The 110,802-nt window shown below is 63.9% G+C and carries 112 protein-coding genes, 2 tRNA genes and 2 pseudogenes (2 of these 116 cut by a window edge); 80 read left to right on the forward strand and 36 right to left on the reverse strand.

Annotated elements, in window-relative coordinates; translation table 11 throughout:
* Positions 1-156, forward strand: partial view of a hypothetical protein gene (locus JQ572_RS26935; RefSeq protein WP_211385871.1) — the 3' portion only. 27 nt of this gene lie to the left of the window's left edge; 156 of the gene's 183 nt are visible here — the last part of the coding sequence; the start codon falls outside the window, past its left edge; it ends in the stop codon at positions 154-156.
* A gap of 72 nt (positions 157-228) precedes the next feature.
* Here JQ572_RS26935 and JQ572_RS26940 read toward each other — a convergent pair whose 3' ends face one another.
* Positions 229-837: an FMN-dependent NADH-azoreductase gene (locus JQ572_RS26940; RefSeq protein ID WP_211385872.1), complete on the reverse strand. Its 609-nt coding sequence runs from the start codon at positions 835-837 to the stop codon at positions 229-231.
* An 83-nt stretch (positions 838-920) separates the two neighbouring features.
* On the opposite strand from JQ572_RS26940, the gene JQ572_RS26945 reads away from it, so the two are divergent.
* Positions 921-1,331 (forward strand): winged helix-turn-helix transcriptional regulator, encoded by a 411-nt coding sequence (locus JQ572_RS26945; protein WP_211385873.1) that lies wholly within the window; start codon positions 921-923, stop codon positions 1,329-1,331.
* Here JQ572_RS26945 and dprA read toward each other — a convergent pair.
* The gene (gene dprA, locus JQ572_RS26950; RefSeq protein WP_211385874.1) at positions 1,328-2,470 is read right to left on the reverse strand and encodes a DNA-processing protein DprA; all 1,143 of its coding nucleotides are present in this window, start codon (positions 2,468-2,470) and stop codon (positions 1,328-1,330) included. The genes JQ572_RS26945 and dprA overlap by 4 nt on opposite strands.
* A 90-nt stretch (positions 2,471-2,560) precedes the next feature.
* Here dprA and JQ572_RS26955 point away from each other — a divergent pair, with 90 nt between their 5' ends.
* Positions 2,561-3,805, forward strand: a complete 1,245-nt coding sequence (locus JQ572_RS26955; RefSeq protein ID WP_211385875.1) for an amidase — start codon at positions 2,561-2,563, stop codon at positions 3,803-3,805.
* Here the strand turns inward: JQ572_RS26955 and JQ572_RS26960 are convergent.
* From JQ572_RS26960 to JQ572_RS26975, 4 genes are all read right to left on the reverse strand, one after another.
* Entirely contained in the window at positions 3,797-4,990 is a 1,194-nt protein-coding gene (locus JQ572_RS26960) for a patatin-like phospholipase family protein (protein WP_211385876.1), read from the reverse strand. The two genes, JQ572_RS26955 and JQ572_RS26960, sit on opposite strands and share 9 nt — an antisense overlap.
* 148 nt (positions 4,991-5,138) lie before the next feature.
* Positions 5,139-5,735: a glycerol-3-phosphate 1-O-acyltransferase PlsY gene (gene plsY, locus JQ572_RS26965; protein ID WP_211385877.1), complete on the reverse strand. Its 597-nt coding sequence runs from the start codon at positions 5,733-5,735 to the stop codon at positions 5,139-5,141.
* A gap of 32 nt (positions 5,736-5,767) precedes the next feature.
* Positions 5,768-7,069 carry a dihydroorotase gene (locus tag JQ572_RS26970; protein WP_211386079.1) on the reverse strand — a complete coding sequence of 434 codons (1,302 nt, stop codon included), beginning with the start codon at positions 7,067-7,069 and terminating at the stop codon, positions 5,768-5,770.
* Between the two features lie 5 nt (positions 7,070-7,074).
* Positions 7,075-8,022 (reverse strand): aspartate carbamoyltransferase catalytic subunit, encoded by a 948-nt coding sequence (locus tag JQ572_RS26975; RefSeq protein ID WP_015685626.1) that lies wholly within the window; start codon positions 8,020-8,022, stop codon positions 7,075-7,077.
* A gap of 198 nt (positions 8,023-8,220) precedes the next feature.
* Here JQ572_RS26975 and JQ572_RS26980 point away from each other — a divergent pair, with 198 nt between their 5' ends.
* Positions 8,221-8,979 (forward strand): M15 family metallopeptidase, encoded by a 759-nt coding sequence (locus JQ572_RS26980; RefSeq protein WP_211385878.1) that lies wholly within the window; start codon positions 8,221-8,223, stop codon positions 8,977-8,979.
* Positions 8,980-9,027: 48 nt separating this feature from the next.
* The gene (locus JQ572_RS26985; protein WP_211385879.1) at positions 9,028-9,795 is read left to right on the forward strand and encodes a CPBP family intramembrane glutamic endopeptidase; all 768 of its coding nucleotides are present in this window, start codon (positions 9,028-9,030) and stop codon (positions 9,793-9,795) included.
* A gap of 126 nt (positions 9,796-9,921) precedes the next feature.
* Here JQ572_RS26985 and JQ572_RS26990 read toward each other — a convergent pair whose 3' ends face one another.
* A complete protein-coding gene (locus JQ572_RS26990) occupies positions 9,922-10,845 on the reverse strand; it encodes an AEC family transporter (RefSeq protein WP_211385880.1) in 924 nt (307 codons plus the stop codon).
* Between the two features lie 3 nt (positions 10,846-10,848).
* Positions 10,849-11,340: a Holliday junction resolvase RuvX gene (gene ruvX, locus JQ572_RS26995; RefSeq protein ID WP_211385881.1), complete on the reverse strand. Its 492-nt coding sequence runs from the start codon at positions 11,338-11,340 to the stop codon at positions 10,849-10,851.
* Between the two features lie 46 nt (positions 11,341-11,386).
* Here ruvX and JQ572_RS27000 point away from each other — a divergent pair, with 46 nt between their 5' ends.
* Complete coding sequence (locus tag JQ572_RS27000; protein ID WP_211385882.1) at positions 11,387-11,602, forward strand: hypothetical protein; 216 nt, start codon at positions 11,387-11,389, stop codon at positions 11,600-11,602.
* On the opposite strand, the gene JQ572_RS27005 is transcribed toward JQ572_RS27000, so the two are convergent.
* Positions 11,589-12,479: a LysR family transcriptional regulator gene (locus tag JQ572_RS27005; protein ID WP_211385883.1), complete on the reverse strand. Its 891-nt coding sequence runs from the start codon at positions 12,477-12,479 to the stop codon at positions 11,589-11,591. The two genes, JQ572_RS27000 and JQ572_RS27005, sit on opposite strands and share 14 nt — an antisense overlap.
* Positions 12,480-12,576: 97 nt before the next feature.
* On the opposite strand from JQ572_RS27005, the gene JQ572_RS27010 reads away from it, so the two are divergent.
* The 8 genes from JQ572_RS27010 to JQ572_RS27045 all read left to right on the forward strand — a co-directional run bounded on the left by JQ572_RS27010 (position 12,577) and on the right by JQ572_RS27045 (position 20,404).
* A complete protein-coding gene (locus tag JQ572_RS27010) occupies positions 12,577-13,557 on the forward strand; it encodes an NAD(P)H-dependent flavin oxidoreductase (protein WP_211385884.1) in 981 nt (326 codons plus the stop codon).
* 18 nt (positions 13,558-13,575) lie between these two features.
* On the forward strand, positions 13,576-14,652 hold the full coding sequence (locus JQ572_RS27015) for an NAD(P)H-dependent flavin oxidoreductase (RefSeq protein WP_211385885.1): 1,077 nt from the start codon (positions 13,576-13,578) through the stop codon (positions 14,650-14,652).
* Positions 14,653-14,820: 168 nt separating this feature from the next.
* Positions 14,821-15,108, forward strand: coding sequence for an Asp-tRNA(Asn)/Glu-tRNA(Gln) amidotransferase subunit GatC (gene gatC, locus JQ572_RS27020; protein WP_007611211.1), 288 nt, complete (start codon positions 14,821-14,823; stop codon positions 15,106-15,108).
* A gap of 83 nt (positions 15,109-15,191) precedes the next feature.
* Positions 15,192-15,407: a hypothetical protein gene (locus JQ572_RS27025; RefSeq protein ID WP_014494728.1), complete on the forward strand. Its 216-nt coding sequence runs from the start codon at positions 15,192-15,194 to the stop codon at positions 15,405-15,407.
* Entirely contained in the window at positions 15,404-16,879 is a 1,476-nt protein-coding gene (gatA, locus tag JQ572_RS27030) for an Asp-tRNA(Asn)/Glu-tRNA(Gln) amidotransferase subunit GatA (RefSeq protein WP_211385886.1), read from the forward strand. The genes JQ572_RS27025 and gatA overlap by 4 nt, the downstream gene beginning before the upstream one ends.
* Positions 16,870-17,172, forward strand: a complete 303-nt coding sequence (locus JQ572_RS27035; protein ID WP_211385887.1) for a hypothetical protein — start codon at positions 16,870-16,872, stop codon at positions 17,170-17,172. Before gatA ends, JQ572_RS27035 begins: the two co-directional genes overlap by 10 nt.
* Positions 17,169-18,647 carry an Asp-tRNA(Asn)/Glu-tRNA(Gln) amidotransferase subunit GatB gene (gene gatB, locus JQ572_RS27040; RefSeq protein ID WP_211385888.1) on the forward strand — a complete coding sequence of 493 codons (1,479 nt, stop codon included), beginning with the start codon at positions 17,169-17,171 and terminating at the stop codon, positions 18,645-18,647. Before JQ572_RS27035 ends, gatB begins: the two co-directional genes overlap by 4 nt.
* Positions 18,648-20,137: 1,490 nt before the next feature.
* Positions 20,138-20,404 carry a hypothetical protein gene (locus tag JQ572_RS27045; RefSeq protein WP_211385889.1) on the forward strand — a complete coding sequence of 89 codons (267 nt, stop codon included), beginning with the start codon at positions 20,138-20,140 and terminating at the stop codon, positions 20,402-20,404.
* 65 nt (positions 20,405-20,469) lie between these two features.
* Here the strand turns inward: JQ572_RS27045 and JQ572_RS27050 are convergent, their stop codons facing one another.
* On the reverse strand, positions 20,470-22,491 hold the full coding sequence (locus tag JQ572_RS27050) for an O-linked N-acetylglucosamine transferase, SPINDLY family protein (RefSeq protein ID WP_211385890.1): 2,022 nt from the start codon (positions 22,489-22,491) through the stop codon (positions 20,470-20,472).
* A 343-nt stretch (positions 22,492-22,834) separates the two neighbouring features.
* Between JQ572_RS27050 and JQ572_RS27055 the strand changes: the two genes are divergently transcribed.
* From JQ572_RS27055 to JQ572_RS27070, 4 genes are all read left to right on the forward strand, one after another.
* A tRNA-Ser gene (locus JQ572_RS27055) sits at positions 22,835-22,928 on the forward strand.
* A gap of 225 nt (positions 22,929-23,153) precedes the next feature.
* Positions 23,154-25,925 carry a tetratricopeptide repeat protein gene (locus JQ572_RS27060; protein ID WP_211385891.1) on the forward strand — a complete coding sequence of 924 codons (2,772 nt, stop codon included), beginning with the start codon at positions 23,154-23,156 and terminating at the stop codon, positions 25,923-25,925.
* A gap of 536 nt (positions 25,926-26,461) precedes the next feature.
* On the forward strand, positions 26,462-27,979 hold the full coding sequence (locus JQ572_RS27065) for a porin (protein WP_211385892.1): 1,518 nt from the start codon (positions 26,462-26,464) through the stop codon (positions 27,977-27,979).
* Between the two features lie 140 nt (positions 27,980-28,119).
* A complete protein-coding gene (locus tag JQ572_RS27070) occupies positions 28,120-28,392 on the forward strand; it encodes a DUF3551 domain-containing protein (RefSeq protein ID WP_262049380.1) in 273 nt (90 codons plus the stop codon).
* A gap of 73 nt (positions 28,393-28,465) precedes the next feature.
* On the opposite strand, the gene JQ572_RS27075 is transcribed toward JQ572_RS27070, so the two are convergent.
* Both JQ572_RS27075 and JQ572_RS27080 read right to left on the reverse strand, forming a co-directional pair.
* Positions 28,466-28,744, reverse strand: coding sequence for a DUF3551 domain-containing protein (locus JQ572_RS27075; protein ID WP_211385894.1), 279 nt, complete (start codon positions 28,742-28,744; stop codon positions 28,466-28,468).
* A gap of 154 nt (positions 28,745-28,898) precedes the next feature.
* Complete coding sequence (locus JQ572_RS27080; protein WP_211385895.1) at positions 28,899-31,316, reverse strand: lytic transglycosylase domain-containing protein; 2,418 nt, start codon at positions 31,314-31,316, stop codon at positions 28,899-28,901.
* Between the two features lie 295 nt (positions 31,317-31,611).
* Between JQ572_RS27080 and dapA the strand changes: the two genes are divergently transcribed.
* The 4 genes from dapA to JQ572_RS27100 are packed head-to-tail and all read left to right on the forward strand — an operon-like array spanning position 31,612 to position 34,090.
* Positions 31,612-32,502 (forward strand): 4-hydroxy-tetrahydrodipicolinate synthase, encoded by an 891-nt coding sequence (gene dapA, locus JQ572_RS27085; RefSeq protein WP_211385896.1) that lies wholly within the window; start codon positions 31,612-31,614, stop codon positions 32,500-32,502.
* Positions 32,503-32,557: 55 nt separating this feature from the next.
* Positions 32,558-32,971, forward strand: a complete 414-nt coding sequence (gene mscL, locus JQ572_RS27090; protein WP_211386080.1) for a large conductance mechanosensitive channel protein MscL — start codon at positions 32,558-32,560, stop codon at positions 32,969-32,971.
* A 59-nt stretch (positions 32,972-33,030) separates the two neighbouring features.
* Positions 33,031-33,504 (forward strand): SsrA-binding protein SmpB, encoded by a 474-nt coding sequence (smpB, locus tag JQ572_RS27095; protein ID WP_211385897.1) that lies wholly within the window; start codon positions 33,031-33,033, stop codon positions 33,502-33,504.
* 4 nt (positions 33,505-33,508) lie between these two features.
* Positions 33,509-34,090 (forward strand): peroxiredoxin, encoded by a 582-nt coding sequence (locus JQ572_RS27100; protein WP_211385898.1) that lies wholly within the window; start codon positions 33,509-33,511, stop codon positions 34,088-34,090.
* Between the two features lie 7 nt (positions 34,091-34,097).
* On the opposite strand, the gene JQ572_RS27105 is transcribed toward JQ572_RS27100, so the two are convergent.
* Both JQ572_RS27105 and JQ572_RS27110 read right to left on the reverse strand, forming a co-directional pair.
* Complete coding sequence (locus JQ572_RS27105; protein WP_211385899.1) at positions 34,098-34,772, reverse strand: uracil-DNA glycosylase; 675 nt, start codon at positions 34,770-34,772, stop codon at positions 34,098-34,100.
* Positions 34,753-35,397, reverse strand: coding sequence for a LabA-like NYN domain-containing protein (locus tag JQ572_RS27110; RefSeq protein WP_211385900.1), 645 nt, complete (start codon positions 35,395-35,397; stop codon positions 34,753-34,755). Before JQ572_RS27110 ends, JQ572_RS27105 begins: the two co-directional genes overlap by 20 nt.
* Positions 35,398-35,726: 329 nt before the next feature.
* Here JQ572_RS27110 and rpoZ point away from each other — a divergent pair, with 329 nt between their 5' ends.
* From rpoZ to JQ572_RS27180, 14 genes are all read left to right on the forward strand, one after another.
* A complete protein-coding gene (gene rpoZ / locus JQ572_RS27115; protein WP_008133017.1) occupies positions 35,727-36,119 on the forward strand; it encodes a DNA-directed RNA polymerase subunit omega in 393 nt (130 codons plus the stop codon).
* A gap of 208 nt (positions 36,120-36,327) precedes the next feature.
* Positions 36,328-38,613: a RelA/SpoT family protein gene (locus tag JQ572_RS27120; RefSeq protein ID WP_211385901.1), complete on the forward strand. Its 2,286-nt coding sequence runs from the start codon at positions 36,328-36,330 to the stop codon at positions 38,611-38,613.
* Positions 38,614-38,724: 111 nt separating this feature from the next.
* Positions 38,725-39,477, forward strand: coding sequence for a pyridoxine 5'-phosphate synthase (locus tag JQ572_RS27125; protein WP_211385902.1), 753 nt, complete (start codon positions 38,725-38,727; stop codon positions 39,475-39,477).
* Positions 39,474-39,893: a holo-ACP synthase gene (gene acpS, locus JQ572_RS27130; RefSeq protein WP_211385903.1), complete on the forward strand. Its 420-nt coding sequence runs from the start codon at positions 39,474-39,476 to the stop codon at positions 39,891-39,893. Before JQ572_RS27125 ends, acpS begins: the two co-directional genes overlap by 4 nt.
* A gap of 248 nt (positions 39,894-40,141) precedes the next feature.
* On the forward strand, positions 40,142-40,906 hold the full coding sequence (gene lepB, locus JQ572_RS27135; RefSeq protein ID WP_211385904.1) for a signal peptidase I: 765 nt from the start codon (positions 40,142-40,144) through the stop codon (positions 40,904-40,906).
* Positions 40,903-41,739 (forward strand): ribonuclease III, encoded by an 837-nt coding sequence (gene rnc / locus JQ572_RS27140; RefSeq protein WP_211385905.1) that lies wholly within the window; start codon positions 40,903-40,905, stop codon positions 41,737-41,739. The genes lepB and rnc overlap by 4 nt, the downstream gene beginning before the upstream one ends.
* Complete coding sequence (gene era / locus JQ572_RS27145; protein ID WP_211385906.1) at positions 41,729-42,655, forward strand: GTPase Era; 927 nt, start codon at positions 41,729-41,731, stop codon at positions 42,653-42,655. Before rnc ends, era begins: the two co-directional genes overlap by 11 nt.
* Before the next feature lie 21 nt (positions 42,656-42,676).
* Positions 42,677-43,057 (forward strand): hypothetical protein, encoded by a 381-nt coding sequence (locus JQ572_RS27150; protein ID WP_211385907.1) that lies wholly within the window; start codon positions 42,677-42,679, stop codon positions 43,055-43,057.
* A gap of 149 nt (positions 43,058-43,206) precedes the next feature.
* Positions 43,207-43,959, forward strand: coding sequence for a DNA repair protein RecO (gene recO, locus JQ572_RS27155; RefSeq protein ID WP_211385908.1), 753 nt, complete (start codon positions 43,207-43,209; stop codon positions 43,957-43,959).
* Positions 43,960-44,060: 101 nt separating this feature from the next.
* Positions 44,061-44,345 (forward strand): hypothetical protein, encoded by a 285-nt coding sequence (locus JQ572_RS27160; RefSeq protein WP_211385909.1) that lies wholly within the window; start codon positions 44,061-44,063, stop codon positions 44,343-44,345.
* Between the two features lie 61 nt (positions 44,346-44,406).
* Positions 44,407-46,665 (forward strand): DNA topoisomerase IV subunit A, encoded by a 2,259-nt coding sequence (parC, locus tag JQ572_RS27165; protein WP_211385910.1) that lies wholly within the window; start codon positions 44,407-44,409, stop codon positions 46,663-46,665.
* Between the two features lie 153 nt (positions 46,666-46,818).
* Complete coding sequence (locus JQ572_RS27170) at positions 46,819-48,363, forward strand: GMC family oxidoreductase (RefSeq protein ID WP_211385911.1); 1,545 nt, start codon at positions 46,819-46,821, stop codon at positions 48,361-48,363.
* Positions 48,364-49,477: 1,114 nt separating this feature from the next.
* Entirely contained in the window at positions 49,478-51,328 is a 1,851-nt protein-coding gene (locus tag JQ572_RS27175) for a sensor histidine kinase (protein ID WP_211385912.1), read from the forward strand.
* 277 nt (positions 51,329-51,605) lie between these two features.
* Positions 51,606-51,998, forward strand: a complete 393-nt coding sequence (locus JQ572_RS27180; protein ID WP_211385913.1) for a DUF3551 domain-containing protein — start codon at positions 51,606-51,608, stop codon at positions 51,996-51,998.
* A 70-nt stretch (positions 51,999-52,068) separates the two neighbouring features.
* Here JQ572_RS27180 and chrA read toward each other — a convergent pair whose 3' ends face one another.
* Entirely contained in the window at positions 52,069-53,454 is a 1,386-nt protein-coding gene (chrA, locus tag JQ572_RS27185; RefSeq protein ID WP_211385914.1) for a chromate efflux transporter, read from the reverse strand.
* Positions 53,454-54,272 carry a chromate resistance protein ChrB domain-containing protein gene (locus JQ572_RS27190; protein ID WP_211385915.1) on the reverse strand — a complete coding sequence of 273 codons (819 nt, stop codon included), beginning with the start codon at positions 54,270-54,272 and terminating at the stop codon, positions 53,454-53,456. Before JQ572_RS27190 ends, chrA begins: the two co-directional genes overlap by 1 nt.
* A gap of 200 nt (positions 54,273-54,472) precedes the next feature.
* Between JQ572_RS27190 and dmeF the strand changes: the two genes are divergently transcribed.
* Positions 54,473-55,426, forward strand: coding sequence for a CDF family Co(II)/Ni(II) efflux transporter DmeF (gene dmeF, locus JQ572_RS27195; protein ID WP_211385916.1), 954 nt, complete (start codon positions 54,473-54,475; stop codon positions 55,424-55,426).
* Between the two features lie 51 nt (positions 55,427-55,477).
* Here dmeF and JQ572_RS27200 read toward each other — a convergent pair whose 3' ends face one another.
* Entirely contained in the window at positions 55,478-55,669 is a 192-nt protein-coding gene (locus tag JQ572_RS27200) for a hypothetical protein (RefSeq protein ID WP_211385917.1), read from the reverse strand.
* A gap of 31 nt (positions 55,670-55,700) precedes the next feature.
* A complete protein-coding gene (locus JQ572_RS27205; RefSeq protein ID WP_211385918.1) occupies positions 55,701-56,858 on the reverse strand; it encodes an MFS transporter in 1,158 nt (385 codons plus the stop codon).
* A 176-nt stretch (positions 56,859-57,034) separates the two neighbouring features.
* Between JQ572_RS27205 and JQ572_RS27210 the strand changes: the two genes are divergently transcribed.
* On the forward strand, positions 57,035-58,294 hold the full coding sequence (locus tag JQ572_RS27210; protein WP_211385919.1) for an adenylate/guanylate cyclase domain-containing protein: 1,260 nt from the start codon (positions 57,035-57,037) through the stop codon (positions 58,292-58,294).
* Positions 58,295-58,319: 25 nt separating this feature from the next.
* Here the strand turns inward: JQ572_RS27210 and JQ572_RS27215 are convergent, their stop codons facing one another.
* A complete protein-coding gene (locus JQ572_RS27215) occupies positions 58,320-59,564 on the reverse strand; it encodes an MFS transporter (protein ID WP_211385920.1) in 1,245 nt (414 codons plus the stop codon).
* Between the two features lie 167 nt (positions 59,565-59,731).
* On the opposite strand from JQ572_RS27215, the gene JQ572_RS27220 reads away from it, so the two are divergent.
* Positions 59,732-61,084 carry an Nramp family divalent metal transporter gene (locus JQ572_RS27220; protein ID WP_211385921.1) on the forward strand — a complete coding sequence of 451 codons (1,353 nt, stop codon included), beginning with the start codon at positions 59,732-59,734 and terminating at the stop codon, positions 61,082-61,084.
* Positions 61,085-61,090: 6 nt separating this feature from the next.
* Here the strand turns inward: JQ572_RS27220 and JQ572_RS27225 are convergent, their stop codons facing one another.
* The 3 genes from JQ572_RS27225 to hemB form a co-directional block, all read right to left on the reverse strand.
* On the reverse strand, positions 61,091-61,867 hold the full coding sequence (locus JQ572_RS27225) for an arginyltransferase (protein ID WP_211385922.1): 777 nt from the start codon (positions 61,865-61,867) through the stop codon (positions 61,091-61,093).
* Between the two features lie 169 nt (positions 61,868-62,036).
* Positions 62,037-62,570, reverse strand: a complete 534-nt coding sequence (locus JQ572_RS27230) for an RDD family protein (RefSeq protein WP_211385923.1) — start codon at positions 62,568-62,570, stop codon at positions 62,037-62,039.
* 204 nt (positions 62,571-62,774) lie between these two features.
* Positions 62,775-63,833 carry a porphobilinogen synthase gene (hemB, locus tag JQ572_RS27235; RefSeq protein WP_211385924.1) on the reverse strand — a complete coding sequence of 353 codons (1,059 nt, stop codon included), beginning with the start codon at positions 63,831-63,833 and terminating at the stop codon, positions 62,775-62,777.
* A 146-nt stretch (positions 63,834-63,979) separates the two neighbouring features.
* On the opposite strand from hemB, the gene JQ572_RS27240 reads away from it, so the two are divergent.
* From JQ572_RS27240 to JQ572_RS27295, 12 genes are all read left to right on the forward strand, one after another.
* Entirely contained in the window at positions 63,980-64,483 is a 504-nt protein-coding gene (locus tag JQ572_RS27240) for a DUF6163 family protein (RefSeq protein WP_211385925.1), read from the forward strand.
* A gap of 476 nt (positions 64,484-64,959) precedes the next feature.
* A complete protein-coding gene (ldtR, locus tag JQ572_RS27245; protein ID WP_011087797.1) occupies positions 64,960-65,478 on the forward strand; it encodes a transcriptional regulator LdtR in 519 nt (172 codons plus the stop codon).
* Positions 65,479-65,680: 202 nt separating this feature from the next.
* On the forward strand, positions 65,681-65,917 hold the full coding sequence (locus tag JQ572_RS27250; RefSeq protein ID WP_211385926.1) for a hypothetical protein: 237 nt from the start codon (positions 65,681-65,683) through the stop codon (positions 65,915-65,917).
* Between the two features lie 37 nt (positions 65,918-65,954).
* Complete coding sequence (locus JQ572_RS27255; RefSeq protein ID WP_211385927.1) at positions 65,955-66,176, forward strand: hypothetical protein; 222 nt, start codon at positions 65,955-65,957, stop codon at positions 66,174-66,176.
* A gap of 269 nt (positions 66,177-66,445) precedes the next feature.
* Positions 66,446-67,744: a serine hydroxymethyltransferase gene (glyA, locus tag JQ572_RS27260; protein ID WP_211385928.1), complete on the forward strand. Its 1,299-nt coding sequence runs from the start codon at positions 66,446-66,448 to the stop codon at positions 67,742-67,744.
* Between the two features lie 22 nt (positions 67,745-67,766).
* The gene (gene nrdR / locus JQ572_RS27265; RefSeq protein WP_007603426.1) at positions 67,767-68,249 is read left to right on the forward strand and encodes a transcriptional regulator NrdR; all 483 of its coding nucleotides are present in this window, start codon (positions 67,767-67,769) and stop codon (positions 68,247-68,249) included.
* Complete coding sequence (gene ribD / locus JQ572_RS27270) at positions 68,246-69,394, forward strand: bifunctional diaminohydroxyphosphoribosylaminopyrimidine deaminase/5-amino-6-(5-phosphoribosylamino)uracil reductase RibD (RefSeq protein WP_211385929.1); 1,149 nt, start codon at positions 68,246-68,248, stop codon at positions 69,392-69,394. Before nrdR ends, ribD begins: the two co-directional genes overlap by 4 nt.
* Positions 69,394-70,002, forward strand: coding sequence for a riboflavin synthase (locus tag JQ572_RS27275; RefSeq protein ID WP_211385930.1), 609 nt, complete (start codon positions 69,394-69,396; stop codon positions 70,000-70,002). The genes ribD and JQ572_RS27275 overlap by 1 nt, the downstream gene beginning before the upstream one ends.
* Positions 70,003-70,113: 111 nt before the next feature.
* Positions 70,114-70,605: a 6,7-dimethyl-8-ribityllumazine synthase gene (gene ribH, locus JQ572_RS27280; protein WP_211385931.1), complete on the forward strand. Its 492-nt coding sequence runs from the start codon at positions 70,114-70,116 to the stop codon at positions 70,603-70,605.
* Positions 70,606-70,607: 2 nt separating this feature from the next.
* The gene (gene nusB / locus JQ572_RS27285) at positions 70,608-71,105 is read left to right on the forward strand and encodes a transcription antitermination factor NusB (RefSeq protein WP_211385932.1); all 498 of its coding nucleotides are present in this window, start codon (positions 70,608-70,610) and stop codon (positions 71,103-71,105) included.
* Between the two features lie 28 nt (positions 71,106-71,133).
* Entirely contained in the window at positions 71,134-72,132 is a 999-nt protein-coding gene (thiL, locus tag JQ572_RS27290) for a thiamine-phosphate kinase (RefSeq protein ID WP_211385933.1), read from the forward strand.
* A gap of 226 nt (positions 72,133-72,358) precedes the next feature.
* Entirely contained in the window at positions 72,359-74,479 is a 2,121-nt protein-coding gene (locus tag JQ572_RS27295; protein WP_211385934.1) for a sodium-translocating pyrophosphatase, read from the forward strand.
* Positions 74,480-74,755: 276 nt separating this feature from the next.
* Here the strand turns inward: JQ572_RS27295 and JQ572_RS27300 are convergent, their stop codons facing one another.
* Both JQ572_RS27300 and JQ572_RS27305 read right to left on the reverse strand, forming a co-directional pair.
* Positions 74,756-75,757 carry a Bug family tripartite tricarboxylate transporter substrate binding protein gene (locus JQ572_RS27300; protein ID WP_211385935.1) on the reverse strand — a complete coding sequence of 334 codons (1,002 nt, stop codon included), beginning with the start codon at positions 75,755-75,757 and terminating at the stop codon, positions 74,756-74,758.
* Between the two features lie 117 nt (positions 75,758-75,874).
* Entirely contained in the window at positions 75,875-76,360 is a 486-nt protein-coding gene (locus JQ572_RS27305; protein WP_211385936.1) for an outer membrane protein assembly factor BamE, read from the reverse strand.
* Positions 76,361-76,458: 98 nt separating this feature from the next.
* Here JQ572_RS27305 and JQ572_RS27310 point away from each other — a divergent pair, with 98 nt between their 5' ends.
* The 7 genes from JQ572_RS27310 to JQ572_RS27340 all read left to right on the forward strand — a co-directional run bounded on the left by JQ572_RS27310 (position 76,459) and on the right by JQ572_RS27340 (position 81,202).
* A complete protein-coding gene (locus tag JQ572_RS27310; protein ID WP_211385937.1) occupies positions 76,459-77,022 on the forward strand; it encodes a ubiquinol-cytochrome C chaperone family protein in 564 nt (187 codons plus the stop codon).
* The gene (locus tag JQ572_RS27315) at positions 77,019-77,600 is read left to right on the forward strand and encodes a YceD family protein (protein ID WP_211385938.1); all 582 of its coding nucleotides are present in this window, start codon (positions 77,019-77,021) and stop codon (positions 77,598-77,600) included. The genes JQ572_RS27310 and JQ572_RS27315 overlap by 4 nt, the downstream gene beginning before the upstream one ends.
* Positions 77,601-77,897: 297 nt before the next feature.
* The gene (gene plsX, locus JQ572_RS27320) at positions 77,898-78,959 is read left to right on the forward strand and encodes a phosphate acyltransferase PlsX (RefSeq protein ID WP_211385939.1); all 1,062 of its coding nucleotides are present in this window, start codon (positions 77,898-77,900) and stop codon (positions 78,957-78,959) included.
* Positions 78,956-79,936: a beta-ketoacyl-ACP synthase III gene (locus JQ572_RS27325; RefSeq protein WP_211385940.1), complete on the forward strand. Its 981-nt coding sequence runs from the start codon at positions 78,956-78,958 to the stop codon at positions 79,934-79,936. Before plsX ends, JQ572_RS27325 begins: the two co-directional genes overlap by 4 nt.
* A gap of 133 nt (positions 79,937-80,069) precedes the next feature.
* On the forward strand, positions 80,070-80,411 hold the full coding sequence (locus JQ572_RS27330; RefSeq protein WP_018456841.1) for an integration host factor subunit alpha: 342 nt from the start codon (positions 80,070-80,072) through the stop codon (positions 80,409-80,411).
* Between the two features lie 26 nt (positions 80,412-80,437).
* On the forward strand, positions 80,438-81,016 hold the full coding sequence (locus JQ572_RS27335; RefSeq protein WP_211385941.1) for a MerR family transcriptional regulator: 579 nt from the start codon (positions 80,438-80,440) through the stop codon (positions 81,014-81,016).
* A gap of 108 nt (positions 81,017-81,124) precedes the next feature.
* Positions 81,125-81,202, forward strand: a tRNA-Pro gene (locus JQ572_RS27340).
* Positions 81,203-81,510: 308 nt separating this feature from the next.
* Here JQ572_RS27340 and JQ572_RS35155 read toward each other — a convergent pair.
* On the reverse strand, positions 81,511-81,735 hold the full coding sequence (locus JQ572_RS35155) for a hypothetical protein (RefSeq protein WP_249129414.1): 225 nt from the start codon (positions 81,733-81,735) through the stop codon (positions 81,511-81,513).
* Between JQ572_RS35155 and JQ572_RS27345 the strand changes: the two genes are divergently transcribed.
* The 9 genes from JQ572_RS27345 to JQ572_RS27385 all read left to right on the forward strand — a co-directional run bounded on the left by JQ572_RS27345 (position 81,724) and on the right by JQ572_RS27385 (position 88,863).
* Positions 81,724-82,776 (forward strand): virulence-associated E family protein, encoded by a 1,053-nt coding sequence (locus JQ572_RS27345; RefSeq protein WP_249129416.1) that lies wholly within the window; start codon positions 81,724-81,726, stop codon positions 82,774-82,776. The genes JQ572_RS35155 and JQ572_RS27345 overlap by 12 nt on opposite strands.
* A 184-nt stretch (positions 82,777-82,960) precedes the next feature.
* A complete protein-coding gene (locus JQ572_RS27350; protein ID WP_249129418.1) occupies positions 82,961-83,713 on the forward strand; it encodes an HGGxSTG domain-containing protein in 753 nt (250 codons plus the stop codon).
* A gap of 38 nt (positions 83,714-83,751) precedes the next feature.
* Positions 83,752-84,321: a hypothetical protein gene (locus JQ572_RS27355; protein ID WP_249129419.1), complete on the forward strand. Its 570-nt coding sequence runs from the start codon at positions 83,752-83,754 to the stop codon at positions 84,319-84,321.
* A gap of 280 nt (positions 84,322-84,601) precedes the next feature.
* Complete coding sequence (locus tag JQ572_RS27360; RefSeq protein WP_211385944.1) at positions 84,602-84,847, forward strand: ribbon-helix-helix domain-containing protein; 246 nt, start codon at positions 84,602-84,604, stop codon at positions 84,845-84,847.
* 49 nt (positions 84,848-84,896) lie between these two features.
* A complete protein-coding gene (locus JQ572_RS27365; protein WP_211385945.1) occupies positions 84,897-85,349 on the forward strand; it encodes a very short patch repair endonuclease in 453 nt (150 codons plus the stop codon).
* Complete coding sequence (locus JQ572_RS27370; protein ID WP_283814095.1) at positions 85,319-86,554, forward strand: DNA cytosine methyltransferase; 1,236 nt, start codon at positions 85,319-85,321, stop codon at positions 86,552-86,554. The genes JQ572_RS27365 and JQ572_RS27370 overlap by 31 nt, the downstream gene beginning before the upstream one ends.
* A gap of 70 nt (positions 86,555-86,624) precedes the next feature.
* Positions 86,625-87,269, forward strand: coding sequence for an Eco29kI family restriction endonuclease (locus JQ572_RS27375; protein ID WP_211385947.1), 645 nt, complete (start codon positions 86,625-86,627; stop codon positions 87,267-87,269).
* 17 nt (positions 87,270-87,286) lie between these two features.
* A complete protein-coding gene (locus JQ572_RS27380; protein WP_211385948.1) occupies positions 87,287-88,126 on the forward strand; it encodes an Eco29kI family restriction endonuclease in 840 nt (279 codons plus the stop codon).
* Positions 88,127-88,182: 56 nt separating this feature from the next.
* Positions 88,183-88,863: a hypothetical protein gene (locus JQ572_RS27385; protein ID WP_211385949.1), complete on the forward strand. Its 681-nt coding sequence runs from the start codon at positions 88,183-88,185 to the stop codon at positions 88,861-88,863.
* Positions 88,864-89,032: 169 nt separating this feature from the next.
* On the opposite strand, the gene JQ572_RS27390 is transcribed toward JQ572_RS27385, so the two are convergent.
* The 3 genes and pseudogenes from JQ572_RS27390 to JQ572_RS27400 all read right to left on the reverse strand — a co-directional run bounded on the left by JQ572_RS27390 (position 89,033) and on the right by JQ572_RS27400 (position 91,582).
* On the reverse strand, positions 89,033-89,566 hold the full coding sequence (locus tag JQ572_RS27390; RefSeq protein ID WP_211385950.1) for a thermonuclease family protein: 534 nt from the start codon (positions 89,564-89,566) through the stop codon (positions 89,033-89,035).
* Complete coding sequence (locus tag JQ572_RS27395) at positions 89,554-89,991, reverse strand: hypothetical protein (RefSeq protein WP_211385951.1); 438 nt, start codon at positions 89,989-89,991, stop codon at positions 89,554-89,556. Before JQ572_RS27395 ends, JQ572_RS27390 begins: the two co-directional genes overlap by 13 nt.
* A gap of 395 nt (positions 89,992-90,386) precedes the next feature.
* Positions 90,387-91,582 (reverse strand): annotated as a pseudogene (locus tag JQ572_RS27400) (IS256 family transposase).
* 57 nt (positions 91,583-91,639) lie between these two features.
* Here JQ572_RS27400 and JQ572_RS27405 point away from each other — a divergent pair.
* Together JQ572_RS27405 and JQ572_RS27410 are read left to right on the forward strand one after the other, a co-directional pair.
* The gene (locus JQ572_RS27405; protein WP_211385952.1) at positions 91,640-91,867 is read left to right on the forward strand and encodes a hypothetical protein; all 228 of its coding nucleotides are present in this window, start codon (positions 91,640-91,642) and stop codon (positions 91,865-91,867) included.
* 23 nt (positions 91,868-91,890) lie between these two features.
* Positions 91,891-92,556, forward strand: coding sequence for a recombinase family protein (locus JQ572_RS27410; protein ID WP_211385953.1), 666 nt, complete (start codon positions 91,891-91,893; stop codon positions 92,554-92,556).
* Between the two features lie 617 nt (positions 92,557-93,173).
* Here JQ572_RS27410 and JQ572_RS35555 read toward each other — a convergent pair.
* Positions 93,174-93,416 (reverse strand): DUF4160 domain-containing protein, encoded by a 243-nt coding sequence (locus tag JQ572_RS35555; RefSeq protein ID WP_211385955.1) that lies wholly within the window; start codon positions 93,414-93,416, stop codon positions 93,174-93,176.
* 284 nt (positions 93,417-93,700) lie between these two features.
* On the opposite strand from JQ572_RS35555, the gene JQ572_RS27425 reads away from it, so the two are divergent.
* From JQ572_RS27425 to JQ572_RS27430, 3 genes and pseudogenes are all read left to right on the forward strand, one after another.
* A complete protein-coding gene (locus tag JQ572_RS27425) occupies positions 93,701-94,402 on the forward strand; it encodes a hypothetical protein (protein WP_211385956.1) in 702 nt (233 codons plus the stop codon).
* 5 nt (positions 94,403-94,407) lie between these two features.
* Positions 94,408-94,566 (forward strand): annotated as a pseudogene (locus tag JQ572_RS35560) (helix-turn-helix domain-containing protein); the annotation flags it as partial.
* 29 nt (positions 94,567-94,595) lie between these two features.
* The gene (locus tag JQ572_RS27430; protein ID WP_211385957.1) at positions 94,596-95,714 is read left to right on the forward strand and encodes a tyrosine-type recombinase/integrase; all 1,119 of its coding nucleotides are present in this window, start codon (positions 94,596-94,598) and stop codon (positions 95,712-95,714) included.
* 420 nt (positions 95,715-96,134) lie between these two features.
* On the opposite strand, the gene JQ572_RS27435 is transcribed toward JQ572_RS27430, so the two are convergent.
* The gene (locus JQ572_RS27435; RefSeq protein ID WP_349643114.1) at positions 96,135-96,755 is read right to left on the reverse strand and encodes a TetR/AcrR family transcriptional regulator; all 621 of its coding nucleotides are present in this window, start codon (positions 96,753-96,755) and stop codon (positions 96,135-96,137) included.
* A gap of 120 nt (positions 96,756-96,875) precedes the next feature.
* Here JQ572_RS27435 and JQ572_RS27440 point away from each other — a divergent pair, with 120 nt between their 5' ends.
* Positions 96,876-97,850, forward strand: a complete 975-nt coding sequence (locus JQ572_RS27440; protein ID WP_211385959.1) for an alpha/beta hydrolase — start codon at positions 96,876-96,878, stop codon at positions 97,848-97,850.
* A 158-nt stretch (positions 97,851-98,008) separates the two neighbouring features.
* Here the strand turns inward: JQ572_RS27440 and JQ572_RS27445 are convergent, their stop codons facing one another.
* Positions 98,009-98,248 (reverse strand): hypothetical protein, encoded by a 240-nt coding sequence (locus tag JQ572_RS27445; protein WP_094891819.1) that lies wholly within the window; start codon positions 98,246-98,248, stop codon positions 98,009-98,011.
* Positions 98,249-98,566: 318 nt separating this feature from the next.
* Between JQ572_RS27445 and JQ572_RS27450 the strand changes: the two genes are divergently transcribed.
* From JQ572_RS27450 to JQ572_RS27460, 3 genes are all read left to right on the forward strand, one after another.
* A complete protein-coding gene (locus JQ572_RS27450; RefSeq protein ID WP_211385960.1) occupies positions 98,567-99,475 on the forward strand; it encodes a dihydrodipicolinate synthase family protein in 909 nt (302 codons plus the stop codon).
* 144 nt (positions 99,476-99,619) lie between these two features.
* The gene (locus tag JQ572_RS27455; protein WP_211385961.1) at positions 99,620-100,591 is read left to right on the forward strand and encodes an SDR family NAD(P)-dependent oxidoreductase; all 972 of its coding nucleotides are present in this window, start codon (positions 99,620-99,622) and stop codon (positions 100,589-100,591) included.
* Between the two features lie 265 nt (positions 100,592-100,856).
* Positions 100,857-101,969: an alpha/beta hydrolase family protein gene (locus tag JQ572_RS27460; RefSeq protein WP_211385962.1), complete on the forward strand. Its 1,113-nt coding sequence runs from the start codon at positions 100,857-100,859 to the stop codon at positions 101,967-101,969.
* Between the two features lie 111 nt (positions 101,970-102,080).
* Here JQ572_RS27460 and JQ572_RS27465 read toward each other — a convergent pair whose 3' ends face one another.
* Positions 102,081-102,587, reverse strand: a complete 507-nt coding sequence (locus JQ572_RS27465; RefSeq protein WP_211385963.1) for a MarR family winged helix-turn-helix transcriptional regulator — start codon at positions 102,585-102,587, stop codon at positions 102,081-102,083.
* A 406-nt stretch (positions 102,588-102,993) separates the two neighbouring features.
* Between JQ572_RS27465 and JQ572_RS27470 the strand changes: the two genes are divergently transcribed.
* Positions 102,994-104,469, forward strand: coding sequence for a porin (locus JQ572_RS27470; protein ID WP_211385964.1), 1,476 nt, complete (start codon positions 102,994-102,996; stop codon positions 104,467-104,469).
* Between the two features lie 318 nt (positions 104,470-104,787).
* Here JQ572_RS27470 and JQ572_RS27475 read toward each other — a convergent pair whose 3' ends face one another.
* The 3 genes from JQ572_RS27475 to JQ572_RS27485 all read right to left on the reverse strand — a co-directional run bounded on the left by JQ572_RS27475 (position 104,788) and on the right by JQ572_RS27485 (position 106,700).
* Positions 104,788-105,288: a GcrA family cell cycle regulator gene (locus tag JQ572_RS27475; protein WP_211385965.1), complete on the reverse strand. Its 501-nt coding sequence runs from the start codon at positions 105,286-105,288 to the stop codon at positions 104,788-104,790.
* Between the two features lie 73 nt (positions 105,289-105,361).
* Complete coding sequence (locus JQ572_RS27480; RefSeq protein ID WP_007603456.1) at positions 105,362-105,559, reverse strand: hypothetical protein; 198 nt, start codon at positions 105,557-105,559, stop codon at positions 105,362-105,364.
* A 199-nt stretch (positions 105,560-105,758) separates the two neighbouring features.
* Entirely contained in the window at positions 105,759-106,700 is a 942-nt protein-coding gene (locus JQ572_RS27485) for an acetamidase/formamidase family protein (protein ID WP_211385966.1), read from the reverse strand.
* A gap of 208 nt (positions 106,701-106,908) precedes the next feature.
* On the opposite strand from JQ572_RS27485, the gene JQ572_RS27490 reads away from it, so the two are divergent.
* From JQ572_RS27490 to JQ572_RS27500, 3 genes are read left to right on the forward strand one after another with little or no spacing between them, the layout of a single operon-like run.
* Positions 106,909-107,658 carry a YdcF family protein gene (locus tag JQ572_RS27490; protein ID WP_211385967.1) on the forward strand — a complete coding sequence of 250 codons (750 nt, stop codon included), beginning with the start codon at positions 106,909-106,911 and terminating at the stop codon, positions 107,656-107,658.
* Positions 107,659-107,710: 52 nt separating this feature from the next.
* Positions 107,711-108,493, forward strand: coding sequence for a DUF169 domain-containing protein (locus JQ572_RS27495; protein WP_211385968.1), 783 nt, complete (start codon positions 107,711-107,713; stop codon positions 108,491-108,493).
* Positions 108,494-108,502: 9 nt separating this feature from the next.
* Complete coding sequence (locus JQ572_RS27500; protein ID WP_211385969.1) at positions 108,503-109,681, forward strand: saccharopine dehydrogenase family protein; 1,179 nt, start codon at positions 108,503-108,505, stop codon at positions 109,679-109,681.
* Between the two features lie 65 nt (positions 109,682-109,746).
* On the opposite strand, the gene JQ572_RS27505 is transcribed toward JQ572_RS27500, so the two are convergent.
* A protein-coding gene (locus JQ572_RS27505) for an FAD-dependent monooxygenase (RefSeq protein WP_211385970.1) crosses the window boundary here: on the reverse strand, positions 109,747-110,802 show its 3' portion. 141 nt of this gene lie beyond the right edge of the window; the window shows 1,056 of its 1,197 coding nt (coding positions 142-1,197); its start codon lies off the right edge, out of view — the gene reads right to left on this strand; its stop codon occupies positions 109,747-109,749.

The following is a 110,802-nucleotide window of genomic DNA, read 5'->3' on the forward strand; positions in this document are numbered from 1 at the left end:
CCGATTTCAGCACCGCGTATTTACACCGAGAAGACCGCCGTTCCCGCCAAGCGTTCCGACACCTCCGAGTTCATCGGGGTCGCTCTTTTCTGCGGCATCGGCCTGTTCGTTTCGCTCGTCGCCGTCATCCTGGGCATTCAGGGCGCCTGGTTTTAGTTTCGCCGATCGCGCATCGGTCGATCAGCCGCCGCAGGCGATGTTGCGGCGGCTGATGATGTGCGCTTTGGCTCAGGCCGCGCGCAGGGTGGTTGCCGCCTCGAGCGCGCTTGCGAGCGACTTCTCGCGATGCTCCGGACCGACCTGGATGCCGTCGGCGGTGATGAACTCAGGGGTGTGAATGCCCATGAAGCCGAACACGCCGCGCAGATAAGTTTCCAGGTGCTCCAGCGACGCGGCGGGCGAGCCCGCGCCGTAATAGCCGCCGCGCGAGATCGCAAAGATCACGCGCTTGCCGCCGGCGAGACCCTGCGGGCCGCTTGCGTCGTATTTGAAGGTCTTCCCCGCCACCAGAACGCGATCGATCCAGGCCTTGAGCTGGCTGGGAATGGTGAAATTGTACATGGGCGCGCCGATCACGACGATGTCGGCGGCCAGGAACTCGTCCAGCGCGGCCTTGCTGGCGGCGAGGTCGGGGCCGAGTTCCGCCGGCGCCGGGGCGCCTTGCGCGGCCGCGAGGTGCGAGCCGGAGAGGTGCGCGAGCGGGCTCTGGGTGAGGTCGCGATAGACGATGTCGAGCGACGGCGTCGCCTGCCTGAGGCGGTCGACGATGGCGGCGGAAACCTGCCGGGAGACGGAGTGGGGGCCGAGCACGCTGGAGTCGATATGGAGCAGTTTCATTTGGGGTCACCCTGGTATAAGTTTGTAACCAGAGCTACATGAGTGACTATCGAAATCCCCGCAAGAACGCACCTTTTTGAGCCATGGACACATATTTGAAACCGACACACACCGGTTTGCCTGCCTCACCGAGGCCGGATCCGAACCACGCCGATTGTCGCGGGGTTGCCTCCGTGCTGTCCCGCGTCGGCGACAAATGGAGCGTGTTCGTGATCATGATGCTCGGCGACGGGCCCAAGCGCTTCAACGAGCTCAAGCGCATGATCAACGGTATCTCGCAGCGGATGCTGACCCTGACGCTGCGCGGCCTCGAGCGCGACGGCCTCGTCACGCGCACCATCTTTCCGACCATTCCGCCGCGCGTGGACTATGAGCTGACCGATCTCGGCCGCGGCCTGTCGCGGCCCGTGGAGGCGCTCGGCAAGTGGGCGATGGAGCATCTCGCGCAGATCGAGGCTGCACGTGCGCAGTTCGACGAGCGCGGCGAGAACTAAAGCAGAGACACCAGGCCGCCGCCGTGGCGTTCGAGCCGCCCGGCCAGCTCGAGCTCCAGCAGCACGGTGCGCACGATCGCTGGTGAGGCTCCGGACATCCGCACGAGATCGTCGATCGTCACGGGGGCAGGGCCGAGCAGGCCGGTGATCTGGTCGCGGTCGTGTCCTTGCGGATCGCTTTCGAACGGCTCGCTGTCGGGCTCGCTCGCGGTGCGCATCAGCGGCCGCTCCATGATCGGTGCGACCGCGTTGATGATGTCGGCAGCTTCCGTGACCAGCGTTGCGCCCTGCTTGATCAGATCGTTGGCGCCGGCGGCGCGCGGATCGAGCGGGGAGCCCGGCACCGCGAACACCTCGCGGCCCTGTTCGGCAGCCATGCGCGCAGTGATCAGCGAGCCCGAACGGTGCGCCGCCTCCACCACGACGACGCCGAACGCGGCGCCCGAGATCAGCCGGTTGCGGCGGGGAAAATCGCGGGCGCGCGGCTCGTGGCCGAGCGGCATCTCGGAGATCGCTGCGCCCTTGTGATCGAGGATCGAGGCCAGCAGATCGCCATGCTCGGGCGGATAGATGCAATCATGCCCGCCGGCGAGCACAGCGATCGTGCCGCTCTCGATACTGGCGCGATGCGCGGCCTGGTCGACGCCGCGGGCGAGGCCGGAGATGACGACGAAGCCGGCTTCGCCGAGCTCGCGGGCAAGCTGGCCTGCGAATTTCAATCCGGCGCCGGAGGCGTTGCGCGAGCCGACGATGGCGATCATCGGCCGCATCAGGGTTTTGGTGTCGCCGCGCACGGCGAGCAGTGGAGGCGCATCGTCGATCATCGCCAGCCGCGCCGGATAGCCATCCTCGCCGGGCGCGAGCCAGGCGATGCCGACCTTGCGGCTCGCGGCGAGCTCGGCCTTCGCCTCGTCGGCGCTGCAAATGCGCGCCGATCGCTGCGCACCGCCGCGGCGCGCGAGATCAGGCAAGCGCTCCAGCGCGGCGCGCGCCGTGCCGAAATGATCGACCAGCGAACGGAAGGTGCGCGGCCCGACATTGTCGGACCGGATCAGCCGCAGGCGGTCGATCCTGTCAGGCTCGGTCAGCTCTACACTTCGGTTGATGGCGTCCACGTCGGCTCCTTGCAGGCACAGCATGGAACAACCTGGGGGCGTGGGCAACAGTGGCGTGCGCTTGCGCGACCTCGCCGCGATGCTAAAAGCGATCCCAATAAGAAGGGTTTTGCCATGATCTCACTCGCCGACCTCCAGCGCCGCATTGAAGCCGGCGAGCTTGCGCCCGATGATGCCATCGCCCAGTCGCACGCGGCGATCGAGGCCAGGGAGAAGGACGTCCGCGCCTTCGTCCGTCACGACAAGTTGGCGAAGGCGCAAGCCTCCGGCCCGCTGCGCGGCATCGCCGTCGGGATCAAGGACATCATCGACACCGCCAACATGCCGACCGAGATGGGCTCGGAGATCTATCGCGGCTGGCAGCCGCGCGCCGATGCGCCGGTCGTCATGATGCTGAAGCGGGCGGGCGCCACCATCATCGGCAAGACCACGACCACGGCATTCGCCTCGCGCGATCCTACGGCGACGCTCAATCCGCATGATCTCGGCCATACGCCGGGCGGCTCGTCCTCGGGCTCGGCGGCCGCCGTCGGCGCCGGCATGATCCCGCTGGCGCTCGGCACCCAGACCGGCGGTTCGGTGATCCGGCCCGCCGCCTATTGCGGGACTGCCGCGATCAAGCCGTCGTTCCGGATGCTGCCGACGGTCGGGGTGAAATGCTATTCGTGGGCGCTCGACACGGTCGGCCTGTTCGGCGCCCGCGCTGAAGATCTCGCGCGCGGCCTTTTGGGAATGACCGGTCGCACGGAGTTTTCCGGCATCGTCGCGGCAAAAATGCCACGCATCGGCGTGGTCCGGCAGGAATTCGCCGGTGCCGTGGAGCCGGCCGCCGAACAGGGGCTGCAAGCCGCGATCAAGGCCGCGACGCGGGCCGGCGCCAGCGTGCAGACGATCGATCTGCCCGAAGGAGTGCAGGAGGCCTGGCGTATTCATCCGGTCATCCAGGATTTCGAGGCGCATCGCGCGCTCGCCTGGGAGTTTTCCGAGCGTCACGACGAGATCGCGCCGATGCTGCGCGCCAGTCTCGATGCCACCGTCGGCCTGACGCCGAAAGACTACGACGACGCACGCCGGATCAGCCGTCGCGGCCGCCGCGAGCTTGGCGAATTGTTCGAGGGTTTCGACGTGCTCCTGACCTATTCGGCGCCGGGCACGCCGCCGGCCAAGGAGCTCGCCTCCACCGGCGACCCCCGTTACAACCGGCTCTGGACGCTGATGGGCAATCCTTGCGTCAACGTGCCGGTGCTGAAAGCCAATGGCCTGCCGATCGGCGTGCAGGTGATCGCGCGCTTCGGCAACGATCCCGGCGCACTCGCTGCGGCGTGGTTCCTGGAGGATGCGCTGGCGAAATCAGGCTAGCGCCAGTTCGGCGGTGGGCGGAGCGCGTTGGGCCTCCGCAGCCGTCGCGCCTTGCCCGAGCCAGCGCTCGGCGGCCTCGCGGCCGCTCCGGTGCAGCGCGCGAATGAAGCCGCGGCCGAGATCGGTCGATGAGCGTTGCGCCAGGCCGTCGACGAAGTCCTCGGCTGCGATCCTGGAGAGCCGCAACGACGATGCGGCGTGCGATTGCGCCCATGCGATCGCCGCGATCTCGGCATTGAGGGCAGCGTTGGCCGCGATCTGGTCCAGCCTGCGGTCGATGGCGGCAAGTGTGATCGGCACGTAGCTGTCGCGCGCCGGCGTGACCTGCACGAGCAGGATTTCGGTGCTCGTCGTGTCCTGCGCGAGCCGCAGCAGGGGCGGATTGCTGCCGAGGCCGCCGTCCCAATAAGCCTCGCCGTCGATCTCCACGGCGCAATGAACCAATGGCGGACAGGTCGAGGCCAGCGCGACGTCGGCGGTGATGGCGTCGTTGCGGAAGATCTGCTGTTGTCCGTCGCGGATCCGCGTCGCCGCGATCAGGAGCTTCGGGCACCGCGCGTCGCGCAAGACGGAAAAGTTGATGTCGCGCGACAGCGCCTGCCGCAGCGGATCGAGATCGAACGGATCGAACTGGCCCGAGCGCAGCGTCGGGCCGAACGCGACCGAGCTTCCCGCCGGCGAAAAGCCGCCGATCAGCATCAACGACCGGAACGAGGCCTCGTGCATCAGCCGGATCCAGAACCGGTTCAGCCGCGAGCGGGCGCCTTCGCGACCTCCTTCCGCAAAGCCGCACGCGAGCAGCAGCGCATTGATGGTGCCTGCGCTGGCGCCGCTGATGGTGTCGATCGCGATGGAGGGCTCTTCGAGCAGCCGTTCCAGCACGCCCCAGGTGAAGGCGGCGTAGGTGCCGCCGCCCTGGAGCGCCAGCGAGAGTTTTCGCGGCGGACATTGGCTGGCGCGTGGCGGCGCGGGCGCAACGGGCGCCGCTACGGTCACGATCCCGGGCGGCGGCGCATGTGCGACGGATTCGGGATGTGGTGGCGGGAGACGGGCCGGCTCCGGCATGGGAGGCGGCGAGGGCGCATCGGACCAGATGTTGGTCGCCGAGAGCAGCCGGCTTGCCGCGGTGCGTGCAGCACCGTGCGAACCGACTTCGTCTTGCGCGCCAACAATCTTCTCGCTCATTCTGAGCAACCGCGTAACGCCACTTCCCCTGTCAGGATGACAGGCATGGAACCGTTCGCCAATACAATCGCGATTCGGCCGCAAGTTGCGAACAGGATTTGGCACATAATGCGGAAAGGGCGCGGCGATATCCGTACTTTTTCCGGCCTTACGCTGTCTCGCCGATCCGGCTTTCCTTGCCCGCTTGCAATCGCTTGATGTTCTCGCGATGCGCGTAGAACAGCAGCAGCGTCAGCACCACGGCCAGCGCTGCAAGTGCGAGATGGCCGAACCACCACAGGAACAGCGGCGTGATGAAGGACGCCACCAGCGCCGAAAGCGAGGAATAGCGGGTGGTGAAGGCGGTCGCCAGCCAGAGCAGGCAGAACACCAGTGCGGCGGGCCAGAACAGCCCGAGCAGAATGCCGATATAGACGGCGACACCCTTGCCGCCTTTGAATTTGAGCCAGACCGGGAAGAGATGGCCGAGGAAGGCGCCGAGGCCGGCCACCATGGCGGCATTGGGCCCCGCGATGTAGCCTGCGATCACCACGGCCACGGTGCCCTTGAGCGCGTCGAGCAGCAGGGTGCCCGCGGCAAGGCTCTTGCGTCCCGTGCGCAGCACGTTGGTGGCGCCGATGCTGCCGGAACCGATCGAGCGAATATCCTGCGTGCCCGCCAGCCTGGTGAGAATCAGCCCGAACGGAATCGAGCCGAGCAGGTAACCGATGACGAAGGCCACCGGCAGAAACAATTCAAGCGCCATGTCTGCAAATTCCCTGGCTGCAGCTCCGCACGTCAGACATGCTCATAGACCGTCCGTCCGCCGACAATGGTGCGCACCACGCGGCCCGTAAAGCGCGCTTCGTCGAACGGGGTGTTCTTGCAGGGCGATTTGAGGTCGGCGGGATCGACGATCCAGGGCACATCCGGGTCGATCACGATGACGTCCGCCGGGCTGCCTGTGCGCAGGGTTCCGCCCGGCAGCCCCAGGATCTCGGCCGGCCGGGTCGACATCGCCCGGATCAGCGTCTTCAGGTTCAGTTCGTCATTGTGCACGAGGCGAAGGCCTGCCGGCAGCATGGTCTCGAGCCCGATGGCCCCGGATGCTGCTTCCGCGAACGGCAGGCGCTTGACCTCGACGTCCTGCGGATTGTGGTCGGACATGATGACGTCGATGAGGCCGGAAGCCACGGCCGCGACCAGCGCGCGGCGGTCGTCCTCGGTGCGCAGCGGCGGCGACAGCTTCAGGAACGAGCGGTAGGGACCGATGTCGTTCTCGTTCAGCGCCAGATGATTGATCGAGGCCGAGGCGGTCACGGCGAGGCCGGCGTCGCGGGCGCGCTTGAGGATTTCGAGCGAGTCGATGCAGGTCAGCGATGCCGCGTGATAGCGGCCGCCGGTGAGCGCGACGAGACGCATGTCGCGTTCGAGCATCACGGCCTCCGCGGCATTCGGGATGCCCATCAGGCCGAGCCGCGAGGCGAACTCGCCCTCGTTCATCACGCCTTCGCCGACGAGATCGGGATCCTCGGTGTAATGCACGATCAGCGCGTCGAAATCGCGGGCGTAAGTCAGCGCGCGGCGCATCACCTGCGCATTGGTCACGCTCTTGTCGCTGTCGCTGAAGGCGATCGCGCCGGCGGCCTTGAGGAGGCCGAACTCGGTCATCTCCTCGCCGTGCATGCCCTTGGTGAGCGCCGCCATCGGCTGGATGTTGACGATCGCGGTGTCGCGGGCGCGCCGCATCACGAAATCGACGGTCGCCGAGTTGTCGATCACCGGAGACGTATCGGGCTGGCAGATGATGGTGGTGATGCCGCCGGTCGCGGCGGCCTGGCTCGCGGAGGCAAAGGTCTCGCGGTGGCTGAAGCCGGGCTCGCCGACGAAGGCGCGCATGTCGATCAGGCCGGGGGCCACGATCTTGCCGGCGCAATTGACGACGTCGGTGCCCTCGGGGACGCCGGCAGCTCCAATGCCGCGGCGGGTCTCGCGGATGATGCCGTCGGCGATCAGGACGTCGCCGGGGCCGTCGAAATCCCTGCTGGGATCGACGACGCGGGCGTTGGCGAGCAGGATGGGACGGCGGTCAGTCAGCATGAGCATCACGCGTTCGGCAAATTGCGGGCGAGCGCTTCGAGCACGGCCATGCGCACGGCCACGCCCATCTCGACCTGTTCGCGGATCAGCGATTGCGCGCCGTCGGCGACCGCGGTGTCGATCTCGACGCCGCGGTTCATGGGGCCGGGATGCATGACGAGGGCGTCCGGCTTGGCGTAAGCGAGCTTCTTCTGGTCGAGCCCGAAATAGTGGAAATATTCGGAGGTCGACGGCACGAAGGAGCCGTTCATGCGCTCGCGCTGGAGCCGCAGCATCATGACGATGTCGGCGCCGTTGAGCCCCTCGCGCATGTCGCGCGCGACCTCGACGCCCATCCGCTCGATGCCGGGCGGTAGCAGGGTGGAGGGGCCGACGACGCGGACGCGGGCGCCCATGGTATTGAGCAGGATGATGTTGGAGCGCGCGACGCGCGAATGCAGCACGTCGCCGCAGATCGCGACCACGAGGCCCTCGAGCCGGCCCTTGTTGCGGCGGATGGTGAGCGCGTCGAGCAGCGCCTGGGTCGGATGCTCATGTGCACCGTCGCCGGCATTGATCACGGAACCGTCGACTTTTCGGGCCAGCAGTTCCACCGCGCCGGAGGCGTGATGCCGGACCACCAGGATATCCGGGTGCATGGCGTTCAGCGTCATCGCGGTGTCGACCAGCGTCTCGCCCTTCTTGATGGACGAGGAGGACACCGACATGTTCATGACGTCGGCGCCGAGCCGCTTGCCGGCGAGTTCGAACGAGGACTGGGTCCGGGTCGAGGCCTCGAAGAACAGGTTCACCTGCGTCCGTCCACGCAGGACGGTGCGCTTCTTGTCAACCTGGCGGTTGAGCTCGACATATTCTTCGGACAGGTCGAGGAGGCCGGTGATGTCGGCCGCGGAAAGGCCCTCGATGCCCAGCAAATGCCGGTGGCCGAGGACGAAGGTCGATTTCGATGTCATTAAAGCGAGAGCTATAGGCGGGGATGGCCGGGGGGGCAAGGGCCAATGCCGGGGCGGGGAGTTATCCCCCGATCTGTCACCTTGTCGTCGGTGCGGGGCGATGCGAAGCATCGCACGATCATGCGGGCTCCCGTACCGGAGAATCTCGAGATTCCGGGTGCCGTCCTTCGGGCCGGCTCGGAATGACAGGGGGAAGCGATGCGTTTCGTTGGGCCAATTTTGATGTCATGTCTCGCGATTGCCCTGGCCTCGTCCGCTCACGCCCAATCGCTTCCCGGCGGCTTCGTCTATCTGCGCGACATCGACCCCAGCATTGTCCAGGACATCCGCTACGCCAGCTCCAACAATTTCGTCGGCCGTCCACTCGCCGGGTACAACGCCGGCGAATGCGTGGTGAAGCGGGAGGTCGGCCTGCGGCTGAAGGCGGTGCAGCAGGAGCTGGCGGCGCAAAACCTGTCGCTGAAGATGTTCGACTGCTACCGGCCGGCGCAGGCCTCGCTCGACATGGTGAAGTGGTCGCAGAATGGCCATGAGACCGCCGCCGAGCGGCGCTACAATCCGAAGATTCCCAAGACCGAGTTGTTCCGTCTCGGCTACATCGCGAGCCGCTCGCAACATTCCACCGGGGCGGCGCTCGATCTCACTTTGGTCGACCTCAAAGCCGACAATTCCGCCAAATACGATTCGTCGAAAGCCTATGCCGATTGCACGGCGCCGGTCGAGGCCCGATTGCCGGAAGGCAGCGTCGACATGGGCACCGGCTATGACTGCACGGACGCGAAGGGACATACGTCCGCACCGTCGATCAATTCGGACCAGCGCGCCTGGCGCAGGCGGCTGGTGGCTGCGATGGCCCGGCAAGGCTTTGTGAACTATGCGAAGGAGTGGTGGCACTTTTCGCTGCCGGGGGCGGGCGGGGCGGCCTATGATTTCCCGATTCCGCCGCGGACGAGGTAGATCGTCATGAGAACGGCCCGGCGTGACGGTGCCAACGAAAGCGCTTGAATGGACTCCCTCACTCCCGATCTCCCGCCGCTCACCGTGACGCCCGCGGCCGACGCGCGCGTCTGGAAATTCTGGGGCACCTCGCTCTGGGGCATCGTCATCTTCGCTGCGATGTTCGTCGGGCAGATCGGTGCCATCGTCTATCTGGTCTGGGTCGCTCGCGACCCCATCGACCTCACATCGATGCAGCACGTCGGCCGCGAGCCGGCGTCGCTCGCGTTTTCTGTCACGATGGGCCTGCCGGCGACGCTGGCCGCCGTGTGGCTGGCCATTCGCATCAAGAAGGCCTCCTTCGTCGACTATCTCGCGCTGCGCTGGCCGTCCTGGACACAGCTCCTGTTCGGCGCGGTCGGCCTCATTTTGCTCGTCGTGGCCTGGGAAACAATCTCGCGAAGCCTCGGCCGCGAGGCGACGCCGGGCTTCATGAGCGATCTGTTGAAATCGGGCCGCGACAAGGGCGCCGCAATGATGCTGCTGTTCGCGTTCAGCGTCGCAGCGCCGATGTCGGAAGAGGTTTTGGCGCGCGGCTTCCTCTATCGCGGCTGGTCGGCGAGCTTCCTGCGCGTGCCCGGCGCGATCATCCTGTCGTCATTGCTGTGGACGGTCGTGCATCTGCAATACGACCTGTATTTCCTCGCCGAGGTCTTCACCATCGGTCTCTGGTTCGGCTACATGCGCTACCGCGCGAACTCGCTCTGGCTCACGATCGTGCTGCATGCGCTGAACAATCTGACGGCGGTGGTGCTGACGATGTGGCTGGGGAGCTAGGCACTCCGTCATTGCGAGCGCAGCGCAGCAATCCAGAATCCCTCCGCGGAGGCGGTCTGGATTGCTTCGTCGCAAGGGCTCCTCGCAATGACGAGGTGAGAGACGTGCGCTCGCAATGTCGAATGCTCAGGCCACCAGCGCGATCGCGATCGGCATGGTGATCGCCGCCAGGATCGTCTGCAGCGTGATGATCTGCGCCAGCAGTGGCGCGTCGCCGCCCATCTGGCGGGCCAGCACATAGGCGCTGGGCGAGGTCGGTACCGCCGCGCAGATCGCGACGATTGCGAGGCTGTTGCCGGAGAGGCCAAACCAGGCCGCCAGCACCAGTGCGATCACAGGCATCAGGACCAGCTTGAACACTACGCCGATGCTCGCGCTGACGCTCGGCCGGAGCAGGCCTTTGAGCTGCAGGCCGGCACCGGTGACGAGCAGGCCGATGGCGAGCGAGGAGCGGCCGAGCGCGTCCGCAACTTCGTGCCAGATTTTCGGCAGCGGCAGATGGATCACATTGATGACGAGGCCGATGACGCAGGCCCAGATCAGGGGATTGCGGATCACCGTCATGACGATCGTGCGCGCGGATTGTTTTTCGGGCGATGCATAGTGGGCGAGCACGGCGACGCTGAAGACGTTGACCAGTGGAATGATCGCGACCATCGCCACGGAGGCCAGCGCCAGCCCGACATCGCCGTACAGGTTGGCGGCGACCGACAGCGCCACATAGGTCTGCCAGCGGGTCGCGCCCTGGAAGATCGAGGTGAAGGCAGGTCCGTCGATGTCGAGCCGTGCCAGCGCCGGGCGGAGCGCCAGGCACAGCAGCGACATCGCGAGCGCGGACAGCAGCAGCGCGCCGCCGACGCCGGCGACCGGCACCCTGGACAGATCGGCCTTCACCAAGGTCTGGATCAGCAGCATCGGAAACAGCACGAAATAGGTCAGCCGCTCCAGCCCGTGCCATTGCGTGTCGAGCCGCATCAGGCTGCGCTTCAGCACCACGCCGAGCACGATGAGGATGAAGACCGGCAGCAGCGCCGCGATCACGACGGCCATGGATCAGCCGGCCCCGGGGCTTGCGCGAAGATTGGCGAGACGGTCGAGCGCGCCTTGCAGGATGAAGATCGCGGCGTGCTCGTCGATCACCTCGGCGCGTTTGGCGCGGCTCACGTCCATGCCGATCAATTCGCGTTCGACCGCGGCCGTCGACAGGCGCTCGTCCCAGAGGCCGATGGGGAGGGCGGTCAGGCCGGCGAGATTGCGGGCGAAGGCGCGGGTCGATTGCGCGCGCGGACCCTCGCTGCCGTCCATGTTGATGGGAAGGCCGAGCACGAAGCCGACGGCCTTGCGCTCGGTCGCGATCTCGAGCAGCCGGGCGGCATCCTGCTTGAACGCCTTGCGCTGGATGGTCTCGACGCCGGTCGCCAGCCGGCGGTCCGGATTGGACACGGCAACGCCGATGGTCTTGGTGCCGAGATCAAGGCCGACCAACCCGCCGCGATCGGGCCAGTGGGTTGCAGCATCGACGAGAGGCAGGATAAGAGCCGGCATGGGACTAGCGCTTATCACGCGTCGCGCTGCGGAGTGAACCCGGAACATGGATGCGCTGACATTATTCGGCTTGTTCGCCGTGTCCGCGATGCTGGTCTGCTATGCCATGGAGGATCGCAGCCACTGGTTCGTGCTGCTGTTCGCCGGTGCTTGCGCGCTCGGCTCGGCCTACGGCTTCCTGCAAGGCGCCTGGCCGTTCGGCCTGGTCGAGGCGGTCTGGGCCGTTGTCGCGCTGCGGCGATGGCATCTCAGGCCGCGATGACGTCGTCATCCGTCTTCAGGCAGGCGGCAAAACCGCCGAGCGCGCTGGTTTGATGCCCGGCGCGGCGCTGGACGAACAGCGTCTCGACGCGCGCGTGCGCGGCGCCGAGCGTGTGCATCGACACGCTGCCGTTCATCGCGCTGAGTTCGACCACCGCGCGCGGCAGCAGCGTCACGCCCATGTCGGCGGCGACGCAGCCGATCATGCCGTCGAGCGTCCCGAGTTCGAAGCGCGCGGCCGAGGGCCAACCGAACTCGACGAACACCTGCTCGAGGCGCTGGCGATAGGTGCAGCCGGTGCGGAACACCAGCGCGGTCGGACCCGACTCCGGCGTGCCGGCGCGCAATTCGGCAAGCGAGCTCCAGCGCCGCGCGCTGACCAGCACCAGCTCTTCGCGGAAAGCGCTGGTCGCGAACAGGTCGGCATGCGCGATCGGTCCTGCGACGAAGGCGCCGTCGAGCGTGCCTTCGAGCACGCAATCGACGAGGTCGGCCGTGGGTGCCGTGCGCAGGCTCAGCCGCACGGCGGGAAAGCGGCGGTGGAAATCGGCGAGCAGGGGCGGCAGCCGCACCGCTGCGGTCGTCTCCATCGAGCCGATTGCGAGCGGTCCCTTGGGCTCGCCATCGTCGCGCGCGGCGAGCACGGCCTCGCGCGACAACGCCGCCATCCGTTGCGCGTAAGGCAAAAGGCGCTTGCCGGCGGCGGTGAGTGCCATGCCGCGGCTGTGGCGCTCGAACAGCGGCGTGCCGATCTCGGCTTCCAGCGCCTTGACGCGCTGGGTAACGTTGGATTGCACCGTGTTGAGCTCTTCGGCGGCGCGGGTGATGCCGCCGCTGCGGGCGACCGCGGCAAAGGTCTGGATGTCGCTGAGTTCCATGGCTTCGTTTCGCTTTTGAGATGGCAGCGTTCGCAACAATTCATTTTTCGAGAATGCTAATCGCGACTAGTCTCGCTGTCCAGACGGGAGAGGGGCCATGCCGATCGCGACGTCGCTGACCGCGCTGCTTCAGATCGAGCATCCCATCCTGCTGGCGCCGATGGATATCGTCGCAGGCAGCCGCCTCGTGGCAGCGGTGAGCCGCGCCGGCGGTTTTGGTATCTTGGGCGGAGGCTACGGCGAGAGGGAATGGCTGGAGCGCGAGACTGCGAAGCTCGCCGGCTTGTCCGCGCCGTTCGGGATCGGCTTCATCACCTGGAGCCTCGCCAAGCGGCCTGAACTTCTCGACATCGCGCTCGCCGCAAAACCATCCGCGATCATGTTGTCGTTCGGCGATCCCGCACCCTTCGCGGCCAGGATCAACTCCGCCGGTGCGCGCCTGATCTGCCAGGTGCAGGACGAGACGATGGCGCGGCAAGCGCTCGATGCCGGCGCCGACGTCCTGATCGCACAGGGGACGGAGGCGGGCGGTCACGGCGCCTCGCGCACCACGATCGATCTCGTGCCCGCGATCGTCGATCTTGCCGCGGGCCGTGTGCCGGTGGTGGCGGCCGGCGGCATTGCCGATGGGCGCGGGCTTGCGGCCATGATGATGCTCGGTGCAGGCGGCGTGCTGCTCGGCACACGCTTCTATGCGAGCCAGGAGGCCGACGGCGCGGACGAAGCCAAGCGGCGCATCTGCGCGGCAAACAGCGGCTCCACGGTGCGCGGCATCATCTTCGATCTCTCCCGCAACAATGTCTGGCCGGCGCCGTTTACCGGCCGGTGCCTCATCAACGATCACGCCAGACGCTGGATCGGCCGCGAGGTCGAACTGATGCAGAATGTCGCCGCAGTCGGGGCCGACTATGCGGCTGCGAAGGCGGCCGGCAATTTCGACGTCGCCGCGGTGATCGCGGGCGAGGCTGTCGGCCTGATCCATGATATTCCACCGGCGGCCGAGATCGTCGGGCGCATTGCCACCGAAGCCGAGCTGCATCTTGCTGGCCGACGCAACTTCATCGCCTCCGTCGCCTGAAACACAAGAGACACCACCATGTGGCCCAACCGTCGACTGATTGATCTCTTCAAGACCGAATTCCCGATCGTGCTGGCGCCGATGGCCGGCGTGATGGATGCGGAACTGGTGATTGCCGTCGCGCAGGGCGGGGGGCTCGGCTCGCTGCCGAGCGCGATGCTGTCGCCGGAGAAGGCGCGGGAGCAGGTCAACATCATCCGCCAGCGCGTCTCCGCGCCGGTCAACATGAATTTCTTCTGCCACAAGCCGGTCGAGCTCACGGCCGAGGCGGAGGCCCGCTGGAAGCAGCGCCTCGCGAACTATTACCGGGAGCACGGTCTCGATCCTGCCGCACCCATCAATGCCGCGAACCGCGCCCCGTTCGACGCCGGCTTCTGCGAGGTGGTGGAGGAACTGAAGCCGGAGATCGTCAGTTTTCATTTCGGCCTGCCGGAGGACGCACTGCTCAAGCGGGTCAAGGCGGCCGGCTGTCTCGTCATCTCCTCGGCGACCACGGTGAAGGAAGCGGTCTGGCTCGAGCAGCACGGCGCTGATGCCATCATTGCGCAAGGCGCGGAGGCGGGCGGCCATCGCGGCATGTTCCTGACCGACAAGATCTCCGAACAGCCCGGCACCTTCGCGCTGGTGCCGCAGGTGGTCGACGCGGTGAAGGTGCCGGTGATCGCAGCCGGCGGCATCGCGGATGGCCGCGGCATCGCGGCGGCCTTCGCGCTCGGCGCGGCCGGCGTGCAGATCGGCAGCGCCTATCTGCGTTGTCCGGAATCCAAGGTCAGTGCAGCGGCCCGTGTGGCGCTGGCCGAGGGCCGGGACGATTCCACCGTCATCACCAACGTCATGACCGGGCGGCCGGCGCGCGGTGTCCAGAACCGCCTGATGCGCGAGGCCGGTCCGATTTCGCCGGATGCGCCGCCATTTCCCCATGCCGCAACGGCGCTGGGACCGCTGAAGGCTGCGGCCGAGAAGCAGGGCAGGGTCGATTTCACCAATCTCTGGGCCGGCCAGGCCATTGCCCTGGGCCGCGAGGTCCCGGCGGCCGAATTGACCCGGGATCTCGCCAAATCGGCGCTGGCCCGCATGAAAGCACTGGGTGGATAGGGCGCGATGAGGTCCGAGAGGATCTCATCGCTTTAGGTTATTGTTTGCGCATGATCTTTTCGGAGAACCGCTGCGCACTTTTCCGGATCATGCGCGCAGCGCCGGTTGCGGCGCAAAACCGGCCTCTGCTATACGGCACATGGGTTTTGCCGTGAGAGGCCTTATATAATGTCCGTCGACGCCGCTACCGTCCGCCGCATCGCGCATCTGGCGCGCATTGCGGTTTCCGAGGGCGAGGTTCCGCATCTGCAGGGCGAGCTCAACGCCATGCTCGCCTTTGTCGAGCAGCTCTCGGAGGTCAATGTCGAGGGCGTGGAGCCGATGACCTCGGTCACCCCGATGCAGATGAAGAAGCGGCAGGACGTGGTCAATGACGGCGAGATCGCCGACGATATCGTTGCCAACGCGCCCGCGACCGAGGGTCACTTCTTCCTGGTGCCGAAGGTCGTCGAGTAATCTGCATAGCGTTTTCGAGCGAAGTGGAAGCCGGTTCGCGTAAAGAAAACGCGTCAAACTAAATAGTCTTAGGACGCCGTCCGATGTGCATGCTTTGCGACGATGAGAAGGCCTATCAGGCCTACATGAACTATCTCGACAAGATGGAGCGGCAGGGCAAGGCTGCCGATCCCAACGTCGCCGTCAACGCCGTGCTCGACGAGATCGAGGCTGCTGCCAACGCCGCCGCCAAGAAAAAAGACGACCCGGCCAACGACAAGACCCTGTCTCCGTTCTTCTGCAGCCCGATCAATAAATGACCGATTTGACATCGCTGACGCTCGCCGAGGCCCGCAAGGGCCTCGCGGCCAAGACTTTCACGTCACTCGAGCTGACCGACGCGCATCTGAGCGCGATCGAGGCCGCGCGCGTGCTCAATGCCTTCGTGATGGAGACGCCGGATCGCGCGCGCGACATGGCGAAGGCGGTGGACGAGAAGATCGCCAAGGGGGAGGGCGGTCCGCTCGCCGGCATTCCGCTCGGCATCAAGGATTTGTTCGCGACCAAGGGCGTGCGCACCACGGCGTGCTCGAAGATCCTCGGCAATTTCGTGCCGACCTACGAGTCGACAGTGACCTCGCAGCTCTGGCGCGACGGCGCGGTGATGCTGGGCAAGCTCAACAATGACGAGTTCGCGATGGGCTCGGCGAACGAGACCTCGTGCTTCGGCCCCGTCGGGAATCCCTGGCGGCGTGCGGGAAGCAACACCACGCTGGTGCCGGGCGGCTCGTCCGGCGGCTCGGCCTCGGCCGTGGCGGCGCTGCTCTGCATGGGAGCGACCGCGACCGATACCGGCGGCTCGATCCGCCAGCCGGCGGCGTTCACCGCGACCGTCGGCATCAAGCCGACCTATGGCCGCTGCTCGCGCTGGGGCATCGTCGCCTTTGCCTCCTCGCTCGACCAGGCCGGTCCGATCGCGCGCAGCACGCGCGATGCCGCGATGCTGCTGCGCTCGATGGCGGGGCATGATCCGAAGGACACGACGTCGGTCGACATGCCCGTGCCGGACTATGAGGCCGCGATCGGCAGGTCCGTAAAGGGCATCAGGATCGGCATTCCCAAGGAGTATCGCCTCGACGGCATGCCGGCCGAGATCGAGAAGCTGTGGAGCGAGGGCGCCGCCTGGCTCAAGGCGGCGGGTGCCGAACTCGTCGAGGTCTCGCTGCCGCACACCAAGTACGCGCTGCCGGCCTATTACATCGTGGCGCCGGCGGAGGCCTCCTCCAACCTGGCGCGCTATGATGGCGTGCGCTACGGGCTGCGCGAGCAGGCCAAGAACATCATCGAGCTGTACGAGAACAGCCGCGCCGAAGGCTTTGGCGCAGAGGTGAAGCGCCGCGTCATGATCGGCACCTATGTGCTCTCGGCCGGCTATTACGACGCCTATTATCTGCGCGCCCAGAAGGTGCGCACGCTGATCAAGAAGGATTTCGAGGATTGCTTCGCCAAGGGTGTCGACGCGATCCTGACGCCGGCGACGCCGTCGGCGGCCTTCGGCATCGGCGAGAAGGGCGGTGCGGACCCTGTCGAGATGTATCTCAACGACATCTTCACGGTGACCGTGAACATGGCAGGCCTGCCGGGCATTGCAGTGCCCGCCGGCAAGGACGCGCAGGGCCTGCCGCTTGGCCTGCAATTGATCGGCCGTCCGTTCGACGAGGAGACGCTGTTCTCGCTCGGCGAGGTGATCGAGCAGGCGGCCGGCCGCTTTACGCCCGCGAGGTGGTGGTGAATGCGGCGGCGTTCATAGCCAGCCTTGAGGGCGCAGCGCCGGCGCCGGATCTCAGTGCGCCGCTCGCGGGCCTCTGGTGGGCCGCCAAGGGCGACTGGGAGCAGGCGCACAGGATCGTGCAGGACGACAGCAGCCGCGAGGCGGCCTGGGTGCATGCCTATCTGCACCGCGTCGAGGGCGACCTCGGCAATGCCGGCTACTGGTATCGTCAGGCGGGCCAGTCGGCGGCGAAGGATTCATTGGAAGCGGAGTGGGAGCGGATCGTTGCCACGCTGCTCGGGAGCAAGACATGAGTACGGCCACGCATAAGCTTCTGAAGGGTTCAACCGGCGACTGGGAGATGGTCATCGGCATGGAGATCCATGCCCAGGTGACGTCGAACTCAAAACTGTTCTCGGGCGCGTCCACCGCCTTCGGCGGCGAGCCCAACTCGCACGTGTCGCTGGTCGATGCCGCGATGCCGGGCATGCTGCCCGTCATCAACGAGGAATGCGTCAGGCAGGCTGTCACGACTGGCCTGGGCCTCAATGCGCAGATCAACCTCCGCTCGGTGTTCGACCGCAAGAACTATTTCTATCCGGACTCGCCGCAGGGCTACCAGATCAGCCAGTACAAGTCGCCGATCGTGGGCGAAGGCGAGGTCGCGGTCGAACTGGACGGCGGCAAGACCGCGACCATCGGGATCGAGCGGCTGCATCTGGAGCAGGACGCCGGCAAGTTGTTGCACGACCAATCTCCGACCATGTCCTATGTCGACCTCAACCGGTGTGGTGTGGCGCTGATGGAGATCGTCTCGAAACCGGACATCCGCGACGCCGAGCAGGCCAAGGCCTATGTGACCAAACTGCGTTCGATCCTGCGCTATCTCGGTACCTGCGACGGCGACATGGAGAAGGGGTCCTTGCGCGCCGACGTCAACGTCTCCGTGCGCAAGCCGGGCGCGCCGCTCGGCACCCGCTGCGAGATCAAGAACATGAACTCGATCACCTTCATCGGCCAGGCGATCGAGTACGAGGCGCGCCGCCAGATCGAGATCCTCGAGGACGGCGGCCAGATCGATCAGGAGACCCGGCTCTACGACCCCAACAAGGGCGAGACGCGCTCGATGCGGTCGAAGGAAGAGGCGCACGACTATCGCTACTTCCCCGATCCCGACCTGTTGCCGCTGGAGTTCACGCAAAGCTTCGTCGATGAGCTGAAAGCAAAACTGCCCGAGCTGCCGGACCAGAAGAAGACGCGCTTCGTCGCGGATCTCGGCCTGTCGGCCTATGATGCGAGCGTGCTGGTCGCCGAGCGCGAGAGCGCGGTGTTCTACGAGACCGTGCTGGAGAATCTCGCCAACCGCGCGCGCGACGGCAAGGTTGCCGCGAACTGGGTCATCAACGAGCTGTTCGGCCGTCTCAACAAGGAAGGCCGGGATATTACGGGCTCTCCGGTCAACGCCGAGCAGCTGGCTGCGATCATCGATCTGATCGGCGAGGGCACGATCTCCGGCAAGATCGCCAAGGATCTGTTCGAGATCGTCTGGCAGGAGGGCGGCGATCCTCGCGCGCTGGTCGAAAGCCGCGGCATGAAGCAGGTCACGGACCTCTCGGCGATCGAGAAGGTGGTCGACGACATCATTGCGGCCAATCCCGACAAGGCGGCGCAGGTCAAGGACAAGCCGCAGTCGCTCGGCTGGTTCGTCGGCCAGGTGATGAAGGCATCCGGCGGCAAGGCGAGCCCGCAGATCGTCAACGACCTGCTCAAGTCCAAGCTCGGCATCTGACGTCACGCGTGCGAACGAGGTGACGGACATGCATCGTCACCTCGCTCTCGGTTCGCGGTGCGACGCTCGCGCGCATGCTCGGCGGCAAACTTCATCCTGATCGACCGCGACCCCCGACCGAATCGCGGTCACGCGATTCGCGCAAAACGGCGACTTGCACACGCTCAGACGAGCGCCTCCGCCGTTAAGCATGAAAATATTTTCGTTGCCAAAAGTCGCGACTCAGAGTCCGCGAAGCGCCTTCGCGGGGCGATCGCGGGATTGGCGGCGCAGGTCATCGCGCTGATCGCGCGCGATGCATTCATGCAGAAAAATACTTGCTGCATAGTGTTTTCCTGCAATCGCATCTGCCGCAAACGTCGATGCTGCAAGCACTCCGTGCGATGGCTGCCGCACGTTACGCAGTGCGCCTGCATCGCGCTCGCCAAGCTCACGCGCGTTGCGTCGTCAACACTTCTTTAAGCGAGACGCTGTTTTTTTCGTTGTGTTGGTGTATTCGGGATGAGTGTGCATTCGATCCCCGACTGCATGCAGCGATTAAAGCCATCTCACACATCGGAGGGCAACATGGCCAAGAAAGCGAAGAAGGCGAAGAAGGCGAAGAGCGCAGTGAAGAAGACTGCGAAGAAGACCCGCAAGGTCGCGAAGAAGAAGAAGTAACTTCGACTTCTGAAGTTGCCGGCTGCTAGACAGCCGGCACGTCATCAGCGCCTCCTAAGGTTCTGGTCGACGATAGAGGGTGTCGGCGAGACATCAGGTCAACGGTCGGATCGCTTCACTTTCGCGGTCCGGCAGAAGAAACAAGTTTTCTTCGTTCGGTGCGGGGCCGGTTCTTCCGGTTCTGCAATTTCACGAGCGGCCTCGCGGTCAAAGTGGAATCTGGTCCTGACGTGTTCGCCGACGCCCTCGTTCTCTTGAGGCCGGGGTATTGCCGGCATTCCCCCTCGACATTGCTGATCTGATCGCGCTGAGGTGACCGCCTGCCTTGGACGTTTGCCTTGGCCGCCTGCCTTGGGGCAGGCGAGAGCTGCGGCCGGACCATTGCACGGCGTCATCGCCCGGGTTGACCAGGCCATCGGGCACGACGTTGCGGTCATTGAATGACAGGGCGAGGAGCGGGCACGACAGCGGCCGCTCCGACACATTGTAACCGCACGACACGCACCACCGCGCGCGATGGTTATCGATGTCCCAAGATCCCAGGGTAAACCGAATCTGAGGAATCCCGGAAGTGCCTGCAAATCAGGGACTTTTTGAATTCGGCGCGGGGGCGCCGCGCGCTCGCGTTTACCTCTGCTTCATCGCGATACTTAAACTGCCATTCAAATTTGCCCGCCATCATCGCCTCCAACAAGCCGGCAAACGGCATTGGCAAGAAGACTTGGGGACGAGTTGAACAGCGCACGATCCCGGAAGGGGTCATGCAAATCAGAGTTGGACGGGAGCCGCGCTCGGGGGACGAGGCGGCATAAGAAAAAAGGGGATGCGTTATGTTTCAGGGTACTTTCGATCTGGAGACGGCAACGCCGATCGACGCGGGCGCGCTGTCGGACGTGCTGTTCGAGCGCGGGATCTATTGGGCGAGCGGCCGCTCCGGCCTCGTCGATCTCGTCGCCGCGCATAAATGGTTCAACCTCGCCGCACTGAAGGGCCGCAAGGATGCCGTGACGCTGCGCCAGGAGGTTGCCGGGCAGATGTCGGACGCCGAGATCGCGGCGGCACAGCGCGAAGCGAGGGCGTGGGTTTCCGCCCACTGAGCGGTTCGCTTCGCCGTGGGGGAACCGAACCTTGACCGATCAGTGCGATCGCGCCGGGGGCGGACTCATGGTGAGGTTGGGACGGCAAACGAGGCCGGCGCTTCGCCGGCGCAATGCCGGCGCCACATTTCACTGAGGGCCTTTTCGATGTGCCGCGTCATGCGGACAGTATCGAAGAGAGGCCGAGTGGACCGATGCGCCGCCAGCTTGCTCTTGAGGGCGGTTCGAAGCTCGACATCGTGAGCGATCCGAAGCGCCAAAGCCTCATATTCGTCCAACGATCGCGTCACCAGCTCGGGAAGGCCGACGGCATTCAGGAGACTGGCGGCAACACGTCCCGCAAAGGCGGTGCCGAGGCAGGTGACGACCGGCAAGCCAGCCCATAGGGCGTCGCTGGCGGCGGTATGGGCGTTGTAGGGCAATGTGTCCAGGAACAGATCGGCAAGCTGGTGGCGCGCCAGGTGTTCCTCGGCAGGCACCGACGGGGCGAACACGATCCTCTCGGCGGCGATGCCGCGCGCGGCCGCTTCACGCCTCAGGTTCTCCGTGGCGATCGGGTCGCCATCAAGCAGCCAAAGGACGCTTTTGGGGGTCTTGGCAAGCAGCCTCATCCAGACATCGAACAGCAGGGGCGTGATCTTGGGCGTTCTGTTGAACGCGCAATAGACGAACGCATCATCCGCCAGTCCGACCTCGCTTCGGGCCGGCGCATTTGGCAGGAGCGGTCGCCTGGCGTCGGTCGCCTGATAGCTGTCGGGGAGATAGATCACCTTCTCGGTGTAATGCTGCTGCTCTGCTTCGGGAATGACGATCCGGTCCGCCATGATGTAGTCGATATACGAGGCGCCCATCGTGCCGGGGAAGCCGAGATAGCTGACCTGGATGGGAGCCGGCCGGCGCGCAAGGATTTTCGGGCGCGCACCGGCGGTGAAGCCTCCCAGATCGACGAGGATCTCAATGTCGAGCTTGCGTGTCAGCTCGACCACGTCCTCGTCGGCAAGGTGGCTGACATCTTCAAAGCGTTCGAATGCTGCCTTCAGGCGGTTGCGCATCTCGCTGCGGTCATCCGGTCCGTAGGAGATGGCGCTGATGTCGAAGCGCGCGCGGTCATGCGCCTCGAAAACTCCGGCCATCAGATTCGCGGTCGCGTGATTACGGAAATCGGCAGACATGTACGCAACGCGCAGCCGGGAAGCCGGCGACGGCGTTCTGGGTCTCGCGGCACCTCGATCCGGGGCCACGTTGGCGACATATGTCTTCGCACAGGTCAATTGGCGTGCAGGAGATGATGAGGCATGAAAGAAGGTGAAAGGGTCGATCAGCGCGCCGGCTTCGAGGATCTCGTCCAGCGCGGCCTGTTCACGCTCGAAACTGCGCCAATCGGCACGCTTCCGCCTGGAAGCAACGAGCTTGCTCAGCGCGAACGGGAAGGCCTTGTCCAGCGCGACCGTTCTTTCGAGCGCCCCGATTGCTTCGTCGTCTCGGCCCATTCGGGTAAGGACCTCAGACAACGCGAAATGGTTCTGTGGATCCGACGGTGCAAGCGCGGCGGCGCGTTGGTAGCTGTCATGCGCTTCGTCAAGTTGGCCAAGCTGCTGGAACGCACTGCCTCGGTTTGCGAATGCTGCGCTCGATGGCGCGATCGCAATGGCGCGATCAAATTCCGCGATGGCGGCGTGAAGCTCCTGCCGTGCCATCAGGATCGCTCCGCGATTGAGATGCGCATCGGCGAAGTTCGGCGACAGGGCAATCGCTTTCGCGAGCCAGGCGAGCGCATCGTCAGTCTTGTCCAATGCCCGCAAAACGTTGGCATAGTTGAAGAGAACCTGCGGATTGCCGGGCTCGACGCGGGCCGCCTTCTTGAGCAATGGCTCGGCGTCCACGAAATTGCCGCGCTGGGCGTGCAACAGCCCAAGCATGTGGAGCGCGATGGGATGCGTTCTGCTTGCCCTCAGGATGCTCGCGTAGGCCCGTTCCGCATCCGACAGATTGCCCGAACGGTGCGCCGCAATGGCCTGATCCAGAATAGCCGACGGATGGAGCGAGGAGGGGGCCGAAGCTCCCTTGTTGCGGCGTTGCTGCGACATGTGATTGGGTTTCTGGACCCAGATGAGGGGTCTGTGCTTCGGCGAACTGGTGCAAAAAACTCTAGTCGCCTTTGCTGGCTAGAACAACGGCCGCGCCGCTCGCGCTTCGAGGCACCAAACGACCGCGCTTGTGCCGAGATGTCGCGCACGAAAATATCGATGCCGGCCTGAGGCGACGGCACCCTGCTGTGCGGGCGCGGCGACGGCCGGCGCTCGGGACGTCGGCCGGCCCTGACCCGCCCCTGGCTTCCATCGCTGTCAAAGCTCTCATGTGCAAAGAAACTACCGGTCTTAATTCTGCCGCTTGCGGCTCGCCGCGGGGTCGGGCATACCCGGCGGAGCCGGAGACGTGGCCGAGTGGCTGAAGGCGGCGGTTTGCTAAACCGTTATAGGCTTGTAAAGGCCTATCGAGGGTTCGAATCCCTCCGTCTCCGCCAGATTTATCCGATTGAAATCGCAGATATTTTCCGCAGGCGACCCGCGCGCTCGGCTGCCGGGATTGGGCGAAGGCCAGGGATCACCGGCCTCATCCTCCCGCATGGTCCGGGGCGTCCGGTTTGCTGCTCGCGAATCGACGCAAGGACGCCCTGCAAGGTCGTCAAATCCGGCTCTGCTGAGATCGTCCCAGCCCGCTGGATCACGTTCTCTGCGGCCTTCGCCCGATGAGAACATGGCGCCGGGCATATGTTCAACCGGGCAAGCGTGGGGTACTGCACCGATCCTGCGCTCGACTTGGCGGATATCCGCATGGTTTTGGTGCTGAGCGCGACATCGGTCCATTGGACCTGACCGGACGCGGTGAAAGAGGTCTGTTCCCGTCGATGAAGAACATCGCAGCAATCTTCAATGAGGCGCTCGCGGCCCTGAATGCACGCGATCTCGCGCAGGCCGAAGAGGGCTTCAGGCGCGTCATCAAGTCCGAGCCGTCGCATGTTCCGGCGCTGAACCTGCTGACGATCGCTCTCATGAACACGAACCGGTTCGCCGAGGCCGAGCCGTTCATCGCGCGGGCGGTCAAGCTCAATCAGGGATCCGATGTTTCCTTCTACAATTACGGCCTGATCGCGAAGCAGCTCAACAAGCCCGCACTGGCGCACGAGCAATTCACCAGGGCCCTGCGGCTCAATCCCAATGTGCGCGAGAGCTGGAACAACCGTGGCGCGGTTTGCAATGACCTCGGCCAATACGAAGCGGCGATATCCGACTTCGATCGATCGATCGGATTGGATCGAAACTATCCCGACCCCCATGCGAACAAGGGCAAGTCGCTGCTCGAACTCGGGCGCTACCAGGACGCTTTGGCGGCCTACGACCGCGCGCTTTCCTTGAGGCCGGATTTGCCGGAAGCCTGGCTAGGCCGCGGCACCGTGCTGGCCCGGCTCAGGCGCCGCACGGAGGCTCTTGCCGCCTTTGAGAGGGTTCTCTCGATCCGGACAGACCTGCTGGAGGCCTGGATTGGCAGGGGTCATGTTCTGTATGAGCTCAGGCGCCACGAGGACGCCTTCGCATCCTACGACCGCGCACTCGCCATCGCCCCGCAGGCGGCGGCCGCCTGGCTCGGCCGGGGCAACGCCCTCGCCGATCTCAAGCGCCATGACGAAGCGCTCGCAGCCTACGACAAGGCACTTTCGATCAAGCCGGACTCCTCTGAAGCCATGATTGGTCGCGGCAACGTCTTCCTCGGCCTCAGGCGCCACGACGATGCGCTCGCAATCTATGACGCGGCGCTCTCGGGCAGGGCAGGTTCGGCCGAGGCCTGGCTCGGCCGCGGCAACGTCTTTCTCGATCTGCGGCGCCATGACGAGGCGCTCGCTGCCTACGACAGGGCGCTCTCCATCGCTCCGGACCTTGCCGAAGCGTGGCTGGGGCGAGGCAACGTCTTTGCTGACATCAAGCGCTACGGGGAGGCGCTCGAGGGCTACGACAAGGCGCTGTCCCTCAGGTCCGATTTGGCGGAAGCCTGGTTCGGGCGAGGGAATATCTTCGCCGATCTTCGCCGCCACGACGATGCGTTCGCAGCCTTCGACAGGGCGCTATCGCTGAATCGCGAACTGCCCGGCGTGGAGGGCGCGCGGCTCTACTCGAAGCTGAATTGCTGCGACTGGACCGACATCGAGAGCGAAAAGGCGCGCTTGATTGAATCCATTCGCGCGGGCGAGGGCGCATGTCAGCCGTTTGCGCTTCTCTCGATCGCCGCATCGGCCGAGGACCAACGACGAAGCGCCGATTTCTGGATCGAAAGAATGCTTGGTCTTGCCGTGCGCAAATCGGATGACGTCGTCCCCGCCGAGGCCGACAAGATCCGCATCGGGTACTTGTCGGCGGATTTTCGCACCCACCCGGTGAGCTATCTGTCCGCAGGACTTTTCGAAGCCCACGATCGCACCAGATTTGAAACGCATGGATTCTCGATCGGCCCGACCGATGACAGCGATTTGCGTGCACGATTGGAGAGGAGCTTCGTCCACTTTACCGATCTCCACGGGCAGAGCGATGACGAAATCGTCAGCTGCATCAAGACGGCCAAGATCGACATCCTCGTGGATCTGATGGGGCACACGCTTGGAGCGCGGCTCGGCGTTCTCGCGCAGCGGCCAGCTCCCATCCTGGTCAACTATCTCGGCTTCGCCGGCACGGTCGGCGGGGGATTGCTGGACTATGTGATCGCCGACGAGAGGGTCATTCCAGCCGACGACCGCAAGCATTTTTCGGAAAAGGTTGTCTGGCTGCCGCATTGCTTCATGCCCCACGATGCCGAGGGACGTGCGATGTCGCATGTCGGGCTCGACAGGCGAGAGCAGGGACTGCCGGCCGAGGGCTTTGTCTTCTGCGGCTTCAACAACGCCTACAAGCTCAATCCGGCAACGTTTCGGAGCTGGATGCGCATTCTGAAGGAGGTCCAGGGCTCCGTTATCTGGCTTTCCGATCTGCAGGATGTCGCGAAATCCAATTTGCGGAGAGCGGCCGAGGCAAGCGGCGTTGATCCCCAGCGCCTGGTCTTTGCGACACGCGTTGCCTCGACGGCGGATCATCTGGCGAGGCATGGCCTGGCCGACCTGTTCATGGACGCGCTGCCATACAACGCTCACACCACGGCCAGCGACGCTCTCTGGGCCGGCCTGCCAGTGTTGACGCTGGCCGGAGAAGCCTTTGCGGGACGGGTGGCGGCCAGCCTGCTGCAGGCACTGGGACTTGCCGAACTGATCACGCATTCTCGTGATGAATATGAAGAGCGCGCGATCGCATTGGCTCTCGATCGTGAGAGGCTTCGGGGCATCCGGGAAAGGCTGGAACAGCAACGTCTCACGGCACCGCTGTTCGATACGCCTCTGCTTGCCCGAAACCTGGAAGACGCGTTCGAGGTCATGGTTCGGCGGTGTCGCGCCGGATTGCCGCCGGATCACATCGAGATTTCTCCGGTGTCATCCGTTTGATGCGGGAGCCGCGAGCATCCGGTTCACGCACGAATGTTCCACGCGATGCTCGGGTGCCTGCCCGGTCCTTGTTGCAAGGAGGGGCCTCCAGATTCGACGCGGATTCGTTCGCACGATTCGAGGAGACGGAAGGCGGAACGGCGCCCATTGGCCCCGGCGCCCAAACCGCGGATTTTTGAAGGCAAATGGAACCGTCTGAAACTTGTTATATTTATCAAATAGTTACGAGGGCGCTCTGATCACAACTGCGTGTTATTTGTGCAACACCCGTCGGAAAACACGCGTCACGGGCCCGCTTCGAAGCGTTCTTTTGTTGTGTGTGCAGGGACGTTCGGCAATTGTGATCGGGCGACGGAGGGGGGCATCCCGAGGTCGTCCCGGTTTAGGTGGTTCGCTTAAGTCCCTCGCGTTCAGCGGGTGTGTCCGAAGGCGCGAAGCGGCTAAGCGGTGAGTTAAGGGACAAGGGAACCAACCTTAGGGTGTCATCACCCAGCGGATCCGGAACCTTCCCTATAGAGCAAACTTGGAGGTTTACCATGAAGTTTAAGAGCCTTTTGCTCGGTACGGCGGCGGGTCTGATCGCCGTTGGCGGAGCTCAGGCAGCCGATCTTCCCGTGAAGGCCAAAGCGGTCGAATACGTGAAGATCTGCTCCCTGTACGGTGCCGGATTCTACTACATGCCGGGCACTGACACCTGCATCAAGCTCGGCGGCTACGTCCGTGCGGACATGCTGGGGAACACGAACAGCGACTACGGCATCGGCCAGGGCGCTCCCGGCGGTGCGAACAACCGTTTGGACAACTACTACCAGTCCCGCGCTCGTATGGACTTCAACGTCGATACGCGTACGGCGACCGAGTATGGCGTTGTGCGCACCTACGCCGATATGATCTTCAGCTGGGATAGCCAGGCGACCACCGCCAGCAACCCGTCGGCGTTCTCGGTCGGCTCCGCGACGCTCGGCCTCTACCATGCGTTCATCCAGTTCGCTGGTTTCACCTTCGGCCGCACGGTCTCGATCTTCGACGCGCCGTGGCAGAGCTATCCGGCTGGTGGCCCCGACTTCCTCCCGGGCGGCAGCAACAACGTGACCGGTGTGAACCAGGTTGCCTACACGGCTGATTTCGGCCAGGGCATCACCGGTTCGGTGGCGTTGCAGGACATGACGACCGCCGCAGGCGGCCAGACGAACCTCTATAACGCCAGCATCACTGCTGGTGGCATCAGTGGCTTCACCTCGGCCTCGGCTGCTGGCGCCGCCATGATCCAGGGCATCTACGGCACCAACGATTGGGGTGGCACGCGTACCCCCGACATCGTCGGTCAGGTTCGCGTCGACCAGGCCTGGGGTCTTGCCCAGGTGTCGGTTGCCGCGCACGAACTGCACTCGGCCTACTACGGCACCTCGGAAACGACCGGTCACCCGGACGACAAGTGGGGCTTTGCGGTGCAGGGCGCCTTGTCGATCAAGAACATCCCGACCGGCGCGGGTGACTCGATCAACTTGCAGGCCGTCTACACCGACGGTGCATCGCGCTACAACTTCCAGAGCCTGATGCCGCAGAACATGTTCATCTACGGTGGCAGCGGCATCGCCTACCAGAGCCTCGGCTTCGTCGGTATTTCTGACGGCGTCTTCGGCACCGGTACCGGTATCGATACGGTCAAGACCTGGGGCTTCCGCGGTGGTTACACCCACAACTGGTCTCCGAACTGGGCTTCGTCGATCTATGGTGCTTATGCTTCGCTTCGCTACGGCGACACGGGCAAGGCTCTGATCTGCGCCAACTTCGTCGCCGCCTACGGCGCCGCAACTTCGACTTGCAACCCCGACTTCAACCTCGCGGTTCTCGGTGGTAACGTGGTCTGGACCCCGGTCAAGAACCTCGCCTTCACCGCCGACCTGAGCTACGTCTGGCTCGACCAGAAGTACTCGGGCACGATCACGGGTGCGGCCACGGCGAACGCCGCGGTTGCGAAGCCGGCGACCACCTACGAGCTGAAGGATCAGGGCAATCTCCAGCTGCTGCTCCGCGCTCAGCGCAACTTCTGATCAATCTTACGGTTGATCTGGAAACCCCGGCAGGCAACTGCCGGGGTTTTTCTTTGCGGGCCTTGTAGAGGCGGTCTAAAAGCGGCTCGGTGGGCTGTGCGGTATTGGAGTTTCTGCGCATGAAGGTTCTAACGGGACGGATGCTGGCCGTGACAGCGGCATCGATGGTCGCCGCGGTTACGGCACTTCTTGCGCCGGCAGCTGCTGAACCCCTGGATCCCCGTTATCCGGTCTGCCTCCAGAAATGGGAGTGGGGCGGCAGTAACAGGGTCTCCTGCAGCTATCTGTCATGGGAAGATTGCAGGGCCGCCGCAATGGGACTGTCGGCGATGTGCATGGCCAATCCATATTGGTCCCAGCCGAGTCCAGCCGGTGCGCCGCAGGGCCGGTCCGCCCCGACCAGGACGTGGTGAAAAATCATCCTCCGCGCGTGAGGCGGCGCCGGCTTTGCAGCTCCCCGGAGCTGCCCCGAGCACAACGATCAGACTACCACCTCGGGCCCTTCCACTCCTGGAAGGCGTAGGTTGGATTGAGACCGCAGGAATCGTTCGTGCCTGACGCGGTCGCCATGCACTGGCCGTAAGTAGAAAACAGGCAGTTGCCGGGGTACCCCCAACGCCGTCCTTGCAGGCAATAGCGATCCTGAATGCCGGTCGCCTGCGGCTGGGAATGGTGGCGACTCTTGCCGTAGGCCGGCGGGCCACCGCTCGGCAGAACCGACACAATCACGGCGGTGAAGATGAATGCACCGACCACGCGCAACATGACACGTCTCCAACTTTGTGAGGCTTACCAACCGGTGAGTGGGATTGCTAGTTCCAACCCTCTCTCCGCGCCGTTGACGCAGTAACGGAATCCTGCCGAGGTCTGCCGCACCGGCGCCCCGGCTCAGGAGCCGATCGGGTCCACCGACGCGCCGCTATTCCACGCTGCCGGCACCGCGGCGCAGATCGGCCTCGATCTGCAATCGCGTGCCGCCGCCGAAGCGGGCGCGGTAGACCTGAAGGTTCTCCATGATCCGCTGCACATAGTTGCGCGTCTCGGAGAACGGAATCAGCTCGACCCAATCGATCGCGTCGACCTTCGGGTCGCGCGGATCGCCGTAGCGATTGATCCACTTCTTCACGCTGCCGCGGCCGGCATTGTAGGCGGCAAAGGTCATGATGTAGGAGCCGCGATAATCCTCGAGCAGTCCGCCGAGCTCGGCCGAGCCGAGCGTGGCGTTGTAGACCGAATCGTTCTTCAGCCTTCCCAGATCGTAGGTCGCGCCGTGCCGCTTGCAGACATAGCGCGCGGCATCCGGCGTCACCTGCATCAGCCCGTAGGCCTGCGCCGGCGAGACCACACGAGGATTGAACGCGCTCTCCTGCCGCGCGATGGCGTAGACGATGCTGCGCTCGACCTCCGGGCCGATCGGCGTGAACTGCGGAATGCCGTTGATGGGGTAGGCATAGAAATCGAACGGCAGGCCGCGGTTGAGCGCCGCCTTGCCGAGCAGCAGCATGCCGCGCGCGTCGCTGTAGCGCTGGGTGAGTTCGCCGAGGCCGGCAAGCGCCTCGGGATCGCCGTTCTCGCCCATGTCGGCCAGAACGGGCACCGCCATCTCACGCTCGTCGAGCTCGTAGAGCAATTGCGCGGCGCGCACGATCTCGAGCCGCTCGGCGCCGCGGCCGCGCGGCTGGCTGTTGAGCTCGATCTGGGGCAGGCCGAGTTTTGCGCGCGCGAGCTGGCCGTAATAGCTGGTGGATTGCTCGGCTGCCCGCGCGTAGGCGTTGCGCGCCTCCTGCTGGCGGCCAGCGGCTTCCGCGGCGCGGCCCTGCCAATAGCCGGCGCGCGCCAGCGTGGTCGGATTGACGCTGCCGATCCCGATGCGGGCGAAATGCTGGGTGGCGGCCGCGGGATCGTTGAGGAAGCGCAGCGCGATCCAGCCCGCGGTAAACTCCTGCTCGGTCTTGTAGATGTCGCGCGAGGGCAGTGCGGCGTCGCGCGCGATCAGATAGGCGCTGCGGAATTCCTCGGTGTCGATCATCTTGCGTGCCAGCAGGCGCCGCTCGATCCACCATTCGTCGAGGTTGTAGAGCCGGTTCGGATCCTTTGGCGCCGAAAGCATGAGCTGCGCGGCTTCGGAGAACTTCTCCTCGCGGCGCAACAGCTGGATCTTGCTGAAGATGAAGCCGGCGTCGCCGTGCAGCTCGTGCGGCACGGCATCGAGCAGCGCACGCGCGTTCGGTGCCTTCTTGAGGGAGGCGATGCGGGCCTTGGCGAGTGCGACATAGCCGGCGCCGAGGCGCTTTGCAGCACGCAATGCGGCCTCGGTCTCGCTGCCGTACAGCAGCGTGTCCATGCGCGCCTTCTGATCGCCCGGTGTCAGCAGCGCGCCGAACTGGTCGAGTGCGTTGTTCTCGGTGTCTTCCGACATCGGATCGCTGCGCCAGGCCTCGCGCACCAGCCGTTCGGCATTGGCGCGATCGCCGCGCGCCAGCATCGCCTTGGCGAGCGTGAAGCGGCCCTTGGCCGACACGGGGGATTCGTTCTCGAACCATGACCACGCGACTGCATCGTCGCGCCTGTCGTCCCACATCGCGGCCTCGAGGCGCCGACGCAGGAAGGTTTGCGACGGCCAGCTCGGATTGGCGGACAGGAAGGCGCGATAGCGCTCCACCGTGGCGCCATTGTCCTCGCTGCGCAGGATGATCCATTCCGCGAGTTTTCGCGCGACGGGATCCGAGATCGTGTCCGCGGCATTGGTGGCGTCACCCGACTTGCGCTTGCGCACGAGTTCGATGACGGTCTCCAGCGTGTCCTTGTCGGCCTGTGACGTCGAGGAGGTCGCGGCAACCGCGGCCGGCGTGATCGGCTTGCGAGGCGCCGCGTGCTGTCGGGTCGCAGGAGCCAGCACGGGAGCCGCAAGCGGTTTGGCCGCGGCCGGGGCGGTCGGCCTGACGGTGGCCGTCATGGCCGGCGCGGGTGCGGTCCTCGGGACCGGGCCGCTGGCGGTCGGGTGTGATTTTGGCGCGGGGGCCGCTGCCGCAGACTTGGGCTTGTTCTTTGCGGGGTCCTTGCCGGCGTCCCGCGCAGGCTTCTTCGCGGCATCCTTCGCCGCGGCGGGAGTTGCCCCCTTGCTTGCTCCCTTCGCTGTTTCTTTGGCGGGGCCAGTTCCCTTATTGGTCCCCTTGGCCGATTCCTTGGCCTGTCCTTTGGCGGGTCCCTTCGTGGTGTCCTTGGCGGCTGGCTTGGCGGCAGGCTTCGCGGTTTCCTTAGGTGGTTCCTTGGAGGTTTCCGCGCTTGTCTCATTGGACTTGGCCCAGGCGGCGCAGCCGAGCGACAGCCCTGCCATCAGGCACACGAGCAAACCCAGGGATCGCCATGCGGCGCGCGGAAAGGAGGTCACGGCGTTTCGTCGCCCCGAATCAGTCAGCTGGCTCAAAACCTGCTTGTACAAGATCTGGCTGTATTTGATTGAATATGCGGACAAAATACCAACAGCCGCTTACCTTTGCCGGGTTTGCACCACCACCGCGGCAAAATCGCGGCCTAAACGGTGCGTCACGCGGAAGCGGGCCTTTTACCCGCGGGATAGACCCGATATGAATGCGGCTTGCTCTCAAGATTGCCGCGTACGGAGGAAGTCCATGGCAGCCAAGACGAAATTCCGGGGATCGTTCACCGCCTTGGTCACGCCGTTCAAGAACGGCTCGCTGGACGAGGCGGCGTTTCGCTCCCTGGTCAACTGGCAGATTTCAGAGGGCACCAACGGCCTGGTCCCCGTCGGCACCACCGGCGAGAGCCCGACGCTGAGCCATGACGAGCACAAGAAGGTCGTCGAATGGTGCATCGAGGAAGCGAAGGGGCGCGTGCCTGTCGTCGCCGGCGCCGGCTCCAACTCGACCAAGGAGGCGATCGAGCTCGCTCAGCACGCCGAAAAGGCGGGCGCGAACGCGGTGCTGGTGGTGACGCCCTACTACAACAAGCCGACCCAGGAAGGGATGTACCAGCACTTCAAGGCGATCAACGACGCGATCGGGATTCCGATCATCATCTACAACATCCCGCCGCGCTCGGTGATCGACATGTCGGTCGACACCATGAAGCGGCTGTGGGAGTTGAAGAACATCGCCGGCGTCAAGGACGCCACCGCCAGTATGGTCCGTGTCTCGCAGCAGCGCGCAGCGATGGGCGAGGACTTCAACCAGCTCTCGGGCGAGGATGCCACCATCCTCGGTTACATGGCCCATGGCGGCCATGGCTGTATCTCGGTGACGTCGAACGTCGCGCCGCGCCTGTGCTCGGAGTTCCAGGCCGCCTGGGCGAAGGGCGATCATGCCACCGCCTTGAAGCTGCACGACAAGCTGATGCCGCTGCACAACAACCTTTTCATCGAGAGCAATCCGGCGCCGATCAAGTATGCGCTGTCGCTGCTCGGCAAGCTGGACGAGACGCTGCGGCTGCCGATGGTTCCGGTAACCGAGCCGACGCGCGTTGCCGTGCGCAGTGCGATGGTGCACGCTGGCCTGATCAACTGATGCATCGGCTACCGGGGAGCTTGTCATGAGCGCAGTCGACGAAAAGGGCAGGCGGATGCTCACGGAGTTCCGCGAGTTCGCCATGAAGGGCAACGTCGTCGACCTCGCGGTCGGCGTCATCATCGGCGCGGCCTTCGGCGCTATCGTCACGTCGCTGGTCGGTGACATCATCATGCCGATCATCGGCGCCGCGACCGGCGGCCTCGACTTCTCGAACTACTTTGCCCCCTTGTCGAAGGCGGTCACCGCCACCAACCTGGCGGATGCGAAAAAGCAAGGCGCAGTGCTTGCTTACGGCAGCTTCCTTACGCTGACGATCAACTTCATCATCGTCGCCTTCGTGCTGTTCCTGGTGATCCGCGCCATGAACACATTGAAGCGCAAGGAAGAGAGCGCGCCAGCCGCGCCGCCAAAACCGTCGGCGGAGGTCGAACTGCTAACCGAGATCCGCGATCTCCTCAAGAAGTGACGCGCGCGCTTCATCCAAACTGCTAGCTTACGCGCGCAACGCGATCAGGTTTTTCGACCATGGCCGATAAGAACGAACGTCCTATCAAGGTCATGGCGGAAAATCGCAAGGCCCGCTTCAACTATGCCATCGAGGATACGATCGAGGCCGGCATTGCGCTCACCGGCACCGAGGTCAAGTCGATCCGCAGCGGCAAGAGCACGATCGCGGAATCCTACGCCGATTCCAAGGACGGCGAGATCTGGCTGATCAACGCCACCATTCCCGAATATCTCCAGGGCAATCGCTTCAATCACGAGCCGAAACGGCCGCGAAAACTGCTGCTGCACCGCAAGCAGATCAACAAGCTGATGGGCGCGGTGGACCGCGAGGGCATGACGCTGATCCCGCTCAAGCTCTACTTCAATGAGCGAGGTCGCGCCAAGTTGCAGCTCGCGGTGGCAAAGGGCAAGAAGCTGCACGACAAGCGCGAGACCGAGAAGAAGCGCGACTGGAGTCGGGAGAAGGGGCGCCTGATGCGGGCGAGGGGCTAGCGAGATGACCCAGAGAAACCTGCTCGAGGTCGATTGGACCCAGATTCCCGCCCCCGCGGACGACGGCGGCGCCTCGCACCTGAAAGGCATGACGCTGCCGGCGATCAGCCTGCTCGCCACGGACGACACGTCGGTCGCGCTGTCGGCGCTGCGTGGCCGGACCGTGGTGTTCGCCTATCCCCGCACCGGCGAGCCCGGCAAGATTGCACTGGTCGACGACTGGGACATGATTCCCGGCGCGCGCGGGTGCACCCCGCAGACTTGCGCGTTCCGCGATCTTTTCGCCGAGCTGAAGGCGGCCGGCGCCTCCCACGTGTTCGGCCTATCGACCCAGAGCAACGCGTACCAGACCGAGATGGCCTCGCGGCTGCATTTGCCGTTCCCGGTGCTGTCGGACGAGAAGCTGGCGTTCACGCGTGCCCTCAATTTACCGACCATGGCGGTCGCAGGCCTGACGCTGATCAAGCGCCTCGCGCTGATCATCGACGATGCCAAGGTCACCCATGTGTTCTATCCGGTGTTTCCGCCCGATCGGAACGCCGGCGACGTGCTGGACTGGCTGAAGGCCAATCCCGCCAAGGCCTAGCCCAAAACTAGTCGAGCTCGGCCTTCACCTTCGCGAAGACGGAGCGGAACATGTCCGCCGTCAGCACCCCGGTATTGGTGTTGTAGCGAGAGCAGTGATAGCTGTCGTAGAGCCTGAACGCGCCGGCCTGATGCACAGCGCCGTGGCTGAACGGGGCTTGCGAGCCCTTCAGATTCAGCGGCTTGAGCACGGTATCGTGCGCAATCCGCCCGAGCGCGACGATCGCGCGCAGGTTCGGCATCGTCGCGAGATTCGCCGCGAGAAACTGGCGGCAGGTGTTGATCTCGGCGGGCAGCGGCTTGTTCTGCGGCGGAACGCAATGCACCGCGTTGGCGATCCGGCAGTCGACCAGCTTCAGCCCGTCATCGGGCCGCGCCTGATATTTGCCCTTGGCGAAACCGTATTCGAGCAGCGTGGCGTAGAGCAGGTCACCGGCATAGTCGCCGGTGAAGGGACGGCCGGTGCGGTTGGCGCCCTGCATCCCCGGCGCGAGGCCGACGATCAGGAGGCGCGCCTTGATGTCGCCGAAAGGCGCAACCGGCGCATTGTGCCACAACGGCTCGCGCGCGCGGTTCGCCTCGCGAAAGGCGACCAGGCGCGGGCAGAGCGGACAATCGCGGTCGGGGACGACGGTGAGAGGCTGGCGGCTTGACCGAGCCGCCTCACTCCTCGAAGTCGTCATCGCCCCTCGGCGCCATGGTGGTCGCGCGCTGGAGGAACTGCGGGGCGTGGTGGCGCGCCTCGCGTTCGCCGCGGTCACGCGGGGCAGGGCGTTCGGACGGGTCGCGGCCGAGCTTGGACTGAAGCTCCACGAGGTCGGTGAAGACGTCGGCCTGACGGCGCAGCTCGTCGGCGATCATCGGCGGCTGGCTGGCGATCGTGGAAATCACGGTGACCCGCACGCCGCGGCGCTGAACGGCCTCGACCAGGGAGCGGAAGTCGCCGTCACCCGAGAACAGCACCATCTGGTCGATGTGCTCGGCGAGCTCCATGGCGTCCACGGCGAGCTCGATGTCCATGTTGCCCTTCACCTTGCGGCGACCGGAGGCGTCGATGAACTCCTTGGTCGCCTTGGTGACCACGGTGTAGCCGTTGTAGTCGAGCCAGTCGATCAGGGGGCGGATCGAGGAGTATTCCTGATCCTCGATGATGGCGGTGTAGTAGAACGCCCGAAGCAGCGTCCCGCGGCTCTGAAACTCCTTCAGCAGGCGCTTGTAGTCGATGTCGAAGCCGAGAGTTTTCGCCGTCGCGTAGAGATTGGCTCCATCGATGAAGAGCGCGATCTTGTCGGTGGTGGAAGGTGACATTCAGTTTGCTCGCGTAGAGTTCGTGATTGATCGTTTATTGTTGGCGCGGCGGCCGCAGGCCGCGCACTTCTAAAGTCCCGCCGAAACCCGTCGAAACCGCAAATCCGGAGAAGTCGGGGCAATCAAGGTATAGTTATGGCGGACTTGCATACACCCGGGGCCGCCCTCGATGGCAGCCCGGGAAACCACCCATCCCAGCCCTAATGTGGAGGTATCAGAGCCGTTTGGCGAGGCCAAATCACAAATTGGCCTTGCGAAACCATCCCGGCCCCTATAACTAGCCCCAATCATCCACATATTTCGTCCCACCCACAACGGAGCGACAGTCCATGGCTCGCGTCACCGTAGAAGATTGTATCGACAAGGTCGACAACAGGTTTGACCTGGTCCTGCTGGCCGCCCACCGTGCCCGCATGATTTCGTCTGGTTCACAACTAACGGTTGACCGCGATAACGACAAGAACCCTGTTGTGTCTTTGCGTGAAATTGCCGACACGACCATTTCGCCGGAGGATCTCCGCGAGGAGCTGGTGCATTCGCTCCAGAAGTTCGTCGAGGTCGACGAGCCCGAGCCGGACACTGTGCCGCTGATCGGCTCCGCGGGTGCGAGCGTGGATGCGGATGATACCGAAGTTGCCGTTGAGCGCATGACGGAAGAGGAGCTCCTGAAGGGTCTCGAAGGCCTCGCGCCGCCCGAGGAGCAGCCCGAGGAGGACGAGTAAATCGTCCCGTCGCGATCGTCGACTTCTTGTGATCTTATCAAGGGCCCGAACCGTTGTTCGGGCCTTTGCTTTTGTTGGCGTTTTCGTGGTTACCATAGCGTTGTCGGTTCGCGCCTCGCCCTGTCACTGATTTGATCGGACACGCGCGCGATCGGAGCTAAGATGTATACAACGGGCGGTCTCGTGGCCCGTTTGAAGGCAGGACGGCATGGTATATCGGCGCCGCACACCATCGCAGATGCAGGCCGCAACCGAATCGGTTGCCGTGGCCCCGACTGCGCCGGTGGCGCGCCCGGCAAAGCCCCGCGCGCGCATGATGCGTCAATACGACCTCGTCGAGCGCGTCAGGTCCTACAATCCCAACACCAACGAAGACCTGCTGAACCGCGCCTATGTCTACGCCATGAAGGCGCATGGCTCGCAGACGCGCGCCTCGGGCGACCCGTATTTCTCCCACCCGCTCGAAGTGGCGGCGATTCTCACCGACTTGAAGCTCGACGATGCCACCATCGTGGCTGCGCTGCTGCACGACACGATCGAGGACACCGAAGCGACGCGGGCCGAGATCGACCAGATCTTCGGGCCCGAGATCGGCGCCCTGGTCGAGGGCCTGACCAAGCTGAAGCGACTGGAGCTGGTGTCGCGGGAGGCCAAGCAGGCCGAGAATCTTCGCAAATTGTTGCTGGCCATTGCCGACGACGTCCGCGTGCTTCTGGTGAAGCTCGCCGACCGCCTGCACAACATGCGCACGCTGGACTTCGTGCCGACGGAATCGCGACGGCGCATCGCCGAGGAGACGCTCGACATCTATGCGCCGCTGGCGGGGCGCATGGGCATGCAGGAGATGCGCGAGGAGCTGGAGGACCTGTCCTTCCGCACGCTCGATCCCGAAGCCTATTCGGTGGTGATGCAGCGGCTCGACGCGCTCGCCGAGCGCAACCGCAACCTGATCGGGGAAATCGAGGACCAGCTCTCCAACAATCTGCGCCACCGGGGCCTCGGGGCGCGGGTCTATGGCCGCCGCAAGAAACCATTCTCGATCTGGACCAAGATGGAGCGCAAGTCGGTCGGCTTCGAGCAATTGTCCGACATCTTCGGCTTCCGCGTCGTCGTCAACGACATCGAGGCCTGCTATCGTGCGCTCGGCATCGTCCACACCACCTGGCCGGTCGTGCCGGGACGCTTCAAGGACTACATCTCGACGCCGAAGCAGAACGACTATCGCTCGATCCACACCACGGTGATCGGTCCGGGCAACCAGCGCGTCGAGCTCCAGATCCGCACCGAGGCGATGGACCAGATCGCCGAGCGCGGCATCGCCGCGCATGTCTTCTACAAGGAAGGCGTGGGCTCGCCGACCGAATTCCTCAAGCGCGAGTCCAATGCGTTTGCCTGGCTGCGCCACACCATCGGCATTCTCTCCGAGAGTGCGAACCCCGAGGAATTCCTCGAGCACACCAAGCTCGAGCTGTTCCACGACCAGGTGTTCTGCTTCACCCCGAAGGGCAAGCTGATCGCGCTGCCGCGCCATGCCAACGTAATCGACTTCGCCTATGCCGTGCATACCGACGTCGGCAACAGCGCGGTGGGCTGCAAGATCAACGGCAAGTTCGCACCGCTGTCCTCGGAGCTCCAGAACGGCGACGAGGTCGAGGTGCTGACCTCGGAGGCGCAATCGGCGCCGCCGTCGGCCTGGGAAACGCTGGCGGTCACCGGCAAGGCGCGCGCCGCGATCCGCCGCGCCACGCGCACGGCCGTGCGCGATCAATATGTCGGCCTCGGCCGGCGCATCGTCGAGCGCCTGTTCGAGCGCGCCAAGATCGAATACGCCGACGACAAGCTCAAGGGCGCGCTGCCGCGGCTCGCCCGGACCTCGATCGAGGACGTCATGGCGGCCGTGGGGCGCGGCGAGATCAAGGCCTCCCACGTCGCGCGCGCAATGTATCCCGATTACAAGGAAGAGCGCATCGCGCGCTACGGCATCAAGAAGGGGCTCGCCGCCAAGCTCAAGGAAAAGTCGTCCGAGCCGCCCCGCAGTCCGGTCGCGATCCCGATCCGCGGCATCAATTCCGACCTGCCGGTGAAGTTCGCGCCGAACGGCGGCGCCGTGCCCGGCGACCGCATCGTCGGCATCGTGACGCCGGGCGAGGGCATCACCATCTACCCGATCCAGGCGCCGGCCCTGAAGGATTTCGAGGAGGAGCCTGAGCGCTGGCTCGACGTGCGCTGGGACATCGAGGACTCCGCGCCGCAGCGTTTCCCCGCCCGCATCAAGGTCGAGAACGTCAACGAGCCCGGCGCGCTGGCGCAGATCGCGACCGTGATCGCCGAGCACGACGGCAACATCGACAACATCAGCATGCAGCGCCGCTCACCGGACTTCACGGAGACGACGATCGATCTCGAAGTCTACGATCTCAAGCATTTGAGCGCGATCCTGGCCCAACTGCGTGCGAAGGCGGTCGTCGCCCGCGTCGAACGTGTTAATGGATGAGGCTCGTCGTTGCCGGGCTTGACCCGGCAACCCGTCTCTTCGAAGAGGATGGATGCGCGGGTCGAGCCCGCGCATGACAAGTTGAGAAATGTCACCGTCGTGAGTCCTGAAATGCCTGCACCTCCGCTCCGCCTCGGCGTCAATGTCGACCATGTCGCGACCCTGCGCAACGCGCGCGCCGGCCGCAATCCCGATCCGGTGCGCGCGGCGCTGCTGGCGATCGAGGCCGGCGCCGACGGCATCACGGCCCATTTGCGCGAAGATCGCCGGCACATCCGCGACGAGGACATGGCGCGGCTGAAGGCCGGGATCGCCAAGCCGCTCAATTTCGAGATGGCGGCGACCGACGACATGATGCGCATCTCGCTCGCCACCAAGCCGCACGCCGTGTGCCTGGTGCCGGAGCGCAGGCAGGAGGTGACGACCGAAGGCGGGCTCGATGTGGTCGGCCAGCACAATGCGCTGGCGCCCTATATCGCGCGGCTGAACGATGCCGGCATCCGCGTCTCGCTGTTCATCGCCGCCGATCCCGCCCAGATCGAGATGGCGGCGCGGCTGCGCGCGCCCGTGATCGAGATCCACACCGGCGCCTGGTGCGACGCCGTGGTCGACGGCCACAGCGACAAGGCAGATGTGGAGTGGAAGCGGATCGTGGCGGGCGTGAAGCTGGCGAAGGCCGCCGGGCTGGAAGTGCACGCTGGGCACGGGCTCGACTACGCGACGGCGGAGACCATCGCGGCACTGCCGGAGATCATGGAGCTCAACATCGGCTACTACATGATCGGCGAAGCGTTGTTCGTCGGTCTCGCCGAAACGGTGCGCAGCATGCGCGCGGCGATGGACCGCGGCCGGAGCCGGGCATGATCATCGGCATCGGTTCTGATCTCATCGATATCACGCGCGTCGCCAAGGTGATGGAGCGCCATGGCGAGCGCTTCCTCGATCGCATCTTCACCGCCGCCGAGCGGGCCAAGGCGGAGCGGCGCGCCAAGAACGAGAAGATGGTCGTGGCGACCTACGCCAAGCGCTTCGCAGCCAAGGAGGCCTGCTCCAAGGCGCTCGGCACCGGCATAAGGCGCGGCGTGTGGTGGCGCGACATGGGGGTGGTCAACCTCCCGGGAGGACGGCCGACCATGCAATTGACGGGCGGAGCGCTGGCCCGGCTCCAGGCCCTGACGCCGGAGGGGTTCGAGCCCCGGATCGACCTGTCGATCACCGACGACTGGCCGTTGGCCCAGGCGTTCGTCGTCATTTCGGCCGTTCCGCAGGCCAAACCCTGACGGTTTCTGAATATTTTATAATTCTCGTTATACATCAGTCGCTTACGCGCTTTTGATGTGTTCATCGATTGCGTGGCCTCCGACAACCGTCTAAAAGTCCGCGGACGCAAATCAGGCTGGGCGAATTCGGCTTTACGCCGGAATTGGCCCTCATTATCAGAATCAGGACAATCTCCTTGGGCCGCGAACCGATGGGCTGTTCGCGGGAGGAGGGCGCTCTATGACCGCCGGCCGGAATTGAGAGAGCAATGAGCGTGACTTCGGGAACAAAAACTGAAAGCGGCGTCGGCGAAACGATCCGGGTCGTGATCCACGCTCTCCTGATCGCGCTGGTGATCCGCACCTTCCTGTTTCAGCCCTTCAACATCCCATCCGGCTCGATGAAGGCGACGCTGCTGGTCGGCGACTATCTGTTCGTCTCGAAATATTCCTACGGCTACAGCCACTACTCGATCCCGTTCTCGCCGCCGCTGTTCTCGGGGCGGATCTGGGGCTCGGACCCGAACCGCGGCGACATCGTCGTGTTTCGCCTGCCGAAGGACGATTCCACCGACTACATCAAGCGCGTGATCGGGCTTCCCGGCGACCGCATCCAGATGCGGGACGGGCTGCTCTACATCAACGACACGCCGGTCGAGCGGCAGCGCATGAGCGAGTTTGTCGGCGAGGATCCCTGCGGCGCCGAAGGCGGCGGCGTCTCCCGGGTGAAGCGCTGGAAGGAGACGCTGCCGAACGGCGTGTCCTATGAGACGCTGGACTGCGCCGACAATGGCTATGTGGACAACACCAACGTCTACACCGTGCCGACCGGCCACTTCTTCATGATGGGCGACAACCGCGACAACTCCACCGACAGCCGCTTCCTCGGCCAGGTCGGCTACGTGCCGCAGGAGAATCTGATCGGGCGGGCCCAGATGATCTTCTTCTCCATCGCCGAAGGCGAGCATGCCTGGATGTTCTGGCGCTGGCCGTGGGCGGTGCGCTGGAACCGCTTCTTCAAAATCGTCCGATGAAAGACGAGGCCAAGGACATCGCGACCCAACCGACCGAGGCGCAAGCGGGCCCGGACGGCGAAGCTGCGACCAAGGCACTTGCGACCAAGATGCCCGCGAAGAAGAAGCGGGCGCGGAGCAGCAAGGCCAAGGCCACGGACGCGAACGCGGCGCTCGAGGCGCGCATCGGCCACAGCTTTGCCGATCCGAATCTCCTGATGCAGGCGATCACGCATGTCTCGGCCCTGAAGTCCGGGCGAAAGCGCGGCGACAGCTACCAGCGGCTGGAATTTCTCGGCGACCATGTGCTCGGGCTGGTCGTCTCCGACATGCTCTATCACGCCTTCCCGAACGCGGACGAAGGCGAGTTGTCCAAGCGACTTGCCGAACTTGTGCGCAAGGAAAGCTGCGCCGACGTTGCCAAGTCGCTCGGTCTGCTCGACGACGTCAAGCTCGGTTCGGTCGGGCCCAGCGCCGATGCGCGCCTGCGCAAGAGCGTGCTCGGCGACATCTGCGAAGCCGTGATCGGCGCCGTCTTCCTCGATGGCGGCTACGAGGCGGCGTCCGAATTCGTCAAGCGCAATTGGACCGAGCGCATGCACAAGCCGCGCCGTCCCTTGCGCGATCCCAAGACCGTGCTGCAGGAATGGGCGCAGGGCAAGGGGCTGCCGACGCCGGTCTACCGCGAGGTCGAGCGCACCGGCCCGCATCACGATCCGCAATTCCGCGTCGCCGTCGACCTGCCGGGTCTCGCTCCGGCTGAAGGCATCGGCGGCAGCAAGCGCGCGGCAGAGAAGGTGGCAGCTTCGGTGATGATCGAACGCGAAGGCGTCGGCGGCAGCAATGACGGTTGAAGCAAGCGGCGAGGCGCCCACTGCGACGCGCTGCGGCTTCGTCGCGCTGATCGGCGCGCCGAACGTCGGCAAATCCACGCTTGTCAACGCGCTTGTCGGGGCCAAGGTCACGATCGTCTCGCGCAAGGTGCAGACCACGCGCGCGCTGATCCGCGGCATCGTGATCGAGAACAACGCGCAGATCATCCTGGTCGACACGCCCGGCATCTTCCTGCCCAAGCGCCGGCTCGACCGCGCCATGGTCTCGACCGCCTGGAGCGGGGCCCATGACGCCGACCTCGTCTGCGTGCTGCTGGATGCCAAGGCCGGCATCGACGAGGAGGCCGAGGCGATCCTCACCAAGGCGGCGAGCGTCAAGCACGAGAAGATCCTGGTCATCAACAAGGTCGACCTGGTCCAGCGCGAAAAGCTGCTGGCGCTGGCGCAGGCCGCCAACGAGCGCATGCCGTTCGTGAAAACCTTCATGATTGCGGCGATCTCGGGCGACGGCGTCGACGATCTCAGGCATACGCTCGCCGAGATGGTGCCGCCGGGCCCGTTCCTCTACCCCGAGGACCAGATGTCGGACGCGCCGATGCGGCAGCTTGCGGCCGAGATCACGCGCGAAAAGATCTATCGCAAGCTGCACCAGGAATTGCCCTACCAATCCACCGTCGAGACCGACAAGTGGGAGGAGCGCAAGGACAAATCGGTGCGCATCGAGCAGACGATCTTCGTCGAGCGCGAGAGCCAGCGCAAGATCGTGCTCGGCGCGGGCGGCGCCACCATCAAGTCGATCGGCGCGGACTCGCGCAAGGAGATCGGCGAGATCCTGGGCGTGCCGGTGCATCTGTTCCTGTTCGTCAAGGTCCGCGAGAACTGGGGCGACGATCCCGATCGCTACCGCGAGATGGGCCTGGAATTTCCCAAAGAATAACCAAGAAAAGATCGGTATCCGATGAGCGTGCCCAGCAACGTCCGGCGCTTTGAAGCGTTGCTCTATGCATCGTTGATGCTGGATGCCTTGTCGGTGGCGGTGCAGGACCGCACGCCCAATGCCGAGATGACCGAGCAGATGATCATGACGTCGACGCTGCTCGCCGGGGGCATGATCCTGCTGCTGGTCTATTTCGTCTGGCTGGCCGCGCGCTGGCGCAAGAACTGGCCGCGCTGGGTGCTGGCGGCAGCGCTCGTGCTGTCGGTGATCTCGCTCGGCCAGATCATCGGCGAGAAGGGCATGGAGCTCGACAGCGCCATCGAGATCGTTTCCTGCGTGCTGACGGCGATGGGCCTGTATTTCTCGTTCCGCGGCGACGCGCAGGGCTGGTTCAACGCGTGAGCGTCCGCGCGGTGCCTTAGGATGGGCAAAAGCGCGCACTCGCGCGCCGTGCCCACCGCAACTGCCAGCGCGCCGTTCGGATCAAAATTGGTGGGCACGCTTCGCTTTGCCCACCCTACGGACGCGTGAAATGCGGTAGAATCCACCCCATGGAATGGACCGACGAAGGCATCGTGCTGGGCGTGCGGCGGCATGGCGAGTCCAGCGCCATCGTCGAGCTGCTGACCCGCGCGCATGGCCGGCATCTCGGTCTCGTCCGCGGTGGCGCCGGCTCGCGGATGCGGCCGCTGCTGCAGCCCGGCAACAGCGTCAGCGTGGTGTGGCGGGCGCGGCTCGACGAGCATCTCGGGACCTATGCCATCGAGGGCCTCAAGCTGCGCGCGGCGGCGCTGCTGGGATCGTCCCACGGCGTCTACGGCATCACTCATCTGGCCTCGATCGCGCGGCTGCTCCCGGAGCGCGATCCGCACGGGGAGATATTTGCGCTGCTCGAACATTCGCTCGACGATTTCGACGACATCGGCAGCGCGGCCGTCCACGTGATCCATTTCGAGCTGGCGATGCTCGCCGAGCTCGGCTTCGGGCTGGCGCTGGAGAACTGTGCGGTGACCGGGGAGACCACGGACCTGATCTACGTCTCGCCCAAATCCGGCGGCGCGGTGTCGCGCGGCGCCGGCGAGCCATGGCGCGACCGGCTGTTGCGGCTGCCGCCGTTCCTGCGCCAGGGCGAGATGCAGAGTGACCTCACTGACGAGGATCTCCAGGACGGCTTTCGACTGACCGGCCTGTTCCTGCTGCGCCACGTGCTGGAGCCGCGCGGGCAAGGCCATTCCGACGCCCGGGCCGGCTTCATCAACGCGCTGACGCGGCAGCAGGCGAAGGCGGCCATTCCGGCGCCATGAGCCTGTCGCAGTTCTGCATTGTCGCAATAGGCCAGCCCGCCGTGGAACGAAATCGGGTTTCCCTGACTTGCCTTTTGGGGTTCCAACCCGGGGATAACCTGATGCTGATCAAGGGACTTATCGTATCGGCAGCGCTTGTCGCGCTGGCGCCGGAAGCGCTCGCTGGCGAGCAGCCGGGCGTGTTTCGTCGCGCCTCCTGCACCGTCGTCAGATTCTATGTGGCCAAATATTCCGCTGCAGCAGCAGAGGCATGGGCGCGATCCAAGGGGGCAACCGAGGCCGAGATCGAGACCGCCCGGCGTTGCGTGACCAATGCCCCGGCCACCACGCAGGCCAAAAACGCGCAACCCACCCAGACTTTCACCGCCGGCTGGGCCGGCCAGTAGGCCGCCCACCGGGAACCAATCGATCCTTGCCCGATTCGCTTCCACGGTTTAACCGGGCGGCATGGGAAAACGATTGATTCCGCCGGAAGACCCGGCCGAAATTCACGATGTGCCGCTGCGTGAGGCGCTGGAAGAGCGCTATCTTGCTTACGCGCTGTCCACCATCATGCACCGCGCGCTGCCCGACGCGCGCGACGGCCTCAAGCCGGTGCACCGGCGCATCCTCTACGGCATGCGTCTGCTTAGGCTCGACCCCGGCACGGCCTTCAAGAAGTCCGCCAAGATCGTCGGCGACGTGATGGGCTCGTTCCATCCGCATGGCGACCAGGCGATCTACGACGCCATGGTGCGCCTCGCGCAGGATTTCTCCTCGCGCTATCCGCTGGTCGACGGCCAGGGCAATTTCGGCAATATCGACGGCGATAATCCCGCCGCCTACCGCTACACCGAAGCGCGCATGACCGATGTCGCGCGGCTTCTGCTCGACGGCATCGACGAGGACGGTGTCGAGTTCCGTCCCAATTACGATGGCCAGTCCAAGGAGCCGGTGGTTCTGCCGGGCGGCTTCCCGAACCTGCTCGCCAACGGTGCGCAGGGCATCGCGGTCGGCATGGCGACCTCGATCCCGCCGCACAACGCCGCCGAGCTCTGTGACGCCGCACTGCATCTGATCGAGAAGCCCGACGCCAAATCCAGGGCGTTGTTGAAGTGGGTCAAGGGTCCGGATTTCCCGACCGGCGGCATCATCGTCGATTCCAAGCAGGCGATCGCCGAAGCCTACACCACCGGCCGCGGCTCGTTCCGAGTCCGCGCCAGATGGGAGCAGGAGGAGGGCGCCCGCAGCACCTGGGTCGTCGTCGTCACCGAGATCCCCTTTCTGGTGCAGAAGTCGCGCCTGGTCGAGAAGATCGCCGAGTTGCTGGACCAGAAGAAGCTGCCGCTGGTCGGCGATGTCAGGGACGAGTCGGCCGAAGACGTCCGTCTCGTGATCGAGCCGAAGTCGAAGAACGTCGATCCTGCCCTGATGATGGAATCGTTGTTCCGGTTGACCGAGCTCGAAAACAAGATTCCGCTGAACCTCAACGTGCTGCTGAAGGGCCGCGTGCCCAAGGTGGTGGGACTCGCGGAGTGCCTGCGTGAATGGCTCGACCATCTGCGCGACGTGCTGATCCGCCGCACCAATTATCGCAAGGCGCAGATCGAGCACCGGCTGGAAGTTCTCGGCGGCCTTCTGATCGCCTATCTGAACCTCGACGAGGTGATCAGGATCATCCGCACCGTGGACGAGCCGAAGCCGGCGCTGATCAAGGCGTTCAAGCTCACCGACGTGCAGGCCGAAGCCATCCTCAACATGCGGCTGCGTAGCTTGCGCAAGCTGGAAGAGATGGAGATCCGCACCGAGGACAAGAACCTCCGCAACGAGCTGAAGGGCATCAACGCAATCCTGGCGTCCGAGCCCGAGCAGTGGAAGAAGGTCAGCGAGCAGGTCGGCAAGGTCCGCGACATGTTCGGGCCGAAGACGCCGCTCGGCAAGCGCCGGACCACCTTCGCGGACGCGCCCGAGCACGATCTCGCCGCGATCGAGGAGGCCTTCGTCGAGCGCGAGCCGGTGACGGTCGTCGTCTCCGACAAGGGCTGGATCCGCACCATGAAGGGCCATGTCGAGGATCTCTCGGGCCTTGCCTTCAAGCAGGACGACAAGCTCGGCTTTGCCTTCTTCGCCGAGACCACCTCGAAGCTGCTGCTGTTCGCCACCAACGGCAAGTTCTACTCGCTCGACGTCGCGAAGCTGCCGGGCGGACGCGGTCACGGTGAGCCGATCCGCCTGTTCATCGACATGGAGCAGGAGGCGGCGCCCGTCGCGCTGTTCGTCAACAAGGGCGGCCGCAAATTCCTGGTCGCGAGCCACGAGGGCCAGGGCTTCGTCGTCAACGAGGACGATTGCGTCGGCACCACCAAGAAGGGCAAGCAGGTCCTCAACGTGGACATGCCGAACGAGGCGCGCACGGTCACCGAGGTGCTCGGCGACACCGTCGCGGTCATCGGCGAGAATCGCAAGATGCTGGTCTTCCCCCTCGACCAGGTGCCGGAGATGGCCCGCGGCCGCGGCGTCCGCCTGCAGAAGTACAAGGACGGCGGCCTGTCGGACGTTGCCGTGTTCGAGGCCAAGGCTGGCCTGACCTGGAAGGACTCCGCGGGCCGCGAATTCTCGGCGACCATGAAGGAGCTGGCCGAGTGGCAAGGCACCCGCGCCGACGCCGGCCGCTTGCCGCCCAAGGGATTCCCGAAGTCGAACAAGTTCGGCCGGGTGATCGGGTAGGGGCGGCCGTGACGTTGTGGAAGCAGCGTGCAACTGCCTCCACAACGCAATGACGCGAGGCGAGAGCGTCGCTCTCCAATTTGCATTCCGCCACCTTGCGCGGTCTGATACCGTCCGCCATCCCGGTTTTCTGGAACGTCGAGAAGTAACGCGATGTACGATGTCATTGTTGTCGGCGGCGGCTCCGCCGGCGCCGCTGTTGCGGCGCGGCTCTCGGAAGATTCCGCAAGGCGTGTCCTGCTGCTCGAAGCGGGCCTTGACTGGCGTGCCGACGAGGCGCCCTGGGAGGTCAGGACGCCGAATCCGATCCCGATCATCCACAAGCGCGAATACCAGGAGAAGTGGCAGTGGCCTGATCTTCTGACGCGCCGCGTGGCCGGGCAGGAGCCGCGCTTCTACTGGCGCGGCAAGGGTCTCGGCGGCTCGTCGATGATGAACGGCCAGATCGCGATCCGCGGCGTCGCCGACGCGTTCGACGAATGGGCTGCCAATGGCTGCACCGGCTGGTCGGCCAGGGAAGTGATGCCGCTATTCTCGGTGATCGAGGACGATTTTGAGTTCGGCGACGCTGCCGGCCATGGCCGCGGCGGCCCGCTGCCAGTTTACCGCGCGCCGCCTGAGAAGTGGGGCCCGATCGATCGGGGCTTGCGCGATGCCGCACTGGCGAGCGGCTATCCCTGGTGCGACGACCTCAACGGTCCTGATGGCGAGGGGGTGGCGTGCTATCCCATCAACAGCCGAGACAGCCGCCGCATCACGACCAATGAGGGGTATCTGGAGCCCGCGCGCGGGCGCGCCAATCTGGAGATCCGCGGGCGCGCGCTGGTCGATCGCGTGCTGATCAGCGACGGCCGGGCGACCGGCCTTCGTGTTCACGTCGAGGGCCAGGGCACGAGCGAGATCAGCGCGCGCCAGATCGTGCTGTGCGCCGGTGCCATCCACAGCCCCGCTATCCTGCTGCGCTCGGGCATTGGACCGGCCGACGAGTTGAAGGCGATGGGGATCGCGGTCGAGCGCGACCTGCCGGTCGGCCGCCATTTCTTCGACCATCCGCTGTTTCGCGCCACGATCCAACTCCACGAAAATCTGCGGCCCACCGATCCCGACACCCGCCACACCAATTGCTGCGTGACCTATTCGTCGGGCCTCGCCGACGGCGGCAAGCGCGACATGATCCTGATCGCCTTCAATCACCGCGGCATCGGCGTGCCCGGAGCGATCGGCGCGGGTCTGTTCAATGCATATTCGCGTGGAACGCTAAAATTGGCCTCGGCCGATCCGACGATCGATCCTGTTGTCGAGGAAAACATGCTGGCCGATCCCCGCGACATGCTGCGCATGATGGATGCAGTGAAGCGCCTGGCCGTGATCACCTCCCAGCCGGCGCTTTCAGGCATCGCCGACTGGATCCGGCTCACCGACACCGAACTGACATTGCCGCAGGCTGCAGCGTTGCCGGACCACGAGCTCGACGCGCTGCTGCGCCGCGAGACCGGCGACATCCAGCATGCCGCCGGCAGCTGTCGGATGAGCGGCGTCAACGACGCCAACGGCGTGGTCAACCCGGATGGCACCGTGAAGGGAATCTCCGGCCTGCGTGTCGCCGACGCCTCGATCATGCCGTCGGATTGCCGCGCCAACACCCACTTCACGACGGTGGTGATCGGCGAGGCGATCGCGCGGATGATGATGCGGTAGAGCTACTGCGCCAAAACCCACTCGTTACCATCATCCTGAGGCGCGCCCTAAGGATGATGGCATGATGCTCGCAATGACGGAGCAAGCGCCGAGGCATCGCTCTCCAATTCACATGTCAAGCAGCAGACACGCCGTCGCTTTCTCGCGGCATGTTGTGCCCGAGGTTTACGGTCAGTTTCGCGCCATCTTCAAGGAAAGGGCGCAGGGAAGGTCGGGCGCCGGCTGGCACCCGCAGGTCCGTGCGCCATAGAAATGCACACGGGGTGGACCACAGGTCTCGCCGGATCGCCCGGCCTTCCCTGTGCGAAATGGTTTTAACGGTGTCCTTCGTGCTCTCCCCGGGGAGCGATGCACTATTGCCCCTGTCGCGCTTGCGGATGGCTGATGCACGTGCCCGGTCGGGCCGCCACATCACCGCAAGGCTTGACGCACAGACCCCGGGCGTCAGGACCACACGACTTCTCCGTCCGCGCGCGTCTTCGCTGGGACTTCGAAGGCTGGCGTGTGCTCGCCGTCGAAGCCATTCCAAGACGCTTGTCAACGTCGTGTCGTACGCGCGAAGGCGATTGCTCACGGCCGAAGCCGCCCTGTAACGCCGATCGCGCCCGACGCCGTCGCGTCCATCGCTGCCCGGCCCGCGGTTCGTGACGATCGCGATCCGCCCCTTGTCTCGGGCCAGGGTGGTTCGCTTGTACGATAATTCCGAAATTCGGTAAAGTGGAATATTTTCGCAGATGGAGATTGACAGGAGAAGTGATCCAAATGTCCCGGTGTTTTGCCAGACGGACAATGGTCGACGGCGAGACCTAGGTGACGAACGTCTGCGTTGCGGGCGCGTACTCAGAAATGGCGGCTACTGACGGCAAAGCGGAAGTCGCCCCCGCTTAGTCATCACCGAGGGCTCATGACCCGAAGCTGGCGTTCTGGCCCGTTCGAGACATGCAGGTCCGATCTGACGAGGTCGCTTCATTCGGTCAGACCGGAAGTCATCACATCGGGGACAAGCCGACGAGACTGACCCTACCCGAACCGAGCGACTCTTGCCCATCGGCCTTGTGTTCGGTGGCAACATTTGCAAGCCTAGCTGTCGACCTTAAGCCGGCTGTTTTTTTGTATGCCTCGCATTTCACGGGCTTTGATTTCTGCACTTTTACTGCTGGCGATGACCGCTGGTCCCGGCGTCTTGGCCGACGACAACAAACACGTCTTGTTGTTGCATTCGTTCGGCGCCGAGATGAGGCCTTGGAGTGACTATGCTCAAGGCATTCGTCAAGAGCTGAACCGTCAATCGCCATGGCCGCTGACGATTACAGACCAATCGGTGGTCTCGGCTCGCTACGATACCAACAGTTCGGAGAAGCCGTTCGCCGACTATCTCGCTGCTCTGTTTGCCCAACACCCTCCCGCTGTGATCATAAGTGTCGGCGCTCCTGCGGCGGCGTTTGTGCAACGAAACCGCGGCCAGCTATTTGCCTCTACTCCGATGGTCCTGACCACTCTCGAGGAGCGTCGCATCCGATATTCCGACCTTACGCAGGACGATGCGGTCATACCTATTCAGATCGACTACAAGGCGGTGATCGTGAACATCCTAAAGGTATTACCCGACACCCGACATATCGCGGTCGTCAACGGCACTTCACCCAACGAGCAGTTTTGGTCAAACCTCATCAAGAAGGAAGCGGCACCTTTAGCGGGCCGCGTAGAGCTAACAATATGGGACAATTTGTCCTTTGCAGACATATTGAAAGAAGCTTCCCGTCTTCCGCCGCACTCTGCGATCATTTGGGAAGGGATGAATGTCGATGCGGCAGGTGTTGTGCACGACGGCGACGAACCTTTTAAGAGTTTACGTGCTGTCGCTAATGCACCCATCTTTGGTTATACCGAGCCACTTATCGGGCAAGGCGTTGTTGGGGGGCCGTTCAACGCAATACGCGACACAAGCCGCACCACGGCCGCTGTCTCGGTTCGCATCCTTGGAGGTGAAAAGGCAGGCGAAATCAGGATCCCCGCTCTTCCATTTGCAGCTCCGAAATTCGACTGGCGCGAAATGAAACGTTGGGGGATAGCCGAGGGTCGCCTTCCTCAAGGAAGTGAAGTCGATTTTCGCGGTCCGACCGCGTGGGAGCAATACCGTTGGCAAATTGCTTTAATTGCCACGGTCATTTTACTTCAGGGCGTGCTGATTTCTAATTTGCTGAGGGAGCGGCTGCGTCGTTCGCGTGCCGAAGTGCAGGCGCAGCAGCGCGCGGCGGAACTCGCGCATATCAATCGATATTCGACGGCGGGTGAGCTTACTGCGACTATTGCGCATGAACTGAACCAACCGCTTGGTGCGATATTGACCAACACCGAGACCGCGGAAATCATTGTTAAATCCGGCGCGCCCAACCTTAACGAAATCGCAGATATCCTTGCGGATATTCGCCGGGACGATCAACGCGCAAGCGAGGTCATCGCGCGATTGCGCAGTTTGCTTAGGAAAGCGCCATTTGAACTTAAGCAGATCGATTTAAATGATGTTGTCCGCGACACCGTGCACTTTCTCTCTGCATTGGCTGTTGCTCGGAATGTCAATCTCACCAACCACATTGATCCGCTGCCGCTGCCCATCAAAGCCGACCCGATTCAACTCCAGCAAGTCGTCTTGAACTTGATCACGAACGCGATGGATGCGATGTCTGATATGCCGATTGCTGAACGCGCAATTGCGATTTCGGCCAAACGTGACCGCAATTTTGCGGAACTCTCCGTATCAGATGTAGGTCCCGGCATTCCCACTGAGAAGCTCAAGAACGTGTTTGAGCCGTTTTTTACGACCAAGCCCCGGGGCATGGGCATGGGCCTGTCCATTGCCCGAACCATTGTAGAAGCGCATGGCGGGGAGTTGTGGGCGGAGAACAAGCCGACCGGTGGCGCCATCTTTCACGTCAGGCTGACTCTCGCCACGGCACCTGAATGACCGCTAATGGTCCATCGAGTTGGTTGTCACACCGCAGCGACCTGTCTCGAGCGAGAGGTAGAGCAGAAGTCGTCCCACTCAAGGGACGACGGCCGCCGTCTTCGACCCATGTAAGGCATTTCGCCGTTCAGAATTTGCACGGCGCAAAATGACGCCGCGCGCGGCCTGTCACCGCACGGAACCTATTCCGGGAACATTGACTTGGAGAACATTGACTTGGATCAAGACTGCCTACGGTCCAAGTGCAGAAGCCTCGTGCGACGTCGAGGAAGTTCCAATGCGCAAGTTGGTTTTGACGATCCTGACGATGGGCATCGTTTTAACAGCGGGGTACGCCGGGGCTCAGACCTATGATCCGGCTTTTCCGGTTTGCTTGCGCGTCGTCGCCCGGGGAGGCGCCTCTTACCATAGATGCGCCTACCATACGATGGACCAATGCCGGGCAGCGGCTAACGGTCAATCGTGCAGCCTTAATCGATACTATGCCGGTACGAAGTCCCGGGTGAGACGGAATGATCCGCGATATCATCGCCAAATCGGATCAGGCTCTCGCGCGCCTGCCGAGACCAGATCGTGCAATCATGGCGTCGAAGCCTATTACGGGGCTTGCCAGGGTTACGCGCCCGGCGAAAAAGAACGCTTTCTCGAGAGTGTGAGGCGTTACATGTAGCAGTCGTGCTGCAGGCGACGGCCCGACCGCATTCGGCTTTGGCGGCCGAAGTGCACGCGATGAATGCGCCCTAGATTATCCCCGCAAACCGCAACGCGACGCCCGCGGCACAGCTGCCCGCGAGCACCGTCAGCATCCCGAGCTTGAAGCGGAAGATCGCGGTCGCGGCCGCGATCGACAGCACGAGCGCGGGGACATCGACGCTGGTCGGCACCGGCATGTCGAAGTTCAACGGGAACGCATGCACCGGCACGGTCTCGCGGAACAGCGTGTGCAGCGCGAACCAGATCGAGAGGTTGAGGATCACGCCGACGACGGCGGCCGTGATCGCGCTGAGTGCGCCGGCGAGGCCCTTGTTGCCGCGCAGCAGTTCGACGTAGGGGGCGCCGACGAAAATCCAGAGAAAGCAGGGCGTGAAGGTGACCCAGGTCGCGAGCAGCCCGCCCAGCGTGGCCGCGAGCATCGGCGACAGGCCGCCGGGATCGCGGTAGGCGGCCATGAAGCCCACGAACTGAAGCACCATGATCAGCGGGCCCGGCGTCGTCTCGGCCATGCCGAGCCCGTCGAGCATCTCGTGCGGCTTCAGCCAGTGATAATGCTCGACCGCCTGCTGGGCGACGTAGGCCAGCACCGCATAGGCGCCGCCGAACGTGACCAGCGCCATCTTGGAGAAGAACAGCGCGATCTGGCTGAAGACGTTGGCCTGCCCGAGAGACAGAAGCAGCGCGATCACCGGCACCAGCCAGAGCGCCAGCCACAATGCGCCGACCCGGATCGCGCGCCCGGTATCGGGCCGGACGTGATCGGGCACGGCCTCGCCGAGCATGCTGTCGATTGCGGCGGTGCTGCCGCCGTGGCCATGACCGGCCGGAGCGAATTCCGGACGGCCTTGCCTCGCGCCGACATATCCGATCATGCCCGCGGCGATGATGATGATCGGGAAGGGCACTGCGAAGAAGAAGATGGCGACGAAGGCGATCGCCGCGAGTGCGATCATGATGCGGTTCTTCAGCGCCCGCTTGCCGACGCGCACCACGGCCTCGATGACGATGGCGAGCACGGCGGCTTTCAGCCCGAAGAACAGCGCCTCGACGAAGCTGACATTGCCGAAGGCGGCATAGACGTAGCTGAGGCCCAAGATGGCGATGATGCCGGGCAGGATGAACAGCCCGCCCGCCATCAGCCCGCCGGCGGTGCGGTGCATCAGCCAGCCGACATAGGTCGCAAGCTGCTGCGCCTCCGGGCCCGGCAGCAGCATGCAGTAGTTCAGCGCGTGGAGGAAACGGGCTTCGGAGATCCAGTTCTTCTCCTCGACCAGGATGCGGTGCATCACCGCGATCTGGCCCGCGGGCCCGCCGAAGCTCAGGCAGGCGACGCGGAACCAGACGCGAAACGCTTCACGGAAGCTGACGCCGTGACCGGCGTCAGCTCCTGCTTCGAGAGTACGGGTATCCATCACGCCTTCACTTTGTTGGTCGGCCAGTTGTGGGTCTCGCCAGTGGCGTCGCGGCACCAGCGGTAGAAGGCGTCGTAGAGCAGCATGCCGGCCTCGAGTTGCTCGATGTCGTCATCGTACATCCGCGACAGCCCGAGCGAGGCGGCGAGCAGGCCGGGCGCTTCCGGCGCAAGGTCGGGCCGTGCGGTGTCGGCGCCGCGCACCAGCGTTGCGAGCCGGAGCAAGGCCGGGGTGGCGATCCCGAACTCCTCGATCATGACGTCGAAGGTGCAGAGCTCGCCGCGGTGGCTCCAGAACACGTTCTCGATGTCGAAGGGGGCCGCGCCAAACCGCTCGCCGACGGCGACCACCTCGGACGGGGCCACATACAGGAACACCGCGTTCGGATCGACGAAGCGGCGGATCAGCCACGGGCAGGCGATACGGTCCACCTTTGGCCGTGCCCGCGTCACCCAGACGGTGCGTCCCCTGGCGTCGCGCGGCGGCAGTTTTGACGCGTCGATCAGCGGCAGCTTGGCATCCTTCCAGCCCTCGAAGCCGCCCTCCAGCGTCTCGGCCTGCACGCCGAGCTGCCGCAGCCAGGCCGCAGTGCCCTGCGCGAGCTTTGCGCCGCGCAGGCACGAGACGATCGCGGAGCGGCCGGACAGCTCGCCGCCCCAGTCCGAGACGTTTTCGTGGCTGAGCTTGATCGAGCCGGGGATCAGCCGCGGATCGGCAGCAAAATCCTCGTCGGTGCGCACGTCGATCAGCACAGGGGCGTTCGCCGTGCCGATCAGCCGTGTCAATTTGTCAGATGATATGGTCGTAAACGTTGACATGATGCGTCCTCGCATAAACGAAACGGGACGCGATACTTGGGCATGTCGCCTCGTGGGGAGATCGCTCAAATCCCCATGGGAACATTACAGCGAAATCGTGCGAGCCTGTCAATCGCCGGTTTCGAAGGCGATGAGCGTTAGAAAGATCGGCTGCCGCGGCCTATATTGGGCAGAGGAATCTGTTCCCGGAGCCTGACCTGATGCATTCCCATTCCATCGAGCAATGGACCCATGACCACGCCTTTCTCGGCGACAAGCACGAGGAGAACGAGCGGCGCACCTGGCTCGTGGTCGTCCTGACGCTGGTCATGATGGTCGGCGAGATCGTCGCCGGCTCGCTGTTCGGCTCGATGGCGCTGCTCGCCGACGGCTGGCACATGGGCACGCATGCGGCGGCGCTCGGCATTGCCGCCTTCGCCTACCGCTTTGCGCGGCGGCACCTGGGAAATTCGCACTTCACCTTCGGTACCGGCAAGTTTGGTGATCTCGCCGCCTTCTCCAGCGCGATCATTCTCGGGCTGATCGCGGTCGAGATCGCCTATGAGAGCGTGCTGCGGCTGATCACGCCGGTGCCGATCGTCTACGGCGAGGCGATCGCTGTGGCTGCCCTTGGCCTTTGCGTCAATCTCGCCAGCGCGTGGCTCTTGCGCGGCAGCCATGATCACCACCATCACGGCCACGGCCATGCGCATCATGACCACGACGATCGTGATGATCACCACCATCATCATCACGACAACAATCTTCGCGCCGCTTACGTCCATGTCATGGCGGATGCCGCGACCTCGGTGCTGGCGATCGGTGCGCTGCTGGTGGCAATGTATTCGGAGTGGGTGTGGGCCGATCCGGCCGTCGGCCTGATCGGCAGCGCGGTGATCGCGAGCTGGGCGTTCGGCCTGATCAAGACATCAGGTGCGGTGCTGCTCGACGTGCGCGCCGACGAGAAGCTGGAGCGGGTGATCCGGGCGCGGATGGAAGCCGGCGACGACCGCGTCACCGATCTGCATCTCTGGCAGGTCGGCCCCGGCCATTGCGCCGTGCTGGTGTCCGTGGTGTCGGACAAGCCGAAACAGCCGGCCGTCTACAAGAAGCGGCTCGCCGGGCTGAAGGGGCTGAGCCACGTCACGGTCGAGGTCGAGACCTGCCCGCATTGACGTGATCGGCTGAAGCGGAATTGCGCGGCGTGGCCGCAAGCCGAACCGGGGTCAGCTTTTCGGCGCGGTCACAGCGGGCGGGCTCGCATCCGGCGCCTTCTTCGGCCGCAGCGACCCGGCATAGAACGAGACCAGCCAGACCAGGATGATGGCGAGGAGATAGACGCCCCAGGCCTGCGGCGGCGTGGTCGCCCAGCGCAGGAGGCCTTTCAAGTCGCGGGGCGGACGGTTGTCTTCGGTCATGCTTTGCTTGTGCGCGAAAGCCGCAAGCCGGTCAATCCGGCCGCGGCTCGGCGCGGATCAGGAACAGCGCGGCCAGTGCCGACAGGCTGAGCGCGGACGAGACGATCAGTACCTTGGCTCCCATCACGTCGATCAGCAGGCCGAAGGCCAGCGGCGCCACGGCCTGCGCCATCCGTGCCGGCGCGCCGATGATGCCGAGGCGGTAGCCGAAATCCTTCGGCCCGAAGATCGACAGCGGCAGGGTGCCGCGGGCGATGGTCAGGATGCCGTTGCCCGAGCCGTGGAGCAGCGCAAACGCGCTGGCGGCGGGGGCGCCGAAGATGGCGACGACGGCCGCGCCGAGCGGATGGGTGAGGCAGGCGAGCCGCGTCGACCACAGCGGATGAAAGCGGCTGAGAACGCTCGCTTCGAGGATGCGCGCGAGCACTTGTGCCGGACCGATCAGCGCGCCGGCCGCGATCGCCTCGACATGTGTCGCACCGGTTGCCTCCACGATGCGCGGGAAGTGCACCGCCATCGCGCCGGTGACCGTCCAGACCGCGGCGAAGACGAAGGCGAGCAGGATCATGGTGCGGTCGAGCGGCAAATGCGGCTTCTCGGCCGTCGCCGCCGCCTGCTTCGCCCCCTTGATCGCCGGCAGCATGAAGAAGTTGAGGGGCAGGCCGATCAGGATGTTGGCGGCGGCCCAGGCAAAACAGGTGTCGCGCCATCCGATATGGGCGAGGCCCCAGGCGGTGAGCGGCCAGCCGACGGTCGAGGCAAAGCCCGCCATCAGCGTGATGCCGGTGATGGACCTGCGCGCCTCGGTGCCGTAGATGCGGCCGAGCGCGGCGAAGGCGGCGTCATAGAGCCCCATCGCCATGCCGATGCCGAGCACGAGCCAGGCCATCGCCATCACCGCCACCGATTGCGAGAGGCCGAGCAGCACAAGGCCGGCCGCGATCGTCACGTTCGATGCCGACAGCACCTGCCGGCCGCCGACGAGATCGATCCGTCGCCCGATCCGCGGGCCGAGCATTGCCGAGATCACCAGCGAGGCCGAGAACGCGCCAAAGATCCAGTTGGAGGAGACGCCGAGGTCGTGCGCCATGGGATCGGCGAGCAGCGCCGGCAGATAGTAGCTGGAAGCCCAGGCCAGGGTCTGCGTGGTGCCGAGCGCCAGGATGATCGGAAGCTGGCGCTGGCTCATCCCCGCGTGCTTCCGATTCTGGCCGACAAGATCATCATCGCTAGCATTTGCCGCCCGCGCGGCGAGTGCGTCAACCGCGGCTGCGGCATATTCGATCTGCAAGGGACGGGACCTTGCGCACGGCCCGCGCGTGGCTTGCGCCTTTCGCCCGTCACGAATGCACGGCATAATGGCGCATGCAATTGACCTCCCGCCTTGCGCTGATGAACTGGCTGACCGGCCAGGGGCTCACCGGCCTGCCCGAAAACGAACTGCTCCGCGGCTTCTGCGAGCGCTGCCGCGCCGAAGGGCTGGAACTCTCGCGCGGGCTCGTCGTGATCGACACGCTGCATCCGATCTACGAGGGGCGCGGCTTTCGCTGGAGCGACCGGCCGAGCAATGAGAGCGATGCGTTCGAATACGGCTCGACCGCCGAAGGCGACGCAGCCAAGAGCTGGCGCCGCTCGGTGTTCTTCCACATGCTCGAGCATGGCGACGACGAGATGGTGATCGATCTCGCCGACGCGCCGTCGATGGATTTCTCGCAGATCGGCGAGCTCGCCGAGAAGGGCCACCGGCACTATCTCGCCTTCGTGCACCGCTTCGGCGAGAATGGCGCGCTCGGCCTAATGGACTGCCTCTACTCCTGCTGGACCACGCGCCGCGAGAGCGGCTTCTCCGAACCCGAGCTGGAGGCTCTGCGCGATCTCGTGCCGGTGCTGGGGCTCGCGATCAAGTCGGCGCAGCAGGTCGACATCGCGCGCACGCTAGGCCGGGTCTATCTCGGGCGCGATGCCTCCGAGCAGGTGCTGCGCGGGCGGATCTCGCGCGGCGTCACCGAGCGCATCAACGCCGTGCTGTGGTATTCGGATTTGCGCGGCTCGACCGGGATCAGCGAGAGCATCGGCCCCGACGAGATCATCCCGTTCCTCAACGATTATGCGCAGGCCGTGATCGACGCGATCCACGATGCCGGCGGCGACGTGCTGAAGCTGATCGGCGACGGTGTGCTCGCGATGTTCACCGGCGAGGACATGGCGGCGGCCCGCCGCGCCGCGCTGCGCGCCGAGCATCTGTTCCGCAAGAACGTCGCGGCGCTGAACGTGCGGCGGGAAGCCGACGGCCGTCCCGTCACGTCCGCCTATATCGGCCTGCATGTCGGCGAGGTCTTTTACGGCAATATCGGCAGCGAGGACCGGCTCGACTTCACCGTGGTCGGTCCGACCGTGAACGAGGTCAGCCGCATCGCCTCGATGAGCCGTTCGGTCGATCGCGAACTGCTGGCCTCGGCGGAGTTCTACAAGGGTCTCGACGCCGCAGGCCGGCGTTACCTCGTCTCCACCGGCCGCTACGCGCTGCGCGGCATCGGCCGCGCCCAGGATCTCTACACGCTCGATCCGGAGGTGGACGCGAGCGAGCCTGTGACGGGGAGCTACGAGCGGTATCTGGCGAATTAGGCCGGGCCGCCCCGTCACGGGGAGGCTAGCATCGTGCCGCCGCCTCGTCCCCCACCATCGCCGGCTGCCGATCCAGCGCCGCCGCGGGCGAGAGCCAAATGACCAGCGCCTGCACGCCGAACACGGCGGCGGCGAGATACAGGCACGCCTCCGCGCTCCAGATGCCGCCGACGATCGCGCCCAGCGCAGAGCCGACCGGGCGCGCGCCGTAGCTCATGATGTTGATGGCGGAGACACGGCCGAGCAGGCGCGGCGGCGTTACCGACTGACGCAAGGTCGTGGTCGAGATCACCCACAGGATCGGCCCGACGCCGAGCAGGAAGAAGCTCAAGGCCGCGAGCCAGGGCGAGGGGACCAGCACGGTCAACGCCATCACCACCGCGGCGACGAAGCCGGTGACGGGGCCGAGGCCGACAACCGTGCCGAAGGCGATGCGCTTCATCACGCGCGTTGCGAACAGCGCGCCGATCACCATGCCGACCCCGTACATCGTCAGCACGGTGCCGATGCCGGTGGCGGTCAGGCCGAGATGGCGCACGGCGTAGGGCACGAACACGGCGATCTGCAGGAACCAGCCGGTGTTGAAGATGAACTGGGTGATGAACACCGGCCGCAGCAGCGGATGGTGAAACACGAAGGCCGCGCCTTCGCGGATGTCCTGGAGCGGATGGCGCCGCGGCGCCGGCGTGCGGGTGGGCTCGTAGATGCCGGAGAGCAGCACCACGGCAATGGCGGAGAGGGCCGCGGCAAAGCCGAAGGCCGGGCTGGCGCCCCACCATCCCACCAGCGCGCCGCCGAGCGCAGGGCCGCTGGCAAAGGCGATGGTGCGCGCGAGCTCGATGCGCGCATTGGCTGCCGGCAACAGCTCTGCGCTCACCAGCGACGGCACCAGCGCCGGCGCGGCCACGCTGTAGACGACGGTGCCGCACACGGCTGCGAAGCCGAGCAGCGCCAGCAGCGGCAGATTGAGCGCGCCGAGCGCGAGCAGCAGCACGATAGAGGCGAGCGCAGCGGCCCGCAGCGCCTCGGCACCGGCCATCAGCGCGCGGCGGGAGATGCGGTCGGCGAGCAGGCCGGCCGGAATGGCTAAGAGGACGAAGGGCAAGGTCAAGGCGGTCTGGAGCAGGCCGGTCTGGCCTTCGGCCACCCCGAGCGTCAGCACGGCGACGATCGGGGCTGCGGCCAGTGCGATCTGCTCGGCCGACTGCGCCGCGAGGTTGGACCAGGCAAGGCGGTTGAAGGTCGGCGGAAGGCGAGGCGGATTTGACATGGCTCATTTCCTGCAAAGTCGGGTTGGCGCCAGTATCCGCTTCGGGAGGCCTTCAAACCCACCCGCTTCCCGACAGGACGGCGAACAAGGCCGTGTCGGGAACCAAAAGGGCTAGATGCAGTTGCAAATGAGTTGCAATAAGCCTCGACTTCGGTATTGTCCTCTCCATGGATGCTCGCTCGCCCGATCTGACCCGAGACGCCGCCGGCTGGCGCAATGATGCGCCTGCCACCAAAAGCCTCGCCGAGGTGAATTCCACGGTTGCCCTCCCCAAGGCGGGAGTGTGGTGGCGGCGCATGCTCGCCTTCGTCGGCCCGGGCTACCTGGTCTCGGTCGGCTACATGGACCCCGGCAATTGGGCGACCGACCTCGCCGGAGGATCGAAGTTCGGCTACACGCTGCTCTCGGTCATACTGCTCTCGAACCTGATGGCGATCCTGCTCCAGTCGCTGGCGGCACGGCTCGGCATCGTCACCGACCGCGACCTCGCGCAGGCCTGCCGCGCGACCTATTCGCCGGCCGTGAACTTCATGCTGTGGCTCGCTTGCGAGGCGGCGATCATCGCCTGCGATCTCGCCGAGGTGATCGGCACCGCGATTGCGCTGAAACTGCTGTTCGGCATTCCCCTGATCGGCGGCGCACTGATCGCTGCGCTGGACGCTTTCCTGCTGCTCATCCTGATGAACCGCGGCTTCCGGTTCCTCGAAGCCTTCGTCATCGCGCTGCTCGTCGTGATCGCAGTGTGCTTCACGGTCCAGCTTGCCGCGGCAGCGCCGCCGGTTGCCGAGATGCTGAGGGGATTCGTGCCGAAGACCGAGATCTTCACCAACCCGGAGATGCTCTACATCGCGATCGGCATCATCGGCGCGACCGTGATGCCGCACAATCTCTATCTGCACTCCTCGATCGTGCAGACGCGCGCCTATGAGCGCAACGACACCGGCCGGCGCGAGGCGATCAAATGGGCGACGACGGATTCGACCATCGCCCTGATGCTGGCGCTGTTCATCAATGCCGCGATCCTCGTGGTGGCCGCCGCGACGTTCCACACAAGCGGCCATTCGGATGTCGCCGAGATCGGCCAGGCGTTCGAGCTGCTCTCGCCCTTGCTGGGTCTGGGCATCGCCTCGACGCTGTTCGCGGTCGCGCTGCTCGCCTCGGGCCTCAACTCGACGGTGACTGCGACGCTCGCCGGCCAGATCGTGATGGAAGGCTTTCTCGATTTGCGCCTGCCGAGCTGGGCGCGGCGTCTCCTGACGCGCGGCATCGCCATCGTTCCCGTGATCGTCGTGACGGCGATCTACGGCGAGCGCGGCACGGCCGATCTGCTGGTGTTCAGCCAGGTCGTGCTGTCGATGCAGCTGCCGTTCGCGGTCATCCCGCTGGTGCGCTTCGTCTCCGATCGCCGCAAGATGGGCAAGTTCGCAATCCCCGCATGGGTCGCCGCCATCGCGTGGATCGTCGCGGGCGTAATCGTGGTTCTGAACGTGAAGCTGCTCGCGGATACGCTGTTCGGGTGAGGGCGGCTAATCCTGCGGCTCGGAGGCCGCATCGCCCAGCGCGTCGATGCGCAGCCAGCCTGATGGCGCGAGGCGCTGCTGCGGCAGGAATCGGGCCTTGTAGTCCATCTTCTTGGAGCCTTCGATCCAGTAGCCGAGATAGACGTAGGGCAGCCCTTGCCGGCGGGCGCGGGCGATGTGGTCGAGGATCATGAAGGTGCCCATCGAGCGGCTGACCTGGCCCGGCTCGAAGAAGGAATAGACCATCGACAGGCCGTCGCTGAGCACATCGGTGAGCGCGACCGCGATCAGCTCTTCGCCGCGGCCGGTGATGCCGCTGTCGGGGCCGCGCTTGCGGTACTCGATGATGCGGGTCTCGACATGGCTGTCTTCGACCATCATGGCGTAGTCGAGCACTGTCATGTCCGCCATGCCGCCATGGCGGTGGCGGGAGTCGAGATAGGCGCGGAACACCGAATATTGCTCGGAGGTCGGCACCGCGCTGCGCTGCTCGCCGATGATGTCGGCGTTGCGGGCGATCACCTTGCGGAAGTTGCGGGAGGGCCGGAATTCGTTGGCGACGACCCGTACGGAGACGCAGGCGCGGCACTGGTCGCAGGCCGGCCGATAGGCGATCGATTGGCTGCGGCGGAACCCGCCATGGGTCAGGAGGTCGTTGAGATCACCGGCGCGCTCACCCACGAGGTGCGTAAACACCTTGCGCTCGTGCCGGCCCGGCAGATAGGGGCAGGGGGAGGGCGCCGTGAGGTAAAATTGTGGGGTATCGCGCGAGTGCTGGGTCAAGGGACGTCGTGGGCCTCCAAATTGGGTACCAGCATCGCGCTACGAAAGCTCCCGGTCAATCGGTCTGCTAGGCAGGTCGGATCAGCCAGTTTAGCGGATCCAGGTTGATAGGTTCTTGATCACCAGTTCCTCAGCAGGTGCTCTCAGGTGGTCTTCCCAGTAGGTCTTCTCAGTAAGTCCTGGCGCCCTGAGGCACCGGGGCGCGAACGGAATTGTTGATCACGACCGTTCCCAGCACGAAATCATGCAGCAGGCGACGGCGGCCGTTGAACAGGCCGACCAGCACCACGAAGGGCGACAGGAACGACACCGTCACCCAGAACAGCACGGCGTGGGTGGCGCCGAGCACGAAATAGCCTGATGCGCCGTACCAGGTGCGCAGTTCCAGATCCATCACGCGCATGCCGATCGTCGCGGACGACGGACCGCCGATGCAGGCGCCGTAATAGACGATCGCCCAGATCACGGAGGCCGGCCAGGCCAGCCAGAACAGCGCCCAGCCGATGCCGAGCGTGATCACGCCGAACACCGCAATGAAGAGGTAGCCGAGGATCACCGGCACCGAGATCACGACCATGTCGATCAGGAAGGCGAACACCCGCCGCGTAGCGACGCCGCGGAACAGTTCCGGGTGCAGATCGGGATCATAGGCGTGCGCCCCGCCGGCATTGCGCCAGGCATTGCCCGAGTCCGAATACGACATGACCGTCCTCCCGAGGGAAACTCCCGTGGCAGGACATGGGAACAGGCCGTCCGCGTGCCAAGGGTGCGCCGACGTCAACAAGCCGAAATATTCCGGCGATTCGGGGGCGGGGAGGTGGTCGGGGGAGCGGCGAGTTATCGGCCCCGGTGTCGTCCTTGCTTTCGCCAGGACGAGGTTGGGGAGACAGGTGCGCCCACCCTACAATTACTGCGCCCGCAGCTTCTCCGCCGCCTTCGGCGCGAAATAGCTGAGCACGCCGTCGGCGCCCGCGCGCTTGAACGCCAGCAGGCTCTCCATCATGGCGCGGTCGCCGTCGAGCCAGCCATTGTTCGCGGCGGCTGCGATCATCGCGTATTCGCCCGAGACCTGGTACGCGAAGGTCGGCATGGCAAAGGTGTCCTTCACGCGGCGGACCACGTCGAGATAGGGCATGCCGGGCTTCACCATTACCATGTCGGCGCCCTCGGAGATGTCGAGCTCGACCTCGCGGAGCGCTTCGTCGGTGTTGGCGCTGTCCATCTGGTAGGTGCGCTTGTCGCCGGTAAGCGTCTTGGCCGAGCCGATGGCGTCGCGGAACGGCCCGTAGAAGGCGGAGGCGTATTTTGCGGCGTAGGCCATGATCTGCACGTCGAGCAGCCCGGTGCGATCCAGGCCCTCGCGGATCGCGGCGACGCGGCCGTCCATCATGTCGGAGGGCGCGATGATGTCGCAGCCGGCTTCGGCCTGCACCAGGGCCTGACGCACCAGCACCGCGACCGTCTCGTCGTTCAAGATCTTGCCGTCGGAGATCAGGCCGTCATGGCCGTGACTGGTGAAGGGATCGAGCGCGACGTCGCACAGGATACCGATCTCCGGAAACTCCTTCTTGATCGCGCGCACCGCCTGGCAGACCAGATTGTTCGGGTTGGTGGCCTCCGAGCCTTCCTCGTCGCGCAGGGACGGGTCGGTGTAGGGAAACAGCGCCAGGCAGGGGATGGTGAGCTTCATCGCGCGCTCGGCCTCGCGCACGGCCTGGTCGACGCTGAGGCGGTCGACGCCCGGCATCGAGGCGATCTGCTCGCGCTTGTTGTCGCCGTCGATCAAAAACAGCGGCCAGATCAGATCGTCGGTGGTGAGCACGTTCTCGCGCACCATGCGCCGGGCCCATTCGGCCTTGCGGTTGCGGCGCGGGCGGACGGTCAGATCGAGGGCAGGGGAGGCGCCAGCGCCATCCCCGCGCGAAACCTCGCGCAATTCGATCGGACGTCCGTATTTGATCGCCATCACTCTTCCTCCGGCTGGAATTATTCTTATACCAGCTCGCATGGGTCCCGTCACCGCGGCTTGACCTGCCGCAAGGTAAAGACAAGGCGAAGGACCGGCCTGGGCAGCCGATTGATTTTGCAGGCCGAAGCAGCCAGAAGAGAGGCATGTCCGAGATTTCCACCCGCGATGCGGCCCGCGACGGCGCCAATGCCAGGGATAACGCCCGAGACAACGCCAGAGACAACGCGATGTCGGTGGCGGCGATCTCGTCGGAGCGCGCCGAGTCGGACGACAATGTCTGGACGCGCCGGCTCGTGCTGTTCCTGCGGGTGATGGCGCTGCTCTCGATCCTCAAAGGTCTCTATCACTGGGCGCAGGTCACCGGCTTCGTCGGCGGCGAGGACGAGGCGTTCGAGAACCAGTCGATGGCCTGGCAGGCCGCGACCGTCTACTTCGCCGTAATCGAGCTCGTCGCCGCGGTCGGCCTGTGGCTCGCGACCCCCTGGGGCGCGGTGGTGTGGCTGACGACCGTAGTGTCGATGGCGGTGATCGAGCTGATGTTCCCGGGCATCTACGGCGGCAGCCTGGTCGTGGTCGGTGTCGAAGCCTTCATGCTGGCCGCCTATCTCGCGCTCGCCTGGATGGCAGCACGCGAACGGCCGCCGTAGCTGGCAAACTCTCGTGCCCCGGACGCGACGGAGCGCGCCGCACTTGCGGCGTGATGCGTCGCAGAGCCGGGGTCCATCTCTCTACGATCCATGCTCTGGCTTCGCTGCGCTTGTCCATGACACGAGAATGGTGCGCTTGGTTGACCGCCGGTTGCCTAAAATTCGAGGTAACTTTTCGTTGACTCCGTGCATTCCGCCACAGCTCTTACGCGGCCGTTTCGAAACGGGGCGGGGCTGTTCTGGAATGCGACAACGGGAGCGGACGGAGGGTGAACAGGACCTTGCGAAGGTCAACAGAGGGTTGCGAAAAGTGCTTGTGGCACAGGCTTAATCCGCAATTCACTGTCTTAAATTCATGATCTCTTTATTCTCTTATTTAAGCCGATCTTCAAACGAGCCCCTTAAGTTGCAGCTATCAGACGGAGCACAAGTTTCGTCGAATAAGTGTCGATAAAAACGACAACAGGGGAAGTGTCATGATGAAAGCCGTCGCAACTGCGGCAGATACCGCAGAGCGCGTCTCCGGCCAGCAGGGTTCGGTGCAGTCGCTCTATCTGGAAGCTTTGACTCTGGTGGAGCGGCTGCATCGCCGGCTCCTCGACGTCATCAAGGACGAATTCGATCGCCGCGGCCGCGCGGACATCAATTCGGTGCAGGCGCTGTTGCTCTACAACATCGGCGACAAGGAGCTGACCGCGGGCGAGCTGCGCACGCGCGGTTATTATCTCGGCTCCAACGTCTCCTACAATTTGAAGAAGCTCGTCGAGCTCGGTTTCCTCGATCATCAGCGCTCGCGCGTTGATCGCCGCTCGGTGCGCATCCGCCTGACGCCGCAGGGCCAGGAAGTTCGCCGCATCGTCGACTCCCTCTACCAGAAGCACGTCAAGACGGTGGAGCAGGTCGGCGGCATCTCGGGCGAGGAGTTCTCGACCCTCAACAAGTCGCTGCACCGCCTCGAGCGGTTCTGGACCGACCAGATCCTGTATCGTCTTTGAGATCTTTTCGACGGGACTTGGCCAAGCCGGCCCACAACAAGACCGGCAAGCCTCCCGAACGTGCCTGACTTCCCCAAGCGCGCCGGCCCGGCTTGTGCCCGGACCGGTGCGTTCTGTCATTTCGCGGTTGCGAAAAAATCTCCGGCCGCAGGGAACGAGTTCCCGGTTCGGTGCTTATCCCCTTCGGATCGGAGGGCGGACGATGCTGGTCGAGCGTGGCTTGGGGGTGATGAACGTGGAACTCGTGAGCGAGGCCTATGCTATCGCCGCGAACTATCTCCGCCGCTCCGGCGCGATCCCCGACAGCCTCGTCACCGACGAGCACCTGCTCGAGATCGTCATCAAGCTGCTCCAGCACGGTGAATTCAACAAGATCAGGCTGGCCAACAAGGCCATCACGAGGTTCGAGGCGCAGTCCGAGGCCAAAGCGGTTGCCTGATCACGAGTCCCAACATGTCCAAGAACCAGAGGGTGCCATGGAAGCTGCCATCGACCGCATCATGCAGACCTACGATTTGCTCGCCAACCGCACGTCTGCGGCGAGCGCGGAGGCGCGGGCCAAGGTGACGAATTACCTCAACACCCTGATGGAAGCCGGCGAGAAGGACACCCACAGGTTGACTGTGTTCGGTCTGACCTATCTGCGCGAGCTCGATGGCAGCGTCGACCCCGTGAAGGCGGGGTATACCGGGCTGTGACGGGACGCTGACCGCGGCCGGCGGGTCTGGCGCAGAGTTTGAGGCTCAAAGCGGCCCCATTAGGGATGCCCGCAGATCGGTGGCTCGCTGGAACCACGCAGTGCCGAAAACCTGCAATCCCCACCATATCTTGCATAAATATCAGGCCCGACCCGCAACTACTTGGCCGGGGGCGGGCAATGTGGTAGATCGCGCTCGCCGCTTCCGACCGCCACACCAGACCCGCCCGTAGCCCGCCAAAAGGCTGCGGCGGTGGAGATATTCGCAAGATGACCTCAGCCAAAACCGCCTCCGCGCCCGATTCGTTTTTCACCGCCTCGCTCGACCAGGCCGACCCGGAAATCGCCGCCGCCATCAAGGGCGAGCTCGGCCGGCAGCGCCATGAGGTCGAGCTGATCGCATCCGAGAACATCGTCAGCCGTGCCGTGCTGGAAGCGCAGGGTTCGGTGATGACCAACAAGTATGCAGAGGGTTATCCGGGCGCGCGCTATTACGGCGGTTGTGAGTGGGTCGACGTCGCCGAGAACCTCGCGATCGATCGCGCCAAGAAGCTGTTCGGCGCCAAATTCGCCAACGTGCAGCCGAACTCGGGCAGCCAGATGAACCAGGCGGTGTTCCTGGCGCTGCTCCAGCCCGGCGACACCTTCATGGGCCTCGACCTTGCGGCCGGCGGCCATCTCACCCACGGCTCGCCCGTCAACATGAGCGGCAAGTGGTTCAAGGCCGCGCACTACACTGTGCGCCGCGAGGACCAGATCATCGACATGGATGCGGTCGCCAAGCAGGCCGAAGAGGTCAAGCCGAAGCTGATCGTCGCCGGCGGCTCGGCCTATTCGCGCGCCTGGGACTTCAAGCGCTTCCGCGAGATCGCGGATAGCGTCGGCGCGTATCTCCTCGTCGACATGGCGCACTTCGCGGGTCTCGTCGCCGGTGGTGTGCATGCCTCGCCGGTGCCGCATGCCCACATCACCACCACCACGACGCACAAATCGCTGCGCGGCCCGCGCGGCGGCCTGATGCTGTGGAATGACGAGGCGCTGACCAAGAAATTCAACTCGGCGATCTTCCCGGGCCTGCAGGGCGGCCCCCTGATGCATGTGATCGCGGCGAAGGCGGTCGCCTTCGGCGAGGCGCTGCGTCCGGACTTCAAGATCTACGCGAAGAACGTGGTCGAGAACGCCAAGGCGCTGGCTGAAGCGATGAAGAGCCACGGGTTCGATATTGTCTCGGGCGGCACCGATAACCATTTGATGCTGGTCGATCTCCGGCCGAAGGGCCTGAAGGGCAATGCGTCGGAGAAGGCGCTGGTCCGCGCCGCCATCACCTGCAACAAGAACGGCATTCCGTTCGACCCCGAGTCGCCGTTCGTCACCTCGGGGATTCGGCTGGGCACGCCGGCCGCCACCACCCGCGGCTTCGGCGTCGCTGAATTCCAGCAGGTCGGCGGCATGATCGCCGAGGTCCTCAACGCGATCGCACAATCCTCCGACGGCAAGGCGCCGCTGGTCGAAGCCGCGATCAAGGAACGGGTCAAGGCGCTGACTGACCGCTTCCCGATCTACCAGTAAGTAAACCGCTCAAGGTAAACGGATGCGCTGCCCGAACTGCAACAGTCTCGATACGCAGGTAAAGGACTCGCGTCCGACCGAGGACTCCTCCGTCATCCGCAGGCGGCGCGTGTGCGTCGCCTGCAATTTCCGCTTCACCACTTTCGAGCGCGTGCAATTGCGCGAGCTCACCGTGATCAAGCGCAACGGCCGCCGCGTGCCGTTCGACCGCGACAAGCTGATGCGCTCGGTGTCGATCTCCTTGCGCAAGCGGCAGGTCGAGCCGGAGCGGGTGGAGAAGATGGTCTCCACCATCGTGCGCGAGCTCGAGACCGGCGGCGAGGCCGAGATTTCCTCGGAGGTGATCGGCGAGACCGTGATGGAGCATCTGCGCACGCTCGACGACGTCGCCTATGTGCGCTTCGCCTCGGTCTACCGCAATTTCCGCGAGGCCAAGGACTTTGCCGACGTGCTCGGCGAGCTCTCCGGTGAGGAGGAAGCGCGGCTCGCCGCGATCCGCAAATGATCTTCCGCATCCTGGAGGATCAATTCGGCCAGAAGATCCGCGAGTCCAAGGACGCCGATCGCCGCTTCATGCAGCTTGCGCTTGCGCTCGGCCGCCGCGGGCAGGGGCGCACCTGGCCCAATCCGGCCGTGGGCGCGGTCATCGTGAAAGATGGAGTGATCGTCGGTCGCGGCTGGACACAGCCCGGCGGAAGGCCGCATGGCGAGCCCGAGGCGCTGCGGCGCGCCGGCGAGGCGGCGCGCGGCGCCACGCTCTATGTCACGCTGGAGCCATGCTCGCATTTCGGCAAGTCGCCGCCCTGCGCCGATGCGGTGATCGCCGCCGGCATCAAGCGCGTGGTGGCAGCGATCGAGGATCCCAATCCGGAAGTCGCGGGCCAGGGCCATGCGCGCCTGCGCGCAGCAGGCATCACGGTGGATGTCGGCCTGTGCGCGGCGGAGGCCGCGTTTGATCATGCCGGTCACTTCCGCCGCATCCGCGATCGGCGCCCGCATGTAATCCTGAAGCTCGCGGTCTCGCCCGACGGCAAGATCGGTGCGGCCGGCGGCAAGCCGGTCGCGATCACCGGCGAGGCCGTGCGCAATCGCGTGCATCTGCTCCGCGCGCAGAGCGACGCCATCCTGGTCGGCATCGGCACCGTGCTGGCGGACGATCCCCAGCTCAACTGCCGCCTGCCGGGCATGGCCGCCCGCTCGCCGGTGCGCATGGTGCTCGACCAGAGCCTGCGCATCCCGGCTTCGAGCCAGCTCGTCCGCTCCGCGCGCGAGACGCCGCTCTGGGTGGTCGGCTCGGAGCTTGCGGAAGCTGCGGCCGCAACACGGCTTGGCGCTGCCGGTACGCAAGTGATCCGCGTCCCGCCGGGCGGCACATCCGGGCTGGATTTGCCGGCCGTGCTGCGTGCGCTGGCCGAGAAGGGCATCTCGCGGCTGATGGTCGAGGGCGGCAGCCGCGTCGCTGCGTCGTTCGTGGCCGCGGACCTCGTGGACGAAATCTGGCTGTTCCGCGGCGCGGAAGAGGTCGGCAGCAGCGGCGTCGATGCGCTCGATGCATTGCCACTGTCGAAAATCACGCAGTCGCCGGCCTATAAGGTTCATGCTAGCGAGACATTCGACAAGGATACTCTCACCATCTACGAGCGCGCGTAATGTTTACCGGCATTGTCACCGATATCGGCGAGGTCGTCGGCTTCACGCCGACGGCGCAGGGCCAGTTGCACCGGCTGCGCATCGCCTGCCGCTACGATCAGACCACCATTGCCGATGGCGCCTCGATCGCCTGCAATGGTGTCTGCCTTACCGTCGTCGCCTCGGGCGTCGAAGACAGCAGAACCTGGTTCGATGTCGATGCCGCGGCCGAGACGCTGGCGCTGACGACCGCAAAACACTGGAGGCTCGGCACGAAGCTCAACCTCGAGCGCGCGCTGAAGATCGGCGACGAGCTTGGCGGGCATATCGTCGCCGGCCATGCCGATGGCATCGCGACCCTCGTCAGCCGCGAGGACCTGCCCGACATGGCGCGGTTCGAGCTTTCGACCACGCGGGAGCTGGCGCGGTTCATCGCCACCAAGGGCTCGATCACCCTCGACGGCGTCTCGCTGACGGTTAATACGGTGGCGGACGTGACCTTTTCGGTCCTGATCATCCCGCACACGCTGACGGTGACGACGATCGGCGGCTGGAAGGCGGGGACCGAGGTCAATATCGAGGTCGATCTGATGGCCCGCTACGCTGCGCGGCTGACGGAAATGAAGTGACGGTGATCAAACTTCGTCATGCGCGGGCTTGACCCGCGCATCCATCCTCTTAAGAGGTCTTGACCCGATGGATTGCCGGGTCGAGCCTGGCAATGACACAATAGGTTTACGATGGCAGACGCGCGGCGCGCACCTCTGAAGGACCAGACCGACATTTCCGGCGCGCGCGCGCTGATTGTCGAGGCACGGTTCTATGACGATCTCCAGGACGCGCTGCTGGACGGCGCGGTGGCTGAGCTGAAGGCGGCGGGCCTGACGCATGACGTCATCACGGTTCCCGGCGCGCTGGAAATCCCGGCGGCAATCGCCATTGCGGTCGATGCGGCTGCCGCCAGCGGCAAGCCCTATGATGCTGCGATCGCGCTCGGCTGCGTGATCCGCGGCGACACCATCCATTTCGAGATCGTCTCGCAGGAATCCTCGCGCGCGCTGATGGACCTTGCGGTGGCGCGAAAGCTGCCGCTCGGCAACGGCATCCTCACGGTCAACAATGAGGCTCAGGCCTGGGCGCGGGCGCGCGCCAGCGAGCTCAACAAGGGCGGCGATGCCGCGCGCGCCGCGATTGCGATGCTGCGCATCAAACGCCGCCTGGCGCGGGCCTGACGATGGCCGATCACAGCAAAAAGCCGTCGGCTGGCACGGAGAAGAAGGCGAACCGGCGCGGTGCGGCGCGGCTCGCGGCCGTGCAGGCGCTGTACCAGATGGACATCGCCGGCGCGGGCATCAACGACATTTTTGCGGAGTTCGAGAGCCACTGGCTCGGTAACGAGGTCGAGGGCGACACGTACCTGCCGGCTGAAGCGGCCTTCTTCCGCGACGTCGTCTCCGGCGTCGTGCGCGACCAGAAGAAGCTCGATCCTCTGATCGACGAGGCGCTGTCGAAGGGCTGGCCGTTGAAGCGGATCGAGGCGATCTTGCGCGCGGTGCTGCGGGCCGGCGCCTACGAATTGGAGCACCGCAAGGACGTGCCGGGCCGTGTCGTGGTCTCCGAATATGTCGATGTCGCCAATGCCTTCGTCGACCGCGAGGAAACCGGCATGGTCAACGCCGTGCTCGACCAGATCGGCCGCCAGTTTCGCGGTGACGAGTTCGGGCGGGGGTAAGGCGACGCCGGAGGTTAGGTTGACATCGATGGCGACCTCGCAAAATCCTTCCGGCGAAGACTCCCTCATCGCGCGCTATTTCAAGCCGCTGGCGACCGATCCCGGCGCGCTGGGGCTGGTCGACGACGCCGCCATCCTGCAATCGCTCGGCGGAGACATCGTCGTCACCACCGATGCCGTGGTCGAGGGCGTGCATTATCTTGCCGATGACCCGCCCAACACCATCGCGCGCAAGGCGTTGCGGGTGAATTTGTCCGATCTTGCCGCCAAGGGCGCGACGCCCGCCGGCTTCGTGCTGACGCTCGCGCTGCGCAGCAAGGCGGATGGCTGGCTCAGGCCGTTCGCCGACGCGCTGGGCGAGGACGCCAGGACCTTCGCCTGCCCGCTGCTCGGCGGCGACACCGTGTCGACGCCGGGGCCGCAGATGATCTCGATCACGGCCTTCGGCCGCGTACCTCAAGGTCGGATGGTCGGCCGCACGGGCGCGAGGCCCGGCGACCGCATCCTGGTGACGGGGACGATCGGCGACGCCGCGCTCGGCCTCGACGTGCTCACCGGCGGCGCGGCTGCAAGGGCGCTCGCGTCCGATCCTGCTGCAAGCGACGCACTGATCTCGCGCTACCGCGTCCCGCAGCCGCGCAATTTGCTGGCGCAGGCGGTGCGCGACCATGCGACTGCGGCGATGGACGTCTCCGACGGCCTGGCGGGCGACCTGACGAAACTCTGCGCGGCGTCCGGAGTCTCGGCCACGATCGATGTGGCGAGCGTGCCGTTGTCGGCCGCGGCGGCCGGCCTGATTGCGGGCAACGTCGTTTGCGTTGAGACGCTGCTTGCCGGGGGCGACGATTACGAGGTCCTGTGCACGGTGCCGTCGGCACAGAGCGATGCGCTGATTGCCGCGGGGCGGGCGGTGGGCCTCGCCGTCACGGCGATCGGCACGATCGTCGCGGGACATGAGCCGCCTCGCTTCCTGGACGGGCAGGGCAAGGAACTGGTGTTGAAGCGGCTTTCGTACAGCCACTTCTAGGATTTGCTCCAAACCGGCGCTCGTGCCCTAAATACCTGCCGAGATCGGTCTTTTCGGCCGCTTACGGCGTTGCACCCGCATTCTGATTTTGGCAAGCTTGTGACCGACCAGGGCCACCCCTTCAGGCAAGGAGCGGCCCTGTTCAACATAAAGGCGCCGCACCGCACGACGGGAAAACAAAAGGCGCCGGGGGTACGTACATCAAGGATCTGAGGCAAAAAATCACATGACAGCATTATGGTTGATAGTGCTCTGCGGAGTGCTTTCCGTCGTCTACGCGATTTGGGCGACGTCTTCGGTGTTGAGTGCGGATGCGGGGTCGCCGCGCATGCAGGAGATTGCGGGAGCGGTGCGCGAGGGCGCACAGGCCTACCTGCGGCGTCAGTACACCACGATCGGTATCGTCGGCATCGTCATCTTCGTGCTGCTTGCCTATTTCCTCGGACTCTATGTCGCGATCGGTTTTACCATCGGCGCCGTCCTGTCGGGGGCGGCCGGTTTCATCGGCATGAATGTCTCGGTCCGTGCCAACGTGCGCACCGCGCAGGCGGCGACGACATCGCTCGCCGGCGGCCTCGAGCTCGCCTTCAAGGCGGGCGCCATCACCGGCATGCTGGTGGCGGGTCTCGCGCTGCTCGGCGTGACCCTCTATTTCGGCTTCCTGGTCTATTCGCTGAAGCTCGCACCTGACAGCCGTGTCGTCGTCGATGCCATGGTGGCGCTCGGCTTCGGCGCCTCGCTGATCTCGATCTTCGCCCGTCTCGGCGGCGGCATCTTCACCAAGGGTGCGGACGTCGGCGGCGACCTCGTCGGCAAGGTCGAGGCCGGCATTCCCGAGGACGATCCGCGCAATCCGGCGACGATCGCCGACAACGTGGGCGACAATGTCGGCGACTGTGCCGGCATGGCGGCCGACCTGTTCGAGACTTATGCGGTGACCGCGGTCGCCACCATGGTCCTGGCGGCGATCTTCTTCGCCAAGACGCCGATCCTCATGAGCATGATGACGCTGCCGCTCGCGATCGGCGGCATCTGCATCATCACCTCGATCATCGGCACCTTCTTCGTCAAGCTCGGGCCGAGCCAGTCGATCATGGGGGCGCTCTACAAGGGCCTGATCGCAACCGGCGTTCTGTCGCTGGTCGGCATCGCCGGCGTGATCTACGCCCTGATCGGCTTCGGCAAGCTCGACGGCGTCGAGTATACCGGCATGTCGCTGTTCGAATGCGGCATCGTCGGTCTCGTCGTCACCGCGCTGATCATCTGGATCACCGAATACTACACCGGCACCGACTATCGCCCGGTGAAGTCGATCGCGGCGGCGTCGGTGACCGGTCACGGCACCAACGTGATCCAGGGGCTGGCGATCTCGATGGAGTCAACCGCGCTGCCCGCGATCGTCATCATCGCCGGCATCCTGGTTACCTACAGCCTTGCCGGCCTGTTCGGCATCGCGATCGCGACCGCCACTATGCTGGCGCTGGCCGGCATGATCGTCGCGCTCGACGCGTTCGGCCCCGTCACCGACAACGCCGGCGGCATCGCCGAGATGGCGGGCCTGCCGAAGGAGGTGCGCAAGTCGACCGACGCGCTCGACGCGGTTGGCAACACCACCAAGGCGGTGACCAAGGGCTACGCGATCGGCTCCGCCGGCCTCGGCGCACTGGTACTGTTCGCGGCTTACAATGAGGACCTCAAGTTCTTCATTGCGGACTCCGCACACCACGCTTATTTCGTAGGCGTCAAGCCGGACTTCTCGCTCAACAACCCCTACGTGGTTGTCGGCCTGTTGTTCGGTGGTTTGCTGCCCTATCTGTTCGGTGCGATGGGCATGACGGCCGTGGGCCGTGCGGCCAGCGCGATCGTCGAGGAGGTGCGCCGGCAGTTCCGCGAGAAGCCGGGCATCATGCAGGGCACCGACAAGCCGGACTACGGCAAGGCGGTCGACCTTTTGACGAAAGCGGCGATCAAGGAAATGATCATCCCGTCGCTGCTCCCGGTGCTGTCGCCGATCGTCGTCTACTTCCTGATCTACACGATCGCGGGTGGCGGCGCGGCCGGCAAGTCGGCGGCGTTCTCGGCCGTCGGTGCGATGCTGCTCGGCGTGATCGTGACGGGCCTGTTCGTCGCGATCTCGATGACCTCCGGCGGCGGCGCCTGGGACAACGCCAAGAAGTACATCGAGGACGGCCATTACGGCGGCAAAGGCAGTGATGCCCACAAGTCCGCCGTGACCGGCGACACCGTCGGCGATCCCTACAAGGATACGGCCGGCCCGGCGGTTAATCCGATGATCAAGATCACCAACATCGTGGCCTTGCTGCTGCTGGCGATCCTGGCGCACTGAACCTGCGGTGCTCTACAAACGACAAACCCGCGGTGCAAACCGCGGGTTTTTTGTTGTCAGCTTTACGGGAGACCGTCGCTGTGAACTTCGAGACGACCAAATGTATGCGGTGCGGTTGCGACATGTTGGCGGCCGACACCGTCTGTCCGGCTTGCGGTAAGGCGCAAAGAGGCAGCCGGCAATCCGGGCCTCGCACAATGCTGGCGGTCGCGCTGGCGGCGGCCGTCCTCATCGCCTTCAACTGGTTCAAATCTCCTGCGCCGCAAGCGAGCCCGCCTACTGCACATCCATCTGCAGCCCTTCCTTCTGGATGATGCCGGCGAATTTCTTCGTCTCGGCATCCAGGAAGGCGGCAAACTGCTGCGGCGTGCCGTAGTCGGTGCGGGCGCCCATGGCGGTGATGTTCTTCCTGATGTCGTCGCGCTCCAGCATCGCCTTCACCTGGAGATTGAGCGCTTCGAGCACCGAAGCGGGAACGCCTTTCGGCAAGAACACCGAGAACCACGACGAGACGTCGAAATTCGCCAGCTCCGGCGCGCTCTCGCGCATGGTCGGCAGGTTCGGTGCAAGTTCGCTGCGCTCCGTCGTGGTAACGCAGAGGCCGGTGAGGGTGCCGCTCTGCACCTGCGGCAGGCTCGGATAGAGATTATCGAACAGGATCTGGATGTCGCCGGCGAGCGCGGCCTGGAGCGCAGGCCCGGCGCCACGGAACGGGATGTGGGTCATCTTCAGTCCGGTGAGCTGGAGGAACCAGGCGCCGGTGAGGTGAGGGCTCTGGCCGACGCCGGAGGAGGCATAGCTGAGCTTGTCAGGATTGGCCTTGAGGAAGGCGATCAGCTCGGCGATCGACTTGATGCCGGTCTTCGGATGCGCCGAGACGATGTTCGGGATCCGGATCATGTTGGAGACCGGCTGGAGCTGGTCCGGCTTGTAGGCGAGATTCTTGAAGATGCTGTAGGCGATCGCGTTCGGACCGGGATTGCCGATCAGAATGGTATGCCCGTCCGGCTTGGCGCGGACCACCTCGGCCGTGCCGATCGTGCCGCCGCCGCCGGAGCGGTTTTCCACCACGGCCGACTGGCCCCAGGCCGCTTGCAGATGCGCGGCCAGGAGCCGGCCCATCACGTCGGTCGAACCGCCGGCGGCAGCCGGTACGACGATGCGGATGTTTTCGGTGGGCTTCCAGTCCGCCAGGCTCGATCGCGGCAGGATCGCTGCGGCCGAAAGGCCGGCAGCACCGGTAAGCACGCGACGGCGAGACAGAAATTGATTGGGCACGAATCCACTCCCTGCTTCTTGTTTTGCGGGGAGCGTATGGAACCAGGCGCGCAACGGCAAGTCGCGCGCGACGGCAAGTGCCGCGCGGAGAGCGGCACGACGCCGCAGGCTGAAGGCTCAGTTAAAGCTGAGCAGCTTGAACAGCGGCGTGAGGTAGCTCATTTCCTGGCCCGACGTCGGCGTGGTGCGGCTGATGAAGTCGAAGATCTTGCCGTCCTGCAGGCCGTAATTCGCGAGCCGCCGCACGCGCCGGGTCTTGTCGAAATAGATCGCGATGACGCGCTGGTCGACCACCTTCTGGTTCATGAAGGCGACCATGCGCTCCGAGCGCTGCGAGATGTAGTAGAACACCTCGCCGTCGAGGGTTGCGACTGTGGAGGGCGTGCCCATCACGATCAGCACCTGGTCCTGACTCGCACCGATCGGAATCTGCTCCAGCGCGCCGGGGGGCAGGATGTAGCCCTTCTGGAATTGCTCGCCGGTGCAGCCCGCAAGCGCAACGCCAACCAGGGTCGCGGCCGCGAACAGCCGCAAGCTGCGCCAGCGTGCATGAAGGCCGCGCCGCTTGTTCGCGCGCAGGCCGTTCTGATTCGGTATCGTCATAGCGGAACTGATTCCGTCCCCTTGCGTCGCGCGAGGCGCTGAAGTACCGGGCGGAGGCTCTGAATGCAACACGCGCGCGCCCGCTTGCGGAAACCACAATGCTTTGGCCGTTCAATCACTTCAGGAAACCCCGGCTAGCCCCGCCGGGCACCATTGAAGCCATCTATGGCATGATCGTGACGCAGGCGCGAGAACCCATATTTTACCGCGACTTGGGCGTGCCGGATACGGTTAATGGGCGTTTCGACCTGTTGCTGCTGCATCTCTGGCTGCTGCTGCGCCGCCTGCGCACGGCCCAGGGCGCCAACGGACGCGCCACCGAGCTGTCGCAGGCGCTGTTCGACCGGTTCTGCGAGGACATGGACGACAATCTGCGCGAGATGGGGATCGGCGACCAGACCGTGCCGAAGCGGATGCGGGCCTTTGGCGAAGCCTTTTATGGCCGCGTCCAGGCCTACGACCAAGCCATCGAAGGTGGCGATGGGGCGCTGGCGGCGGCGATCTGCAAGAATATCTTGAATGGGACCGGCTTGGACCAGGCGCAGCGGCTGGCGGCCTACGCCCTGGCCACGGAGGCCGATCTCGGCCGGACCGACGAGGCTGCGCTGCTACTTGCGTCCTTCCGGTTTCCCCCAGCGCTCACTGAGGACACCACGCGATGAGCCGACCGAACGCCGAATCCAGGCCCGATCCCTGGCGTGCCCCTGTGATCGTCGCTCAAATTCCCGACACCGGCGTGCACCGCAAGCTCGAGGCCTCTGCCGCCGAACGGCAGGCCATGGCCGAGCTCGCGGGTTTGCGGGAGGTCCTCTCCGCCCAGGCAGAGTTCGACGTGGTGCCGAAAAGCGGCGGCCGCTTCGAGGTGACCGGTCGCGTCCGCGCCAGGGTCGGCCAGACCTGCGTGATCACGCTCGACCCGATCGAGAGCGAGATCGAGGAGGCGGTGGACCTGATGTTCGTCCCCGAGGCGGAGGCGCGGCGGCTGGCCGACCTGATCGAGGAGGGGCAGGACGACAAGGCGCCGGCCGAGATCGCCGACCCGCCGGAGGCGATTGCCAATGGCATCATCGACCTCGGACGGCTCGCCACCGATGCGCTGTTCCTGGCGATCGACCCCTATCCGCGCAAGGAAGGGGCCGTGTTCGAGGCGGAGGTCACCGCCCCCGACCCGGCGGACCATCCGTTCGCGGTGCTGAAGGCGCTCCAGGGCAAGAAGCGGGACAAGAAGAAAGGCAAATAGCCGGGCATTCCCGTAAGAACGCCTTGCCGGGCGGTGCGAAGTGCTTGCCCGGATGGTTTGAGAGGCGCGTTTATCTATCTGATTTCGATATATTTCCTTTGAATTCGCCGGTCCGCTTCCGGATTGCCCAGAATGCAAAAGGCTGGGGGCAAGAGGTTGTTTCGGGATAACAAAACGCTATTGTCGCGCCCCGGTCCGGGCGCGCGTGGCGCTTGGCCCATCGCCATGTCCATGGCGAAGCCATTTTTGCGGGCCCGCTCCTTCAAGACCGCACCAGACCAGGTTTCCAGGACTTTTATGCCAAGCAAGGTTCGCATCGCCCTTGACGCCATGGGAGGCGACGTCGGCGCCGCCGTGGTCATTCCAGGCGCCGCCATCTCGCTTCAAAGGCATCGCCAGATCGAGTTCCTGCTGGTCGGGGACCGCGCCAAAATCGAGCCCGAGCTCGAGAATCATCCGGCCCTCAAGGCCGCTTCGAAGATCGTCCATACCGACGTTGCCGTCGGCATGGACGACAAGCCGAGCCAGGCGCTGCGGCGCGGCCGCAAGACCTCCTCGATGTGGATGGCGATCGACGCGGTGAAGAAGGGCGAGGCGGACGTCGCGGTCTCCGCCGGCAATACCGGCGCGCTGATGGCGATGGCGCGGTTCCACCTGCGCACGCTGCCCGGCATCGACCGCCCGTCCATTGCCGGGATATGGCCGACCAGGCGCGGGGAATCCGTCGTGCTCGACCTGGGTGCCACCATCGGCGGCGACGCGCACCATCTGGTATCGCTCGCCGTCATGGGCGCCGCGATGGCGAGCGTGCTGTTCAACAAGCCCCGTCCCACTGTCGGCCTGCTCAATATCGGGACCGAGGAGATCAAGGGGCACGAGGAGATCCGCGACGCCGGCGACATCCTGCGCGCGAGGAACCTGCCGGAGCTCGACTATATCGGCTTCGTCGAGGGCGACGGGATCGGCAAGGGGCTGTCCGACGTCATCGTGACCGAAGGTTTCAGCGGCAATATCGCGCTCAAGGCAGCCGAGGGAACCGCACGCCAGATGGCGGAATTACTCCGCAACGAGATGCAGCGGAGCTGGCTGTCCAAGCTGGGCTATCTGTTCGCGCGGGGCGCCTTTCAGGCCCTGCGCAACAAGATGGACCCGAACAAGTCCAACGGCGGTGTGTTCCTGGGACTGCGCGGACTAGTGGTCAAGAGCCACGGCGGAATCAGCGCCGAAGGCTTTGCCTATGCGATCGATGTTGGCTATGAGATGGCGCAATACGATCTCCTGAACAAGATCAATCAGACGCTCAACCGCGAGGGTGGTGCACTCAGTTCCGTGCCAACCGCGCCGGAGGATGTTTCGTGACTCAAATTCGTTCGGTCGTGCTGGGCTGCGGCTCTTATTTGCCGGAGCAGGTGGTGACCAACGCCCAATTGGCGACGCGCATCGACACGTCCGACGAGTGGATCGTGCAGCGCACCGGCATTCGCGAGCGGCACATTGCGGCCGAGGGCGAGTTCACCTCTCACCTGGCGCTCAGGGCGGCACAGGCTGCGCTGGCCGACGCCGGCGTGGACGCGCAGTCGATCGAACTGATCGTGCTGGCGACCTCGACGCCCGACAACACCTTTCCCGCAACCGCGGTCGCCGTGCAGCACGGGCTCGGCATCAACCATGGCGCGGCCTTCGACCTCCAGGCGGTGTGCTCGGGCTTCGTGTTCGCGCTCGCCACCGCCGACAATTTCCTGCGTACCGGCGCCTTCAAGCGCGCGCTGGTGATCGGCGCCGAGACCTTCTCGCGCATCCTCGACTGGAACGACCGCGGCACCTGCGTGCTGTTCGGCGACGGTGCCGGCGCGGTGGTGCTGGAGGCGCAGGAGCAGCCGGGCAATGCGGCAACCGACCGCGGCGTGGTGACCACGCATTTGCGCTCCGACGGCCGCCACAAGGCAAAGCTGTTCGTCGACGGCGGGCCGTCCTCGACCCAGACCGTCGGCCATCTGCGCATGGAAGGCCGCGAGGTCTTCAAGCACGCGGTCGGCATGATCACCGACGTCATCGTCGATGCCTTCGAGGCGACCGGCCTGAACGCCGACAGCATCGACTGGTTCGTGCCGCACCAGGCCAACAAGCGAATCATCGACGCCTCCGCTCACAAGCTCCACATCGCGCCGGAGAAGGTGGTGCTGACGGTGGACCGTCACGGCAACACCTCGGCGGCCTCGATTCCGCTGGCGCTGTCGGCGGCGCGCAAGGATGGCCGCATCAAGCGCGGCGATCTGGTTTTGCTGGAAGCGATGGGCGGCGGCTTCACCTGGGGCTCCGCGCTGGTGCGCTGGTAAGCCACAGTCGATAAAATTTTGCCCGAATCAACGCGGATTATCGATGCGTCTGCATTGATGAGCGCTGTTGACCGTCGTATCGTAACCTCATAATTTCAGACAACAATTGTTCGCCGTGATGTGGGGCAGGGCGATGACCGATCAAAGTAAAACCGTAACGCGTGTCGATCTGTGCGAAGCCGTCTACCAGAAGGTGGGGCTGTCGCGCACGGAATCGTCTGCCTTCGTGGAACTCGTCCTGAAGGAGATCACCGACTGCCTGGAGAAGGGCGAGACGGTGAAGCTGTCCTCGTTCGGGTCCTTCATGGTCCGCAAGAAGGGTCAGCGAATCGGTCGCAACCCGAAGACCGGCACCGAGGTGCCGATCTCGCCGCGCCGGGTCATGGTGTTCAAGCCGTCGGCGATCCTGAAGCAGCGGATCAACGCGCAGCACCGCACCAATGGCGATGCCAGCAAGGCTCAACCCGAGGCGTAACTCGCCTTTCGGAAAGGATATTGCATTTGGACAAGGCGCCGGATGCGTTCCGAACCATCAGCGAAGTAGCGCAGGAACTCGACATTCCGCAGCACGTGCTGCGGTTCTGGGAGACCCGATTCTCCCAGATCAAGCCGATGAAGCGCAGCGGCGGCCGGCGCTACTACCGCCCCGACGACGTCGACCTGCTCAAGGGCATCCGCCGTCTCCTCTACGGCGAGGGCTATACCATCCGCGGGGTGCAGCGGATCCTGAAAGAGCACGGCGTCAAATCGGTGCAGGGCCTCGCCGACGGCGCAGCCGCGGTCTCGTTCGGGGCGATCGAGGACGCCATCGGCGCCAGCCTGATGGAGCCCGACGACGAGGCGCCCATCAAGGGCGTCACTGAGGCCGACGAGGACGATTACCAGGGCGATGAGGAGGAAGGCATCGACTTCCGCTTCACGGAGGTCGACGACGAGGACATCCTTACCACCTTCCGCAAAGGCGGCACCCCCGCCGCGCCCGCCGGCCCCAGCGCGCTGGACCGGGAGCGGCTCGGGCGGGCACTCGCCGACCTCGTCGCCTGCCGGGAAATGCTCGACCAGGCGCTGAAGGACGGCTGAGCCGGCATTTCGCCGTCTTGCCGTCAGTTCCGGGGGACAGGGCAGCCGCCAAATTGGTGCGCACCTCGCCTTGCGCAAAGCGGCGATCCTAGCTAATGGAACGACGTTCGGAGCGTGGCGCAGCCCGGTTAGCGCACTAGTCTGGGAGACTAGGGGTCGGAGGTTCAAATCCTCTCGCTCCGACCATCAAGCCCTTTGATCTGCAAGGGTTTTTGTTTTCGGCTCTGGCACCAATCCGCCGCCGAGTGAGAACAAATAGGCGCCGGTTTGCACCGTTCGGCGCAAAAACTCCCGAAATAGTCCCGAACTGCGTTCTTGGACCGTTCGCTAGGGAGGTGCTGAATGTTGGCACCCCCTGAAACGAAAAGCCCCGTGCCAGCTGGGGAGCAATGGCACAGGGCGGGATCGCAGAGTTCACTTACGAGCAACGAAGAATCTGACACGTCGCTGATCGCTCTTCAAGCGGCCAAGCTAAGTCGGATCTACTATTTTGGCTACACCACTGCCTGCACCATCGCCAGCCTCGCCTTCGCGGGAGGCCCGCGATGAATGTCATTGCTCAATTCCCGGTCAAAGATACGTGGCTGGCCCAATGTATCAGCGAGAATGGCAAGCCGCTCCCGATCGTCACCAATGCGCTGGTCGCTCTCCGGCGAGATCCGAACATCAGCGACGCCTTCGCTTATGACGAGATGCAGCGTTGCGTCATGCTGCTGCACGAGATCGGCCAGCCACTCGCGCCGTTCAATTCCAGGCCCGTGGTGGAAGAGGACGTCACAATACTGACGGAGTACCTTCAGAAGGCAGGCATCCGCAGGATCGCCCGCGATACGGTACGCGATGCGGTCAATGCCTGGGCGCGCGAGCGCAGCTTCCATCCCATCCGCGAATGGCTTCAGAGCCTTATCTGGGACGGCCAGAAGCGCGTCAACGTATGGATGACGACCAAGCTCGGCGCCGCGCTCAATCCCTACACCCAGGCGATCGGGAAGATGTTCCTGATTTCGCTGGTCGCCCGGATCTGCGAACCCGGAGCCAAGGTGGACTACATGCTGGTGCTGGAGGGTATCCAGGGCGCGATGAAGTCCTCGGCCTGCTCCATACTGGGTGGCGACTATTACTCCGACAATCTTCCCGAGATTGGCGAGGGCAAGGACGTTTCCCAACATCTCCGTGGCAAGTGGCTGATCGAGATCGGGGAGATGCACGCCCTGAAGCGCGCCGAAAGCGCGCAACTCAAGGCTTTCATCACGCGCCAGGTCGAGCGTTACCGGCCGAGCTATGGCCGCTTCGAGGTCACCGAGCCTCGGCAATGCGTATTCATCGGCACCACCAACAAGGACGCGTATCTAAGAGACGAAACTGGAGGACGTCGGTTTTGGCCCGTGAAAGTCGGGCAGATCGATACCGCAGGGTTAGCTGAAGATCGCGAACAACTCTTCGCGGAGGCGGTTCACCTCTACAATGAGGGCGAGCCATGGTGGCCAGATCGCAATTTCGAACGGCAGCATATCAGGCCGGAGCAGGAGGCGCGCTTCGAGGCCGACGCTTGGCAGGACCCGATCGAGAACTACCTCGCGACCCAACACAAGGTAACCGTCGGTCAGGTCGCAAAGGAGGCCCTGTTCATGGAGGCCGCCAGGATCGGCACGGCGGACCAGCGCCGGATCACCGGCATCATGGAGCACCTCCGCTGGAAGCGGGACAACGACGGTAAGCCAGACTGGCAGGGCAAGAGGTGGTGGATCAAGGCGGACTGACCACAGCGCACTGCGCACCACAGCCCACTTTCCAATAGAGGGTTCGTGGCTAATAGGGCTTCAATAGGAAAATACGCTGTTCTGCGCTGTGTGCGCTGTGGTGGTGGGATCTGAATGAGGAAAAGCGAAAGGCCACTACCAGATTGACTGACTTACATCCAAGCAGCGCTTTCAGAGGACGTGAATGAACGCACCGAAAACACTGGTCGCCAACGACCCCGAGGACCGAAAAGGGCGGCTGAGAGATATTGGCGGATCGCAATCGGATCACTGGAACAACATTCTTGCCAGTCAAGCACTCCAGTCGCTCTGGGTGAAGAACTCCAGCCAGGAAGACCGCGACAAGCAACTGAATGCCACCCTTGCCGCGCTTGCCGGGATCGGGCCGAAGGACGAGCTGGAAGGCATGATAGCGGCGCAGCTAATAGCCGCCCACAACGCCGCGATGGAATGCTACCGGCGCGCCATGATCGGCGAACAGACCTTCGAGGGACGACGCGAGAACCTCGCCCAAGCCGGCAAGCTGTCGCGCACCTATGCGGCGTTGCTCGAAGCCTTGAACCGCCATCGCGGCAAAGGCCAGCAAAGGTCACGGTTGAGCACGTCCACGTTCATGCGGGCGGGCAGGCAGTGGTCGGAATGGTCGAGCACTCGGGGGGCAGGGGCGAGGCGAAAACGGAGGATCAACCCCATGCACTTGGATATGCACCGCGCGAAGAGATGCGGAGCGCGGACGCGAGCGGGCAAGCCTTGCCAATCACCCGCGATGAGTAATGGAAGGTGCCGGATGCATGGCGGGCGGTCTCCAGGCGCTCCCAAGGGCAACAGAAACGCCTTCAAGCACGGCCGGTACACCGCAGACTCGATTGCACGCCGGCGCGGAATTTCGAGGTTGCTTGCCGCAATGAAGGATGTGACCCGGCAAATAATCGAATAGGCAGCGCCAAAATGCCGCGATCGAGAGTACGAGTTTGCTTGCAGGACGGCCTGAAGCTGGACCTGAACCGTCTTGTTCGCAAGCAATTCATCAAGCCAGGCGCGAACATTGGCGTTCGGGGCATTACTTGGACGCATTCGTATTGGGGTGAAGTTGCCACCGGCGTGATTAGCGCCGACATGAGCGGCCAAGCCGACGGCTGGTTTCGCATCCAGCTTGGCAGCTTAGACCAGCGGATTGTTCTCGTTTCGCGTCCTCGCCATTTCGGCGGGAGACAATGGTATTTCGTGTGCCCTGTCATGAACCGGCTCGCGTCTGTCCTGTGGAGGCCGGCGGGCGCGACCCGATTTTGCAGCAGACAGACTTGGGGCCGACAAGTTGCCTATCATTCCCAATTCAACGATGCGACGAACCGCGCTCACGCTGGAAAGGCCCGAATCAAGTCGCGAGTAATAGCGAACCTAGATCCAGATGAATGGGATTTTCCCCCGAAGCCGAAATGGATGCGATGGGCGACCTATAGTCGCTTCGAAGAGCGGTTCGACCATTACGAGGATATTCTGGACGATGGCTGCGCTGCGCTCGTGGCCAGACTGCTGGAGAAATAATCCTCTGAAATCAAAGGGGGAGTGCAAGTTAGCCAAGCTATTTCGAATTGCGAGAGAGCCTCGGCGCCCGTATCGGTCACAATTGAAGATGGCCGTGAAGAAGGCCTCCGTCACGGAAATCAGCAGCATCCCAGGATCTAAAAGACATAACGGCAGACTGCGAGGCCTAAGCTTTTTAACGGCGTGTCTAAGTCTCGGGGCGCGAGCTCACTTCGAGCTCGCCGGACTTGTTGCCAGTTGTCAATGTCCCAGAATTCGCGCAAATTGCGCGAGCCGCGGAATGCCGCGGAACGCAGCGGAGGCGCTATTGGGCGAGGACGGCAAGCACGCAGCACGCGTAACAACCACCTTGCGAAAAAAGCAAAAGGCACAACTTGAAGAAATTGCCGAGAGGCAAGGCGTCGCACTGTCATGGCTTATCCGCCATGTTGTGGAACTCTATCTTTTGCAGGAAGCCGAAGGACGGCCATTCGGCAATCAAGGATCAGCGGGATCCGGCTCAAATCTGCCGGGCTCCCGCAAATGAGTAGAGCGATTGCGACGCGAGCGCCGTACTGATCCCGACCGGGACAACTATGATTGATACGCTCACCAAGTCGCAAAGATCCGCCCGGATGGCGCTCGTCCGGGGCAAGGACACCGGCCCGGAACTTGTCGTCCGCAGACTTCTTCATTCGCTTGGGTACCGCTATCGATTGCACCGTAAGGGGTTTCCTGGTCGACCTGATTTGGTTTTTCCCAGCCGCCGCGCCGTGGTCTTTGTTCACGGCTGCTTTTTTCATCGGCATCCCGACCCACACTGTCGGCTCGCCCGTCTGCCGAAGTCCCGACTGGATTTTTGGTTGCCTAAGCTGGAAGGCAATCGCGCCCGCGACGAGAGAAATATCCACTCCTTAATAAGCCTCGGATGGCGGGTCTTAATTGTCTGGGAATGCGAGTTGGCGGATAAGGTAGAGTTGCAGCGTCGAATCACTTCGTTCCTAGGACCGCCGGGGCCTTGTCAAAACAATCCACGAAAGCAACGCTAGTCGCGCCCGCTGCCATCGAGCTGTTCGCTGGCGCGGGGGGCCTCGGAATGGGCATCTCGAAGGCGGGGTTCAAGTCTCTTGGTGTCTTCGAGCGAGACCGATACTGCTGTGATACTATTCGCGAGAACCAACAGTCCAACCATCCAATCGTTTCGCTGTGGCCGTTGGAGCCCGGCGACGTCAAGGTCGCGGACTTCAAACGCTTCGAGGGAAAAATCGATCTCGTGAGCGGTGGCCCACCGTGCCAGCCGTTCTCGCTCGGCGGCAAACATAAGGGACGGAAAGATGCGCGCGACCTGTGGCCGGAGGCAGTTCGCGCGGTGCGTGAAGCAAGACCGCGCGCATTCATTTTCGAGAATGTGAAGGGTCTGACGCGCGAGGCCTTCGCGACATATTTCCAGTACATCGTGCTGCAACTTTCCTACCCGGAGATCATGCGGAGGGAAAAGGACGGCGAGAAATGGGATGAGCATCTCTCGCGGTTGGAGCAACACCACACAAGCAGGCGCTCAAATCGCGGGCTCTCGTACCGCGTTGTCTTTCGCGTGTTAAACGCGGCGAACTACGGAGTTCCGCAGAAGCGCGAGCGAGTGTTCTTCGTCGGCTTCCGAAACGACATTTCGGCCGAGTGGCACTTTCCTGAACCAACCCATTCGCTGGACGCTCTGTTGCGCGAACAGATCCAGACAGGCGTCTACTGGGAACGTCATCGCGTGCCGCGCGCTCAGCGCGCTATCTCGGATCGTGCCCGTGCTCGGGGCCAACAGCTCTCGCTGCTACCCGACGACGACACGAGGCCATGGCTCACCATCCGTGACGCCATCCACGATATGCCGGCACCGACAATCCACGGATCGAATCGATACCTCAATCACCGCCTTCAACTGGGCGCGCGCTCATATCCGGGGCACACAGGTAGTCCCATCGACGAACCCAGTAAAACGCTCAAGGCGGGCGTGCATGGGGTCCCGGGCGGCGAAAATACGGTCCTCTTTCCTGACGGCAAGTTTCGATATTTGAGCGTGCGCGAAAGCGCGCGCCTCCAAAAATTTCCCGACGATTTCGTCTTCCATGGCTCGTGGAGCGAAACCATGCGCCAACTTGGCAACGCCGTCCCCGTCGCGCTGGCTCATATTATCGCGTCCTCCGTTCGTGAACATCTTGCGCTCTCGACTGGTGGAAACATCGGCAGACTAGCCGTTTGACGTTGCTCGCCTAGGGCGAATCGCGCATGAGTTGAATTGTCAGTCCGGCTTTCCACCTTTGGGAATATTGGTGCCCGAGCAGTTCAATCCGCTCGATAAGATCAATCTTGGGAAGAGCGTCGCAGAAGCACTTCTCGAAGCCGCTCCGGATTCCCTTGGCGATATTAAGCAATTCGACGGCGCGGGAATCTACGCCATCTACTACAACGGCGGTTTTCCGCCTTACGGCGCGATGGCAAAACGAAATGCCAAGGGCTGCCACTGGCCGATCTACATCGGGAAAGCCATTCCGTCCGGCGGTCGCAAGGGCGCGGCGGTTTTTTCTGCGATCAGCGGCCGGCACGTGTGGGGAAGGTTGCGCGAGCATGCGGAGTCTATACGCGCAGCATCCAATCTGGACATCGAGGACTTCAAATGTCGCTATCTGATCGTCGATGACATTTGGATACCGCTCGGCGAAACGCTTCTGATCGCGCACTTCAAACCAGTGTGGAACCTTGCTCTGGATGGATTCGGGAATCACGATCCTGGCGCGGGCCGATACGGCGGGCAACGTCCGGTGTGGGACGTTCTACATCCTGGCCGGGCTTGGGCCGCGAAGTGTGCTACTCGAAGCGAGACGCCGGTGGAGCTTTCGACCCGCATTGCGGATTTTCTCTCGAAGAACCCGCCTGCTGACTCGCACATGCGTTTCGAGCCCCCGGCGAAAACCTAAACCTCCGAGCTTCGACAATGGCCAAAGCTCGCGTTTCGCCCACTACCGCCCTGATCAACAAGCTACGGAAGGATTTAGCAGATAACGCTTCTATCGCACGAGGGGTCGCCCTAACTCCGGTCACCCGAAACAAACTCAACGCGGAGATCGAAAAGGGCGCGCACCAACTTGACAGTCTCTTGGCTGAACTTGATCCCATCAAGCGCCCGACCGAACTCTTCGATCCAGGCAATCCACGGACCATCGGCTTCTTTATCGCGCTGGCCTTGACCGCTCAACCACGCCAGCCTCTTGCAACGATGACACCAGTTTATGGTTCGGGTGTGTATGCGCTTTATTACACGGGTCCGTTCGCGGAGTATGCTGCGTTAGCGGGCTCTGAGACGCCAATCTATGTCGGGCAAGCGGCTCCCGGAAATGAGCACGCTCGCACACCTCGGGAGCAGGGCAAGAGGCTTGCCGCTCGTCTACACGAGCATAAGAAGACGATTGAGCGGGCGGTCTCAACGCTCAGCATCAACCATTTCGAAGCTCGTGCCTTGGTGGTGCAAACTGGTTGGGAAACCGTTGCTGAGGATTATCTAATTCGGCTCTTCCGTCCCATCTGGAACAAAGAAACAAAGATCATCCAAGGTTTCGGAAAGCATGGCGATGATCCCCAGCGGCGAAAAAACAAAGTTTCAAGCTGGGACGTTTTGCACCACGGCCGAGCGGCGGCAGGACATGGAGTAAATCCAAACCAAAAATCGTTGTCGCAACTTAGCAACGAGCTCGCGCACCACTTCCTTCAATATCCTTGCTACCGCAGCGTGCAAGATGTCCTGGATGGTTTCTTGAGAGCACTTCGCCAGATCTAGGGGGCTTGGCCACACCCCACTGTGATTACGTATTTCATTTTAGCGAGGGATGATCGATGCAATTTTCAAAGTTGAAAATCTCCCTAGCCATTCTCGCAAATGTCGTGGGCAATAGCACAGGCTTCTGCCAACAGGTCGTTCATGATGCGCGCGGATTCGAGTGCGGGTTTATCTCCGAGAAGACCAAAGATGGAAAATCGGGCGACGCGTCATGCAGCAATTCGCCGGAGAGAATTTTCAGTAACGCTTCTCGTACCTTTTCGTCTCGGGAACTCTGTGACGTCAAAGAAGTCTTCGGCTTTGAAGACATCAAGCTGCGCATTGATTTTGGATCAAACAATGTCCTATGGGAGCGCGAAGATGGGCTTGCGCCGTTCGCCATTTCAAGGATGGCCGAATACTACATGCGGAAGGAAAATCTTGGACGACAAGAGGCACTCCGCAAGGCCACAGAACGTCCGAACTTGGGTCCCAAACAGGTGACGTATCGTATTTTTTACGTTCACAAGGGCGACGACTTTGTCTCTTACGACCCCGTCACGCAGGGGCTACCAAAGGAGCCGAAGAGTATGCCGGTCTACACCGTTACGTTTGGATATGGCTTTGGCAACACCCTCTACTCGCTCTTTGTTCCCGATAACGGCGCTCCTGCGGAAGCAATCTTGACCCGCTATTGGGCCGACGGCGGAGCATCTTGGGTCAATCTGCGTTTTGGAAAATGTCGGGTGATAAGATAGGAGATGACGGTAGGCGTCTCGTCCGCTGAATTAGAGGCCTTGCAGGCTTTTGGAGGGAGCTTTGCGCAAAAAAAAAAGCATGCTTACTAGCTGCGAAGACGACCGAGCAAGCGGGCGACGGCCGTAGGATGCCATGCTCTCGAGAGAGCGCCCGCATTGAGCCGGGGGGCTATTGATCCGAACAAGATTCAGTCCGCCCGCCAAGCCTGATGCAATCCCGAAAGCGCCACGGCTCGACGAAGCTGCCGGACCATATGCCCACCGACCGGCGTTGTGCTTCATCTTGCGCACCGGCATAGTGCCCTTGGCTGTACCGTCGCCAATCCAGAGCGAGTCCGTGGCGGACCAGCCAGTCCGCAAGATCTAGACCAGAAACCGTACACAAAGCGACTGTGCGCCCGTAGCGGTCGATACTCATCGTGTTGCACGATACTGGTCGGTCGATGACCAGTGCAGCAAGCTCGGTCGCTGCCTTGGCACCGCATCGATACGGAAGGCTGTCTGCACCCCTACATAGTTGGCTGCTCTCGGGCGCGTCGATACCCCATAGCCGGATCCGCGTGCCGTGAATTTCGAGCGTGTCGCCGTCAATGATGCTGGCTTGGCCTACCAAGCCGGTCGCGCGTGCAGGGGAGGTTAGGGCGGGCAGAGACAAATAGATCGCCAAAAGTGGTGTCAAGATGCGCAATATTACTTTTGCCATGCACGTCTATAACGCGGCGCATTTTCCAGCGCCTCACCAAGAGACACCATCGCATAGTCGCGGATCTTGATCTCTCCGTGCTTGTTTTGACCGAAGTTGTTTGGCCAAAAATCTCCAAGCCAATCGGGCATCGTTGGCGTCGCTGTCTTCTGTGCGTCGCTGATCGATTCAAGGCGCTCCATGAGGATGAAGAACCCTGATTTGCTGATTGCCCTAATCTCCCCGAACATCGGCGCAAGTGAGCTAGCCGACACGGCATTCCAAACATTGAACTCGACAAAATTTGCGCCCGGAAATCCCGAGTGAATCTCTTTTATTATGGAGTCGGCATCTGCGAGGCACTCAAATCCAGTCCGCGAACCGCCACTTTTCAGTTGCTTGCCCTTGTTTGCGACGAACCAAGCGTCGTCTTTCAGATCGACCATTGCTGCCCCTAAATCCAGACGGTTATTTCTTCCGACTTCCCGGGACCGAGATCGTATGGCCGGTGCTACCTAGGACCCCAACTGCAATGACGCCTTTGGCTCCTGTCCTTTTCTTCACGCGTCCCACCTTTTTCTTCTTGGTTCTCTTCTTCGGTAGTTTTTTGGGCGATAGACGCTTCTCTTTCCGTACCGGCATAGTCCCCCCACCACCAGAAACGCGGTATGGTAGCTTCGCTGAGGTTGCAGGATTTTGCAATTGCCCTGGATGCGCGCCCTGGGGTGAGGCCAAGGCGTTGCGGCGGCCAATGCCTGATGACGCGCTCAAGATGATCGTGTCCCGTTCGGTGGTGTAGCTGACGGTGGATCACCGCGTTCGCCGGCGAGGGCCGGGCCGGTCAGCTGGCGATAGCCTGAAGGCTGACGGTGGGATCATCGCTCAATGGCGCGATGGTTTCCAGCGTCATGTAGCGTGCACGCTGGACGGCCCATTCATCGTTCTGCTCGAGCAGGATCGCTCCGATGAGGCGGACGATGGCATCCTCGTTGGGGAAGATGCCGACCACCTCGGTCCGCCGCTTGATCTCGCCGTTGAGGCGTTCGATCGGGTTGGTGGAGTGTAGCTTGGTCCGATGCTGCGGCGGGAACGTCATATAGGCGAGCACGTCGGTCTCGGCCTCGTCGAGGAAGCAGGCCAACTTCGGCAGCTTGGGGCGGAGCTGATCGGCGACTTTGCGCCATTGGGTGCTGGCGGCCTCGGCATCGTCCTGAGCAAACGCGGTGGCGATGAAGGCGGAGACAACGCGTCGGCCGCTCTTGCCGGCATGCGCCAGCGCGTTGCGCATGAAGTGGACGCGGCAGCGCTGCCAGCTGGCGTTGAGCACCTTGGCGACGGTGGCCTTGATACCCTCGTGGGCGTCGGACACGACCAGCTTGACGCCGCGCAGGCCGCGACGGGCGAGCTTGCGCAGGAACGCCGTCCAGAACGTTTCGGCCTCGGACGGCCCAATATCCATCCCGAGCACTTCGCGGCGGCCGTCGCTGTTGACGCCGACCGCGACGATCACCGCGACAGACACGATCCGCCCATTCTGGCGCACCTTCACGTAGGTGGCGTCGATCCACAGATACGGCCAGTCGCCCTCGATCGGACGGCCAAGGAAGGCCTGAACCTTGTCGTCGATCTCGCCACACAGCCGGCTGACCTGGCTCTTGGAGATCCCGGTCATCCCCATGGCCTGCACCAGATCGCCGACCGGGTCGAGACGCCCTGCACATAGGCTTCCTGCACCACGGCGGTGAGCGCCTTCTCGGCCATCCGGCGCGGCTCCAGGAAACCCGGGAAGTAGGAGCCCTTGCGCAGCTTGGGAATGCGCAGTTCGACCGCGCCGGCGCGGGTCTCCCAGATCCGGTCCCGGTAGCCGTTGCGCTGGGCCAGGCGCTCGGGGTTCTTCTCCCCGTAGGCCGCCCCGGTCTGGCCCTCGACCTCCAGCTCCATCAGCCGCTGGGCGGCAAAGCCGATCATCTCGCGTAGCAGATCGGCATCGGGGGTCTTCTCTACGAGCGTGCGCAGGTTCATCATGTCGTTGGTCATCGGTGGTTCCTCGGTTGCGTTGGCGTGTCGCAACCCGATCCTACCGGAGAACTGCCGGTGACCACCGCAAAGCCGCCCGCCCGCTACGGCGCTATTGGGGGCGCGCGTCCGGGCGGCTTTGCTCTACCGAGCTACACCACCGAACGGGACACGATCCACGACAACATCGAGGTCATCTACAAAAAGCTGACGGAACGGCGCGACACCGCTGATGTGAGCAAGGCTCTCTCATCTCGGCTTGCAAGCCGTCATGCGGCCTGTTACAAATCAATCAACGAAGGTTGATTGATTTGTTATCAGAGGGCGAAATGGACGGGAAGTGGATTTCCTACCTGCGTGTGAGCACCGATCGGCAGGGCAAGTCCGGTCTCGGGATCGAGGCCCAGCGCAATGGCGTGGCCGAGTATCTCAACGGCGGGAGCTGGTCGCTGGTGAAGGAGTTCGTCGAGATCGAAAGCGGTAAACGTACCGATCGCCCCATGCTTGCGGAGGCAATCAAGGCCTGCCGCGTCTACGGCGCCAAGCTTGTCATTGCCAAGCTGGACCGGCTCTCACGAGATGCTCACTTCCTGCTCGGCCTGGAGAAAGCCGGCGTCGACTTCGTCGCTGCCGATATGCCGAACGCCAATAGGCTTACGGTGGGGATCATGGCCATGGTGGCCGAGGAAGAACGGCGGATGATCAGCAGGCGCACCAAGGACGCGCTGGCAGCTGCGAAGAGGCGAGGGACCAAGCTTGGCGGTGATCGCGGTGTCGTCCCAAGCAAACGGGCCCGGGCAATGGCCACCGAGAGTCTACAGGCACGTGCCAATGCGCGAGCTACAGATCTAGCGCCGATCGTGGCGGAGCTACAGGCGGCGGGGAAAACGAGTTTGCGGGCCATTGCCGAAGGATTGAACGACGCCGGTATTTCGACACCACGCAGTAGCAAGTGGTCTGCAGTCCAAGTGCAGCGCTTGCTGCAGCGGCTATAATAAGGGGCATCCAATATGGGCGATGCCGGGTTGGGGATCATGTCTAAGCGCGTTGGCGTTGCCTTGCGGGCTCAACGGGAGAACGGGGCGGTTCGGTCGGAGCAGGGGCTGGGCCAGTATGTACTTTTGGAGGTTGTGCGTTAATGCCTCCGTTCCCGTCTAAAAATTTGTCGCGCCTTAGAGATTCAAATCCGTAGCAAGCAAGCGCCACGACCCTGGGGATTGGTCCCCTCGTCACATAGTTTGCAATTTGACGGCGGCTTCGGCCAAGCAAGGCGGCCGCGGATACTTGCGTCAGTTTGTTTCGCTCCAAAAACGCCACGAACTCACTTGGGGTCCAGCTCTCTTGGGCGAGAGACTGGATTGTATCAGCAGACATCACTAGGTCACTGGTCCCCCAAGCAACAACATCACCATCCTCGGCAATCTTTCCCTTCATAAAAAGTTCTTCGTCCCTTAGCGGACGATAAACTTTGTAGCTAAAGATTGCCGGGCTAACGTCTACCAAGTCTTCGCGGCCCCTTCGCGGACCTTCCGCCCACCTGACTTTAAGCACAAAGTCGTTGAGCGGCTGGACACTCGCCATCCGGGGAAGTTCGATCCCGCTATCAACGATATCATTCGCGCTCATTGAGCCTTCTCCACTCCGATACTAAAGCGGCCAAGTTTTCGGGATGGCCGGCCCATGCCCTGACTTCTGCTAAGTCGGTCTTTGATGCCTTTCCGGCTATAACCTCCAAGGTCACGATATCAATAGAGGCTCTAGAATTGGGCCCCTTCAGATGAAAGTGCGGGGGATTATGATCGCCCGGATAAATGTAGACCTTACAGTTGCTTAGGGGAGCATTTATGCTCGCCATCTTGTCCTACAATGGTTAGGCTAGTGCAATGGTTGCACACAATCAACAAAAAAGTGTGAAACTATTGCACTATGATGAATTGACCGGAAAGTGTGCAACTTTAACGGTTGTATGACCGCTGCCAATACCCTTCCAAGTCCTAGGGGTGCTGCAAGCCGGCATCACAGGTCAGCAAAGACTGCTCGCCGTCGCCACGGCTCACCATCTGTGGATTTCGCAAATGGGGTTGCATCTGGATCTCCATTTGTGTTAAACACTAATGGATGTCTTGCGAGGATGATCAGATGGCGACGCCGGGACAGTTGGTCGACTGCGTAGCGGCTGCCCTTAACGTGTCGCACGCAACCGTGGTTTTGTACGATCGAGTGCTTGCTGAGAAAGGCCTCCGATCAAAGGGAGGGCGGGGCAAGAGCGCGGCAAAGGTAACGGCGGAGGATGCGGCTAATCTGCTAATCGCGATTGCGGGCACGCCTGCTAGCGGCATTGGATCGGCCGCCTCAACCGTGAAGCAATTCACCAAGCTGAAGTACAAAGAGGTGAAGTCAGACCTGCTTCCCGTTGTTTTACCAGATCTCCTTGAGCGCGGCGCCACTGCAGAGCAGTTGGAGAAGTGGGGATTGATCAATGAGCCCAAGTTCCTGGAAATACCGGGATTGGACGGCTTGAAAGCCGAGCATTCTTTTCGGGATGGTCTGATCGCGCTCATCGAAGCTGTCCGCCAGCGAAAAGTGTCGTTTGCAAACGCCGCCGCTGACGAGCGTAGCTTTGCATACATCGATTTGAAGGGGCCGAGTCCCCTTCAGGGAACAATCTCGATTACCCTCCAAGGGCGCCGTTTTACGCTTGCTCGGTACGAATTGAGTGAGAAGGGTGCAGCGTGGTCCGATCTGCATTGGAGACAGACCTTCTCGCATCGGACAATCATAGCAATTGCCATTTTGCTGGGTCTGGAAGACGCCGGCAAGTCGAAGAGCAACGTCGCGTGATGGTAATGCCGCTCCGACATCCTAAGGAAGCAGCGCAGGCGCTGGGCATCTCTGTGCGGACGCTCAACGGCTTCGTGCAGGACGGCGAGCTTCGTTACATCAATGTCGGTCGCGGCAAGCGCAAGATACGCCGCATGTTCGCCGATGAAGATCTCGAGGATTTTAAGCAGCGTCGCGCTCGAAGAGAGGTGCCATGCCAGTCTACCGGCACAAGAACAGCCCGTTCTATCACTTCGACTTCCAGTACAAGGGTAGTCGCTTTCACGGCTCTACGGGATGCACGAACAGGCGCGAGGCCGAAACCTTCGAGCGGGCCGAACGCGACAGGGCGAAGCAACACGTAAAGACCGCAGCGTCTTTGGCGTCGACCAAGCTGGACGATGTTGCCGGCAGATATTGGAACGAGATCGGTCAGCATCATGCAGGCGCCGACACCACTTGGCGAGATATTGAACGGTTGATCGATTATTTCGGAGCAACAAAGCGGCTGACCGAGATCGGCGACGACGACGTCGCGAAGCTGGTCGCGTGGCGAAGGGGGCATCGCGTCACTCGTCATGGCAAGGGCAAGAAAAAGCCGGCTCCGATGATCGCCCCGGCGACCGTCAACCGCAGCACCACCGAGGTGCTCAAGAAACTATTCACCAGGGCCAAGGCCTGGGGCATCCGCTTCGATCATGAACCGAACTGGAAGCAGCACTGGCTCAAGGAGCCGCAGGAGATCGTCCGCGAGCTTCGCGGAGACGAGGCCGACAGGCTGGAGGTTGTCACCCGCGACGACTACCGGGCCATTTTCGAACTGGCCAGCGCGTCCGGCCTTCGCCTAAACGAATGTCTCCTGCGCTGGTCAGAGGTGAACTGGGATGCCCGCAAGATCGAGAAGCAAGGTAAGGGCGACAAACGCGTCTCTGTGCCCATTACCGATGCAGTCCGCCAGATCCTCTGGCCCTTGCGCGGGCACCATCCCGAGGCAGTCTTCACTTACGTGGCCCGGCGCACGAGAAAGGGCGCGAATTTAATAAGGGGACAGCGGTACCCCATCACTTACAACGGACTGAAGACCGTGTGGAAGCGGACGAGAGCCGCTGCCGGCATCTCCGGCTTCAGATTTCACGACTTCCGACACGACTTCGCGACCAAGCTTCTGCGGGAAACCAAAAACCTGAAGCTGGTGCAGCGGGCGCTCAACCACGCCGACATCAAGACTACCACCAAGTATGCGCACGTCGTGGACGACGAAGTCGCAGCTGGCGTGGATGCGATGCAAAAGTCCCGAAAGAAGTCCCGAAAATCCGGCCGCAACGTCGGCTAAGTCACTGAAGGAGCTACCGAATGATGCTATGTGAGTATCCCACTGGGAGACTAGGGGTCGGAGGTTCAAATCCTCTCGCTCCGACCATTTTTCTCAAATCATCTGTCGGGTGGACTGACCTTCGGCGTGGAGCCGGCTCCCGCCTGTGACGCATGCGCGACGATCAGCAGCAGATGGCTGCTTCGGTGGTCGGCAAACTAAAATGCCGAAAACAACCCCATGCACAGTAGCGAAGCCATCGGCGAGATGACGTTTTTCCGAAACAGTTTGACGCGTCGGGCAAAACAGGGGCATGATGTCATCGTGCCAGTCTGTAGATCGGGGCTTTGGGCGCGGGAGAGGGCAATCGCAATCGGACGACATTTTCGCGAGCCGAAGTGATGTCGTCTTCCCTGGAAGCACGCGTTCCGCGACGTCCCACTACCTCAAAAACCCCACCACCATCCGCGTCGTCTCATCCACCAGCGTCCGCACCGTCTTGTCCGATCGCATCGCGGCCTGGTTCAGCACCGTGTTGTGCGCGACCGCTTCGATTGCGCTGACGCAGATGAAGGTTGCGACGTCGAGGTCGATCTTGCGCATTTCCTTGCGGTGGATGTCGAAATAGGCCCGGACGAGGGCGTGGATCTCGCGGTTGAAGGCTTCGACGTCGAGCTTTCCGGCGCGCGGGATCTGCTCGGCGAGGACGCGATGCAGTTCGGGGTTGATGCGGTGCGCCTCGATCGCGACGGTGACGAGGCGGCGCACGGCTTTGTCGATCGGCATGTCGGTGACTTCGGTCAGCGCTGAACGGACGATGCCCATGATCTCCTCGTTGTGACGATTGATCACGGCGGCGACCAGCGCCTCCTTGCTTGGAAAATACTGGTAGAGCGAGCCGACGCTGACGCCGGCGATTTCGGCGATGCGGTTGGTGCTCGCTTTCTCGAAACCTTCGCGGACCAGAATGCGAGCGGTGGCCTCTACCAATGCGTCGACGGTGGCGCGGGATCGCTGCTGCGAGGCATTTTTCCGGGCTTTTGTCGGCGGTTTGCGGGCCACGGCCTTGTGATCTGAATGCGAGTAGGAAAAGCGAGTGAATGCTCGCATTATACCCGCAAGTGGCGGCGGGTCGGCAAGCCTCTTTGACGCCGCGTCGAAAGAGCCGATGGGGATGTGGCCATGAGCGTTGCCAGGATCGTGTCTGTCTTGCATTTTTGTCCGGGCGGTTGCGTGTTCAATACGCCATCCCAGCGCGATTCCGCACCGAGCCTGCAAAGCCGCGCCCTCAATCTGCTATTGCGGCAGCTTCCGTATAAGCAACAGCTGGCGTCCGCCGAGGCGGTGCAGGCGCATGTGCAGAAGCTCGCGTTGCAGCCGGCCTCGTTCGAGCCGACGGGGCTGGGGCGCGGCGTCGAGGCGACGCTGACCAAGATGGGCGGATGGCCGGTCTATTACACGGCGCCGTCGTCGGGACATGAGGGGTGCAACCACGTCATGTTCCTGCATGGCGGCGGCTTCATCAACGAGATCGTGCCCGCGCATTGGCGCTTCGTCGGGCAGATGACGCGCAACGCGGGCGTTGTCTGCGTCGTCCCGATCTATCCATTGGCGCCGCGCGCCACGGCGAAGGATATCGTCCCGAAGACGGCCGAGCTGCTGCGCATGCTGCTCGAGGATGCCGGGTCCGCAAAGGTCACGGTGGTCGGCAATTCGGCCGGAGCCAACCTCGCGCTCGCTGCGTGCCAGTGGTTGCGTGATCGCGGGCACCGGCAGCCGAACCGGCTGGTGCTGATCTCGCCCGCGGCCGATGCCTCGGTCAGCCGCCCGGAGCAGGTGGCGATCGCGGCCCGGGATCCGATCCAGGACATTCCGGGCATCGTCGAGGCGGGGCGGCTCTATGCCGGTGAGCTCGATGTCGGCCATCCCTTCGTCAGCCCGCTGAACGGCGCCTTCCGCGCGCTTGCGCCGATGACGATCTTCTCGGGCACGCGCGATCTGCTCTACCCTGACAGCGTCGATCTTGCGGAGCGCGCGCGGGCGGCGGGCGTGCCGGTCGAGCTGCATCTGCTCCGTGACCAGCCGCACAATTACGCGCTGATGCCGACGCCGGAAGGACGGCGCGCGCGGGCGATGATTTTGCAGGCGGTGGCTTAAGAGGAAGGTGTGATCGTTGTCACAAAGCGCGCCGCCGCAATGGGGGCTGGCGCTGGCGGTGCCCGCGCGGAAGGACCATGCGGCCTCCGGGGCGTTTCCTCATCCTCAGTCTTGATATCCGTAGTCTTGATATCAGTAGTTTTGCGGGGCCTTATTGGTCAGGCGTGGCCCTTGATCTCGTAATGACCCGGCACGCATTTGTAGCGATCGAGGCGCCAGTTGGCGTGGTAGATCGGATGCTCGCCCATCCATTTCGCCAGCGGGGCCTGTGCGCCGATCGCACACTGCATCATCGATATCTCGGGCGTCATGTTGCTGTCGGTCACGATTTCCTCGATGCAACTGCCTGAGCTGGCTGCACTAAGCCGGCAGAGCACGGCAACGACGGTCACGAACATTCCTGTCACCTCATCGGTAGTTTCTGACCACGAAGAGGATGCAAGCGGAGTGCCAGAGCCTGTGACTGAAACAACACGCTGGCCTGGCCGACTCGACCCAGCGTCCGGAGTCCATTTGACGATTCGGATTGTAAAAAAATTGCCCATAAACCGAAGCCGGGCAACTACGGGGAACCGGGCGAGGGATGACCGATTGTGGGGGCAGCGCCGCGCCGGTGACGCTTCACAGGGCCCTCGCAGCCGATAGGCTCGCAGACTGCGGATACCCGCCGGGAGAGCAGGACCGCAGCAAGGGCTTTGGAAACGCGAGGGCAGACCATGAAGGCACGACCGACCGGCGTGATTCCGCCGATGACGACGCCGTTTCGCAAGGACGGCGAGATCGACTTTGGGCTCGTGGCGCCCCAGGTCGACTGGATGATCGGCGCCGGCGCGCATGGCGTCGCCGCCGGTGGTTCGACCGGCGAAGGCCACACGCTCGACCACGAGGAATATCGCGACCTGATGGAAGCGACGGTGGCGGCGGTGAAGGGGCGCATTCCCGTGATCGCCGGCATCATCGTCGATTCCACGCGCGATGCGATTCGCCGGGGCAAGCTCGTGCGCGACATGAACGTTGCGGCCCTCCAGGTCACGCCGGTGCATTATCTGTTCAAGCCCGACGACGAGGCGATGGTCGCGCACTTCCGCGCCATGGCCGACGAGACCGGCATGCCCATCATCATCTACAACGTGGTGCCGTGGTCCTATCTGTCGCCGGCGCTGCTGACGCGGATCATGACCGAGGTGCCGCTGGTGGTCGGCGTCAAGCAGAGTGCGGGCGATCTCAAGCTGTTCGCCGACCTCATGATGATGGCGCCGGACAAGCTGATCTACAGCGCGGTCGATGCCCTGATGTATCCGTCCTACACATTGGGCGCCCATGGTTCGATCGCGGCAATCTTGACCGCGGCGCCGCATGCCTCGGTCGCGCTGTGGGACGCGGTGAAGGCGGGCGACCATCCGCGCGCGCTGGATTTGCACAAGAAGCTGCTGACGCTGTGGAACGCCGCCATCGCCGACAATCTGCCGGCCTGCACGCGCTACGCGCAGACGCTGCAGGGCCTGCCCAGGACCTATCCGCGCGCGCCGATGCCGGAGGCATCGCTTGCGCAGCAGGCGGCGATCCGCAAGGCGCTCGAGGGTCTCGGCGCGTTGAACGCCCAACGCGTCGAAGCGGCGGAATAGTCCGCCCGCCGAAATAATCGATCTCGAAGCCGGCAGCGCCGATCCGCTTTTACCTGCGGATGCGGCGCTGCTAGATTTTGCGTGCGTCCCGATGCGGCGCGGCGTCGAAGAAACAGACGGACAAGGGGAGGGGCCGAAAGTCCCATGAAGGAATTTGCAGGAAAGATCGCCGTCATCACCGGCGGCGGCACGGGAATGGGGCGCGAGCTCGCGCGGCAGCTCGTCGCCAAGGGCTGCAACGTCGCGATGTGCGACGTCTCGGAAGCCGCGATGGCCGAGACGAAGCGGCTGTGCGAGGTCGAGAAGCTGCCGCAGGGCCTGCGCGTCACGACCCATGTCGCCGATGTTTCGATCGAGGATCATCTCAAGCGCTTCCGCGACGAACTCGCCGAGCAGCAGAAGACGGACCGGATCCATCTCCTGTTCAACAACGCCGGCATCGGCGGCGGCGGCAGCCTGTTCACCAACACGCGCGAGCAGTGGGAACGCACCTTCAACATCTGCTGGGGCGGCGTCTATCTCGGCGTCCGTACCTTCCTGCCGATGCTGGTCGCGGCCGACGAAGCCCACATCGTCAACACTGCGAGCGTCAACGGCTTCTGGGCCTCGATCGGCATGAACCAGGCGCACACCGCCTACAGCTCGGCCAAGTTCGCGGTGAAGGGATTTTCCGAAGCGCTGATCAACGATCTCCGCCTGCACGCGCCGCACGTCAAATGCTCGGTGGTGATGCCCGGCCACATCGGCACCTCGATCGTCTCCAACTCGCGCAAGGTGCAGAGCGCCGACGGCTCGGAGCGGCTCAGCGCCGACGAGGTCGCGCTGACCCGCAAGCGCATGGTCGCGGCCGGCGTGCCAGATGCCGACAGGATGTCGGACGAGGACATCCAGGCGGCGTTCGCCGAGCGCGCGCGCAGCTTCCTCGAGGATGCGCCGACGACGGCGGCGCAGGCCGCGAAGATCATTCTCGACGGCGTCAAGGCGGAGCGCTGGCGCATTCTCGTGGGCGAGGACGCCCGCCGACTCGACGAGCGCGTGCGCGCCACGCCGGAGCAGGCCTATGACCGCGCCTTCTATGAAAGTTTTACCCAGGAAGTCGGCTGGCGGCTTGGCTGACGCTGTCAACGAGCGCGCGCGAATATGGGTATGATGATCGTCATGGCAAGAGGCGCGCATGTAATTTTGCGTGCCACCTCCTGCCAGCTTTTGTTGCCGGCTTTTCTCCAATCATGACGAATTGGAATGTCACGCATGCGGCGCGTCGATGCGTTCAAGCGATGGTGATCTTAAACGGCTCTCATTCGGTGCACGGCAGCTTGGTCAGGGAACCGAAATAGTTTAGTCAGTCAGGTGTAAGGCGATGACCAGAGCGTAGCTCCCGATGATACCCGCATGCCTCTCCGACGACTGGATCCTTTGCCCGGAGCGAGAGGACATTTCCGCTGAGTTCACCCGGCTCCTCACCGCGGCCCAGGAGGGCGGCGCCACGATCGCCGAATGCCTGATGATCGCGCGGCAGCTGAAGCGCGGCGAAGACCAATCCTGGCATCGCGAGTGGAAAAAGCTGGCGCAGGCCAATCGTCATCGCGCCGAGGCCGCGTTCGCGGAAGGCCACATGGCGAGCGCACAACGCAACTGGCTGCGCGCGATGAATTACTACGGCGCAGCGGCGATGCCGCTCGACCAGGCCGACGAGCGCCGCTGGGTTGCCGTGCTCGCGATGCAGGAGTGCGCCCGCCGCTACCTCACGGCGCGCGGCCCGGCCGGCGACGTCGTCACGATACCCTGGCTCGACGGACACTCGCTGCAGGGCTACTTCCTGCCGGCGCCGTCGGCAGGCGAGCAGGCCCCGACCGTGATCTGCATCGGCGAGCCGGGCCACCGCAAGGAGGAATTCCTGTTCAAGCTCGCGCCGCATGCGCGCGAGCGCGGCTTCTCGATGCTGGCACTGGACCTCTTCGGCGACCAGCGCGATGATTATCTCGACGCGCTGTTGCGGCGCCGGGATCTGGAAAGCGCGATTCCCAGCGTCATGGACTATCTGGAGAAGCGCAGCGACGTCGATTTCAGGCGCGTCGCGATCGTGGCCGACGGCTGGGGCTCTTCCTTCGTGGCGCGCGCGGTGCTGCAGGAGCCGCGGCTTGCCGCCGCCGTCTGCGATGGCGGTCTCTGGGACCTGCACGAACGGGCCTTCTTCGCCAGCCGATTCGCCATGAGCGATGTCAGCATCGTGCCGGTGCCGCATGCGCCGCTGATGGCCTCCAGCGCCGACTGTCCGGTCCTGATCACGCTGGGTGAGGACGGCTGGCTCAAGGCCGACCGGGCGCGACAGATCGTCCAGACCTCCCGGCTCGGCAGCTCGGATGTGATGCTGAAGGTGTTCACCGCGGCCGAAACCGGTGCGGCGCAGTCCCATGCGGACAATCCGAGCCTGGCCAACGAATACATCTTCGACTGGCTCGAATCGCGGCTCGGCGCCGCCGGGCGCATCTAAAGCGCAATGAGATTGGGATGAATCGTCGTCGCGCTTTAGGTTGTTATTTGAGTGCGATCTTTTCGGAAAATCGCTTCGCACTTTTCCGGATCGTGCTCTAGCGACGCCGCCTCAGAAGTCGAGGGTCAGGCGGACGCAGGCCTTTTCGAGACGGGTCTTCAAGGTCGCGAGCTTGGTGGTGAATTCGGTGAGTTCCTGCTCGTCGAATTCCTGGAAGACGAATTCCTTGATCGTCTTGTACTGCTCGTTGAGGCTCGCCAGGTGCTTCTGCGTCTTCTCGGTCAGCGACAACCGGACCACCCGTGCGTCGGTCGGCGAGGGGCGACGGCGCAACAGGGCCTTCTTCTCGAGCAGCTTGGACTGGGTGGTGACGAACGAGGGATCGACGTGGAGAAGCTTGGAGACGACGTTGACGGGAATGCCGTCGTCCTTGTCGAGGTCGGAGATCGCCATCAGTATCAGCCATTGCGGGCCGCTGATGCCGAGCGTCCTCGCCCAGAACTGACGCAGCTCCTCCAGATACATGTTGATCGACGATATCTCCCAGGTGAAGCGCCGGATGATATCCAGATTGCCGACGGAGCGGAGGCGCGCCCCTTCTTTCCTCGTGGCTGACACAGCGTCACTCCCGTGATCTGAATACCTGCGGCCGGTGTTTTGCGCGGCCATAGTTCACGCAAGCCTGCTCTGACGCAAGTGCAGGGCAGGGTAATTTCGTCACTAAAATTACAAAGATGATCAGCTCAGCAGACTGGCTCAGCCGCGGTGTTGCGCGCGGGGCACAGGTTTAGCGAAACCACAAAGCTGACTAAATAAACTATTTTGATTAAGGGAACGGCGCAGGCATATTGCTCCGTGACGGTGGGGGGTTCTCGATCGTCCCGTTGCAGGTGGTTCGCTCACGTTCCTCGCGTTCAAGCAGGTGCGTCCGAAAGCGCGAAGCGGCCGAGCGGATTTGAAGAGACGGGGATCTGGGGGGCCTCACGGTCCGGTCTCCGCAAAATGTGCAACTTGGAGGTTTTAAATGAGAGTGGTGAAGAGCCTTTTGCTCGGCACTGCGGCGGGTCTGATCGCCGTGAGTGCAGCCCAGGCGGCCGATCTTCCGGTCAAGGCCAAGGCGGTCGAGTACGTCAAGATCTGCTCCCTGTATGGAGCTGGATTCTACTACATGCCGGGCACCGACACCTGCATCAAGCTCGGCGGTTATCTGCGCGCTGACGCGATCCTTGGCGGCGCAGGCGACTATGGCTTCCAGCAAGGCGCGAACGCGGGCTCGAACAACCGTCTGACCAACTACTATACCGGCCGCGCTCGTTTCGACTTCAACGTCGACACCCGCACGGCGACCGAGTATGGCGTGGTGCGAACCTACGCCGACATGGTCTTCAGCTGGGATTCCCAGACGGTCACCGGCAGCAATCCCTCGACGTTCTCGACCGGTTCCGCCTCGCTCGGCCTCTACCATGCGTTCATCCAGTTCGCCGGCTTCACGTTCGGCCGCACGGTCTCGATCTTCGACGCCCCGTGGCAGAGCTATCCGGCTGGCGGTCCCGACACCATTCCGGGCGGCAGCAACCATACCAACGGTGTGAACCAGGTTGCCTACACGGCCGACTTCGGCCAGGGCATCACCGCGTCACTCGCGTTGCAGGACGAGACGACGGCGACGAACGGTCAGTCGAACCTCTGGAACGTGTCCTCGGGTACGGCCGCTCAGTTCGTGACGGGCGTCTACGGCGCCAATGCCTGGGGTGGCACGCGTTCTCCCGACATCATCGGTCAGGTCCGCGTCGACCAGGCCTGGGGTCTGGCCCAGATCTCGGTTGCCGCGCATGACCTCCATGCCGCCTACTACGGCGCCACGGAATCGACCGGTCATCCCTCCGACAAGTGGGGTTGGGCTGTGCAGGGCGCCTTGTCGATCAAGAATATCCCGACCGGCGCGGGCGACAACATCAACTTCCAGGCCGTCTACACCGACGGTGCAACCCGTTACAACTTCCAGAGCCTGTTCCCGCAGAGCTTCTTCATGTTCAGCGGTAGCGGCACCGCGTATCAGAGCACCGGTTTCGCCGGTGTTTCCGACGGCGTCTTCGGTACCGGTACCGGCATCGATACCGTCAAGACCTGGGGCTTGCGTGGTGGCTATACCCACAACTGGAGCCCGAACTGGGCGAGCGCCGTCTACGGCGGTTACGCCCAGTTGAAGTACGGCGATGCCGGCAAGGGCCTGATCTGCGGCAACTTCGCTGCTATCGCGGTCGCGGGCGCTACTTGCAATCCGGACTTCAACTTCGCGGTCGTCGGTGTCAACACCGTGTGGACTCCGGTCAAGAACCTGGCGCTCACTGCCGACGTGAGCTGGTCGCATCTGGACCAGAAGTACTCCGGCTCCATTGCAAGCCCGGGTATTGCCAGCGCTGCGAAGCCGGCGGCCGTGTACGAGCTGAAGGACCAGAACTCGGTCAGCATGCTCCTGCGCGCCCAGCGCAACTTCTAACATCGATCTCGCAGATCGATCAGAGAGCCCCGGCGGGACACCGCCGGGGCTTTTTTACAAGAGGGGCGTTCGGAAAATCCGGCAGCCCGTGCGGGCGACGAAGACGAGCCATGCGGTTCGATCGGCCCCAGACTTATTTACTTACCTGAGTTACTAAGCTATATAGCTTTCAGCCGATTTCGAAAGTTGCGGCTCTTAGCTTGATGCTAAGCCTCCAGAAACCTCCGGCAATGCCCTGCCGGAGGTTTTTCGTTTCAGCAAAGCGTTTTCAAGCGAAGTGGATACCGGTTCGCGTAAAGAAAACGCGTCAAACAGAATCTAGCCGCGCATGACACGGGCGCGCGAGTTCGGCCGGTAGGCGAGGCGGCTGTGGCCCGCGCAATAGGACCGGCCGTCAGGCGCCGAATTGCCGCAGAAGCAGAAATCGTCCGCACCCGGCGTCGAGATCGGCCAGCGGCAGCGGTTCTCGGCAAGCTCCAGCAGCGAGCAGCGATTGGCTTCGTCGATCGGCCCGGCGACCACCGGCGCGCCGGTCTCGCCATAGATGGTGGCGAGCATCTCATATTGCAGCCGCGGCACCGCTCTCGTCGCGCGCGCCGGCGCAAGGCTCCGCTCGAGCCTGCGGTCTTCGACCGCGCGGCTGCGCGTCAGATTGAGCCTGGACAGCTTGCCGATCACCGCGTTGCGGCTGACGCCGATATCGGCGGCGATCTCGCGGCACGAAAGTCCGGCTTCGAAGTGCTGCTTCAGAAGTTCAATTCGTTCGTTGGTCCAGGTCGGTGAAGAAGTGGGTGAAGAAGTCGCTGAGAGAACAGGCATTGTAGCGGTCCCAGGTTGCAGGATGTCGGCCATCCGCCTCTCGAGATCCGTCCGCCTCACGTCCGGCGCGCGCTCACGTTCTGCCGTTGTCGCGAATCGACAAAAGCCCGTCCTTGATGGCGAGACGGATGCCTTCCTCGATCAATGTCCGTGCGACGCCGGGAACGCTGGTGCCGTGGGTGCCCTGTCTCACCAACTTCTCCAGATAGGTGATGGTCGAGAGCGCCAAGGTTACGGGAATGCGGTCAGTCTCGGCTTTTTCGGTGGCCATGGTCCGAACGCTAACCTCATACTCAGATACATAAAAGTAACGATTAAGACTCTATTTAGGTTCGGGGGTGGAAGTCAAATGCCGGCTGAGGTCATGGCTCAGCCCGTTGGAATCGCAAGAGAAATTGGACGCGGCAACGCGCGCCGCCGGGAGTGCCGGGCAGCGTCGTGGCTCGACAGGTCAGGGAAGGCGTGCCGGCTCAGCCGTGCACGATCGCCTTTTCGATCATGCAATGGATGCCCTTGGAGCCGTTGACGGTCTGGGTCACCCGCAGATCGGCCGCCAGGCTGCACAGCGTATAGGCGTCCTCGCGCGACAGATTTCGCGTCTCGCCGAGCAGCGCGATCATGTCGCGCAGCGCGCGCACCACGCACTGGTCGAGATCGGGGTCCATCGCCATGGTCATGTAGTGCGTCGCCGTCTCGGCGCGGGGATAATCGAACCGCAGGTCCTTGCGCAGCGTCAGGCGGAAGCGGCCCTGAAGCGCGGTCTCGATCGCGGTGACGCAAACCTCGCCGTCGCCCTGCACGCCATGGCCGTCGCCGCAGGAGAACAGCGCTCCCGGAACGAACACCGGCAAGTAGAGTGTCGCGCCAGCGCCAAGCTCCTTGTTGTCGAGATTGCCGCCCATGGCGCGCGGGACCAGAGAGGAGATGCGGCCCCAGGCGGGAGGCGGCGAAACGCCCATCACGCCGAAGAACGGCTTGAGCGGCAGGTCGAGGCCCCACGACATGCGGCCGACCATCCGCGTCCGGTCGAGCGGGATGTTGAGGATGCGCGTCTCGTGGAAATCGTCGGGCAGGGTGCCGGACAGCGGCTTGATCATGTTCCAGCCCCAATCCTGCCGGAGCTGGACGTCCAGGATCTCGACCGCGAGCACGTCGCCAGGCTCGGCGCCCTCGACCGCGATCGGGCCGGTGAGGATGTGGCCGGGCAGCATGCGCTCGTTTCTGGCATGAACCTCGAAAATTTCAGGGGGAATGTGAAACTTGCTGCGGTCGGGCAGCATGTCCGGACCGCCGCTGATGGTGTCGACCGTCACCTCGTCGCCGCTCGCGATGGTGAGGATGGGCTCGAGCCTGGCTTCGAAAAAGCCCCAGTGGCACGTTTCGGGGCTCGAACGCAGGTGGTGATGGGTCATTGGCCGCCTCTGGTCGGTTTCATCTGAACTTGCCATGAGGACTTGCGAGGCCCGGGCTTGACCAGGCAATCGATCCTCTTCCAAGAAGCTTTCTGAAGATCGAGGTGCCGGTCAAGGCCCGCGCAACAGGCACGATCATTCCAGCGAGGCGCCCCTGCTTTTTGTCCTTTCCAAGACCCTCGGCACCGCGGTGCTGCCGACCAACTTCATGATCGAGCTCGGGATCGTCTCGGTCGTCCTGATGGCGACGCGCTTTGCCGCATTCGGCCGCAAGCTCGCCGCGGCCACGCTGATCCTGCTGGCGCTCGCCGCATTTTCGCCGCTCGGAAATCTCCTGCTCTATCCGCTGGAGGCGCGCTTTCCGCCGTGGGATCCGTCGCGCGGTGCGCCCGATGGCATCATCGTGCTCGGCGGCTCCGTCGACACCGATCTTTCGGCGGCGCATCGCACGCCGGTCGTGTCGCATGCGGCCGATCGTCTGTTCGCGCCGGCCGAGCTCGCGCGCCGTTATCCGAATGCTCGCATTGTTTTCACGGGAGGCACCGCGAACCTGGTGTCGACAGGCGCCAGGGAAGCCGACTACTCCGCGCCTGTCCTGGAAAATTTGGGCATCGCGAAGGAGCACCTGATCCTCGAGCGGGACTCGCGCAACACCTACGAGAATGCGATCTTCACGAAACGATTGGTGGCGCCGAAACCGGGCGAGCGCTGGCTTCTGGTCACATCGGCCTTCCATATGCCGCGGTCGATGGGGATCTTTCGCAAGGCCGGATTCGATGTCGAGGCCTATCCGGTGGATTGGCGGATGGGCGGGCGTGACGATCTCCTCTCCTTCACCAATGTCGCCGCGGACGGGCTCGGCCGAACCGAGGTTGCCGTGCGCGAATGGATCGGGCTCGTTGCCTACCGCCTGATGGGCCGGACCGGCGATTTGCTTCCGGGCCCCGCGAAGGACTAGAAACGACGACAAGACGAAGATGATCGGCGCAATCGCCGGCCGGGAGGACGCCATGCAAGAGCAGAGTGCAGACAGGATCGATCTTGCCGGCCTCGTCGCCGATCTCAACAGCCTGTTGCGGCTGAAGACAACGGTGATCGGCATGAAGCTGTTCGCGCGCGCCGCGGACATGGAGGCGATTGCGAAGATCCGGCGGCCGAATGCGGTCCACACCACCGACCAGATCGTCAGCATGGCCTCGCGGCTCGGCTGGACCGTCGGCATCACCGGCGAGGATCTCGTTGGTAGCCAGTGCCGCGCGGTGATCGGCCTTGCGCCGCAGGACGAAAAATGGCTCGCCGGCGAAAATTATGTCGGCGTCTGGCACGGCACGGCGGAGGACGCACGCAAGCGCCAGGAGGCGCTGGACGTGGTGCCGTTCGGGCAGTATCAGGCGCTCGCGGTCAGCCCGCTCGCCAGCGGCCGGCTCGATCCGCCCGACATCTGCCTTGTCTATGCGACGCCCGGGCAGATGATCATCCTGATCAACGGGCTTCAATATACCGGCTACAAGAAGTTCGAATGGGGCGTGGTCGGCGAGACCGCTTGCGCGGATTCCTGGGGGCGGGCGCTCAAGACGGGCGAGCCCAGCCTGTCCTTGCCATGCTATGCCGAACGGCGCTATGGCGGCGTGCCGGACGAGGAGATGCTGATGGCCTTGAAGCCCGAGCATCTCGCCAAGGCGGTTCTGGGCATGAAGGCGCTGGCCAAGAACGGCCTGCGCTATCCGATCCCGCCCTATGGTATTCAAAGCGACGTCCGCGCCGGCATGGGCGTGAGTTACGCGAAGAAGTAAAGGCCGACCATGAGTTCTGCGAAATTCGACATCGTCGTCTATGGCGCGACCGGTTTCACCGGCCAGCTCGTCGCCGAATATCTGACTCAGCAGTACAAGAACGACCACGCGCTCAAATGGGCGATGGCGGGCCGGAGCCTCGGGAAGCTGAAAGCGGTCCGCGATGCGATCGGTGCGCCCGGGAACACGCCGCTGATCGTGGCGGATGCGTCGGATGCGGCTTCACTGAAGGCGATGGCGGAGCAGACGATGTCGGTGATCACCACCGTCGGCCCGTACCAGCTTTATGGTGAGGAACTGCTGGCGGCCTGCGTGGCCACGGGCACCGATTATTTCGATCTCTGCGGCGAGCCGGTGTGGATGCGGCAGATGATCGACAAATACGAGGCGGAGGCCAAGGCGAGCGGCGCGCGCATCGTGTTTTCGTGCGGCTACGATTCCGTGCCGTTCGAGCTCGGCGCGTTCTTCGTCCAGGAAGAGGCCAAGCGTGTATTCGGTGCACCGGCCTCGCGCGTGAAGGGGCGCGTGCGCGACATGCGGGGCACGCTCTCGGGCGGCACCGCCGCGAGCGCGAAGGCGACCTTCGATGCGGTGGCCAAGGATCTCAGCCTCGTCGCCATTCTCAACGACCACTTTGCACTGACGCCCGGCTTCAGCGGCCCGAAGCAGCCGAAGGGCAACAGGGCGGCCTTCGAGGAGGACCTGCAATCCTGGGCCGCGCCGTTCATGATGGCGCTGATCAACACGCGCAACGTTCACCGCTCCAACATGCTGATGGGATTCCCTTACGGCCAGGACTTCGTCTACGACGAGATGGTCCTGACCGGCCCCGGCGAGAAGGGCGAGGCCAACGCCAAGCGCGTGATGGCGGCAAACGCCGGGAAGACCGGTCCCGACGCACCGAAGCCGGGCGAGGGGCCGTCGAAGGAAGAGCGCGAGAACGGCCTGTTCGACCTGCTCTATGTCGCGATCGCGCCCGACGGTCGCACGGTCCGTGCAGGTGTCACCGGCGACCGCGATCCCGGCTATGGCTCGACCTCGAAGATGATCTCCGAATGCGCGATCTGCATGCTGCGCGAGGCGACGGATGTCCCGGCCGGCTTCTGGACCCCGGGCGCAGCGATGCAGCACAAGCTGATCAAGCGGCTGCAGGACAATGCGGGGCTGACGTTCAGAGTTGAGAGCTAACAGCAGATTGCAGATTGCAGGATGGGCACGGTGCTTTGCGCCTTTGCCCACCCTGCAGCAGGGCCCTACACCGCCCGCGCGTCGTAGGCGTACATGAACTCCATGCTCTTCGACCCCAGCGGCAGCAGCCATTTCATCATCTGATTGCGGATCCATGCGCCGGTGGCGCTGAATTCGCGCTTGCTGTTGCCGTTGCGGCGGGCCATGGCGACGATCTTTTCGGCGCGCGGCCGTCGCTCGGCCTCGAAGGCCTGGAAGGTGGCGCCGAGTTCCTGGCGGTCCTGCATCAGCCGGGCGAGGCGCATCGCATCCTCCAGCGCGAGCGAGGCGCCCTGGCCGGCATGGGGGCTGGTCGCATGGGCGGCGTCGCCGATCAGCAGCGAGCGCTTGCGCGACCAGGTCGGCAGGGTCGCAACATCGAGCGTGTCGGTGACCACGATGTTCTCGGCGGCCTCAATGATGCCGGGGATCGGATCATGCCAGCCACGGTGGAAGCCGCGCAGGTGCTGCTTCAGCGTCGCAGGGTCGAGCGCGCGGAACATCGCCGCGTCCATGCCGTGCGCGGGCTGCGTGCTCCACCACATCACGCCGTCGTTCGGATCGGGACTGCAATAGCCGTAGCCGAAGAAGCCGCTCTGCCCGAACGTGGTCTCGACGTGCCGGCCGACCGGCCTGCCGTCGAGGACGGCGTGCGGCACGAAGCCGCCGAAACCGATCAGTCCGGTGTCGAACGGTTGCGGGCCGTCGGGCACGACCTGCCGCCTTGTGACCGAGTGCACGCCGTCGGCACCGATCAGGAAGTCGGCTTCGGCGGTGGTGCCGTCGGCGAAGTAGGCGATGATCGGCTGGTCGCCGCGGTCCTCGATCTTGATCAGGCGCTTCTCGAAATACAGCGAGACGCACGCGCACCAGGCCTTGTCGATCAGCATCTCGTTGAGCGTGGCGCGGCAGACATTGACCGCGGGCTGGCCGAACCGCTGCGCCATGTCGCGGTTGATCGAGCCGAGCCTCTCTCCGCCCTGCGAATAGAAGTCGAAGGACTCCGCGATCGAGCCGCGGCTGATCAATTCGTTCGAAAGCCCGATCTCGTCCATGACATGCATGCCGTTCGGCGCGATCTG

Source organism: Bradyrhizobium sp. SZCCT0153 (assembly GCF_018129995.1).
GTDB classification, from domain to species: Bacteria; Pseudomonadota; Alphaproteobacteria; order Rhizobiales; family Xanthobacteraceae; genus Bradyrhizobium; species Bradyrhizobium japonicum_G.

Excerpts from the sequence above, each read along its gene's own strand:
- JQ572_RS26940 (WP_211385872.1), bottom strand. The coding sequence starts at position 837 with ATGAAACTGCTCCATATCGACTCCAGCGTGCTCGGCCCCCACTCCGTC.
- JQ572_RS26945 (WP_211385873.1), top strand. The coding sequence starts at position 921 with ATGGACACATATTTGAAACCGACACACACCGGTTTGCCTGCCTCACCG.
- dprA (WP_211385874.1), bottom strand. The coding sequence starts at position 2,470 with ATGCTGTGCCTGCAAGGAGCCGACGTGGACGCCATCAACCGAAGTGTA.
- JQ572_RS26955 (WP_211385875.1), top strand. The coding sequence starts at position 2,561 with ATGATCTCACTCGCCGACCTCCAGCGCCGCATTGAAGCCGGCGAGCTT.
- JQ572_RS26960 (WP_211385876.1), bottom strand. The coding sequence starts at position 4,990 with ATGAGCGAGAAGATTGTTGGCGCGCAAGACGAAGTCGGTTCGCACGGT.
- plsY (WP_211385877.1), bottom strand. The coding sequence starts at position 5,735 with ATGGCGCTTGAATTGTTTCTGCCGGTGGCCTTCGTCATCGGTTACCTG.
- JQ572_RS26970 (WP_211386079.1), bottom strand. The coding sequence starts at position 7,069 with ATGCTGACTGACCGCCGTCCCATCCTGCTCGCCAACGCCCGCGTCGTC.
- JQ572_RS26975 (WP_015685626.1), bottom strand. The coding sequence starts at position 8,022 with ATGACATCGAAATCGACCTTCGTCCTCGGCCACCGGCATTTGCTGGGC.
- JQ572_RS26980 (WP_211385878.1), top strand. The coding sequence starts at position 8,221 with ATGCGTTTCGTTGGGCCAATTTTGATGTCATGTCTCGCGATTGCCCTG.
- JQ572_RS26985 (WP_211385879.1), top strand. The coding sequence starts at position 9,028 with ATGGACTCCCTCACTCCCGATCTCCCGCCGCTCACCGTGACGCCCGCG.
- JQ572_RS26990 (WP_211385880.1), bottom strand. The coding sequence starts at position 10,845 with ATGGCCGTCGTGATCGCGGCGCTGCTGCCGGTCTTCATCCTCATCGTG.
- ruvX (WP_211385881.1), bottom strand. The coding sequence starts at position 11,340 with ATGCCGGCTCTTATCCTGCCTCTCGTCGATGCTGCAACCCACTGGCCC.
- JQ572_RS27000 (WP_211385882.1), top strand. The coding sequence starts at position 11,387 with ATGGATGCGCTGACATTATTCGGCTTGTTCGCCGTGTCCGCGATGCTG.
- JQ572_RS27005 (WP_211385883.1), bottom strand. The coding sequence starts at position 12,479 with ATGGAACTCAGCGACATCCAGACCTTTGCCGCGGTCGCCCGCAGCGGC.
- JQ572_RS27010 (WP_211385884.1), top strand. The coding sequence starts at position 12,577 with ATGCCGATCGCGACGTCGCTGACCGCGCTGCTTCAGATCGAGCATCCC.
- JQ572_RS27015 (WP_211385885.1), top strand. The coding sequence starts at position 13,576 with ATGTGGCCCAACCGTCGACTGATTGATCTCTTCAAGACCGAATTCCCG.
- gatC (WP_007611211.1), top strand. The coding sequence starts at position 14,821 with ATGTCCGTCGACGCCGCTACCGTCCGCCGCATCGCGCATCTGGCGCGC.
- JQ572_RS27025 (WP_014494728.1), top strand. The coding sequence starts at position 15,192 with ATGTGCATGCTTTGCGACGATGAGAAGGCCTATCAGGCCTACATGAAC.
- gatA (WP_211385886.1), top strand. The coding sequence starts at position 15,404 with ATGACCGATTTGACATCGCTGACGCTCGCCGAGGCCCGCAAGGGCCTC.
- gatB (WP_211385888.1), top strand. The coding sequence starts at position 17,169 with ATGAGTACGGCCACGCATAAGCTTCTGAAGGGTTCAACCGGCGACTGG.
- JQ572_RS27045 (WP_211385889.1), top strand. The coding sequence starts at position 20,138 with ATGTTTCAGGGTACTTTCGATCTGGAGACGGCAACGCCGATCGACGCG.
- JQ572_RS27050 (WP_211385890.1), bottom strand. The coding sequence starts at position 22,491 with ATGTCGCAGCAACGCCGCAACAAGGGAGCTTCGGCCCCCTCCTCGCTC.
- JQ572_RS27060 (WP_211385891.1), top strand. The coding sequence starts at position 23,154 with ATGAGAACATGGCGCCGGGCATATGTTCAACCGGGCAAGCGTGGGGTA.
- JQ572_RS27065 (WP_211385892.1), top strand. The coding sequence starts at position 26,462 with ATGAAGTTTAAGAGCCTTTTGCTCGGTACGGCGGCGGGTCTGATCGCC.
- JQ572_RS27070 (WP_262049380.1), top strand. The coding sequence starts at position 28,120 with ATGCTGGCCGTGACAGCGGCATCGATGGTCGCCGCGGTTACGGCACTT.
- JQ572_RS27075 (WP_211385894.1), bottom strand. The coding sequence starts at position 28,744 with ATGTTGCGCGTGGTCGGTGCATTCATCTTCACCGCCGTGATTGTGTCG.
- JQ572_RS27080 (WP_211385895.1), bottom strand. The coding sequence starts at position 31,316 with ATGGCAGGGCTGTCGCTCGGCTGCGCCGCCTGGGCCAAGTCCAATGAG.
- dapA (WP_211385896.1), top strand. The coding sequence starts at position 31,612 with ATGGCAGCCAAGACGAAATTCCGGGGATCGTTCACCGCCTTGGTCACG.
- mscL (WP_211386080.1), top strand. The coding sequence starts at position 32,558 with ATGCTCACGGAGTTCCGCGAGTTCGCCATGAAGGGCAACGTCGTCGAC.
- smpB (WP_211385897.1), top strand. The coding sequence starts at position 33,031 with ATGGCCGATAAGAACGAACGTCCTATCAAGGTCATGGCGGAAAATCGC.
- JQ572_RS27100 (WP_211385898.1), top strand. The coding sequence starts at position 33,509 with ATGACCCAGAGAAACCTGCTCGAGGTCGATTGGACCCAGATTCCCGCC.
- JQ572_RS27105 (WP_211385899.1), bottom strand. The coding sequence starts at position 34,772 with ATGACGACTTCGAGGAGTGAGGCGGCTCGGTCAAGCCGCCAGCCTCTC.
- JQ572_RS27110 (WP_211385900.1), bottom strand. The coding sequence starts at position 35,397 with ATGTCACCTTCCACCACCGACAAGATCGCGCTCTTCATCGATGGAGCC.
- rpoZ (WP_008133017.1), top strand. The coding sequence starts at position 35,727 with ATGGCTCGCGTCACCGTAGAAGATTGTATCGACAAGGTCGACAACAGG.
- JQ572_RS27120 (WP_211385901.1), top strand. The coding sequence starts at position 36,328 with ATGGTATATCGGCGCCGCACACCATCGCAGATGCAGGCCGCAACCGAA.
- JQ572_RS27125 (WP_211385902.1), top strand. The coding sequence starts at position 38,725 with ATGCCTGCACCTCCGCTCCGCCTCGGCGTCAATGTCGACCATGTCGCG.
- acpS (WP_211385903.1), top strand. The coding sequence starts at position 39,474 with ATGATCATCGGCATCGGTTCTGATCTCATCGATATCACGCGCGTCGCC.
- lepB (WP_211385904.1), top strand. The coding sequence starts at position 40,142 with ATGAGCGTGACTTCGGGAACAAAAACTGAAAGCGGCGTCGGCGAAACG.
- rnc (WP_211385905.1), top strand. The coding sequence starts at position 40,903 with ATGAAAGACGAGGCCAAGGACATCGCGACCCAACCGACCGAGGCGCAA.
- era (WP_211385906.1), top strand. The coding sequence starts at position 41,729 with ATGACGGTTGAAGCAAGCGGCGAGGCGCCCACTGCGACGCGCTGCGGC.
- JQ572_RS27150 (WP_211385907.1), top strand. The coding sequence starts at position 42,677 with ATGAGCGTGCCCAGCAACGTCCGGCGCTTTGAAGCGTTGCTCTATGCA.
- recO (WP_211385908.1), top strand. The coding sequence starts at position 43,207 with ATGGAATGGACCGACGAAGGCATCGTGCTGGGCGTGCGGCGGCATGGC.
- JQ572_RS27160 (WP_211385909.1), top strand. The coding sequence starts at position 44,061 with ATGCTGATCAAGGGACTTATCGTATCGGCAGCGCTTGTCGCGCTGGCG.
- parC (WP_211385910.1), top strand. The coding sequence starts at position 44,407 with ATGGGAAAACGATTGATTCCGCCGGAAGACCCGGCCGAAATTCACGAT.
- JQ572_RS27170 (WP_211385911.1), top strand. The coding sequence starts at position 46,819 with ATGTACGATGTCATTGTTGTCGGCGGCGGCTCCGCCGGCGCCGCTGTT.
- JQ572_RS27175 (WP_211385912.1), top strand. The coding sequence starts at position 49,478 with ATGCCTCGCATTTCACGGGCTTTGATTTCTGCACTTTTACTGCTGGCG.
- JQ572_RS27180 (WP_211385913.1), top strand. The coding sequence starts at position 51,606 with ATGCGCAAGTTGGTTTTGACGATCCTGACGATGGGCATCGTTTTAACA.
- chrA (WP_211385914.1), bottom strand. The coding sequence starts at position 53,454 with ATGGATACCCGTACTCTCGAAGCAGGAGCTGACGCCGGTCACGGCGTC.
- JQ572_RS27190 (WP_211385915.1), bottom strand. The coding sequence starts at position 54,272 with ATGTCAACGTTTACGACCATATCATCTGACAAATTGACACGGCTGATC.
- dmeF (WP_211385916.1), top strand. The coding sequence starts at position 54,473 with ATGCATTCCCATTCCATCGAGCAATGGACCCATGACCACGCCTTTCTC.
- JQ572_RS27200 (WP_211385917.1), bottom strand. The coding sequence starts at position 55,669 with ATGACCGAAGACAACCGTCCGCCCCGCGACTTGAAAGGCCTCCTGCGC.
- JQ572_RS27205 (WP_211385918.1), bottom strand. The coding sequence starts at position 56,858 with ATGAGCCAGCGCCAGCTTCCGATCATCCTGGCGCTCGGCACCACGCAG.
- JQ572_RS27210 (WP_211385919.1), top strand. The coding sequence starts at position 57,035 with ATGCAATTGACCTCCCGCCTTGCGCTGATGAACTGGCTGACCGGCCAG.
- JQ572_RS27215 (WP_211385920.1), bottom strand. The coding sequence starts at position 59,564 with ATGTCAAATCCGCCTCGCCTTCCGCCGACCTTCAACCGCCTTGCCTGG.
- JQ572_RS27220 (WP_211385921.1), top strand. The coding sequence starts at position 59,732 with ATGGATGCTCGCTCGCCCGATCTGACCCGAGACGCCGCCGGCTGGCGC.
- JQ572_RS27230 (WP_211385923.1), bottom strand. The coding sequence starts at position 62,570 with ATGTCGTATTCGGACTCGGGCAATGCCTGGCGCAATGCCGGCGGGGCG.
- hemB (WP_211385924.1), bottom strand. The coding sequence starts at position 63,833 with ATGGCGATCAAATACGGACGTCCGATCGAATTGCGCGAGGTTTCGCGC.
- JQ572_RS27240 (WP_211385925.1), top strand. The coding sequence starts at position 63,980 with ATGTCCGAGATTTCCACCCGCGATGCGGCCCGCGACGGCGCCAATGCC.
- ldtR (WP_011087797.1), top strand. The coding sequence starts at position 64,960 with ATGATGAAAGCCGTCGCAACTGCGGCAGATACCGCAGAGCGCGTCTCC.
- JQ572_RS27250 (WP_211385926.1), top strand. The coding sequence starts at position 65,681 with ATGCTGGTCGAGCGTGGCTTGGGGGTGATGAACGTGGAACTCGTGAGC.
- JQ572_RS27255 (WP_211385927.1), top strand. The coding sequence starts at position 65,955 with ATGGAAGCTGCCATCGACCGCATCATGCAGACCTACGATTTGCTCGCC.
- glyA (WP_211385928.1), top strand. The coding sequence starts at position 66,446 with ATGACCTCAGCCAAAACCGCCTCCGCGCCCGATTCGTTTTTCACCGCC.
- nrdR (WP_007603426.1), top strand. The coding sequence starts at position 67,767 with ATGCGCTGCCCGAACTGCAACAGTCTCGATACGCAGGTAAAGGACTCG.
- ribD (WP_211385929.1), top strand. The coding sequence starts at position 68,246 with ATGATCTTCCGCATCCTGGAGGATCAATTCGGCCAGAAGATCCGCGAG.
- JQ572_RS27275 (WP_211385930.1), top strand. The coding sequence starts at position 69,394 with ATGTTTACCGGCATTGTCACCGATATCGGCGAGGTCGTCGGCTTCACG.
- ribH (WP_211385931.1), top strand. The coding sequence starts at position 70,114 with ATGGCAGACGCGCGGCGCGCACCTCTGAAGGACCAGACCGACATTTCC.
- nusB (WP_211385932.1), top strand. The coding sequence starts at position 70,608 with ATGGCCGATCACAGCAAAAAGCCGTCGGCTGGCACGGAGAAGAAGGCG.
- thiL (WP_211385933.1), top strand. The coding sequence starts at position 71,134 with ATGGCGACCTCGCAAAATCCTTCCGGCGAAGACTCCCTCATCGCGCGC.
- JQ572_RS27295 (WP_211385934.1), top strand. The coding sequence starts at position 72,359 with ATGACAGCATTATGGTTGATAGTGCTCTGCGGAGTGCTTTCCGTCGTC.
- JQ572_RS27305 (WP_211385936.1), bottom strand. The coding sequence starts at position 76,360 with ATGACGATACCGAATCAGAACGGCCTGCGCGCGAACAAGCGGCGCGGC.
- JQ572_RS27310 (WP_211385937.1), top strand. The coding sequence starts at position 76,459 with ATGCTTTGGCCGTTCAATCACTTCAGGAAACCCCGGCTAGCCCCGCCG.
- JQ572_RS27315 (WP_211385938.1), top strand. The coding sequence starts at position 77,019 with ATGAGCCGACCGAACGCCGAATCCAGGCCCGATCCCTGGCGTGCCCCT.
- plsX (WP_211385939.1), top strand. The coding sequence starts at position 77,898 with ATGCCAAGCAAGGTTCGCATCGCCCTTGACGCCATGGGAGGCGACGTC.
- JQ572_RS27330 (WP_018456841.1), top strand. The coding sequence starts at position 80,070 with ATGACCGATCAAAGTAAAACCGTAACGCGTGTCGATCTGTGCGAAGCC.
- JQ572_RS27345 (WP_249129416.1), top strand. The coding sequence starts at position 81,724 with ATGCTGCTGCACGAGATCGGCCAGCCACTCGCGCCGTTCAATTCCAGG.
- JQ572_RS27350 (WP_249129418.1), top strand. The coding sequence starts at position 82,961 with ATGAACGCACCGAAAACACTGGTCGCCAACGACCCCGAGGACCGAAAA.
- JQ572_RS27360 (WP_211385944.1), top strand. The coding sequence starts at position 84,602 with ATGCCGCGGAACGCAGCGGAGGCGCTATTGGGCGAGGACGGCAAGCAC.
- JQ572_RS27365 (WP_211385945.1), top strand. The coding sequence starts at position 84,897 with ATGATTGATACGCTCACCAAGTCGCAAAGATCCGCCCGGATGGCGCTC.
- JQ572_RS27380 (WP_211385948.1), top strand. The coding sequence starts at position 87,287 with ATGGCCAAAGCTCGCGTTTCGCCCACTACCGCCCTGATCAACAAGCTA.
- JQ572_RS27385 (WP_211385949.1), top strand. The coding sequence starts at position 88,183 with ATGCAATTTTCAAAGTTGAAAATCTCCCTAGCCATTCTCGCAAATGTC.
- JQ572_RS27390 (WP_211385950.1), bottom strand. The coding sequence starts at position 89,566 with ATGGCAAAAGTAATATTGCGCATCTTGACACCACTTTTGGCGATCTAT.
- JQ572_RS27395 (WP_211385951.1), bottom strand. The coding sequence starts at position 89,991 with ATGGTCGATCTGAAAGACGACGCTTGGTTCGTCGCAAACAAGGGCAAG.
- JQ572_RS27410 (WP_211385953.1), top strand. The coding sequence starts at position 91,891 with ATGGACGGGAAGTGGATTTCCTACCTGCGTGTGAGCACCGATCGGCAG.
- JQ572_RS35555 (WP_211385955.1), bottom strand. The coding sequence starts at position 93,416 with ATGGCGAGCATAAATGCTCCCCTAAGCAACTGTAAGGTCTACATTTAT.
- JQ572_RS27425 (WP_211385956.1), top strand. The coding sequence starts at position 93,701 with ATGGCGACGCCGGGACAGTTGGTCGACTGCGTAGCGGCTGCCCTTAAC.
- JQ572_RS27430 (WP_211385957.1), top strand. The coding sequence starts at position 94,596 with ATGCCAGTCTACCGGCACAAGAACAGCCCGTTCTATCACTTCGACTTC.
- JQ572_RS27440 (WP_211385959.1), top strand. The coding sequence starts at position 96,876 with ATGAGCGTTGCCAGGATCGTGTCTGTCTTGCATTTTTGTCCGGGCGGT.
- JQ572_RS27445 (WP_094891819.1), bottom strand. The coding sequence starts at position 98,248 with ATGTTCGTGACCGTCGTTGCCGTGCTCTGCCGGCTTAGTGCAGCCAGC.
- JQ572_RS27450 (WP_211385960.1), top strand. The coding sequence starts at position 98,567 with ATGAAGGCACGACCGACCGGCGTGATTCCGCCGATGACGACGCCGTTT.
- JQ572_RS27455 (WP_211385961.1), top strand. The coding sequence starts at position 99,620 with ATGAAGGAATTTGCAGGAAAGATCGCCGTCATCACCGGCGGCGGCACG.
- JQ572_RS27460 (WP_211385962.1), top strand. The coding sequence starts at position 100,857 with ATGATACCCGCATGCCTCTCCGACGACTGGATCCTTTGCCCGGAGCGA.
- JQ572_RS27470 (WP_211385964.1), top strand. The coding sequence starts at position 102,994 with ATGAGAGTGGTGAAGAGCCTTTTGCTCGGCACTGCGGCGGGTCTGATC.
- JQ572_RS27475 (WP_211385965.1), bottom strand. The coding sequence starts at position 105,288 with ATGCCTGTTCTCTCAGCGACTTCTTCACCCACTTCTTCACCGACCTGG.
- JQ572_RS27480 (WP_007603456.1), bottom strand. The coding sequence starts at position 105,559 with ATGGCCACCGAAAAAGCCGAGACTGACCGCATTCCCGTAACCTTGGCG.
- JQ572_RS27485 (WP_211385966.1), bottom strand. The coding sequence starts at position 106,700 with ATGACCCATCACCACCTGCGTTCGAGCCCCGAAACGTGCCACTGGGGC.
- JQ572_RS27490 (WP_211385967.1), top strand. The coding sequence starts at position 106,909 with ATGATCGAGCTCGGGATCGTCTCGGTCGTCCTGATGGCGACGCGCTTT.
- JQ572_RS27495 (WP_211385968.1), top strand. The coding sequence starts at position 107,711 with ATGCAAGAGCAGAGTGCAGACAGGATCGATCTTGCCGGCCTCGTCGCC.
- JQ572_RS27500 (WP_211385969.1), top strand. The coding sequence starts at position 108,503 with ATGAGTTCTGCGAAATTCGACATCGTCGTCTATGGCGCGACCGGTTTC.